Source organism: Streptococcus sp. W151 (genome assembly GCF_053010205.1).
In genome coordinates this window covers 1-115,343 of record NZ_JBRKNT010000001.1, presented here as the reverse complement: position 1 = coordinate 115,343, position 115,343 = coordinate 1, and the positions used below count along the sequence as shown (strand labels likewise).

The 115,343-nt window shown below is 41.8% G+C and carries 102 protein-coding genes, 1 tRNA gene, 5 pseudogenes and 1 riboswitch (1 of these 109 running past the window's edge); of the genes and pseudogenes, 16 read left to right on the top strand and 92 right to left on the bottom strand.

Annotated features, from left to right (window positions below; genetic code table 11):
* Positions 1 to 750: the 3' portion of a glucose-6-phosphate dehydrogenase gene (zwf, locus tag ACVC7Q_RS00540; RefSeq protein ID WP_447264416.1), read on the top strand. 717 nt of this gene lie to the left of the window's left edge; 750 of the gene's 1,467 nt are visible here — the last part of the coding sequence; the start codon falls outside the window, past its left edge; its stop codon occupies positions 748 to 750.
* Between the two features lie 89 nt (positions 751 to 839).
* On the opposite strand, the gene ftsY is transcribed toward zwf, so the two are convergent.
* From ftsY to yycF, 10 genes are all read right to left on the bottom strand, one after another.
* Positions 840 to 2,459, bottom strand: a complete 1,620-nt coding sequence (gene ftsY / locus ACVC7Q_RS00535; RefSeq protein ID WP_447264415.1) for a signal recognition particle-docking protein FtsY — start codon at positions 2,457 to 2,459, stop codon at positions 840 to 842.
* Complete coding sequence (locus tag ACVC7Q_RS00530; protein ID WP_447264414.1) at positions 2,460 to 3,281, bottom strand: Cof-type HAD-IIB family hydrolase; 822 nt, start codon at positions 3,279 to 3,281, stop codon at positions 2,460 to 2,462.
* Positions 3,278 to 4,084: a Cof-type HAD-IIB family hydrolase gene (locus ACVC7Q_RS00525; RefSeq protein ID WP_447264413.1), complete on the bottom strand. Its 807-nt coding sequence runs from the start codon at positions 4,082 to 4,084 to the stop codon at positions 3,278 to 3,280. Before ACVC7Q_RS00525 ends, ACVC7Q_RS00530 begins: the two co-directional genes overlap by 4 nt.
* The gene (gene smc / locus ACVC7Q_RS00520) at positions 4,074 to 7,610 is read right to left on the bottom strand and encodes a chromosome segregation protein SMC (RefSeq protein ID WP_447264412.1); all 3,537 of its coding nucleotides are present in this window, start codon (positions 7,608 to 7,610) and stop codon (positions 4,074 to 4,076) included. The genes ACVC7Q_RS00525 and smc overlap by 11 nt, the downstream gene beginning before the upstream one ends.
* Entirely contained in the window at positions 7,601 to 8,302 is a 702-nt protein-coding gene (gene rnc / locus ACVC7Q_RS00515) for a ribonuclease III (RefSeq protein WP_447264411.1), read from the bottom strand. Before rnc ends, smc begins: the two co-directional genes overlap by 10 nt.
* A gap of 99 nt (positions 8,303 to 8,401) precedes the next feature.
* Entirely contained in the window at positions 8,402 to 8,788 is a 387-nt protein-coding gene (locus ACVC7Q_RS00510; RefSeq protein WP_447264410.1) for a YbaN family protein, read from the bottom strand.
* Positions 8,789 to 8,821: 33 nt separating this feature from the next.
* Positions 8,822 to 9,367 (bottom strand): hypothetical protein, encoded by a 546-nt coding sequence (locus ACVC7Q_RS00505; protein WP_447264409.1) that lies wholly within the window; start codon positions 9,365 to 9,367, stop codon positions 8,822 to 8,824.
* A gap of 158 nt (positions 9,368 to 9,525) precedes the next feature.
* The gene (locus ACVC7Q_RS00500) at positions 9,526 to 10,335 is read right to left on the bottom strand and encodes an MBL fold metallo-hydrolase (protein ID WP_447264408.1); all 810 of its coding nucleotides are present in this window, start codon (positions 10,333 to 10,335) and stop codon (positions 9,526 to 9,528) included.
* 7 nt (positions 10,336 to 10,342) lie between these two features.
* Complete coding sequence (vicK, locus tag ACVC7Q_RS00495) at positions 10,343 to 11,695, bottom strand: cell wall metabolism sensor histidine kinase VicK (protein ID WP_447264407.1); 1,353 nt, start codon at positions 11,693 to 11,695, stop codon at positions 10,343 to 10,345.
* On the bottom strand, positions 11,688 to 12,389 hold the full coding sequence (yycF, locus tag ACVC7Q_RS00490; RefSeq protein ID WP_049483721.1) for a response regulator YycF: 702 nt from the start codon (positions 12,387 to 12,389) through the stop codon (positions 11,688 to 11,690). Before yycF ends, vicK begins: the two co-directional genes overlap by 8 nt.
* A gap of 883 nt (positions 12,390 to 13,272) precedes the next feature.
* Between yycF and ACVC7Q_RS00485 the strand changes: the two genes are divergently transcribed.
* The gene (locus ACVC7Q_RS00485; RefSeq protein ID WP_447264406.1) at positions 13,273 to 14,322 is read left to right on the top strand and encodes a DUF389 domain-containing protein; all 1,050 of its coding nucleotides are present in this window, start codon (positions 13,273 to 13,275) and stop codon (positions 14,320 to 14,322) included.
* Between the two features lie 211 nt (positions 14,323 to 14,533).
* Here the strand turns inward: ACVC7Q_RS00485 and thrS are convergent, their stop codons facing one another.
* The 5 genes from thrS to ccpA form a co-directional block, all read right to left on the bottom strand.
* Positions 14,534 to 16,477, bottom strand: coding sequence for a threonine--tRNA ligase (gene thrS, locus ACVC7Q_RS00480; protein ID WP_447264405.1), 1,944 nt, complete (start codon positions 16,475 to 16,477; stop codon positions 14,534 to 14,536).
* Positions 16,478 to 16,532: 55 nt separating this feature from the next.
* On the bottom strand, positions 16,533 to 16,856 hold the full coding sequence (locus ACVC7Q_RS00475) for a MazG-like protein (RefSeq protein WP_172605099.1): 324 nt from the start codon (positions 16,854 to 16,856) through the stop codon (positions 16,533 to 16,535).
* A 273-nt stretch (positions 16,857 to 17,129) separates the two neighbouring features.
* The gene (locus tag ACVC7Q_RS00470) at positions 17,130 to 18,452 is read right to left on the bottom strand and encodes a glycosyltransferase family 4 protein (RefSeq protein ID WP_447264404.1); all 1,323 of its coding nucleotides are present in this window, start codon (positions 18,450 to 18,452) and stop codon (positions 17,130 to 17,132) included.
* 1 nt (position 18,453) lies between these two features.
* Complete coding sequence (locus ACVC7Q_RS00465; RefSeq protein WP_447264403.1) at positions 18,454 to 19,452, bottom strand: glycosyltransferase family 4 protein; 999 nt, start codon at positions 19,450 to 19,452, stop codon at positions 18,454 to 18,456.
* Between the two features lie 141 nt (positions 19,453 to 19,593).
* Positions 19,594 to 20,598: a catabolite control protein A gene (gene ccpA, locus ACVC7Q_RS00460; protein ID WP_049507478.1), complete on the bottom strand. Its 1,005-nt coding sequence runs from the start codon at positions 20,596 to 20,598 to the stop codon at positions 19,594 to 19,596.
* 160 nt (positions 20,599 to 20,758) lie between these two features.
* On the opposite strand from ccpA, the gene ACVC7Q_RS00455 reads away from it, so the two are divergent.
* Positions 20,759 to 21,841 carry a M24 family metallopeptidase gene (locus ACVC7Q_RS00455; RefSeq protein ID WP_049473332.1) on the top strand — a complete coding sequence of 361 codons (1,083 nt, stop codon included), beginning with the start codon at positions 20,759 to 20,761 and terminating at the stop codon, positions 21,839 to 21,841.
* A gap of 240 nt (positions 21,842 to 22,081) precedes the next feature.
* Here ACVC7Q_RS00455 and ACVC7Q_RS00450 read toward each other — a convergent pair whose 3' ends face one another.
* The 4 genes from ACVC7Q_RS00450 to ACVC7Q_RS00435 all read right to left on the bottom strand — a co-directional run bounded on the left by ACVC7Q_RS00450 (position 22,082) and on the right by ACVC7Q_RS00435 (position 27,066).
* Complete coding sequence (locus ACVC7Q_RS00450) at positions 22,082 to 22,531, bottom strand: Rrf2 family transcriptional regulator (protein ID WP_024055257.1); 450 nt, start codon at positions 22,529 to 22,531, stop codon at positions 22,082 to 22,084.
* Between the two features lie 99 nt (positions 22,532 to 22,630).
* Entirely contained in the window at positions 22,631 to 23,485 is an 855-nt protein-coding gene (locus ACVC7Q_RS00445) for a metallophosphoesterase family protein (protein ID WP_447264402.1), read from the bottom strand.
* Positions 23,486 to 23,627: 142 nt separating this feature from the next.
* Positions 23,628 to 26,351: an FtsX-like permease family protein gene (locus ACVC7Q_RS00440; protein WP_447264401.1), complete on the bottom strand. Its 2,724-nt coding sequence runs from the start codon at positions 26,349 to 26,351 to the stop codon at positions 23,628 to 23,630.
* 13 nt (positions 26,352 to 26,364) lie between these two features.
* Entirely contained in the window at positions 26,365 to 27,066 is a 702-nt protein-coding gene (locus ACVC7Q_RS00435; RefSeq protein WP_447264400.1) for an ABC transporter ATP-binding protein, read from the bottom strand.
* 169 nt (positions 27,067 to 27,235) lie between these two features.
* Here ACVC7Q_RS00435 and ACVC7Q_RS00430 point away from each other — a divergent pair, with 169 nt between their 5' ends.
* Together ACVC7Q_RS00430 and ACVC7Q_RS00425 are read left to right on the top strand one after the other, a co-directional pair.
* Positions 27,236 to 28,582, top strand: coding sequence for an Nramp family divalent metal transporter (locus ACVC7Q_RS00430; protein ID WP_037608002.1), 1,347 nt, complete (start codon positions 27,236 to 27,238; stop codon positions 28,580 to 28,582).
* A 334-nt stretch (positions 28,583 to 28,916) separates the two neighbouring features.
* Positions 28,917 to 29,459 carry a TetR/AcrR family transcriptional regulator gene (locus ACVC7Q_RS00425; RefSeq protein WP_447264399.1) on the top strand — a complete coding sequence of 181 codons (543 nt, stop codon included), beginning with the start codon at positions 28,917 to 28,919 and terminating at the stop codon, positions 29,457 to 29,459.
* A gap of 364 nt (positions 29,460 to 29,823) precedes the next feature.
* On the opposite strand, the gene tehB is transcribed toward ACVC7Q_RS00425, so the two are convergent.
* From tehB to ACVC7Q_RS00330, 19 genes are all read right to left on the bottom strand, one after another.
* A complete protein-coding gene (gene tehB / locus ACVC7Q_RS00420) occupies positions 29,824 to 30,726 on the bottom strand; it encodes an SAM-dependent methyltransferase TehB (RefSeq protein ID WP_447264398.1) in 903 nt (300 codons plus the stop codon).
* Between the two features lie 119 nt (positions 30,727 to 30,845).
* Positions 30,846 to 32,579 carry a C69 family dipeptidase gene (locus tag ACVC7Q_RS00415; protein WP_447264397.1) on the bottom strand — a complete coding sequence of 578 codons (1,734 nt, stop codon included), beginning with the start codon at positions 32,577 to 32,579 and terminating at the stop codon, positions 30,846 to 30,848.
* A gap of 174 nt (positions 32,580 to 32,753) precedes the next feature.
* Entirely contained in the window at positions 32,754 to 33,221 is a 468-nt protein-coding gene (gene smpB, locus ACVC7Q_RS00410; protein ID WP_013903925.1) for an SsrA-binding protein SmpB, read from the bottom strand.
* Complete coding sequence (gene rnr / locus ACVC7Q_RS00405; RefSeq protein ID WP_447264396.1) at positions 33,184 to 35,544, bottom strand: ribonuclease R; 2,361 nt, start codon at positions 35,542 to 35,544, stop codon at positions 33,184 to 33,186. Before rnr ends, smpB begins: the two co-directional genes overlap by 38 nt.
* A gap of 96 nt (positions 35,545 to 35,640) precedes the next feature.
* The gene (gene secG / locus ACVC7Q_RS00400; protein WP_003008189.1) at positions 35,641 to 35,874 is read right to left on the bottom strand and encodes a preprotein translocase subunit SecG; all 234 of its coding nucleotides are present in this window, start codon (positions 35,872 to 35,874) and stop codon (positions 35,641 to 35,643) included.
* A gap of 41 nt (positions 35,875 to 35,915) precedes the next feature.
* Positions 35,916 to 36,065, bottom strand: a complete 150-nt coding sequence (gene rpmG, locus ACVC7Q_RS00395; RefSeq protein ID WP_003005699.1) for a 50S ribosomal protein L33 — start codon at positions 36,063 to 36,065, stop codon at positions 35,916 to 35,918.
* Complete coding sequence (locus ACVC7Q_RS00390) at positions 36,055 to 37,254, bottom strand: multidrug efflux MFS transporter (protein ID WP_447265025.1); 1,200 nt, start codon at positions 37,252 to 37,254, stop codon at positions 36,055 to 36,057. The genes rpmG and ACVC7Q_RS00390 overlap by 11 nt, the downstream gene beginning before the upstream one ends.
* A gap of 16 nt (positions 37,255 to 37,270) precedes the next feature.
* Positions 37,271 to 37,867, bottom strand: coding sequence for a dephospho-CoA kinase (coaE, locus tag ACVC7Q_RS00385; protein WP_447264395.1), 597 nt, complete (start codon positions 37,865 to 37,867; stop codon positions 37,271 to 37,273).
* Positions 37,868 to 38,692, bottom strand: coding sequence for a DNA-formamidopyrimidine glycosylase (gene mutM / locus ACVC7Q_RS00380; protein WP_447264394.1), 825 nt, complete (start codon positions 38,690 to 38,692; stop codon positions 37,868 to 37,870). It lies immediately after the preceding gene.
* 12 nt (positions 38,693 to 38,704) lie between these two features.
* Positions 38,705 to 39,214, bottom strand: coding sequence for a restriction endonuclease subunit S (locus ACVC7Q_RS00375; RefSeq protein WP_447265024.1), 510 nt, complete (start codon positions 39,212 to 39,214; stop codon positions 38,705 to 38,707).
* 11 nt (positions 39,215 to 39,225) lie between these two features.
* Positions 39,226 to 40,401 carry a restriction endonuclease subunit S gene (locus ACVC7Q_RS00370; protein ID WP_447264393.1) on the bottom strand — a complete coding sequence of 392 codons (1,176 nt, stop codon included), beginning with the start codon at positions 40,399 to 40,401 and terminating at the stop codon, positions 39,226 to 39,228.
* On the bottom strand, positions 40,389 to 42,470 hold the full coding sequence (locus ACVC7Q_RS00365) for an HsdM family class I SAM-dependent methyltransferase (RefSeq protein ID WP_447264392.1): 2,082 nt from the start codon (positions 42,468 to 42,470) through the stop codon (positions 40,389 to 40,391). The genes ACVC7Q_RS00370 and ACVC7Q_RS00365 overlap by 13 nt, the downstream gene beginning before the upstream one ends.
* 56 nt (positions 42,471 to 42,526) lie before the next feature.
* The gene (gene era, locus ACVC7Q_RS00360) at positions 42,527 to 43,426 is read right to left on the bottom strand and encodes a GTPase Era (RefSeq protein WP_447264391.1); all 900 of its coding nucleotides are present in this window, start codon (positions 43,424 to 43,426) and stop codon (positions 42,527 to 42,529) included.
* A gap of 29 nt (positions 43,427 to 43,455) precedes the next feature.
* On the bottom strand, positions 43,456 to 43,854 hold the full coding sequence (locus ACVC7Q_RS00355; protein ID WP_049514264.1) for a diacylglycerol kinase family protein: 399 nt from the start codon (positions 43,852 to 43,854) through the stop codon (positions 43,456 to 43,458).
* On the bottom strand, positions 43,835 to 44,332 hold the full coding sequence (gene ybeY, locus ACVC7Q_RS00350) for an rRNA maturation RNase YbeY (RefSeq protein ID WP_447264390.1): 498 nt from the start codon (positions 44,330 to 44,332) through the stop codon (positions 43,835 to 43,837). The genes ACVC7Q_RS00355 and ybeY overlap by 20 nt, the downstream gene beginning before the upstream one ends.
* Before the next feature lie 97 nt (positions 44,333 to 44,429).
* Positions 44,430 to 46,166, bottom strand: a complete 1,737-nt coding sequence (gene tetB(46), locus ACVC7Q_RS00345; protein ID WP_447264389.1) for a tetracycline efflux ABC transporter Tet(46) subunit B — start codon at positions 46,164 to 46,166, stop codon at positions 44,430 to 44,432.
* Position 46,167: 1 nt separating this feature from the next.
* The gene (tetA(46), locus tag ACVC7Q_RS00340) at positions 46,168 to 47,892 is read right to left on the bottom strand and encodes a tetracycline efflux ABC transporter Tet(46) subunit A (RefSeq protein ID WP_447264388.1); all 1,725 of its coding nucleotides are present in this window, start codon (positions 47,890 to 47,892) and stop codon (positions 46,168 to 46,170) included.
* Between the two features lie 401 nt (positions 47,893 to 48,293).
* Positions 48,294 to 48,366 (bottom strand) — tRNA-Thr (locus ACVC7Q_RS00335).
* 50 nt (positions 48,367 to 48,416) lie between these two features.
* Positions 48,417 to 48,986, bottom strand: coding sequence for a GNAT family N-acetyltransferase (locus ACVC7Q_RS00330; RefSeq protein ID WP_447264387.1), 570 nt, complete (start codon positions 48,984 to 48,986; stop codon positions 48,417 to 48,419).
* 200 nt (positions 48,987 to 49,186) lie between these two features.
* Between ACVC7Q_RS00330 and ald the strand changes: the two genes are divergently transcribed.
* On the top strand, positions 49,187 to 50,299 hold the full coding sequence (gene ald, locus ACVC7Q_RS00325; protein ID WP_447264386.1) for an alanine dehydrogenase: 1,113 nt from the start codon (positions 49,187 to 49,189) through the stop codon (positions 50,297 to 50,299).
* A gap of 190 nt (positions 50,300 to 50,489) precedes the next feature.
* Here the strand turns inward: ald and ACVC7Q_RS00320 are convergent, their stop codons facing one another.
* From ACVC7Q_RS00320 to rplK, 7 genes are all read right to left on the bottom strand, one after another.
* Positions 50,490 to 51,485, bottom strand: coding sequence for a PhoH family protein (locus ACVC7Q_RS00320; protein ID WP_447264385.1), 996 nt, complete (start codon positions 51,483 to 51,485; stop codon positions 50,490 to 50,492).
* A gap of 79 nt (positions 51,486 to 51,564) precedes the next feature.
* Entirely contained in the window at positions 51,565 to 51,780 is a 216-nt protein-coding gene (locus tag ACVC7Q_RS00315) for a YozE family protein (RefSeq protein ID WP_003005127.1), read from the bottom strand.
* Positions 51,781 to 51,790: 10 nt separating this feature from the next.
* Positions 51,791 to 52,645, bottom strand: coding sequence for an RNA-binding virulence regulatory protein CvfB (cvfB, locus tag ACVC7Q_RS00310; RefSeq protein WP_447264384.1), 855 nt, complete (start codon positions 52,643 to 52,645; stop codon positions 51,791 to 51,793).
* 99 nt (positions 52,646 to 52,744) lie between these two features.
* Positions 52,745 to 53,302: a ribosome recycling factor gene (frr, locus tag ACVC7Q_RS00305; protein WP_003005165.1), complete on the bottom strand. Its 558-nt coding sequence runs from the start codon at positions 53,300 to 53,302 to the stop codon at positions 52,745 to 52,747.
* 18 nt (positions 53,303 to 53,320) lie between these two features.
* Entirely contained in the window at positions 53,321 to 54,052 is a 732-nt protein-coding gene (pyrH, locus tag ACVC7Q_RS00300) for a UMP kinase (protein WP_003005706.1), read from the bottom strand.
* 163 nt (positions 54,053 to 54,215) lie between these two features.
* Entirely contained in the window at positions 54,216 to 54,905 is a 690-nt protein-coding gene (gene rplA / locus ACVC7Q_RS00295; protein ID WP_003005355.1) for a 50S ribosomal protein L1, read from the bottom strand.
* A gap of 97 nt (positions 54,906 to 55,002) precedes the next feature.
* On the bottom strand, positions 55,003 to 55,428 hold the full coding sequence (rplK, locus tag ACVC7Q_RS00290) for a 50S ribosomal protein L11 (protein ID WP_003005369.1): 426 nt from the start codon (positions 55,426 to 55,428) through the stop codon (positions 55,003 to 55,005).
* A 160-nt stretch (positions 55,429 to 55,588) separates the two neighbouring features.
* Between rplK and ACVC7Q_RS00285 the strand changes: the two genes are divergently transcribed.
* Positions 55,589 to 55,933: a DUF3397 family protein gene (locus ACVC7Q_RS00285; protein ID WP_049474322.1), complete on the top strand. Its 345-nt coding sequence runs from the start codon at positions 55,589 to 55,591 to the stop codon at positions 55,931 to 55,933.
* A gap of 190 nt (positions 55,934 to 56,123) precedes the next feature.
* Here ACVC7Q_RS00285 and ACVC7Q_RS00280 read toward each other — a convergent pair whose 3' ends face one another.
* From ACVC7Q_RS00280 to ACVC7Q_RS00245, 8 genes and pseudogenes are all read right to left on the bottom strand, one after another.
* Complete coding sequence (locus tag ACVC7Q_RS00280; protein WP_447264383.1) at positions 56,124 to 58,442, bottom strand: HAD-IC family P-type ATPase; 2,319 nt, start codon at positions 58,440 to 58,442, stop codon at positions 56,124 to 56,126.
* Between the two features lie 8 nt (positions 58,443 to 58,450).
* Positions 58,451 to 58,837 carry an SMU1112c/YaeR family gloxylase I-like metalloprotein gene (gene gloA2, locus ACVC7Q_RS00275; protein WP_070665448.1) on the bottom strand — a complete coding sequence of 129 codons (387 nt, stop codon included), beginning with the start codon at positions 58,835 to 58,837 and terminating at the stop codon, positions 58,451 to 58,453.
* A 66-nt stretch (positions 58,838 to 58,903) separates the two neighbouring features.
* Positions 58,904 to 60,358, bottom strand: a pseudogene (locus tag ACVC7Q_RS00270) (DNA translocase FtsK); the annotation flags it as partial.
* Between the two features lie 1,058 nt (positions 60,359 to 61,416).
* Positions 61,417 to 61,920 carry a hypothetical protein gene (locus ACVC7Q_RS00265; protein ID WP_447264382.1) on the bottom strand — a complete coding sequence of 168 codons (504 nt, stop codon included), beginning with the start codon at positions 61,918 to 61,920 and terminating at the stop codon, positions 61,417 to 61,419.
* Positions 61,913 to 62,779 carry a hypothetical protein gene (locus tag ACVC7Q_RS00260; protein ID WP_447264381.1) on the bottom strand — a complete coding sequence of 289 codons (867 nt, stop codon included), beginning with the start codon at positions 62,777 to 62,779 and terminating at the stop codon, positions 61,913 to 61,915. Before ACVC7Q_RS00260 ends, ACVC7Q_RS00265 begins: the two co-directional genes overlap by 8 nt.
* A gap of 65 nt (positions 62,780 to 62,844) precedes the next feature.
* The gene (locus ACVC7Q_RS00255) at positions 62,845 to 63,519 is read right to left on the bottom strand and encodes a hypothetical protein (RefSeq protein ID WP_447264380.1); all 675 of its coding nucleotides are present in this window, start codon (positions 63,517 to 63,519) and stop codon (positions 62,845 to 62,847) included.
* A 299-nt stretch (positions 63,520 to 63,818) separates the two neighbouring features.
* Entirely contained in the window at positions 63,819 to 64,130 is a 312-nt protein-coding gene (locus ACVC7Q_RS00250) for a multidrug resistance efflux transporter family protein (protein ID WP_447264379.1), read from the bottom strand.
* A 348-nt stretch (positions 64,131 to 64,478) separates the two neighbouring features.
* Positions 64,479 to 64,694 carry a hypothetical protein gene (locus ACVC7Q_RS00245; protein ID WP_447265023.1) on the bottom strand — a complete coding sequence of 72 codons (216 nt, stop codon included), beginning with the start codon at positions 64,692 to 64,694 and terminating at the stop codon, positions 64,479 to 64,481.
* A gap of 455 nt (positions 64,695 to 65,149) precedes the next feature.
* Between ACVC7Q_RS00245 and ACVC7Q_RS00240 the strand changes: the two genes are divergently transcribed.
* Positions 65,150 to 65,974, top strand: coding sequence for a peptidylprolyl isomerase (locus ACVC7Q_RS00240; protein WP_447264378.1), 825 nt, complete (start codon positions 65,150 to 65,152; stop codon positions 65,972 to 65,974).
* Between the two features lie 33 nt (positions 65,975 to 66,007).
* Here ACVC7Q_RS00240 and ACVC7Q_RS00235 read toward each other — a convergent pair whose 3' ends face one another.
* Positions 66,008 to 67,549 (bottom strand): ABC-F family ATP-binding cassette domain-containing protein, encoded by a 1,542-nt coding sequence (locus ACVC7Q_RS00235; RefSeq protein WP_447264377.1) that lies wholly within the window; start codon positions 67,547 to 67,549, stop codon positions 66,008 to 66,010.
* Between the two features lie 206 nt (positions 67,550 to 67,755).
* Here ACVC7Q_RS00235 and ACVC7Q_RS00230 point away from each other — a divergent pair.
* The 3 genes and pseudogenes from ACVC7Q_RS00230 to ACVC7Q_RS00220 form a co-directional block, all read left to right on the top strand.
* Positions 67,756 to 67,986 (top strand): annotated as a pseudogene (locus ACVC7Q_RS00230) (YkgJ family cysteine cluster protein); the annotation flags it as partial.
* 205 nt (positions 67,987 to 68,191) lie between these two features.
* Positions 68,192 to 70,099 carry an LPXTG cell wall anchor domain-containing protein gene (locus tag ACVC7Q_RS00225; RefSeq protein WP_447264376.1) on the top strand — a complete coding sequence of 636 codons (1,908 nt, stop codon included), beginning with the start codon at positions 68,192 to 68,194 and terminating at the stop codon, positions 70,097 to 70,099.
* Positions 70,100 to 70,282: 183 nt separating this feature from the next.
* Positions 70,283 to 71,412 (top strand): IS3 family transposase gene (locus tag ACVC7Q_RS00220; RefSeq protein ID WP_447264375.1). Its coding sequence is split into 2 segments (ribosomal slippage): positions 70,283 to 70,553 and positions 70,553 to 71,412, totalling 1,131 coding nucleotides; the frame shifts between segments, so codons are not numbered across the junction.
* Between the two features lie 56 nt (positions 71,413 to 71,468).
* Here ACVC7Q_RS00220 and ACVC7Q_RS00215 read toward each other — a convergent pair.
* The 7 genes from ACVC7Q_RS00215 to tmk are packed head-to-tail and all read right to left on the bottom strand — an operon-like array spanning position 71,469 to position 75,620.
* Positions 71,469 to 71,822 carry an arsenate reductase family protein gene (locus ACVC7Q_RS00215; RefSeq protein WP_070595289.1) on the bottom strand — a complete coding sequence of 118 codons (354 nt, stop codon included), beginning with the start codon at positions 71,820 to 71,822 and terminating at the stop codon, positions 71,469 to 71,471.
* A 5-nt stretch (positions 71,823 to 71,827) separates the two neighbouring features.
* The gene (locus tag ACVC7Q_RS00210) at positions 71,828 to 72,319 is read right to left on the bottom strand and encodes a methylated-DNA--[protein]-cysteine S-methyltransferase (RefSeq protein ID WP_447264374.1); all 492 of its coding nucleotides are present in this window, start codon (positions 72,317 to 72,319) and stop codon (positions 71,828 to 71,830) included.
* Positions 72,303 to 72,884, bottom strand: coding sequence for an N-acetyltransferase family protein (locus ACVC7Q_RS00205; protein WP_447264373.1), 582 nt, complete (start codon positions 72,882 to 72,884; stop codon positions 72,303 to 72,305). The genes ACVC7Q_RS00210 and ACVC7Q_RS00205 overlap by 17 nt, the downstream gene beginning before the upstream one ends.
* A 17-nt stretch (positions 72,885 to 72,901) precedes the next feature.
* Positions 72,902 to 73,759, bottom strand: a complete 858-nt coding sequence (rsmI, locus tag ACVC7Q_RS00200; RefSeq protein WP_447264372.1) for a 16S rRNA (cytidine(1402)-2'-O)-methyltransferase — start codon at positions 73,757 to 73,759, stop codon at positions 72,902 to 72,904.
* Positions 73,760 to 73,761: 2 nt separating this feature from the next.
* Entirely contained in the window at positions 73,762 to 74,082 is a 321-nt protein-coding gene (gene yabA / locus ACVC7Q_RS00195) for a DNA replication initiation control protein YabA (protein WP_014713697.1), read from the bottom strand.
* Positions 74,083 to 74,091: 9 nt separating this feature from the next.
* Positions 74,092 to 74,985, bottom strand: a complete 894-nt coding sequence (locus ACVC7Q_RS00190; protein WP_447264371.1) for a DNA polymerase III subunit delta' — start codon at positions 74,983 to 74,985, stop codon at positions 74,092 to 74,094.
* Complete coding sequence (gene tmk / locus ACVC7Q_RS00185; RefSeq protein ID WP_447264370.1) at positions 74,982 to 75,620, bottom strand: dTMP kinase; 639 nt, start codon at positions 75,618 to 75,620, stop codon at positions 74,982 to 74,984. The genes ACVC7Q_RS00190 and tmk overlap by 4 nt, the downstream gene beginning before the upstream one ends.
* Positions 75,621 to 75,769: 149 nt before the next feature.
* Between tmk and ACVC7Q_RS00180 the strand changes: the two genes are divergently transcribed.
* Positions 75,770 to 76,657 carry a YitT family protein gene (locus tag ACVC7Q_RS00180; RefSeq protein ID WP_447264369.1) on the top strand — a complete coding sequence of 296 codons (888 nt, stop codon included), beginning with the start codon at positions 75,770 to 75,772 and terminating at the stop codon, positions 76,655 to 76,657.
* A 40-nt stretch (positions 76,658 to 76,697) separates the two neighbouring features.
* Here the strand turns inward: ACVC7Q_RS00180 and ACVC7Q_RS00175 are convergent, their stop codons facing one another.
* The 15 genes from ACVC7Q_RS00175 to ACVC7Q_RS00105 all read right to left on the bottom strand — a co-directional run bounded on the left by ACVC7Q_RS00175 (position 76,698) and on the right by ACVC7Q_RS00105 (position 93,843).
* A complete protein-coding gene (locus ACVC7Q_RS00175; protein ID WP_447264368.1) occupies positions 76,698 to 77,354 on the bottom strand; it encodes a CBS domain-containing protein in 657 nt (218 codons plus the stop codon).
* Between the two features lie 150 nt (positions 77,355 to 77,504).
* On the bottom strand, positions 77,505 to 78,743 hold the full coding sequence (locus tag ACVC7Q_RS00170; RefSeq protein WP_447264367.1) for an MFS transporter permease: 1,239 nt from the start codon (positions 78,741 to 78,743) through the stop codon (positions 77,505 to 77,507).
* A 209-nt stretch (positions 78,744 to 78,952) separates the two neighbouring features.
* A complete protein-coding gene (locus tag ACVC7Q_RS00165; RefSeq protein WP_447264366.1) occupies positions 78,953 to 79,819 on the bottom strand; it encodes an Rgg family transcriptional regulator in 867 nt (288 codons plus the stop codon).
* 171 nt (positions 79,820 to 79,990) lie between these two features.
* Entirely contained in the window at positions 79,991 to 80,701 is a 711-nt protein-coding gene (locus tag ACVC7Q_RS00160; RefSeq protein ID WP_003008277.1) for an ABC transporter ATP-binding protein, read from the bottom strand.
* Positions 80,701 to 81,465, bottom strand: coding sequence for an ABC transporter ATP-binding protein (locus ACVC7Q_RS00155; protein ID WP_447264365.1), 765 nt, complete (start codon positions 81,463 to 81,465; stop codon positions 80,701 to 80,703). The genes ACVC7Q_RS00160 and ACVC7Q_RS00155 overlap by 1 nt, the downstream gene beginning before the upstream one ends.
* Positions 81,465 to 82,412 (bottom strand): branched-chain amino acid ABC transporter permease, encoded by a 948-nt coding sequence (locus ACVC7Q_RS00150; protein ID WP_447264364.1) that lies wholly within the window; start codon positions 82,410 to 82,412, stop codon positions 81,465 to 81,467. Before ACVC7Q_RS00150 ends, ACVC7Q_RS00155 begins: the two co-directional genes overlap by 1 nt.
* Before the next feature lie 3 nt (positions 82,413 to 82,415).
* On the bottom strand, positions 82,416 to 83,285 hold the full coding sequence (locus ACVC7Q_RS00145; protein ID WP_049515409.1) for a branched-chain amino acid ABC transporter permease: 870 nt from the start codon (positions 83,283 to 83,285) through the stop codon (positions 82,416 to 82,418).
* Positions 83,286 to 83,366: 81 nt separating this feature from the next.
* The gene (locus ACVC7Q_RS00140) at positions 83,367 to 84,524 is read right to left on the bottom strand and encodes an ABC transporter substrate-binding protein (RefSeq protein WP_447264363.1); all 1,158 of its coding nucleotides are present in this window, start codon (positions 84,522 to 84,524) and stop codon (positions 83,367 to 83,369) included.
* Between the two features lie 108 nt (positions 84,525 to 84,632).
* Positions 84,633 to 84,911 carry a DUF2129 domain-containing protein gene (locus ACVC7Q_RS00135; RefSeq protein ID WP_014713703.1) on the bottom strand — a complete coding sequence of 93 codons (279 nt, stop codon included), beginning with the start codon at positions 84,909 to 84,911 and terminating at the stop codon, positions 84,633 to 84,635.
* Positions 84,912 to 85,032: 121 nt separating this feature from the next.
* Positions 85,033 to 85,623, bottom strand: a complete 591-nt coding sequence (gene clpP / locus ACVC7Q_RS00130; protein ID WP_214254694.1) for an ATP-dependent Clp protease proteolytic subunit ClpP — start codon at positions 85,621 to 85,623, stop codon at positions 85,033 to 85,035.
* Between the two features lie 129 nt (positions 85,624 to 85,752).
* Positions 85,753 to 86,382: a uracil phosphoribosyltransferase gene (gene upp, locus ACVC7Q_RS00125; protein ID WP_447264362.1), complete on the bottom strand. Its 630-nt coding sequence runs from the start codon at positions 86,380 to 86,382 to the stop codon at positions 85,753 to 85,755.
* A gap of 222 nt (positions 86,383 to 86,604) precedes the next feature.
* Positions 86,605 to 89,265: a magnesium-translocating P-type ATPase gene (mgtA, locus tag ACVC7Q_RS00120; RefSeq protein ID WP_447264361.1), complete on the bottom strand. Its 2,661-nt coding sequence runs from the start codon at positions 89,263 to 89,265 to the stop codon at positions 86,605 to 86,607.
* A gap of 205 nt (positions 89,266 to 89,470) precedes the next feature.
* A riboswitch (M-box (ykoK) riboswitch) is annotated at positions 89,471 to 89,628 on the bottom strand.
* Between the two features lie 34 nt (positions 89,629 to 89,662).
* On the bottom strand, positions 89,663 to 90,826 hold the full coding sequence (locus tag ACVC7Q_RS00115) for a MalY/PatB family protein (RefSeq protein ID WP_447264360.1): 1,164 nt from the start codon (positions 90,824 to 90,826) through the stop codon (positions 89,663 to 89,665).
* Between the two features lies 1 nt (position 90,827).
* Entirely contained in the window at positions 90,828 to 91,925 is a 1,098-nt protein-coding gene (locus ACVC7Q_RS00110) for a cystathionine gamma-synthase (protein WP_447264359.1), read from the bottom strand.
* Positions 91,926 to 92,214: 289 nt separating this feature from the next.
* Positions 92,215 to 93,843: a putative polysaccharide biosynthesis protein gene (locus ACVC7Q_RS00105; RefSeq protein ID WP_447264358.1), complete on the bottom strand. Its 1,629-nt coding sequence runs from the start codon at positions 93,841 to 93,843 to the stop codon at positions 92,215 to 92,217.
* Positions 93,844 to 93,930: 87 nt separating this feature from the next.
* Between ACVC7Q_RS00105 and ACVC7Q_RS00100 the strand changes: the two genes are divergently transcribed.
* The gene (locus tag ACVC7Q_RS00100; RefSeq protein ID WP_447264357.1) at positions 93,931 to 95,376 is read left to right on the top strand and encodes a UDP-N-acetylmuramoyl-L-alanyl-D-glutamate--L-lysine ligase; all 1,446 of its coding nucleotides are present in this window, start codon (positions 93,931 to 93,933) and stop codon (positions 95,374 to 95,376) included.
* Positions 95,377 to 95,690: 314 nt separating this feature from the next.
* On the opposite strand, the gene ACVC7Q_RS00095 is transcribed toward ACVC7Q_RS00100, so the two are convergent.
* The 6 genes from ACVC7Q_RS00095 to ACVC7Q_RS00070 all read right to left on the bottom strand — a co-directional run bounded on the left by ACVC7Q_RS00095 (position 95,691) and on the right by ACVC7Q_RS00070 (position 101,721).
* Positions 95,691 to 96,341, bottom strand: a complete 651-nt coding sequence (locus ACVC7Q_RS00095) for a DUF1803 domain-containing protein (protein WP_447264356.1) — start codon at positions 96,339 to 96,341, stop codon at positions 95,691 to 95,693.
* Positions 96,325 to 96,837, bottom strand: coding sequence for a YiiX/YebB-like N1pC/P60 family cysteine hydrolase (locus ACVC7Q_RS00090; protein ID WP_447264355.1), 513 nt, complete (start codon positions 96,835 to 96,837; stop codon positions 96,325 to 96,327). Before ACVC7Q_RS00090 ends, ACVC7Q_RS00095 begins: the two co-directional genes overlap by 17 nt.
* 122 nt (positions 96,838 to 96,959) lie before the next feature.
* On the bottom strand, positions 96,960 to 97,286 hold the full coding sequence (locus ACVC7Q_RS00085) for a DUF2568 domain-containing protein (RefSeq protein ID WP_447264354.1): 327 nt from the start codon (positions 97,284 to 97,286) through the stop codon (positions 96,960 to 96,962).
* A gap of 53 nt (positions 97,287 to 97,339) precedes the next feature.
* Positions 97,340 to 98,275, bottom strand: coding sequence for a manganese-dependent inorganic pyrophosphatase (locus tag ACVC7Q_RS00080; RefSeq protein ID WP_447264353.1), 936 nt, complete (start codon positions 98,273 to 98,275; stop codon positions 97,340 to 97,342).
* Between the two features lie 127 nt (positions 98,276 to 98,402).
* Positions 98,403 to 99,197 (bottom strand): pyruvate formate-lyase-activating protein, encoded by a 795-nt coding sequence (pflA, locus tag ACVC7Q_RS00075; protein WP_447264352.1) that lies wholly within the window; start codon positions 99,195 to 99,197, stop codon positions 98,403 to 98,405.
* A 214-nt stretch (positions 99,198 to 99,411) separates the two neighbouring features.
* Complete coding sequence (locus tag ACVC7Q_RS00070; RefSeq protein WP_447264351.1) at positions 99,412 to 101,721, bottom strand: endonuclease/exonuclease/phosphatase family protein; 2,310 nt, start codon at positions 101,719 to 101,721, stop codon at positions 99,412 to 99,414.
* An 84-nt stretch (positions 101,722 to 101,805) separates the two neighbouring features.
* Between ACVC7Q_RS00070 and ACVC7Q_RS00065 the strand changes: the two are divergent.
* A pseudogene (locus ACVC7Q_RS00065) lies at positions 101,806 to 102,015 on the top strand (UTRA domain-containing protein); the annotation flags it as partial.
* A 187-nt stretch (positions 102,016 to 102,202) separates the two neighbouring features.
* Here the strand turns inward: ACVC7Q_RS00065 and ACVC7Q_RS00060 are convergent.
* The 6 genes from ACVC7Q_RS00060 to ACVC7Q_RS00035 form a co-directional block, all read right to left on the bottom strand.
* Positions 102,203 to 103,006, bottom strand: a complete 804-nt coding sequence (locus tag ACVC7Q_RS00060) for an ABC transporter ATP-binding protein (protein WP_447264350.1) — start codon at positions 103,004 to 103,006, stop codon at positions 102,203 to 102,205.
* A gap of 9 nt (positions 103,007 to 103,015) precedes the next feature.
* Positions 103,016 to 103,909, bottom strand: a complete 894-nt coding sequence (locus tag ACVC7Q_RS00055) for an ABC transporter permease (protein WP_447264349.1) — start codon at positions 103,907 to 103,909, stop codon at positions 103,016 to 103,018.
* Between the two features lie 10 nt (positions 103,910 to 103,919).
* Positions 103,920 to 104,897, bottom strand: coding sequence for an ABC transporter substrate-binding protein (locus tag ACVC7Q_RS00050; RefSeq protein ID WP_447264348.1), 978 nt, complete (start codon positions 104,895 to 104,897; stop codon positions 103,920 to 103,922).
* Between the two features lie 408 nt (positions 104,898 to 105,305).
* Positions 105,306 to 106,655 carry a hemolysin family protein gene (locus tag ACVC7Q_RS00045; RefSeq protein ID WP_447264347.1) on the bottom strand — a complete coding sequence of 450 codons (1,350 nt, stop codon included), beginning with the start codon at positions 106,653 to 106,655 and terminating at the stop codon, positions 105,306 to 105,308.
* 115 nt (positions 106,656 to 106,770) lie between these two features.
* On the bottom strand, positions 106,771 to 108,252 hold the full coding sequence (locus ACVC7Q_RS00040; RefSeq protein WP_447264346.1) for a M protein trans-acting positive regulator PRD domain-containing protein: 1,482 nt from the start codon (positions 108,250 to 108,252) through the stop codon (positions 106,771 to 106,773).
* A 135-nt stretch (positions 108,253 to 108,387) separates the two neighbouring features.
* Positions 108,388 to 109,515: an AI-2E family transporter gene (locus ACVC7Q_RS00035; protein ID WP_447264345.1), complete on the bottom strand. Its 1,128-nt coding sequence runs from the start codon at positions 109,513 to 109,515 to the stop codon at positions 108,388 to 108,390.
* Between the two features lie 75 nt (positions 109,516 to 109,590).
* Here ACVC7Q_RS00035 and ACVC7Q_RS00030 point away from each other — a divergent pair, with 75 nt between their 5' ends.
* Positions 109,591 to 110,403: an ABC transporter ATP-binding protein gene (locus tag ACVC7Q_RS00030; RefSeq protein ID WP_447264344.1), complete on the top strand. Its 813-nt coding sequence runs from the start codon at positions 109,591 to 109,593 to the stop codon at positions 110,401 to 110,403.
* A 48-nt stretch (positions 110,404 to 110,451) separates the two neighbouring features.
* Here ACVC7Q_RS00030 and ACVC7Q_RS00025 read toward each other — a convergent pair whose 3' ends face one another.
* From ACVC7Q_RS00025 to ACVC7Q_RS00015, 3 genes and pseudogenes are all read right to left on the bottom strand, one after another.
* Complete coding sequence (locus ACVC7Q_RS00025; RefSeq protein WP_447265022.1) at positions 110,452 to 110,526, bottom strand: hypothetical protein; 75 nt, start codon at positions 110,524 to 110,526, stop codon at positions 110,452 to 110,454.
* A 5-nt stretch (positions 110,527 to 110,531) separates the two neighbouring features.
* A complete protein-coding gene (locus ACVC7Q_RS00020; RefSeq protein ID WP_447264343.1) occupies positions 110,532 to 111,011 on the bottom strand; it encodes a Cna B-type domain-containing protein in 480 nt (159 codons plus the stop codon).
* Positions 111,012 to 111,017: 6 nt separating this feature from the next.
* Positions 111,018 to 111,104: pseudogene (locus tag ACVC7Q_RS00015) on the bottom strand (Cna B-type domain-containing protein); the annotation flags it as partial.
* A gap of 32 nt (positions 111,105 to 111,136) precedes the next feature.
* On the opposite strand from ACVC7Q_RS00015, the pseudogene ACVC7Q_RS00010 reads away from it, so the two are divergent.
* Positions 111,137 to 112,125 (top strand): annotated as a pseudogene (locus ACVC7Q_RS00010) (ISL3 family transposase); the annotation flags it as partial.
* Between the two features lie 39 nt (positions 112,126 to 112,164).
* On the opposite strand, the gene ACVC7Q_RS00005 reads toward ACVC7Q_RS00010, so the two are convergent.
* Positions 112,165 to 115,343: Spy0128 family protein (locus tag ACVC7Q_RS00005; protein ID WP_447264342.1), on the bottom strand; the 3,179-nt coding region annotated here is incomplete at its 5' end.

The window sequence follows — 115,343 nt, the reverse complement described above, 5'->3', positions numbered from 1 at the left end:
ACTCTTCAGCTTTTGTCTTTGCTTGCCATGGATAAACCAGCTACCTTTACTAAGGATGCGATTCGAGCTGAAAAAGTTAAAGTTTTTGAGCAATTGCACAATCCAACAGATGAAGAATTAAAGAAATTCTTTATCCGTGGTCAATACCATTCAGGGACCATCGAAGGAAAAAAAGATATCTCTTATCGCAGTGAGCCCAATGTCGACCCTGAATCTACTACGGAGACCTATGCTTCTGGGGCATTCTTTGTTGATAGCGATCGCTTCCGTGGAGTTCCTTTCTTCTTCCGTACCGGAAAACGCTTGACGCAAAAAGGAACCATGGTCAATGTGGTCTTCAAGCAAACCGACTCCATCTTTGGACATAGCTTGCAACCTAATGTCTTGACCATTTATATCCAACCAAATGAAGGTTTCTCATTGAGCATCAACGGAAAAGAGGTCGGAGAAAAATTCAGTATCGCACCGATTTCCTTTGATTACGAGACAGATGCGACCGCAACTGGAGCTTCCCCAGAGCCTTATGAAAAATTAATTTTCGACGTGTTGAACAATGACTCAACCAATTACAGCCACTGGCACGAAGTCCGCGCTTCATGGCAATTGATTGACCGAATCGAAAAACTATGGGCTGAAAATGGAGCACCGCTCTATGAGTACAAGTCAGGATCCATGGGACCAGCTGCATCCGATAACCTCCTTGCAGACTACGGAGCAGAGTGGATTTGGAAACCTGAACCTAAAAATTAAAGTAAGCCACCTTCGGGTGGTTTTTTGATAGCGCAAGGAAACAAAAAAGACAAATTGTCCTTCCAACAATTTGTCTTTTTTATTCGACTTTAAATCAAGCCTTCCAAGAGACCTCTCATGAAGTTTTCTGAATGGAATGGTCCGATGTCATCGATCTTTTCTCCAAATCCAATCAACTTAACCGGAATATCCAATTCTTCACGGATCGCAAGAACAACTCCACCTCGAGCCGTTCCATCGATCTTGGTCAATACAATCCCTGTCACAGGCGTAATTTTTGAAAACTCTTTGGCTTGCACCAAGGCATTTTGACCGGTTGAAGCATCAAGGGCCAGCAAGGTTTCATGCGGAGCATCAGGTACCACACGCTTGATAATCCGTCCGATTTTTTCAAGCTCCGCCATGAGGTTGTCCTTGTTTTGCAGACGACCCGCTGTATCAATCATCAGAACATCGATATTTTCAGCCATCGCGCGCTCCATTCCATCGAAGACAACACTAGCAGGATCTGATTTTTCAGGACCTGTCACAACTGGAACATCTACTCGGCGTCCCCATTCTGCCAGTTGAGCCACTGCTCCTGCACGGAAGGTATCTGCTGCAACCAACATGACTTTCTTGCCTTCTTGTTTGTATCGGTGGGCTAACTTCCCGATAGAGGTTGTTTTACCAACTCCATTGACCCCGACAAAGAGCATAACCGTGAGGCCATCTTGAAAACGAATGGCTTCATTAAATTGGCCATCCTTTTCATACAAGTCTACCAATTTTTCGATAATCACGCGCTTGAGAGCATCTGGTTTTTTGGCATTTTCCAAACGTGCTTCATAGCGCAACTCTTCGGTTAAATTAGAGGCCACTTGAACCCCAACGTCACTCATGATCAAGAGTTCTTCCAATTCTTCAAAGAATTCTTCATCGACTGAACGGAAATTCGCAAAGAAGGCATTGAGACGTGCGCCAAATCCAGTCCGTGTCTTTTTCAAGCTACGATCATATTTTTCCTGGATGGTTTCTTGCTGAAGTGCGACCTCCTCTTGAATTGGCTCCTCTGCCTCTTCAACAGTTCTTTCCTCAACAGCTGATGCAGCTTCTCCTTCAGGAAAGCTAGACTCGACTTCCGCTACTTCTGAAGTTTCCTCTACTTCAGCGATCGCTTCTGATGCTTCCGGTTCTGGAACCTTCTCTTCTGTCGTGCTCACTTCTACTGGCTCAGCGTCAGGTGATGGTGACTCTTCTTCCAGTTTTATAACATCAATCTCATCTGCTTCTTCAACATGTTCAGTTTCTTCCGCTTCAGATTTCACTTCTTCAAGAGGCTCAGTTTCCGTTTCATCAGCTACAGGTGAAGCTTCTTCAGGAGTTGTTTCTGTTTGAGCTGGTTCAAAGACAACCGGAGACTCCTCTCCCACTGCTTGGTCTTCATGAGTCTCTGAAGTCATATTTTCTTCAACAAGAGGTTCCTCTGATGACTCTTCTTGAGTGACGGTTGAAACAGGTTGATGTGTGGCTGCAATCCGCGCTTTAAGCTCTTGGTAGTATGCCTCCATATCAGCGATTTTTTGCTCTTCCTTGTCATTTGAGACAGCCGTCGTCGGCTCCTCTTTGACAACTTCTTCAATCTCATTACTTTCCGTCACTTCTTCAGTAGACGGAAGTACTTTTTCAGTTTCTTCTTTCTTTCCAAATAATCGATCAAATAATCCCATTTATTCACTCTCCTTTAGCACATAATTTTCAATTGCCCATGCGACAGCATCTTGGTCATTGGTCACGGGTGCAACAAGCGCCGCCACATCTTTCACTGCCGGGACCGCATTGCCCATAGCAACCCCTAGTCCAGCCCACTGGATCATAGACAGGTCATTAGCCTCATCTCCACAAGCCATGACTTGATCAGATGTAAGACCCAAAATAGCTGCCAATGCCTCTAAACCTGTTGCCTTGTGAACATTTTTGGGGCACCATTCCAGCAACATTTCCCGAGATTTAAAAATTTCATAGTCTTGAAATAAGTCCGGCCTGATCTGCTTGATCGCTGCATCTAAAAAGTCTTGATCAACGGCTGTCACACACTTGTTGTAGGATAACGTAGATGGCAGGTCTTTAAAATCTGTCTCAATAAAGTTCAGGTAGGGATTGTAAAGGGAATAGAGAGACTTTCGCTCTGAATGAATCTCATAAACCGTTCCCTCACTAATCGCATCCAGCGGAAGGCCGAGACAAGCTGTTTCATCATGGATGGTTACGATATCTTCTGGTGCCAAGACCACTTTTGAGAGAATCTCTCCATTATTTCGCTGCACCAAACCACCGTTGAAGGTAATCGTATACTCTTCTTTGAGGCCTGCTGTCCCCAATTCTTCCAAAAGAAAATCCATGGCTTTCAAGGGGCGACCAGTGGTTAGAACCACCTTGACCCCTTGGGCCTGTGCAGCAGCGAGAGCTGCTCTATTGCGAGGAGAGATCTTTTTTTCCGAATTGAGAAGGGTCCCATCTAAATCCAGCGCAATCAAGGAAATCTTACTCATACGATTTCCTCCATGTAGCGCAAGACAGAACCCGTCGCATGGTGGCCGATGACTGTTTCAGCAATCGCTAAGATTTCAGGACGTGCATTTTCTGGCGCTACAGGATGGCCCACGACCTGCATCATATGAAGGTCATTTAGGTTATCCCCAAAAGCCATTACCTGATCCATCGAGATCCCTAGTTTATCCGCTAAGGCAGTAATCGCCACTCCCTTATCGACATAATCGAGGACAATATCAATCGATTCAAAACCTGTCGTCATCGCTTTGACGCCTGGGATATTCTCAGTGACCCATTGCTCTCCATCAAGAACAAGAGCTGCATCGAAGTTGGTGGTCAATTTGAAGATTTCATCTTGAATATCCACTAGGCTTTTCACTTTTTGAATGTTTTCATTGTAGTGCTGACTCAAGGCCAGATAGTCGGGATCTACTGTTTCTAAGACATAGCTTCCCTTTTTCCCTGTCAAAAGCAATTTATTCGGGTCTGCATAAGGGGAGGATTTCAAGGCTTCAAAAACACCCAAATAAAAGTCTTTGGACATGGTCGCTTCGTAGAGATCGTCACCATGAAATTCAACCACGCTGCCATTTTCAGCAATGAAAATCATCTGGTCTTCAAACCCTTTAAAGAGGGATTTGAGAGAAAGAAGGGCACGGCCACTCGCAGCGGCAAAATAAATGCCTTTTTCTTTGCAGCCTGCTAACACCTTGCGTAAAAGGTCTTGATCGTACTGATGTTGGTCATTTAAAAAAGTTCCATCCATATCCGTAGCGATCAATTTAATATCATTATTCTTCATTTTCTAAGTCTTTCAATTTTACTGAGACGATTTTAGAAACCCCAGATTCCTGCATGGTCACTCCATAGATGGAATCTGCAGCTGACATGGTTCCTTTTCGGTGCGTCACGACAATAAATTGGCTTTCCTTATCAAAGCGGTTGAGATAATCACCAAAGCGTTTGACATTGGCTTCATCCAAGGCGGCCTCTACCTCATCCAGAATGACAAATGGAATGGTCTTGACACGAATAATCGAGAACAAGAGAGCCAAGGCTGACAAGGCTTTTTCTCCACCACTCATGAGGTTTAAGGATTGGATCTTTTTACCAGGTGGCTGCACAGAAATCTCAACACCAGCTGTCAGAAGGTCTGGCTCTGTCAGAATCAAATCAGCAGAACCCCCACCAAACATTTGACGGAAAGTAACTTTAAAGGATTCACGAATGGCTTCAAAGGTTGATTTAAAGCGTTCCTTGACTTCGTCATTCATGTCGTTGATGGTAGACAGAAGCATGTTTTTCGCAGCCAAGACATCCTCCCGCTGACTAGAAAGGAAATCAAAGCGTCCCTTCACTTCATCGTATTGCTCGATCGCATCCACATTGACTGGACCAAGTGCCTTAATGTCTTTTTCGATGCTCTTGAGCTGGTTTTCAGCTACCGCAAGATTTTCAACAGGTTTGGCCTGTTCTTTGGCTTGGTCAAAGCTTTGCATGAATTCATCGGTAATTTGCGTTAAGAGCTTGTTCAAGCGGTCTGCATGCTTTTCACGTGTCGCTTCAGCCTTGGCTTGTTGACGAATCCACTCTTCGTTTTTCTTGCGCGCTTGTTCCATCTGTTCTGCCACATCTTCGGCCTGGCCTTCCAAATCATCCAGCTCAAAGCGTTTTCGAATGATCCCTTGTTCCAAATCTGTCTTCTTGGCTTGAGCCTGCGTCAATTGATTGGCTAGCTGCTCTACATCGACTGTCTGAACTTGGGCCTCGCCTTGTTCAATCAGTAATTGCAACTGATGCTCTTCTACTTCCAACTGAGTGATCGTTTCTTCCAAACGACGAGCATCTGTTTCCTCGTAACTTTGTTGACTTTTATATTCCGTCTGTTGGAGTCGCAGTTCTGCCAATTGCTCTTGCAGGTTTTGCACCTTTTGTTGTAGGACATCTTTATCCGACTTCATGGTTTCAATGTCGCGATTCAAATTTTCTTTTTGAAGATCAATCGCTGCCAATTGCTCAGTAAGGGACTCCTGCTCTTCTTGTAGAGATTGGGTCGCATCTGTTGCCAATTCTGACTTCAAAGCCTCTAAGAGTTCCTGAATTTCTTTCAGTTGCTCTTGGCTTTGTTGGTAGGCCAATTGGGCCCGCTGTTGCTCCAGACGCGCTTGCTCACCCTGGCTTTGAATAGAGGCTAAGTATTCTTGCGCCTGCTTGAGAAGATTGTCCTTGGTCTCTACCTCCTGCTCTGCTTCTCTTAAACGAGCATCCAGAGCTTGCATTTCCTGTTTTAAACTATCTAATTCTGGTTTGACAAAGACCGTGTTTTGGGAACGATTGGCACCACCGGCGTAAGAACCACCCGTCCGCAATTCGGTCCCATCTAGGGTCACGATCCGAACTTGATAATTGACTTTACGAGCCGCCTCACGCGCATGCTCCGTCGTGTCAAAGATAGCCGTTACTCCAAGCAAGTTTTGGAAAATCTGTTCAAAACGATTCTCATAGTTTACCAAGTCACTCGCAATTCCTAAAAATCCTGCACTGGTTTGAATCAACTCCAGATTACGAGAAGAGAGTTGACGGGCTTTGATCGTCGTTAGCGGAAGGAAGGTTGCCCGTCCTAAGCGATTGCGTTTCAAGTAGTCAATCGCTCGCGTTGCCGCCTTTTCATCCTCGACAATGATCTGTTGGCTGCTAGCTCCCAGAGCAATTTCAAGTGCCGTCTGGTAGTCTTTTGAGAAACTCAAATTCTCACTAACAGCCCCACAGATACCTCCTAGACGGTCCGCTTCTTGTAAGACGCTCTTGACACCTGCATAGAAGTTACTATGGTTCTTCTGAATGGCTTCCAAGCTATTGATCCGCGCCCGTTTGTTTTTGCTCTCATCCATCAAGTCAAACATGGCCGATTGAGCCTCTTGGTAGGCAGCTTTGGCTTGCTCCACTTTTACCAATTGATCTTGGTATTCTGCTAATAGACCTTTGACCGTCGCTTGTGCCTGATCCAACTCTTCCAATTGTTGAACTTCTTTTTCCTTGGCAGCTTCAAAATTGGATTGCGCCTTGGTCAAGTCCTCTTGACGATGGCTAGATTCTTGTAGGAGCGCTTGAATCCGGCTCTCAATCGCTGTCCGCTCATTAGATTTTTCAGCTTCTGTCTGCAAGAGCGCGACATACTGCTCACGTAGATGCTCAATGACTTGTTCCGGATCATCTTCATAGTTGGCTAATTCTTTTTCCAACTCTTCTTGTTGCTGACGGTTCTCTGTCAGCTTTTGTTGAAGCGTTGCTAGCGTCTCTTGTTTTTGAGCCAGCTCTTTTTTCGCTTCTTCCAGACGGGCCAAAATAGCATCTAGTCGCTCTAGATTTTCCTTGCGACTATGGGCTGCCTGACTCGATTGCAGCTTAGCGACTTCGATTTGCTTTTCCAAATCACTGATCAAACGAGTAACCTCTAGCAAGCTCGCCTGGTCCTCAGCTAGACTTGCATCCAACTGATGGCGGGCTTTCTTAATGCGCAAGTTATCCTCTTCCAAGACCTGACGACGTTGGTAATAAGAGGCCAACTGTTCTTGAATGGCTTTTTCTTCTTGATCAGCCTTTTCATAAAGGTCCTTTGTCAGATCGACTTGAGCAACCAAAACGTCCAGTAAGAGAACCTGCCGTTCTTGGTCTAATTCCAAGAAACGGCGAGCGACTGTCGCTTGCTTTTCAAGAGGTTGGATTTGTCCTTCTAATTCATAGAGGATGTCCTCTAGACGGTCCAAATTCTCCTGAGTTTGGTTGAGTTTGGTCTCCGTTTCCTTACGCCGCGTCTTAAATTTCAAGACACCAGCAGCTTCTTCAAAGATAGCCCGGCGTTCTTCCGGTTTGGAGTTAAAGATTTCCTCCACACGACCTTGGGAGATAATCGAGAAAGAATCCCGTCCCAATCCCGTATCCATGAACAAATCATGCACATCTCTGAGACGTACTTTCTTACCATCGATCTTGTACTCGCTGTCTCCCGAGCGATAAATATGGCGTTCGACCCGAATTTCTTTCCCCGCTTGTTGGATAAAACCATCCTGGTTATCTAAGACAACCGTGACACAAGCATAATTCAGCGGTTTACGCGATTCTGTCCCTGCAAAGATGACATCGGGCATTTTGCCCCCACGTAGACTCTTGACACTGGATTCACCCAAGGCCCACCGTAGGCTCTCTGTGATATTTGATTTTCCAGATCCATTAGGCCCTACAACGGCAGTAACCCCTTTGTCAAACACGACTTTTGTCTTATCCGCAAAGGATTTAAAGCCTTGGATTTCAATCTCTTTTAGATACATGGGGAATCATTCCTCGTTTCAACTGCATTGCGGGCTGCTTCTTGCTCCGCTAACTTCTTGGAACGACCATGACCACGTCCCATCGTTTGACCGTTCACGAACACTTCTACTTCAAACTCTTTCGCATGAGCTGGACCGGACTCGCTAACCACTTTGTATTGGATCTCCACATCTCCGTGAACCTGTAACAGTTCTTGCAGGCGGGTCTTGTAGTCAATGACTTGAGAAAATTGACCCGTTTCAACCTTTGGAATCATGACCTGATAGATGAAGCGTTTGACTGCTTCCACTCCTTGATCCAGTAAAAGAGCACCTAAAAAGGCTTCAAATAAATCGCCAAGAATCGTATCGCGGTCTCGACCACCAGATTTTTCTTCGCCTTTGCCTAGTTTGATATAACGATCAAATTGACAATCTCGAGAAAAACCAGCCAGACTTTCTTCACGGACAATCATGGAACGGAATTTAGACAAATCTCCCTCAGGTCTGTTTGGGTGTTCCTTATACAAATATTCGGAAATAATTAATTGAAGAACAGCGTCTCCTAAAAATTCCAAACGTTCGTTATGTGAAATTTTTAAGAGGCGGTGCTCATTGGCATAAGAGGTGTGTGTAAAAGCTGTATCTAATAAACTGCTATCTGAAAAAACGATCTGAAACCGTTCCGATAACAGGGCTTGTAATTTCTCCATGGGAAGCCTTCTTTCTAATAAATTTATACTCTTAAGTATACCAAAAAAGAAGCACGAACGCACTTCTTTTCCTAGTTCTAGGGCCTGATTTCTCCAATTTTAATCAGGATTTTCTTCTGTTGGTTTTTCAGGCTTATTGGGAATCACCTTTAAGAGATAATAAGTGATAAAAATTGTCAAAGTACCTAGAGCAAGCTTCACCCAAATAATCGGGGCCAGATAGATCGAAATGCCCATCAGAATGTAGATCTGAAGAAGGATCCATTTCTTCCGTTCTTTGGCAATCGATTTGGTCTCTCGGTAATCCGCTACATAGGTTTGATAAAGCTTGGTTTGGTAAAGCCACTTTTCAAAGTGTTTGGAACTTTTAGCAAAGCAAGCCATCGACAGCAGTAAAAAGGGGGTTGTCGGTAAAATCGGCAAAGGAATTCCAATAATTCCTAATCCCAAAAACACAAAACCAACCGTAAGATAAACAAGGCGCATTTTCTTCTCCTTTGTATGTTTCTTGTTTCATAATCACTCTACAGTGTTCACATCTGACATTAGAAGCTTCATCTTAGATGGATCTGACATTCCATCCACAATACTCTGTTGTTCCTCATTTAATGGCAATAAGATTATAGTTGCTGTATGAGAAGGTAATTCCCCACTATCCTTGATAAAATAACTAACTTTTTGATTGTCAAGAATAGATTTTCCATCATAAGACCAAGAAATCAAAAAATTCAAATCTTTCTTGATATCCACATCTGTCTTATTGACCAACATGAGCACTGCTCTTCCTTCAGAAATAGCTCCCGTGAAATAGAGCGCCATATTACCTTCACTTCCGAGTTCAGGATGGTCTTTAACCAATTTCTTCCCTAACTCAATAAGATCAGACGTCTTTCCTTCATATTGAGGAGCCACCACAAATTTCAATTCTTTTTCTTTTTTAGGAGACTCTGATACTTTTGTTTCCTTCGCCGTTTGAGTGGAGGTTGACTCTTTCGTATCTTGCTTAGACTGACCACAAGCTGTTAAAGCAACTAAACTTGCCAGTAATAACATCATCTTTTTCATTTTTCATTTCTCCACTTCTTTGATTGTACAAAACGTGACTCTCATTCAGAATTCGCTATTTCTTATCATACACGAATTTAAGGTAAAGAGCAAATTCATCACTAGATGAAGGGATTTTAATCAGAAATCAAAAAACCACCCGCAGGTGGTTTTCTATCTTATATCTTCGTCAAAGGAGTCGCGGTGTCTGGTGATGTATCCAGCACCTCAAAATCATGACCGACAGCTAGATCTGCTCGAGCCAGTTGATTCTCCATGGTCATATGGGCCAATTCTTTGATATTGTTCTCTTTTGACAAATGCCCCAGATAAATCTTCTTGGTACGATTCCCCAAGGTCCGGATCATGGCATCTGCCCCATCTTCATTAGAAAGGTGGCCCAGATCAGATAAGATTCGTTGCTTCAAACGCCAAGCATACGAACCTGCTCGAAGAATCTCCACATCATGATTGGACTCAATCAGATAGCCATCTGCATCCGCGACGATTCCAGCTAGGCGATCGCTCACATAGCCTGTATCCGTCAGCAAGACAAAGCTCTTCCCATCCTTCATCAAGCGATAAAATTGAGGGGCTGCAGCATCGTGACTGACCCCAAAACTTTCGATATCGATATCGCCAAATGTTTTGGTCTTCCCCATCTCAAAGATATGCTTTTGAGCGTCATCGACCTTTCCTAGATACTTGGTACCTTCCATAGCCTTCCAAGTGGCTTCATTAGCATATAGATCCATCCCATATTTCCGCGCTAAAACACCCACACCATGGATATGGTCTGAGTGTTCGTGCGTAATCAGAATGGCATCTAAATCTTCTGGTTTGCGATCAATTTCAGCCAATAGTCCCGTAATCTTTTTCCCTGATAGACCTGCATCAATGAGCAGTTTTTTCTTTGGTGTCTCAAGGTAGAAAGAATTTCCACTAGAACCTGAAGCTAAAATACTGTACTTAAATCCCTCTTCTGTCATTGACTCCTTATTCTTCCTCTTCTGTATCCCAGTCGTCTTTAATCGCATCTTTGTCGTACGGTAAGACAATGGTAAAGGTAGATCCCTTACCATATTCACTCTTGGCCCAAATAAAGCCTTTGTGTTGCTTAATGATCTCCTTAGCAATGGCTAAGCCCAGACCAGTCCCACCTTGGGCCCGGCTACGCGCCTTATCCACTCGGTAAAAGCGATCAAAAATGCGTGGCAAGTCTTTCTTGGGAATTCCCAAGCCCTCATCTGAGATAGAGATAATCAACTGGGCATCTGTTGTTTTCATCCCTACCTTGATTTTCCCACCATCGGGTGAGTATTTGATGGCATTGTTCAAGATATTGTCGATTACCTGGGTCATTTTATCCGTATCAATTTCAACCCAAATCGGGGTGATTGGATATTCACGGATCAGTTCATACTTCTTGGTATCTTCTTGCGATTGACTCTTGATCTTATCAAACCGGTTTAAAATAAAGGTAATAAAGGCCGTAAAGTTGGTCAACTCGATATCCAACTGACTGGTTTCATTATCGATTCGTGACAAGCTCAAAAGATCTGTGACCATACGCATCATGCGGTTAGTTTCATTCAGTGAAACCTTGACAAAATCTGGTGCCACCGGCTCTGACAAAGCGCCATCATCTAGGGCTTCCAGATAGGATTTCACACTGGTCAAAGGTGTTCGCAGTTCATGACTCACATTGGAGACAAAGAGGCGACGTTCTCGTTCTTCCTTGTCCTGCTCTGTCGTATCGTGCAAGACAGCTACCAGACCGGAGATAAAACCTGACTCGCGACGAATCAAGGCAAAGCGTACACGAAGACTTAAGTATTCCCCATTTTCATCCTGTGAATCGATGGTTAACTCTGGTACTTCAGTAATCAAGCTTCGCAGATCATAGTCATCTCCAAGCGAAAGCAAATCCAAAATACTGGTATTGAGCACCTCATCTGGATTAACATTCAATTGCTTGGCTGCCATTTCATTGACCATGATGATCTGACCACGTCTGTTGGTCGCAAGCACCCCGTCCGTCATGTAAGAAAGAATACTGGTCAAACGCTTGGTTTCTTGTTCCAAGTTTTCATGCGTCAGGCGAATAACTTCAGACAGATCATTGATACTATTGGTCATATCGGTTAGTTCTGGACTTCCTTGCATGTCGACCACTTCGGAATAGTCCCCTGCAATCAAATCCTTAATTTTAGCGTTCAATTGTCTGAGCTTGATATTGTCCCGACGGTTTTCTAGGAGAAGCAAGGCAACCACAATGATAAATCCAACCGTAATCAGAACAAAGACAAAGTTCGACGACATGACAAATTGTTTTATTAGATCAATCATTGTTTCTCATATAATATCCGACACCACGGCGGGTCAAGATATATTCTGGACGTCCCGGTGTGTCCTCGATTTTTTCACGCAAACGACGAACCGTCACATCCACCGTCCGAACATCACCAAAGTAATCATAGCCCCACACCGTCTCAAGAAGGTGCTCACGGGTCATGACTTGACCGACATGGGTCGCAAGGTGATAGAGCAATTCAAACTCACGATGGGTCAAGTCCAATTCTTTGTTGGCCTTTTGAACCAAGAAAGCGTCTGGAAGGATGTGAAGATCACCAATTACAATTTCCGTATCGGCCTCATTTTCAAGCTGAGGATCCGCTGCAAACTCCGAACGACGCAACAAGGCCTTCACACGCGCTTGCAATTCTCGATTAGAGAATGGCTTAGTCACATAGTCATCCGCACCAATTTCAAGTCCGATAACCTTATCAAATTCCGTATCTTTGGCAGAAAGGACAATGATGGGCACATTGCTGGTCTTGCGAATCGTACGCGCCACTTCCAGACCATCAATCTCTGGCAACATCAAATCTAGAATAATAATATCCGGATTCTCAGCCGCAAAGACTTCCAAAGCTTCTCGGCCATCAAAGGCGGTCAAGACTTCATAGCCCTCTTTTGCCATGTTAAATTTGATAATATCTGAAATTGGTTTTTCATCATCAACTACTAATATTTTTTTCATCTTACATACCTGTTTCTAATGCTTCTTTTCCTAATCAATCTCTATCTTCTTATTATATCAAACTTATGAAGAAATGTGGAGCCTCAATTGCTGGACTTTCCAATAAGAAAGGGAAAAAAAGACCGAGATGTTAAAATCTCAGTCTCAGAAAAAACGAATGATATGTAGAAGATAAAATCACTTGAGTGATTCTAAAAAAAGTTAATTTCCTACTTGCTATAGCTAATAAATCATATTTAGAAAACTTTCCGCTGTGAGAAAAGTGAGAGTGGGACAGAAATCATAGCCACTTAATTGTTTTTGGATTGTCGAGCAAGACGCAGTGGTTGAGTGGGCTCTACTTCGCTGATTTCATCAGCTTTTACAGCCCTACTCAACTGTGCGGAGGTGGGACGACGAAATCGAATTCTAACGAATGACCGATTTCTGTCCCACTCTCACTCGGGAGTTTTGGGACTTCATAGAAGTTCGCTGACGTTCTTACTCACCTAAGGAAGGTTTTTTAGATTGTTTTATCCTCAATCTTTTTATTTTTTCATTATTTCTCAACACGTGATTTGTTGGCGATATCTGCTAGGATTGCTGCTACAAACTCATCCTGTTTAAACATTAAAATGGTATCTACTTTCAGAGGAGATATCGTTTTTCTTCTTCAGATAAGGATACAAAAATTTCTTCCTTTCTCTATCTTTTAAATTAAGTGATTTCTTCAGAGAAAGACTGTAAAATTTTTGATATAATATGCAGGATGGACTGATGGATATTTAAAAGATAATGTTCAAAAGAATTATAAGTGAGAATTAAAAACATGTCAGTTTGGACAGAAGTCTCTCTACCATCATCCATGCAGAAACAAGATTATATGAAATAAAAGGAGTAACCAATGTCCGGAAACTATTCAACACGTGAATTCCGCGAGAAACTATATGATGACCTTCATGTTCGATTAAGAGATACAGTGATTTTGATGTGTGCGATTTTTATTGCCTCTATAGGTCTAAATATGAATTCAACAGCTGTCATTATTGGAGCCATGCTGATTTCCCCTCTTATGACACCGATTATTGGACTGGGGTTTGGTTTAGCTATTTTTGATACGCGTTTAATCAAGCAATCTCTAGGGGTTTTATTTACTCAAGTATTGGTCAGTTTGCTTGTCTCAACTCTATATTTCTGGATTTCTCCCTTATCTTATGCAAGTAGCGAATTGATTGCACGAACCTCTCCAACCATTTGGGACGTTCTCATTGCTATTGCAGGTGGGATAGCAGGTGTCATTGGTTCAAGAAAAAAAGAAGCAAACAATATCGTGCCAGGAGTAGCCATTGCAACAGCTCTGATGCCACCTATCTGCACTGCAGGCTATGGTTTAGCTAATGGAAATGTACGATTTTTATTTGGGGCTCTCTATCTTTTCTTGATCAACTGTGTCTTTATCATGCTAATCAATATTGTTGGAACAAGAATTATGATGAGACAATCTCCCTTAAGTTCATTTAAAGAGCTAAACATTAAAATGAAAATTGGGTTGATCTCCTTGATTGTATTATTGGTTCTTCCAGCCAGCTATTCAGCAGTCACTCTGACGATGGATCAAGCACGAAAAGAAGGGATCAAACAGTTTGTAGGAAAAGAGTTCGCCACTCATACGATCATTAATCAAGTCTACAAGTCAAGTAGCAATGAATTGGTCTTGACAGTTGTTGGAGATCCGATTTCAGAAGAAGAATTAGAAACCATTCGCCAAAAACAAGACTCTTACGGTATTCAATCTGTTCAATTGAAAGTCAATCAAGTCCATAATTCGACAAAATTAGATAGTGAGACGACCAAGGAATTTTACGAAAACATTGACAAGTATATCGATCAAAAACTCTCTGAAAAAGATTCACAAAACGATCTCGTAAAAGAAAATGAAGCAGACAAGGATTGAGGATAGTCAACTTATCTAACTCATGGAAGCAAATCTTGGGAGGATATCCTATATCCAAAAGTTAATGGATAGAAAGGATTGTTGATGAGGATACTATTTGTGGTGGTTTGACCGATCACTACTAGCTCAGGTTAAACAAAATAGAAAAAGCAACAACTGAAATAGTTGTTGCTTTTTCTTACTAAAAAATATTTCTCAGACTGTGATCGTTTTATTTCTCAACACGAGATTTGTTGGCGATATCTGCAAGAATCAATTCTACAAATGCATCTACCGGCATGGTTTCTGTTTCTTTTTGACCATAACGGCGAACGTTTACAGCCTGCTCTTCCATTTCCTTGTCCCCAACGATTAATTGGTAAGGAATTTTTTGAGTTTGAGAAGCACGAATCTTGAACTGCATTTTTTCATTGCGTTCATCCACATCGGCACGGACACCACGGTCACGAAGTTTCTTAGCTACTTCCCAAGCGTAGTCCACGTGTTTTTCGTTAGATACTGGGATGAGAGTTACTTGGTGTGGCGCAAGCCAGGTTGGGAAAGCTCCCTTGTAGTTTTCAATCAAGATCGCAGTAAAACGTTCCATGGTTGAGATTACCCCACGGTGGATCATGACTGGACGGTGTTCTTCCCCGTCTGCTCCAATGTAATGAAGATCAAAGCGTTCTGGAAGCAAGAAGTCCAATTGGATAGTTGAAAGAGTTTCTTCTTTACCAAGAGCTGTTTTCACTTGGATATCCAATTTTGGTCCGTAGAAGGCTGCTTCCCCTTCAGCTTCATAGTACTCAACACCCATATCATCAACGGCTGCTTTCAACATGCGTTGAGCATTTTCCCACATTTCATCGTTGTCAAAGTATTTATGTTTGTCTTCAGGATCACGGTAAGACAAGCGGAAACGATAATCTGTCAAGTTAAAGTCTTCATACACATCGATGATCAATTGAAGGATCTTCTTGAATTCTTCCTCGATTTGTTCTGGAGCCACAAAGGTATGACCATCATTCAGAGACATTTCACGCACACGTTGAAGTCCTGTAAGGGCACCAGATTTTTCATAACGGTGCATCATACCGATTTCAGCGATACGGATTGGCAATTCGCGGTAAGAGTGCACATGGTGTTTGTAAACTTCGATGTGGTGAGGACAGTTCATTGGACGAAGAACAAACTCTTCTCCATCCCCCATATCCATTGGTGGGAACATGTCTTCACGGTAGTGATCCCAGTGACCTGAAGTCTTATAAAGTTCTACAGAAGCAATTGGTGGAGTGTAGACGTGTTGGTAGCCTGCTGCGACTTCTTTATCAACGATGTAGCGTTCCAACTCACGACGAATCGTCGCACCATTTGGCAACCAGAATGGAAGACCTTGACCAACTTCTTGAGAAATCATGAACAAATCAAGCTCTTTCCCAAGTTTACGGTGGTCACGCTCTTTAGCTTCTTCACGCATTTGAAGGTAATTCTTCAAGTCTTTCTTGTCAAACCAAGCAGTACCGTAAATCCGTTGCATCATAGCGTTATCGCTATTTCCACGCCAGTAAGCACCTGCCACATTCAAAAGGTGGAAGATTTGGATACGACCAGTTGATGGGACGTGTGGGCCACGGCAGAGATCCACGTATTCACCTTGACGGTAGATGGTCAAACCACCTTCGTCTTCAGAGTGTTCTTCGATCAATTCCAATTTGTATGGATCGTTTTTAAAGATTTCACGCGCTTCATCTTTAGTCACTTCTTCACGAATAGATGGGAAGTTTTCTTTCACGATTTTCTTCATTTCTTCTTCGATACGAGGAAGGTCTTCGTTAGAGATTTGACCAGCTTGGTTGTCTGTATCGTAGTAGAAACCATCTTCGATGGCTGGACCGACACCCAAGTGGATATCTGGGAAGAGGCGACGAGCTGCTTGAGCAAACAAGTGAGCCGCTGAGTGACGCAAGATTGGAAGAGCATCTTCGTGATCAGGTGTCACGATTTCAATGCTTCCGTCTTCAGTGATAGCACGAGTTGTGTCAATCAATTTGCCGTTGAATTTACCAGCAAGAGCTTTTTTAGCTAGGGAATTGCTGACGGATTGAGCAATGTCAAAAGTTGTAACGCCAGATTCGAATTCACGAACAGCGCCATCTGGGAAAGTAATTTGAATCATGATATTCTCCTTTTATTCATTCATAGTTTATAAGCATTGACTTTTTATTAGCAGACTACTTCCTAGTCTGAATGTTCAACTGCTTTTCTTTATCAGAGAGAAAGTTTTCCATTTCCGTCAGGATGTCTATATCCAAACGTTGAGAAAGTTCAACTAGCCACCAGATATTTTCTGAAAGTTTATGTTCCAGCGTGTAAGGTGTTTCATCATAGTAGCGTCCTTGCTTGGTCATCACTAATCGTTGGAAATTTCCAATATCATTCGATAAAGCCAAGAGGTCTTCTTCTACCGTCCACTTGGAATCATGGTGCTTAACTTCCAGATCGTGATAAGCTTGTCGGATTGCCCAACTGCGCTCCACTAATTCTTGCAACTCCATAGTTAGTCTCCTCATAAAAAAATTGCGACATCCAAAAAGGACGTCGCAACGTGGTTCCACCTTCATTTATGTTCCTCAAAAAGAGGGACACCTCTGATTGGCTCTAACGTAGCCACCGTTTTATGTTTGCATAAAAGTATATCGAGTAGTCCCAAATCTATCCTCTACGCGATTTCCAGCTCCACGCGCTCTCTATTAGATTTCCTAGATTTGATATGTCTCTGTCAGTTATTATAGCACGATTGAAAAATATTGCAAGAAAAAGTTTCATTTTCAATCAAAGAAATGCGTGATTTTACGGATTTTCTTCACTTGTTTGACCGAAGCCTTCATCATCTTCACAGATCCATTGACCGGAAGAGCAATGACCTTGGTCGGGATTTTCACAATGGTCTTAGACATCCGCTTGACCCGACTTTGCTCTGGGTTCAAGTCATTTGAGAAGTCTTTAGAGATGATTTTATCCAGATAAAATTCATAGACTCGACGGCCAAAGGTTGCAGCAGAAATATCATCGATCTTTTCTGCCCACTTGGTTTCATCGATTGCAGGCATCTCGTCAATCGCTTCAAGAATCGCTTGGGCCAGATCGCTCTCCTCATAAAAGAGTTTCCCAAACATAGGGTCATCAATCACATGATCGAGATAAGGATTGCCATGAGCGATGATCGGTGTACCACTCGCAATACTCTCTAAATAGGTCAGACCTTGCGTCTCACTTGTTGAAGCTGAAATAAAGAAGTCAGCCGCCTTATAGTAGAGTGCTGTCTCATTTGGCGGGATCATCCCTGTAAAGACAATAGCATCTGATACGCCAAGTTTCGCCGCTTGTTTTTTCAGATCATCCAAATAAGGTCCATCCCCAGCCACAATCAACTTAACTTTAGAATTGACCCGAAGGACATCAGGAAGGGCCGCAATGACAGCCTGAATATTTTTTTCATAAGAGACCCGCGACAGGCTCAATAAAAGCGTTTCATCTTCTGCGACTTCATATTTTTCACGAAGAGCCGCAGTCTCTGTCGGAGTGATTTCTGGCCGGTCAAACTTGACCAAATCAATCCCTGTCGGAATTATGCGTTTTTCTGCCTTGACCTTGTACTTTTGGAGCAAGTCATAGACGATCTCGCTTGGGCAGATCACGCCGTCCAGATCATTCATGTAACTTCTCACAATGTATTTGACCATACTTGGGCGAATGACCATGCCTCTCGCAATATAGCGGACATAGTCCTCATACTGGGTATGGTAGGTATGAATGACTGGAATCCGCAATTCGCGTCCAATCCATACTCCCAAAAGGCCTAGTGAAAACTCAGTCTGGGTATGAATAATATCCAACTGGTATTGCTTGGCAATGGCAAGCGCCTTTGAAAAACCACGATAAGCAACGCGACGATCCTTAAAGGCGAAGAAAGGCACACTTGGAATCCGAATAATTTGCCAATCTTCATAGCGGTTCACATCTTTATCCGTTGTCGTAAAGATAAAGACCGTGTGACCCAATTTTTCTAATTCTGTTTTGAGCGTCCGAATGCTGGTCGCCACTCCCGAAACTTGCGGGAAATAGGTATCTGTAAATAATCCTACACGCATCTTACATCTCCAAAACTGTTTGATAGGCTTCGACCAATTGATGAGCCACTCGGTCGATCGAACGACTCTCAGCGACCTTGTAGCCGGCCTCCCGCTTGTCTACTTGTCCGTTCAAGACCTTGTTCAAGGAATTCACAAATTCATCCACATTGTGGCACAATTCAGAAGACGTCTCGTCGATCCAACCATTGTATACGGGAATGTCCCGCAAGACCGTATGCTGATGACTAGCCAAGGCTTCTAAAACAACGATTCCTTCCGTTTCTTCATAAGATGGGAAGAAGAAAGCATCTGAACCCGTCATAGCCCCTTGGAAGACCGCTCCCTTAAAATAGCCAGGGAATTCCACATTACTAGGATGATCCTTTTCCACCAAGCGACGAATCTTACTCGGAATGATCCATTTGTTAATCGATCCAAGCCAAATAAAGCGCACATCCGGCATGCGACGGGCCACTTCTACGAAATCTTCAATCCCTTTGCGTTTAAAATAAAGCCCCGCACAGATAACAACCTTTTGGCCTTCTTGGATATTAAAATGCTTGCGAAAGACTTCTTCTTTTTTCGGATCCTTCTTGTATTTTTCCAAATCAATCCCATTGGAGACCGCAATAATCGGAGTTGTCACCCCATAAGACTGAATCAGGTGTTTGGAATACTCAGATGGCGTGATCACATAGTCTGCCTTTTGGTACATGTGAGCCAAATACTTCCCAAACAAGGGCGCAAAAAAGTTAGACCCGATAAAGGAATTTTCAAAATCCTCACGGGTTGAATGACCATGCATGATGACTTTCTTTCCACGACGTTTTGCTGCATGGAGCAAAAGGAAACTCCGTGGGCCATAGGTATTGATATGCACCACATCATAATCTCCTAAAATATCTGTCGTATACGGAATCCCAGCCAAATCAAGCGCATGCATTTGGTGCTGCAAGGCTCGACCAATTCCTGATTTTTGTAATACGGATTTTCCTTCTAAATACAGTAAAACTTTCATACCTTCTATTATACCGAAATAAAGAGTGCCCAGCAAGTCTCTACCTGTTTCTAGTATAAAAAAAAGGTTAGAACAGTTTTGTTCTAACCTCTCAGACTAGTAGACACGTCTTCCCATGTCGAGACTCTAGTCTACTAATCCTTATTTCTTCGTCGTTCCACGTTGGTTGATCGTATGAGACAATAACACTTCGCGTTCTTCCAACTCTTCTTTGTGCATGATCTTGGTCAACATACGCATACTAATCGCACCAAGGTCATACAAGGGTTGGCCAATCGTTGATAGATTTGGACGCGTGTAACGTGTTACTTGTGAATCATCACTAGTAATGATTTCAAAGTCTTCTGGTACTTTGATACCGTGATCAGACAAGCCGTTCAAGAGACCTGCAGCCAATTCATCACCTGTCACAAAAGCAGCTGTTGCTTTTGACGCAATAATGCGTTCTGCCAAGTTGTAACCTTCATCATAACGATACTTCGATTCAAAGACAAGTCCTTCGCTGTAGCTCAATTTTTTCGCTTTCAAAGCTTCCTTATAGCCTGACAAACGAATTTTTCCATTGATATCGTCCACCAATGGACCACTTACAAAAGCAATTTTCTTGTTGTGTTTTGCCAATTGTGCAACAGCATCAACAGTCGCTTGCTTGTAGTCGATATTGACACTTGGTAATTGGTGTTCTACATCGACTGTCCCAGCAAGGACGACTGGCGTCCGAGAGCGTGAAAACTCTGAGCGAATCTTTTCTGTCAAGTGATAGCCCATGAAAATGATTCCATCCACTTGTTTTGAAAAGAGGTTGTTTACTACTGAAACTTCTTTGTCATCGTCTTCATCGCTATTTGCAAGGACGATGTTGTACTTGTACATTTCCGCAATGTCATCAATCCCTTTAGCCAAGGTAGAGAAATAGCTGTTGGTAATGTTTGGAATCACAACACCGACTGTTGTGGTTTTCTTACTGGCAAGACCACGCGCAACAGCATTTGGACGGTAATCCAAGCGTTCGATCACTTCCAAAACTTTTTTACGTGTATTTTCTTTAACGTTCTTATTTCCATTCACTACACGACTAACGGTTGCCATTGAAACCCCTGCTTCACGGGCGACATCATAAATCGTTACTGTATCGTCTGTATTCATAAGATTTCCTTTCATTGTTGAAAATTTCGTTTTCATTCTCTAATTAATCCTATTTTATCATGTATTGTAAACACTTTCAAGCATTTTGGTAAAATTTTGTAAACTCTTGCTTTTTTGGGGAAAATTTGACAAAATAGATCCATAGAAAGAAGGTAGCATTATGTCTAAATTAGATCAAATCGTCGATTTTCTTGAAACTGAAAAAACAGACGTCGCTGTTGTATCCGATCCTGTCACGATCAATTACCTGACTGGATTTTACAGTGATCCCCACGAACGCCAACTCTTTTTGTTCGTTTACACAGACCATGAACCCCTTCTCTTCGTTCCTGCACTTGAAGTGGAACGGGCGACTGCAGTTGTCGATTTCCAAGTGGTTGGCTATGTGGATTCTGAAAACCCTTGGGAAAAGATTAAAGGGGCTATCGCTAAACCAGATGCCAAAACTGTTGCACTTGAATATGATAACTTGATTCTGACCAAGTACAATGGTTTGCGCACTGTCTTTGAAAAAGCGGAATTTACTAACTTAACACCACGGATTAACCGCATGCGCTTGATCAAATCTGCTGATGAGATCCAAAAGATGTTGGTTGCTGGTCAATACGCAGATAAGGCTGTCAATATGGGGTTTGACGCCATCTCACTGGATAAAACAGAAACTGATATCGTGGCAGAAATCGACTTTGGCATCAAACGCTTGGGCTATGAAATGAGCTTTGAAACTATGGTCTTGACGGGGAATAATGCAGCTAACCCACACGGAATTCCTGGAAGCAATAAAGTCGAAAACAATGCTCTCTTGCTCTTTGACCTTGGCTGTATGGTCAATGGTTATGCATCAGATATGACCCGTACCGTCGCGGTTGGAAAACCGGATGATTTCAAAAAAGAAATCTACCACTTGACGTTAGAAGCTCAACAAGCAGCCATCGATATGATCAAACCTGGTGTAACCGCACATGACGTTGACCGTGCTGCACGGAGCGTTATCGAAAAAGCTGGCTATGGTGAATACTTCAACCACCGCCTCGGACACGGTATCGGTATGGATGTGCATGAATTCCCTTCTATTATGGAAGGAAATGACATGGTACTTGAAGAAGGCATGTGCTTCTCAGTCGAACCAGGGATCTATATTCCAGGTAAAGTCGGAGTCCGTATCGAAGACTGCGGCTATGTCACAAAAGACGGCTTTGGACTCTTTACAGAAACCAGCAAAGACTTGCTTTACTTTGACTAAGTCTTTTGTTGGTCCAAGTCGCACCATACAGAATGTTTCGTCAATAAATATAAAAAATGAGGCTGGGACAAAAGTCCTAGCCTCTTAATTGTCTTTGGATTGTCGAGCAAGACGCAGTGGTTGAGTGGGCTCTACTGCGCTGATTTCATCAGCTTTTACAGCCCTACTCAACTATGCGGAGGTGGGACGAAGAAATCGAATTCTAACGAATGACCGATTTCTGTCCCACTCTCATTCTTCTTATGAAACCGATTCGAGGTCCATTCTTTTCTGCGCGTCTTCTACGACTTCTTTTAGGCTGGTTTGAGCCATCTCTTTTTCCATAGCAGTCTGAATGTCTTCGAGCTTCCCATCTAAGACATGGTGGATATTGTGACCTATTGGGCAATTTGGATTGGGTTTTTCATGGAAACCAAATAATTGGCCTGTCGAACCTAAGCATTCGACCGCTTGATAGATATCCAGCAGACTGATCTCATCGGCTGCTTTAGCGAGTTCAGCTCCTCCTGTCCCACGCGCTACATGGATCAATCCCGCTTTCTTTAACTGAGACAAGGTCTTTCGAATAATAACAGGATTCACACCGACACTTCCTGCCAAAAAATCACTGGTTACTTTGGTTTTTTCCCCTTGTAGAGCGATCATGATCAAGACATGAGTCCCGATTGTAAACCGACTCGAAATTTGCATGTCTTTACTCCTTTCTGCCTGTTCTGAAAGTGGCATCTATTGGACGATTGTCAACAGATGACTCTTACTACCCTTATTATACTAGTTTTTGTTGTAATGTCAACAGTTACACTGTTGGAAAAAGTCCTCTAACCAAGCATCGATTTCTCGATCATGACCTTCTCTCTGCTCAATCTCATGAAGTAGCTCATGATTGTGGGTATGATGAATGCCATTGACTAAACTTTCATAATACACTTGATAATAAGGAAGATGGAGGTTTTTAGCAAGTTGGAGTTCTTTTTGTACATCATAATCCACCCGTCTAAAATCGACATCTTTTAGCCCCATTTGATCAAATTCAAGAATGGCATACATGGCCCGAAGATCCTTGCGAAGATTCTTTTCCAAAAAGAAGGGTTGACCGATCGACCCAGGATTGATGATCAGTTCTCCTCCTGTCCCGTAGCGAAAAAACTGCTGATGAATGTGTCCGTAGACTGCAATATCACAAGATGGGTTTGTCACCAAGCGATCAAAATCCTTCTGCTCACCAATGTGGATCAATTCCCGACCCCAATTCTTATCGGGTAAGTGGTGGGTAATGCCGATCTTTAAACCGGCGATTTCTCTATGGACCTGCATGGGCATTTCCTGCATGGCTTCAATTTCCTGAGGCGTGATTTCTTCAAGAATATATTGACACTGGCGCATAAGGTAGCGATGACTTGGTCTAGTCTCATCCAACATCCCCCTCATGGCGCGCCAAAGACTATCTTCCCAGTTTCCAAGGACTTTCACCGTAATAGGAAGCTCCTCTAACAGCTCCAAAAGAGCGCGTCTACCTGTTCCAGGCATCAAACTATCTCCCAAGAGCCAATATTCATCCACCTTGGCTTTTCGACTATCCTCTAGGACAGCTTCCAAGGCTGTCGTATTTCCATGAATATCTGAAAGTAAAGCAATTTTAGTCATGATCTTCTCCTACTATCCATTATAACAAAGAGAAGAAAAACTTCCACCCTGAGGTGAAAGTTTTATAAACATTCGTTGCTGGTGAAATGAAAAATAAGACTAGAGGACTCATTTTGTCGCTATCAGCTACGTGCTTTGTATCTTAGTCTACTGATTTGAGGGCTTCGAGCATATCTACTTTTCGGAGATAATGGTCAACATAAATTCCTAACAGGACCAAAAGAAGGATCAGTCCTCCTACAGGGAAGAGGAAAACACCAAGTCCTACTTTGGGGTAAAAGAGAATGGCATCTGGTGCAATCATGGCAATAAGAAATTGATGAAGATAATAGCCACCCACTAACCCCATGAGGATCCCTATAATAGACAATAAGATGGTTTCGCGGTAAATATAGAGTGTCACTTCCTTATTATGGAATCCCAAGACCTTGATGGTCGATAATTCACGGATCCGTTCTGCCACATTGATATTGGTTAAATTATACAAGATCACGATAGCTAACAAAACCGATACGACTACTAGAATCATCATGGTGGTGTCCAACGATTTGGCAACTGAGTTAAAGAGGGAAATCATCGAAGCATTTTGACTGACTGCTTTCACAGCTGCAAGAGCCATCATGTCCCGACTAACTGCTTGCACTTGTTGTGTGGATGAATTTCGCAGCTGTACCAAATAGCTATTTTCTGAAGTCCGCTCTCCGTAGATTTTTTGGTAACTTGCCTGATCCATATAGATAAAATGGCCGACATAATTTTCAGTGATTCCTGCCACCTTAAAAGAGTGACCATCTAGGGTCAGTCGATCCCCAACTGTAACCTGGGCTAGTTGTGCCAGTTTGCTACTGATGATAACCCCTTGCTTTAGAGACAAGGACTCCCCTTGCTTGAAAGAACGCAGGCTGACAAAGGGAGAAAAATCTGCACGATCCGTAACCAACATCGTAATGGTCTGCTTGTCGTGTCCATTTTTTAAAGAAGCTTCAATGACCTTACTATAGATGGCTCGATAATCCTTGATATCTGATTTTGCCAGACGATTGGTTAGTTCTTTGCTTTCTTGGTAGGAGGCATACGTTTTTTTGGCTACAATCAACTCATAAGATAGGATCTCTTGAAATTGGCGTTTGGAAACACTTCCTACAGAAGATTGAATCCCTAGCCCTGCAAAGAGAAGAGCAACAGAACCCGCCACTCCAAAAATGGTCATCAGCATCCGTAGTTTGTAACGAAAGAGATTGCGAGCAGTAACCTTGTGCGTGAAATTCAGACGTTTCCAAATAAAATGGATACGCTCCAGAAAAATTTTCGAACCGGATACCGGTGGCTTGGGCATTAATAAAAGATTGGCTTCTTCTTTTAATTCCTTACGAGCAACCCAGTAAGCTGGAAGCACACTCGCGACGAAAGACAGTCCAAGAGCAATCAGAGTTATATCCCTATAAAAATACTCTCTGCTCTCTCCTATAACCATCCCTTGCGTAATAATGTTGGAGATGATCCCCGATAGGAAATAATGCCCCAACAAGCTTCCTAGAAGGGTTCCAATCGTACCAGCAAAAGATCCATAGAGGACAAATTTGAGAATGATGTCCTTGGTTCGATAGCCCAACGCCTTAAAAACGCCTGCATTGGTCCGCTCTTCATCGACAAAGCGCGTCATCGTGGTGAAGGTCACCATGGCTGCTACCAGATAAAGAACGACCGGAAAAATATTTCCGATAGCAGAGATACTGCTACTAGCATTGCTATACATCAGGTAACCTTGTCCGCCTGGCATGGTCTTGCGATCATAAACATGATAAGTTGGAATTTCCAGCTGATCTCGCTCGCTTTGGGCTTTTTTCAGCTCCTCCTCTTTTTTTGCAAGCTCCTTTTCACCTTCGGTCCAGTCCTTCTTTTTCAGATCCATTTGTTCTTTGGCTTGATGGATTTTTTCTTGACTGGCTACTCGCTCTTTAGCTGGCAGAAATGGAGCTAGTTTACTGAGTTGCGTCTCCTGCAAGTCTAATTGCTTTTGAGCCTGATCGATCTGATTCTTGGCTGACTGTAGTGTTTCCATGGCACGACTGAGTTCTTTCTGGCCTTTTCGGATCTGCCCATCCGCCTCCTTCTTGAGTCTTTGATAGCGAGCCTTTCCATTGTCTTTCAGAAGTTTTTCTAACTCTTCTTGGTGATCCTCTAGCCGTTTTTGGTAGACTTGCGAAAAAGAATCCAAAGATCGCAGATCATCAAACTGGATCCGCGCTATCACAGGAAGTTTAGTCGTAAAGACCTCTTTTGAAACCAGAGCATAGGCATCCAGATTCCCACTGCCACTCATGGCAGTGCCTAAATTCTTTTGAGACCACAGCTCAGAAGATTGAACAAAACCAACAATGGTGAATTGCTTTTGCTTTAAACTAGAGCGAGTTCCCGCCTTTTCTTCAAGTGTGAGGGTATCCCCTAATCGATAACGATCCTCCCAAAAACTCGCTAGGGCCAGTTCCCCTTCTTTTTGGGGCAGACGCCCCTTGGTCACACGAAAAGAAGAAAGGCTCTTTGGGGCAGAAAAAAGTCGAATTGCCTCTCCTGTTCCTTTCACCGTCAGATCCAGCAGTGAACCAAATTCGACACGCGTCCCTTTGAGTCCTAAAAGCTCTTCTTGATCTGCCTGGTCTAATCCCAAGTCCCCCATGACAGCAAGATCTAGCATCTTTTGTTGCTGAATAAACTGGTTAGCCGTTCGGTGCATATTTGGGGTGGTCACCTTTAAGCCAACCAAGGCCAAGCTTCCCAACAACATCAAGGTTAAGATGGAGAGAAAACGTCCTTTTGAATGTGTAAAAGAACCAAATAGGTCCTTCCAATAGACTTTTCGTTTCATGCTAGCACCTCTTCTAATACTCTAGTGTAGCAATATCTTGAGGAAGCTCATTGATTTCTACCGACTTGACCTTGGCATCATGCATGCGAATCACACGGTCTGCAATCGGAGCTAAAGCAGCATTATGGGTTACGATGATGACCGTTGCTCCCTTTTTACGAGACATGGCCTGTAAAATCTCCAATACTTGCTTACCTGTCTGGTAGTCTAAGGCTCCTGTAGGCTCATCGCAAAGGAGAATTTTAGGATTTTTCGCCACTGCCCGAGCAATCGCCACCCGTTGTTGCTCTCCACCTGACAATTGGGCAGGAAAATTATCAAGACGATTGCCAAGTCCGACTTCTCTTAAAACGTCTTCCGGATCCAAGGCATCAGAGACGATTTCTGAAGCCAATTCGACATTTTCCTTGGCTGTCAGATTGGCTACTAAATTATAAAATTGAAAGACAAAGCCAACGTCATCTCGTCGATAATCCGTTCGTTGATGGGAATTGAGCTTAGAAATATCCACCCCATCAATCAGGACCTGCCCTTCGTCATTGGTGTCCATCCCTCCTAAGATATTGAGAACCGTTGATTTTCCAGCTCCTGACGCCCCTAAAATAATGACCAATTCGCCTTTTTCAATCTCAAAAGAAACATCCTGATTAGCGAGAATCTCCGTTTCTCCACTAGTGTATCGCTTGTAACAGTGCTGCATTTCGATGTAGGCCATTTTCTCTCTCCTCCCTCCTATTTCCTATCTATATTATAGTCCTTTTCGAATAGATTACAAAGAAATCGAGGCATCAATAATAGTAATTCTTCCTCATTATCATGAACTATTATAAATTTTATGCTATAATTGGAGACAAATTGATTTATTCTTAGAAAGAAGGCTCATCGTGAGTTTACAACAGTTTGAAAGGAAATCACTTCAAGAAATCAACCAGTCTATTGACGTGCCAAAAGGCATCCCCTTTTGGAAGACCCTTCTACTCTTTTCAGGACCAGGAAGTCTAGTAGCTGTCGGCTATATGGACCCGGGAAACTGGATTACCAGTGTGGTCGGAGGGGCCCAATACCGCTACCTCCTCTTATCAGTGGTTCTTCTCTCGTCTTTGATCGCCATGCAGTTGCAACAAATGGCTGGGAAATTAGGGATTGTCCATCGTAAGGACCTGGCCCAAACAACCGCCCATCATTTGCCAAAATGGCTTCGCTATACCCTTTGGATTGTGATCGAGCTTGCCTTGATGGCGACAGATTTAGCGGAAGTCATCGGCTCAGGGATTGCCCTTCACCTCCTCTTTGGTTGGCCTTTGCTCTTTTCCATTCTGATCACCATCTTTGATGTCTTCCTCTTATTGGGCCTCATGCATCTAGGATTTCGAAAGATCGAGGCCATCGTATCAACCTTGATCCTCACAATCCTTGCGATTTTTGGTTATCTCGTCTTTCTTTCGAAGCCAGATATCGGGGGAATCTTCGCTGGCTTCCTCCCTCAAAAAGAGGTGCTAGGAATTGGGCTTCCAAAAGGAAATGAAGCCTTAACCCTGGCGCTTGGAATCATTGGAGCAACGGTGATGCCCCACAACCTCTATCTCCACTCTTCTATTTCGCAAACGCGAAAAGTTGATTACAAGGATCCAGCAGATATCAAACGGGCAGTGCGCTTTATGACCTGGGATTCAAATATTGAATTGAGTTTGGCTTTTGTCGTCAACTCCCTCCTCTTGATTCTTGGAGCGGCCCTCTTCTTCGGACACGGAGATAAGATTGGTGCTTTCTCTAGCATGTACAATGCCCTCAAGGATAACCATATTGCTGGTGCCATCGCTAGTCCTTTCTTGTCCACCCTCTTTGCCATCGCTTTGTTAGCTAGTGGTCAAAATTCAACCATTACTGGGACCCTAACCGGTCAAATCGTTATGGAAGGTTTCTTGCGATTTAGACTACCGCAATGGGTGGTGCGTCTCATGACTCGGATCATTGCCCTTCTTCCCGTTATCATTGTCGCAATTTTATTCGGTGACCAAGAACATGTCCTCGATGACCTTCTGGTATATTCTCAAGTCTTCCTATCAGTGGCCCTTCCTTTCTCCATCTTCCCTCTGGTTTATTTCACCTCCAACAAGGAAATCATGGGAGAGCATGTCAATGCGAAATGGAATACCTTCTTAGGCTATCTCGTAGCGATTGTCTTAACCATCTTAAATTTCAATTTGATTGTGACGACTTTTATCAAATAAAGAAACCAGCACTTTAAATCGTGCTGGTTTTTTGTTCATCCCTTCATCTTGTTCCTCCTTTTCCTAAAAATTTCCTGACCATTTTTTTAGGAGGGAATTAATTTAAATCACTAATTATTGTGAGATTTTCACAAAATCTTGTCAATGCCCGTCATACATAAATTTGTAAAATTTTTGTACACTTTTCGTTATATGTACAAAAATTAGAATTATTGTTTAATTTATATTTTTGGAGTATAATGCTATTTGTTAGTGTCGTGAAATTATTTAACCTATAAATTATTTCAACTTCAAACAAATAGAAACCGATTTATACAACTATAGAAAGGAACATATGGTACGCCAAAGACAAACAACAACCAAGTCAGACTTACGGAATGCACTCTCGAAACTGCTCTTACAACAACCTTTTGACAGCATCACTATTCGACAATTAACCGAAACTGCTGGAATTAACCGCGGGACCTTCTATCTGCATTATGTCGATAAATACGACATGTTTGAGCAAATGAAAATGGACATGATGCAAGAATTGGATAGTCTCTTCGTTGAAGGAAGTCCTGTCAAGGTAAACTTTCTCAATGTGTTGACCGCTATTAAAGAGAATTATGATTTTATATATGCATTGTCACAATCCTGTTGCTCGGACTTTAGTAAATTGGTAAGAAGTTTTACCCTTCATGCACTGGACGATACTCCCCAAGCTAAAGAACACATCATTTCAGACTTTCAAGTTCCATACAAGTATGGTCTAGAAATTTTCATCGCTACGATCGAATCTGTAATTGTTACCTGGTTAGAATCGGGTGCGAAAGAGGACCCCATTGAAATTGGAACGATCATTCTCAGTGTCTGCGACTTTGCTAGCTGGAACTAAATCCCCCAACCTTTTCCTACCCTTCTGGAGAAGGTTTTTCTTTTGGCAAATGAAAAAAGATCTGATCACCTTGTTCAACTTGTTTGTAAGAAAGCAAAAAGGCAGGATTCTAACATCCTGTTTTTAGAATGTAGACAAACTACTTTAAAGTAAAATAAGTTAAGCGATTTTGCAAAAAAAAAAATAAAAATGAGTTCCAATTTTTAAATCGATTCAAGAAAATACCGAAACTTTCCACTGTGAGAAAAGTGCCTGAAACAATAACGTTTCAGGCACTCGGGAGTTTTGAGACCCTAGGCTCAAAACTAAGTCTTGGAACTTCGAAGAAGTTCGCTGACGTCCGTACTCACCTAAGGAAAGTTTTTTATATGACTTTGTCTTCAATCTGAAGGCAGGATCTTAACATCCTGCTTTTCTTTGCCAACATGGTTGCAAATCGAAGTTGAATTCGATTTCCATTCTCATCTCGACGATGGAGGTGGCCAGGATTTTCATTGTATTTGACCAATTCCCAATCCTTGTAATACTCCGCCAATTCTCCTTCTTTAAAGGTAAACGAGAAGGGCATCTGACAAGGATAATCTTCTGTATCCATGGCACAGACAATGAGATTGTAGCCACCTGGGTTGGTATGCTCTTGCATATTGCGAATGATCGCTGGGATCCGCTCTGCCTCTAAAAACATAAGTACCACAGTTGACACGATGAAATCATAGTTTTGGGTGAGTGCAGCAGCATTGATATCATAAAGTCCTACTGGCATGTCCATATCTTCCTCAGCGACAATACTTTGTAAGATCTCAAGAGCCAATTCATTTTGATCTACTGCTGTCACATCAAAGCCATGTTGGGCCAAAAAGAGAGCATTGCGTCCTTGCCCACATCCTAGATCCAGCGCCTTTCCAGCTGGGACAATTCCCACTGCTTCTAGCACCTCTGAATGGACAGGGTTGGTATTGTACTTTTTAGGAAAATAGTCTTTTGGCTCACAGTAAAATTCCAAGTACCACTCCACATCGTCAGTCGCCGCTTCGACACGGTGCCAGGCCTGGGGCTCGGCCATGGGGTTCTCTGCTCCTGCTTCAAAAAGGTGGCTCGCGATTTCTTCTCCCTCTGCTGTCAATTCAATAAATCTTAACTGACCTTTTAGAACCGTAATCTTCCCCCAGGTTCCTACCTTGGTATTGTGCTTTCCTTGAAGAGCTTCTGGCATGGTATCCTTGGTCCAGATAGGCATGCGTTTGTAAGCGATCAATTTTTGTGTCATGTGGCTTCTCCTTTTTCTTTCAGTACCCTTATCATACAGAAAAAAGACCTTTTTTACAAGTTGGAAAAAGAGGCCTCGCTTTCTAGCGGAACCTCCTTGTTAGGATCTATTCATCCTCTTTATTTTTTTGATTTCTTATAAAAGAATCCAGCTAAACTAAATCCACAAACGGCCAATATTCCAAGAAGTACTGAGAAGACTACACTTGAATCTTGGAGCTGGCTAGCCTTTTTAGGAGTATCTCCTAGAGCTTCCTGACAAGTTTCTGGCTTCTTGTCTGAACTACCTTTTTCAGCAGCAGCCATTAAGTTCGCTTTATTATAGCCATCATAGACAAAGTCAGCTTCCAAGCCCTTTTCTTCACGGATCTTATCTTCCATTTCCTTTTCAGTGGCCTTGATTTGTTTGAAGATTATATCCGCACGGTCCATGGATTCCTTGGTGACTTCACCTTGAAGGGCTTTGGCTTGCTCATCTGTAAGACCACTGTATTTTTGATCCAAAGCAGCTTGTTCCTTGATCCAGCCGGCTTCCATTTCTTTCCATTTATCTTGGATACTGGTACCAAAGAGGTCTGGATATTTCATGACCATTTGGTCGATATGCCAAACAGCCCAATACCATGAAGTTGGATCATACTTAGCAGAGCGGACTTTAAAGGCACCATAGGTGTCATTGACCAAGCCATAGAATGGAACATACGGAGTATTGCGGCTTTGGGCGAGCCCCAACCAAACGATTCCACCAAATGGACTTGGCAAGTCTTTCTTGATTTGATAGACATGGGCATCAATAACATTTTCATTTCCCAAAGCATACTTGTATTTCTTGGTATCGACTTTTTTACCTGGTTCGGCCAAATCATCTGCTGTAAATTGTTTGAGGTGTTCAAAACGGTTCCGTTGTTCTGCGAAAACATCTTCTAGACTATACTTTTTAGAAGGATCTGTTGGTTTACGAAGGAGATCAAAGTGTTGATCATCATATTTGATATCCGCTTTTGGATCCATCAGGGTAATCCCTGCATAGGTCCGTGAGCGGTTGCGTTCCGTGTATTCATCAGGACCATAAGAATCTGCAATATGGAACTTGCCATCCTTATCCGTCTTGTAGTGATCTGCCTTTTTAGCTACTGCTTCTACATCTTTTGAAGCAATGACATTGTCCTTGTCATTGAGATCCACATGTCCTAGATAGTAGGTATTGGCAAAAATAGCATAGCGGTCTTGTGGGAATTTAATGGCTACATATTGGTGACCTGAGAGGATTTCCATGTACCATAATTCATTTTTATCTGCTACGACGATAATATTCCCTTCGGCAGAACCTTTTTCATCCAAAGTCTTGGCAACAATTTCAATTCCTTCTCGAGCAGTTTTTGCACGAGGCAAGACCAAGTCGATCATGGAAGCTTCTGGTAGGCCATCTTTGACCAAAGGGTCGGCTTTCAATATCTTGTCATGAGGAGTCGCTGATACTGTCGCTGTCATCGACACGCCCACTTCATTAAAACCGTGAGCTCCGAAGTTTCCGTTGCTACCATCACCACGCGCTGCATCATAAGTCGCTGTATACTTCATTTCATGACTCAAATGTGGATAGGTAAAGCCATTGGATTCATCTTCGATCTTATCCCCTTCCTTATAGTCCTTAGCTGGAACTACAACAAAGTTTTGATTGTGGCGCCCGCCATCTGGTGCATAGGGATAATCCTCTGTACGACCATAAAGCATGGAGCCATCCGTGGTTAAGTCCTTTCCCACAATGAAGGCAGAACAGGCTTGTGCGACCTGCACTGGCAATAGGGCGATCACCATCAGCCCAAACAGTAGTTTGAATAGGATTTTCTTCATAGTCTTTCTCCTTATTGACTACAAAAGAGGCTTAAAAAACTTCTAAGCCAGTGAAAAACAACTATACCAACACCTTGATTTTAGTATATAATACAAGCATTCTTTTTGCAAGCGATTACAATTGAAAACTATAAAAAAACAGTTCTGAAACAAGGTTCAAAACTGTTTTTTTATTTAACGTGTATTGTATTGTTTCATAACCCGTGCGATATCCCGGTTTTGTTCCCGACGTTTGATGGATTCACGCTTGTCATAATCATGTTTCCCTTTAGCAAGTCCCAAAAGCAATTTGGCATAGCCATCCTTGAGATAGACCTTTAAAGGCACCAGGGTCATTCCTGTTCCTTTGGTTTCTTGGTCCAGCTTTTGGATTTGCTTTTTATGAAGAAGAAGCTTGCGACGACGGTCTGGATCTTGGTTCCAGATATTGCCTTCCTCATAAGGGGCAATATGGACGTTGCTGAGCCAAACTTCTCCATTTTTAACTTGTGCAAAACCATCTTTCAAGTTAATGCGTGCTGCACGGACACTTTTGATCTCTGTACCCGTCAGCACCATCCCTGCTTCCATTGTATCCACGATGGTGTAGTCATGTCTCGCCTTTTTATTTTGCGCGACTACCTTTCCTTCGCCCTTTGCCATGTTTGGCTCCTTTCTTTGCTACTTCCTTGTAAAATGGTTTCTTCCCTTTTTTCTTTTTGGATTTAGATGAAGAATCTTTCCGTTTGTCATCTCTTCTAACGGTTGAACCCTTAGAAACTTTTTTGTCTTTGCGTCTGCGATCCCTGCGATTGCCATCTCGGTCACGTCCTTTGGCCTTGAGGCCTTTTTCGACGATATCCCATTCACTTGGAATATAAGAGAAATCAATCTCTCCGGTCATCTTGTCAGCTCTTTCGACCTTGATCCGGATTTGCTGACCAACACGGAAAGTCACTCCTGATTTCTCCCCGCGAAGTGTTAGATCCCGTTCGTTAAAATGGTAGTATTCAGGAAGATTGGTAATATGGATCAAACCTTCGACCGTATTTGGCAACTCCACAAAGAGGCCAAATTTCACTACACTGGAAACCACGGCATCGTACTCTTCCCCAACATAGTCTTCCATGTATTCAGCCTTCTTCATAGCTTCTACTTCACGCTCGGCATCAATAGCCCGGCGCTCCCGACTAGAGGATTGGCTGGCAATGTCTGGAAGAACTTGTTCAAAGTGTTCTGCCACTTCTTGGGATTTACCGTATTCGCGCACCATTCGATGAACCATCAGGTCCGGATACCGGCGAATGGGACTGGTAAAGTGAGTATAATACTCCGCAGCAAGCCCATAGTGGCCATGGTTGTGCTCTGAATAACGAGCCTGTTGCATCGAGCGCAACAACATCATCGAGAGGACATCCGCATAAGGTTCTCCTTCAACCTTGCGCATAATTTCTTGCAGGGCTTCTTGGCTCATGTCACTAGCCGTTCCGTAGATTTGGATCCCAAAGCTAGAAGCATAATCGATAAACTTCTGTACTTTTTCTGCCTTTGGATCTTCGTGGATCCGGTAGATGAACGGCAGTTTCATTCGTGTAAAGTGCTCCGCCACTGTCTCATTGGCAATCAGCATAAAGGATTCAATCATCCGCTCCGCAACTCCTCTTTGACGGAGGACAATGTCGACCGGTTTTCCTTCTTTATTGACTAGGATTTTAGCCTCATTGGTATCAAAATTGAGGGCTCCTCGGCGAATCCGCATGCTTTCTAGAATACCATGCAGGGTGGCCATTTGATGAATACTTGGGACAATTTTCTTAAACTCTTGAGCCTTTTCTTCGTCGCCTGCTAAGATATCATTGACGTCACTATAGGTCATTCGGAAGGTCGTATTGATCACCGTTTGGGTAATGGTGTGCTTGACGACCTTCCCATGGGGATCAATCTCCATGATGGCAGACTGGGTCAGGCGGTCCACATTCGGATTTAAAGAACAGATCCCATTTGACAAACGTTCTGGAAGCATGGGTACTACTCGGTCGGTCACATAGACAGAGGTTGCACGATTTAGAGCTTCCTTATCAAGAGCTGAGCCTTCTGTAACGTAATAAGAGACATCTGCGATGTGAACCCCCAGCTCAAAATTGCCATTCTTGAGTGGCTTGATATGGACCGCATCGTCCAAGTCTTTGGCATCCGCTCCGTCGATCGTAAAGGTAATCTCCTCTCGCAGATCCAACCGCCCCACTAAATCCTTTGCAGACGGTGCATCTGGAACCTGCTCAGCCTCTTTCAGCACTTCTTCTGGAAATTCTGAGACGATATCCATAGATTCTAGCACTTCCAAGACATCAATTCCAGGATCTGTCACATGACCGACCACATCCCGCACAGTTGCCACAAAATAATTGTGCTTGCGGCTCGGGTATTGATCAATTTCGACCTTGAGGATTTCGGTACCTTCCAATTGGATGGCTGGCTTCTTCACATAGATCAGCTGGCTGATTTTTTGATTTTTCGAATGAATGTAGCCGGCATATTTGGGCTTTTCCTCATCCAAAACAATTTGTCCAACAACCGTTTTGACGCTATGATCCAAGACATCAATAATCTTAGCTTCTGCTGCCGTTCCTTTGTTTCGGTCTGCTACCTTGGTGATGACGATCTCAACAGTATCCCCATCGATGGCGTGGTTGACATCATTTCGACCAACAAAGAGGTCCTCTTCTTCGCCTTCTAAACTGACAAAGCCAAAGCCATTTTTATGGGCATGAAAGATCCCCTTGAGGGTAATGGCTGGGGCCTTCTTTTGAGCCAACTGAAGAGAGCCGTCATCCTCGAATTTCAACTCGTGACGGCGTTCCATCAGAGAGATGGTTTTGACCAAGTCACGAAAATCCTTAGATCCTTCTTTTCCTAGAGCTGCTGCCAAATCATTGATCTGGGCTTTGTCATGCTCTTGTAAATATTCTTTAATACTTGTTTTCATGAATGTATTTGCTGGTTATCCAGCCTCCTTTTTTCTATCTAAATGTGTCTTTGTTTTGCAAAATAAAAATAGGCAAAGACATTGTCTGAGCCTATCTTATCTACTAGAAAGTACCATTAAGATCATCGCGATCAATAACCAAAAGAAGATCATAATAGCTGTTAAACGCTGCATCACGGCTTCAAACCCACGCGCTTTTGAACGTTCAAACAAGTCATTTGAGCTTGCGTCAAAGACGTTGCTCGATTGGTTTTTTGTTGGTTGCATAAAAATTGCGATAATAATCAATACTGATAATACTAGTAAAATAGTTGTTAATGCTCCGCTCATATTCAAAACTCCTTAAAATCTTCACTATTATACCATGAAAATCATTTTGATTCAATATGTAAGGTTACTTTTCTTTCCTTGGGACAATACTTCAAGACCTCGATCTTTTCGGGATGGGTTTTGGTATTTTTACTGGTCAAATAATTCTGACTCCCACAGCTTGTGCAGGTCAATTGAACTTTAATTCGCACGTACGTCTCTCACTTTCAAATACTTTCTAAATAAGAATAAGAGGAAAATCAAATCGGTAAAGGCTAAGAGGGCTGTGCCGTAAAAAACCCAATGATAGCCAAAATGCATGAAAATACTCGATCCCATCATTGGCCCTAACACGCCACCTAAGTAGTAAAAGAGCTGGTTGTAGCTAAAGATCCGAGAGATCCCTTCAGGAGGGGTTAAGCGATTTAACAAAGCAGAAACTCCTGGTAAAAGGGCACCAGTCCCAATCCCAAAAAGGAAGCGTAAGATTCCTAATTGCAGAGGCGTTTGCGCTTGGGCACAGAGAATATAGAGACAGCCACTATAGAGAAGGGCGATTAATAAAAGCCGGTGATTCCCGATTCGGTCTCCGAGTTTTCCCATCCAACCTGAAAAGAGCATACTAGAGACTCCCATAGCCGAAACAATCATCCCCGATACAAAAATCAAGTTTTCTCTTTGCCCTAAAGCTCGCACATAAAGAGGCAGGATTGGAGAAATAGATTGGGCGATCATTTGAATGGTCATACTGGTCAAAAAGAGGCCCAAAAGGATATCTTTTTGCTGAATGGACATGAGCAACTGCCAACTGGATTTTTGTTCTTCTTTTGGAATGGGCTCATAGTCTTCCTCGATGCCCCAAAAGGTTAAAAGGGAGACTAGAAATAAGAAAAAGCCAACCAAAAGAAAGACATTGCGCATTCCCAGATTTTCAGCAATGAGTCCCCCAATCAAAGGCCCCATCAAGGTTCCAGCTACGACACCGGTCGACAAAGTCCCCAGGGCATAACCTGATTGGTCCTTTGATACTTGACTGGCAATCAAGGCTGTACTATTAGGGACAAAGCCTGAAAAGACACCGTTGAGAAAGCGCAAAACTAGGAGCCAAAAGACGGATGGCACAAAGGCGATCCCTCCCATGGTCAGGGTCATAGCAATAGAAGCCCTGAGCATCATGGGTTTTCGACCATAGCGGTCGGCCAGACTCCCCCAGATAGGAGACATGATCGCAGAGGTTACAGATGAACTCGCGACGGCAATCCCAGCATAAAAAGGAACAGCCTTGCCCGTAACGCCCAACTCTTCTACAAATAGGGCCATAAAAGGCACAACTAACGAAAGGCTAGCTCCGATGAAAAAGCACCCGATCCAGGCAATATATAGATTTTTACGCCAATTGATTTCTCTTGTGATAAAATCATCTTCTTTCTAATTGTTTTAGGGCTGCATCTAATTGGGCATAGAGGGCAGTTAGATCGCCATTATTGTCTAAGACCAGATCCGCATGGGCTCTTTTTTCATCTAGCGGCATTTGAGCAGCGATGCGTTCTTTAGCCTGCAGTTCTGATAAGTGGTTGCGTTCCATCAGGCGCTTGAGCTGGGTTTCTTTTGAGACAGCTACCAACCATACAGCCTCAAACCACCCTTCATAGTGCTGCTCGATTAAGAGGGGAATATCCATAAAAAAGAGACCGGATTGAGCAGCTTGCCTGTCTCTTGCTTTCGCTAGAGCCTCTCGAATGAGTCGGCCTTGGACGCGATTGGACCAGTCTCGTTCACTAGGATTTGAAAAAATCCGTTGACCTAGAGCGACGCGATCCAGTTCTCCATTTTCTGTGAGTATCCCTTTCCCAAAATGGTCTACTAGGACACGGTAAAGGGCCCCTCCTGGAACTTGCAAGTCATGGACCACTCGATCAGCATCAATGACAGGATAACCTTTTTCTTTCAAATAGGAGGTGACAGTGGACTTTCCTGAAGCAATCCCTCCTGTTAATCCAATGATTCTTGCCATCTAGTTCTCCTTTTGACAGTGGGGGCAAAAATGAGTTCCGCGTCCCCCCAGCTGGATTTTCTCAATCGGTGTTCCACAGCGAAGACAAGGCTGACCCGTTTTCCCATAAACTTGGTGTTCTTCTTGCATGGTGCCATTCTCACCGAAAGCATTGCTGTAGGAGCGAATGGTGGAACCACCCTTTTCGACAGCCTGAGCTAATACGGCGATTGTTTCCTTTCGGATAGCTTTGACTTCTCTAGCAGTTAAGCTTTGACCCAAACGAGCTGGGTGAACCTTGGCTCGATAAAGGACCTCATCTACATAGATATTGCCCAGACCAGCCACTAATTTTTGGTCTAAAAGAGCTGATTTAATGGGTTTCTTTGATTTTTTAAGAGCTGCTTGGAAGGCTGGTTCTTTAAAATCCGCTTCTGTTGGCTCTGGACCAATCTTTTTCGCCAAAAAGTAGCTGTCTACAAGCTCAGGTACTAAGACTTCCATGGTCCCAAACTTGCGGACATCTTCATAGACCAGGGTGCTACCATCTGTAAAATGAAAGAAGACATGGGCGTGCTTGCGAAAAGGGACTTCGTCTGGATAAAAGAAATACTTGCCTTCCATCCGCAAATGCGAGATCAAAACCAAATCCGTCAGATGAAACAAGAGGTATTTCCCACGACGCCCCATGGATCGAATCTCTTGACCCGGAAGATCTTGACGAAAAGCATCCAGATCTGTCTGAATCATCTTAGAATACTTTACTTCCACGGATTGGATGGTTTTCCCAAGAATTAATTTCTCAAGACCACGTCGGACAGTCTCAACTTCTGGTAACTCGGGCATAGTTCCTCCTTCTTAAAATTTCAATTCAAATTGCAATAAATTTTTTACTTCTTCTCCTAAGATGGTTTTTATATTTTTTAATTTATAAATTTTTTCTACTATGTCCTTTTGTATCTCTAAATCTATTTCACCAAAGCGATTAAAAGGAACAGGAATTTTAGTATCCAAAATTACTTTTCTTTCTATTTTTGTATACTCATTTCTGCCATTCTCTCCACGTCTTCCTTTAACCTGCTGTCTTAAAAGTGGTTCTAAAATATAAGCAATATAATCAATGTTTATTTTTTCCTGTTTAGGAATTAAAATCATTCTATCCGCATTCAAAGAAAACTTATTATCTATTAAAGTTATCTTTCCTGCTATACCATTGACAGAGATTGTAGCAAAACAACCATCAAAATCAAAATCGTTTCGATAACCAAGAGGAACTGAATTATTGGCTGAGTAAACAGGATACTTCCCCTTGTTATCCAAGCAATATTTTTTCGTATACTTACTAGAACCACGTTTCAAATCAAACAAATTAGCCAAGGTTATATATATATATATGGAACATTGTTCGAATTAAAATCTAGATTCGATTGAATAAACTCGTATCCTTGCCTCTCAATATTATTTTTCATTTCAAGGATTATTTGAGAATTCTTTACAATCTGATTTTGCTTTTCAAGGTCAATTTCTCCCGAAGAGGTAAGAGGAAGCACGACCTCTAAATCTTTTATCATGGAAGTATTTAGCTTTGTATACTCATTTTTACCATTTTCCCCTTTCCTACCTTTAACATGAGAGCGAAAAATTGGCTCTAAAACTTGTTTTAGGTATAAAGGGTTGACCTTGTCTGCGTATTCTTCTTTTATAACTAACGGGCGTACTTTTTCACTTAAACTAAAGCGACCGTCATGATAAAAAACATAGCCTGCAAGACCATCTATATTGTAAGTCAAGCAATTTTCAAAATAGCGAACAGGAAACTCACGTTTACCATCTTTGTCTATAATTACAGCATTGTCTTTTAAATAACCATAACTTGGTAAGTCATCACTACTCGCTCCATAAACAGGTATATCACCCGCATTTTCTTTTACAAATGTCTTCGTAAATTTTGAAGAATTTGTTGATACAGTCAAGTCAAACAAATCTGCAACTTTAATTGAGGTATTCTTAGGAGTCTCTCCTGACATAATATCCACATCTACTGACTTGATCGCCTCAATCTTTTCAGCCAATTCTTCTTTGCGTGCTTCAATTAATTCAAACTTACGAACAATTTCTTCTTGTTTTTTAAGGTCGAATTCTCCATCTTCAGTAACTGGAATGCTAACTCTTATATCTTTGATTTGAGACCAAGCTAATGATGGAACATCACCACGTTTTACAGAATTATAGAATATACTTTGAAAAACATATTTACAATAAGATAAGGATAAATTATCCACTTTACTTATTAAAATAGCTCTGTGTCCCCCAACATTGTATTTACCTTGTAAAATTTCCAGAGTTCCTGCATACTCTCCATCTGTTGTATAGGTTAAATGAGGAGATTCATATTCATATGTATCTATAAAACCGAAGGAAGTTTTAGTTGAACCAGTGTAAACTTCAAACTCACCAGTATTTTTATTAACGTAAGCTTTCGTATACTTACTATTTCCTCTTTTATTGGTAAATAGTTCTGAAAGTGTTACAAGTTTGCTTCTTACTTCAACCATTCTAACTCCTCCTTGAAATCTTGCATAAGAGAAATCATATCATCAATCATTGCTTGGAATTCATCAATCGAAACGACTTGTCTTTCTTTTTTTAGACCAATAGCAATCTTTTCTTCTTCAGACCACCAATTTTCAATAATCCAACTCTTCTTACTTTCTAATTCCTCAATCGGAAGTAATTTTAGTCTAGAATCACCTAAAAGGTGGGATTTGATTGGTTCTTGTAAATCATTTCTATCTTGAGATTGGCGATAAAAATTATATTTGACTACAGCTTGTTTTAAGTCATTTTCTTCAGAATCAAATCGATAAACATCTAAGGTTTCACCAATACTACCTGCAATGTAGGTGAAAACAGGATAATCTTGTACGATATTATTTTCAATCTCATTCTCTGTTTTCTTACGAATGGTTAAAATGTAAGTTTTTTTAGGTGTGTTAAAGAAAGCATTGACTGGTAAAGAAATCAAAGCGTCGATAAAAAAGAGTTCTTTTAACTTTTCTTTTAATTTTTTATTTGCATGATTAGAAAAAATACCATCCGGTAAAACAATATTGGCAACACCACCATGTTTTACGGAACGCATAATCCACTCTAAAAAGAGAGCTTCAACACCACTACCACCATACTTATAAATATCCGTAGCTTTGGCCAGTTCTGACATTTCCTTACTTTGATAATAAGGAGGGTTTGCTAAAATTAGGTCGTATCTATTTTCTTCAAGATTTTCCAGAGTACCTAACATACTCTTATATAAGTAAAATGAATCATTTAATAGTGTTTTCGCAATTGTTTGTACATCTTTAAAACTATTATTTTGCTGGAATAATTCAGAAAAATAAATTAACGTATTAGCTTTAGCAAGAATAATTGTGATATCGTCTTTTTCAGACATCATCTTGTCATAGCCAAAAAATCGAATTTTAGAGTCTAACTTTCCTTTAGAATAGCTATAACTGTCTTCTATACGTTTTTCAACTGCTTCAAGCAAAAACTTACCAACACCACAAGCAGGATCGCAAATAGTCATTCCCTCAGAAATATCTACCATCGAAACCATTTCGTCTACTATTTTTAATGGTGTAAAAAACTGCCCCATATCACTCTTGTCATCACTATTTTTCATAAAGGTTTCAAACAGTTTTGACTTGAAGTCTTTACTTATATTTAAGAATTTCCCATATTTTTTATCGTATTTTTCAAATTCCAAAATAACAGATTTAAATACTGTATCCGTATTATCTACGCTGATAAATTCGTTTTGCTCATCTCTTTCAATATGAAAAACTTTACCATTGATAATGCTTGTCCCATCTATACCTTTTGGAAACAATTTAACCATCGTCTCTCTAGCACCTTCTAGGTATTTTCCTAAAACATAGGCGGTAGAATATCCTTCCTTTTCATATAAAGAAACAATGTATTCAAAACTATTTTCGCCATTTAAAACACCAATATCTGATAAATATTTAAAGAGAAACAACTCAACAAAAGTATATAAAGACATCTTTGCTGAAGCAAAAGTTAAATTTTTTAAAATTCTATTAATCTTTTGAGCTAAATCAGTAGGATCCAAAAATTCCTTTTTCAATATCTGATTATTTGTTTCAGAAATAGATAATGAAATATCATTAATGAACTTGACAATTTGTTTGCCATTTTCTTTTGGCTTTATCGCTAAATTAATTTCATTTCCATTCTCATCTAAAATCTTTTCCCCGGTTTTAGGATTAATCCAGATAAAAGAATCACCGTCGCTTACAATAAAAATAAGTGAACCCAAAGCTTTAGCGACATCTATCTCTTGTTTAATCGCTTCTTCAATATCCTTATCACTCTTAAATTTACTTGGTATCTTTTGCTCAACATAGATAATTACGTTCTTATTATCATCTAGAATTAAAACATCTGGTTTTTTATTCCCAAGACTTCTCTTTAGAATTACATTTTTGATAATATTTGATTTTATCAAATTATTAACGGTTGTTGCACCAATACTATAACATTCATATTTATCAAATATTACTGGTGTGGAAAAAATACTATTTTGAATTAACTGCTCTGACATTTATTATTCTCCATTATTATTCAGTTATACTAAAAAACTCTCTTAAAGAGTTTTTTTTAATATTCTTTTTCGTTATAGCCAAAGTCAGCCAAATCCAGCTTTTTATCCCGCCAATTTTTCTTAACCTTGACCCAGGTTTCTAGGAAGACCTTGTCCCCTAGCATGAGTTCGATATCCTTACGCGCAAGGGTTCCGATCTTCTTGAGCATGGCGCCACCTTTTCCGATGACAATCCCTTTTTGGCTATCACGTTCCACCATGATGGTCGCACGGATATGAACCTTATCTGTTTCTTCATCCCGCTTCATAGAATCCACCACTACGGCAACAGAGTGGGGAATTTCTTCTCGTGTCAAGTGCAAGACCTTTTCACGGATCATTTCAGAGACCAAGAAACGCTCTGGATGGTCCGTAATCTGATCAGCAGGGAAATATTGGAAACCTTCTTCTAAGTTTTCGCTCAAAATATCAATCAAACGCGAAACATTGTTTCCTTGAAGGGCTGAAATCGGCACAATTTCCTTGAAGTCCATCTGACTACGGAAATCATCGATTTGCGCCAAAAGTTGGTCAGGATGGACCTTGTCGATCTTGTTGACCACGAGGATGACGGGCACTTTAGCTGCCTTGAGGCGTTCGATAATCATATCGTCACCCTTGCCACGCTCTTCATCTGCTGGCACCATGAAGAGTACGGTATCGACTTCCCGAAGGGTACTATAGGCCGACTCTACCATGAAGTCACCAAGAGCTGTCTTAGGTTTATGAATCCCTGGGGTATCGATAAAGACAATCTGTTCCTTATCGGTCGTGTAGATTCCCATAATCTTATTGCGCGTTGTTTGCGCCTTGTCACTCATGATGGCAATCTTTTGACCCATGACGTGGTTCAAAAATGTTGACTTCCCGACATTGGGACGTCCTAAAATGGCTACAAAGCCTGATTTAAATGTCATAGTTTCCTTTCACGAGGGCATGCTCCCTCTTATCCAAATACCAAGGCCCAGAATTTGGGCACAAAAATGATCAATCCTGTCACCAAGGCAAAACCTGATACAACGAGGACCGCTCCAGCCGCCATGTCTTTTGCATTCTTTGCCAACATGGAGAAATGGTAGTTACTGGCTAGATCCACCACATTTTCAATGGCTGAATTCATAATTTCAAAAGCAATCACCAAAGTGATGCTGAGCAATAAAAAGAGCCATTCTGTCGCAGAAATCCTAAATACCAAACCAGCAAGCATTGCTACAAGGGCCGATAAGGCGTGCTTGCGCATATTGCGCTCTTCTTTGATCGATGTGAAAATTCCTGTTATCGCAAACTCCAGGCTTGAAGTGAAGTCCCGATTTTTCCATTTTCGCTTATTGTCTTGTGAGTCCATAGGCTGTCAAAATCTCTTCCTGTAAGCCAAACATTTCCTTTTCTTCTTCTGGCGTATAGTGATCATAGCCATTGATGTGAAGAAAACCATGTACTGCCAAAAATCCCATTTCGCGCTCAAAGCTATGTCCATATTCTTCCGCTTGCTCCCGCGCCTTGTCAATTGAAATAAAGAGCTCACCAATATAGGTATCGAATTCCGCCATCATCTCTGCCAATTCTGGATTTTCTGCAAGTTCTTCCTCGTCAAAAGAAATCTCCATCTCTGGCTTGTATTCTAAACTGATGACATCTGTCGGACGATCCGTATCACGGTATTCAAGATTTAGTTCATGACTGCGTTCATTGGTCACAAAAGTCACAGCCATTTCCTTGTCTTCTTTCCCAATTTTTTGAGCAGCAAATTCTAAAATTTCTTGCGTTTGTTTTAAGATTTCGTCAGAGACTTGGCCCGTCTCATCTACCATTTCAATATACATCTGGATCACCTCACTATTATCACTTTATTATATCACAAAAACCAGCCTATATACTAGATACAGGCTGGTTTTAAAACTTTTTCTTTGCAGGATAATCTTACACCACTGTTTGCTGGATGGCATTCATCTGGGCATAGATCCCGCCTTGTGCAACCAGTTCCTCGTGTCTACCCCGCTCTACAATGCGTCCTTCAGATAAGACTAAGATCTGATCCGCATCTTGGATAGTGGACAAGCGATGGGCAATGATAAAGGTGGTCCGGCCCTTTTGCAGGACCGCCATAGCTTGTTGGATGACTTCTTCTGTTTCCGTATCGATATGAGAGGTTGCCTCATCCAAAATCAGTATTTGCGGATTCATATAGAGCGTCCGCGCAAAGGAAATCAACTGGCGCTCGCCACTTGAAAAGGCAGATCCTTTTTCTACGACTGGATGGTCGATTCCCTTTTCAAGGCGCTCTACAAAGGGCCAAGCCCCGACTTTTTTCAGCGCATCTTTGACCGCATCACGGTCAATATGATCCTGACTCATGGCCACATTACTGGCAATGGTTCCTGTAAATAGATAAGGATCTTGCAGAACAATGCCCATGTGGCTTCGCAGGCTCTCACGAGAGACTTGGCGAATATCTTGCCCATCGATCAAAATCGCTCCTTCTTGAGGATCATAGAAACGATAGAGCAGATTCATAATAGAAGACTTACCCGATCCAGTGTGGCCCACAAGAGCGATGGTTTCCCCGGGACTCGCCTGAAAGGCAATATCCTGTAAAACTGGCTTGCCTTCTTCATAAGCAAATTGAACATCATCAAACACGACTTGAGCCTTTTCTATCTTCAGTTCCGATACACCATCGGGCTCTAAGGGGTGATCCAAGAAGGCAAGGACGCGACTCCCCGTCTCTAATGATCGCCGAATATTCGGAAATTGACGACTGAGATTAGCCATGAGATCAAACAGATTGATGACATAGTTAATATTGATAAATAAGAAACCAGCTGTCACACCGATATTGCCCTGTAGGAAAGAAATCCCAGCGATGGTCAATATACCTGCAATCACTAAAAACTTGAGCAATTCTGTCAAGGTCCAAGAAGCGATGGAATCAGCTAAGAGGATCCGATCATTGGCCCCTAGCATCTTCTGGGTAGTGGCTTCAAACTCCTCTACCACACCAGGCTCTTGATGATAGAGCTGAATCATACTGGCACCATGCAAGAGTTCATTGACTTGGGTATTGACCTCGCTTCTCGCATCAAAGAAATCCTTCATAGGCTGATCCGTCATGACCTTGTAGAGATACTGGATTCCATAGAAAATTGGAAAAACCAGACACAAGAGTAACCCCATCATAGGACTCAGGTAAAAGAGAATCCCTAGGATAAAGAGAAATCGCACCAAATAGATGACTAGTATCATACAAGAATTATAAAACTGGGTCCGCAAGGTCTCCGTATCATTGACAATTCTTGTTGCGATCTTTCCAGCCGGCTTGTCATCAAAATAAGAAATAGGCAGACCTTGCATGACTTGAAAGGCTTGGTCTCTCAGACTAGCGGTTACTTGATTACTTCCATGCAATAAGATCCGATTTCCTAGGTAGCTAATCAGCTGTCCCAGACTCAAGACCAAGAGATAAAATGCCCCCATCTGAAACAAGTCCCCTTGTCCTCCACCGTGGGTCAGTACAGTCAAAGGCCCATCGATCATCTTTTGGAGAAGAAAAGGAGACAATTCAGAAAAAATGGTGGCTAGTAAGAGACAAATAAAGCCGGAAAGAAAAACCATCGTATAAAGAGTGATCCGAGATAATAATCGTTTCAATACTTTCATCTTATTCTCCTTCCTGTTTTTGTTGCCGTTGGTATTGTTCATAATACCAGCCCTCTTGAGCCAGTAAATCACTAGCTCTACCTTCTTCTACAATCTGTCCTTGATCCAAGACAATGATCCAATCCGCCTGATGAACCGCAGACAAGCGATGGGAAACAATGAGGGTCGTCTTGTTTTTACGCTCTGTTTGAATGGTGTCAATAATGGCCTGTTCGGTCTTCGCATCTACTGCAGAAAGGGAATCATCTAACAGCAAGAGATCCGCATCTCTTAAAAAAGCACGTGCCAACGAGATCCGCTGTTTTTGACCACCTGATACAGAGACCCCTTTCTCACCAATCATGGTGTCCATTCCCTGAGACATCCGCTCAAGATCATCCGCAAAAGCAGCTTGGGCTACAGCTTCCACCAAATCCTCTTCACTAGCACCATTTTTACCCAGAGCAATATTGTCACGAATGGATTTTGAGAATAAAATATGTTCTTGGGAAACATAGCCGATTTTAGCTTCAATGGAGTGTCGGTTGTAGTCCACGATCGGTTGCTGGTTGACCAAGAATTCTCCCTCACCAACTGGGTACTGCCGCAAGAATTGTCGAACCAGACTAGTCTTTCCTGCTCCGGTACGACCAACAATTCCAACTGTCTGTCCTTTCTGAATGGTCCAATCAATGCCTGATAAACTCTTTCGCTCAGCACCAGGGTAGCTGAAAGAATAATCCTTAAACTGCACCGAATCAATCTGCTCTAAATAGTTAGGACCATCTGGTTCGAGATCATCCGTTTCATCAATCACTTCTTTTAATTTTTTATAGGACATTTGCCCTGTCTGATAAACCAAGATCAGGTCCGCCATCATCCACATAGGTTCAATTAAAAAGACCAAATACAGCTGCAAAGCCAATAACTTGCCAAGGCTCAATTGCCCGCTTGCTAATGACTGACCTTCAAATACCAAGAGTAGGACCGTCGAAAAACCAATAAACATCAGGGCTAAGGGGCCAAAAGAATATTGGATAGAAGCAATTTTGTCCCCTGTTTTGGATAGACTGGCTGTTTTCTTCTGAAACTGTTTGACCTGCTGATCCCGTTTACTATAGGCCCTCATGACCCGAATCCCTTCGATGGACTCCAAGACTTCATCATTCAACTGAGCGACTGCTTCCCGGTTTTGCTCAACATAATCCTCCTGCTTTCTACTCAAAAAATAGGTCGAGACGATGAGGAAGATCATGGGAATAAAGGAAATCAAGGTTAATTGCCAAGAAATAAAAAACATGGTCGGAATAATAAAGGCAAACAAGCCACCGCCAAATAGGAGCACCATCATCCCGTAACCAGCCATGTCGGCCATGCCATCGACATCTGTCGTGAACCGCGTCAAGAGATCTCCTGAACGGAATTTCTCAAAAAAGGGACGCCGCATAGCTACTAGTTTACGAAAAGCTTGTCCCTGAAGGGTCGCCTTGAAATGAACTGACGACTGAAAGAGGCGCAACTGCCAATAAAAAGCCGTCAGGTAATTGAGGATAGCTGATCCTACCAAGAGGACCATATCCCATACAAAGTTGGATTGTGTCAGCGTCTGCTGACTCAGATGATCCACTAGACGCTGGATAACTTGCGTCGGGATCAATAAGGTGTAATCATAAAGAATCAGGACAACAGCAATACTGATATATCGCCACTTGCGCTCCCTGATATACTCCCAAATAGCTCTGATCATATATTCTCCTTTTCAAAATGGCACAGAAAAAACCCAAGTAAGGAGCTGAGTAGGTGCTCAGTCCACACTTGGGCCTTCTGATGCCTATCACCAATTCAGTTAAGGCAGGCAAAAATGCATACAAAAAACCCAAGACAGACTCCTCCATCTTGGGTTTCATTCAATTTTTACATAGAACTCAACTGAGATTGGAGAAGTGGTGTATTCAATTGTGTCATCAAAACATCTACTTTGTTCATGATGGTTTTCTCCTTTCTCTTTGTTGTTCTAACTCTACCACTTATTTCCGTGCTTGTCAACGTTTTTTTGAAAATTGTTGAAAATAGCATTCTATGAGATGACTTCTACACGTAAAAAGAGAAGCCTAAACATCTAGAAGCTTCTCTTTCATACTATGACTATGCTAGTTGCCGGGATTGAACCGGCGACCTCATCCTTACCATGGATGCGCTCTACCGACTGAGCTAAACCAGCAGTACCTATCTACTATATCATGGAGATAGGCCTTTTGTCAATATCCTGACTCATTTTTCTGTCAAATATTCTTCCTTTGTGAGGACATAATGAACTCTCGTCACCATTCGCCCTTCTTCATGCGGATCTAGCATCGCATAAGCTTCCTCGTGGGAAAATTGCATCCCTGATTTGGCCATCACCCGGCCAGAAGCTGGGTTGACCTTGTCATGAACGGCAATGAGTTTGTTCATCCCTAACTGTTCAAAAGCCAGGGCAATGACTGCCTTGGTAGCCTCTGTCGCAAGACCTTGGTTCCAATAGTCTTTATTCAGAACATAGCCGATACTCCCCTTTTTCAGACAAAGATCCAAATCCAGTAAATCAATCGTCCCAATAAATTTTCCATTTTCTTTGAGCTCGATCCCCCATCTTCCAAGTGGGCTCGCTAGGTAAAAGAGGGCAATATTATTACGCGTCTCTTCTAGACTTTGATTGGTTGGAAAAGTGTAGCGCGTAACAGTTTCATCAGAAGCGTACTCAAACATAGCAGGTGCATCCTCAAGAGTGACCGGACGCAAGTGCAAACGCTCTGTCTCCACTTCACGATAAGCCGCTAACTTCACATATAAATTTTCCATTTGACACTCCTTTCTTAGGGATTAGTTTAGCAAATAACCTAAAGGAAGGCAAGCTCAAATTTTTCTTGCTTTTTAACCAACTTTTCTATACAATAAAATCAATTAAAACAATCAGATAAGGAGTGAAAAGGTCATTGAGTCAAGAGAGAAATCTCACACCAATGGCCTTTTTACACCTAAATCTGAGCAAGGAGGCAAGAATGCTCATTGGAATTCCAAAAGAAATTAAAAACAACGAAAATCGGGTCGGTTTGACACCTGCAGGTGTACAAAGCTTGGTGAAGAAAGGGCATCAAGTTTTGGTGGAAACAAATGCTGGACTCGGTTCTGGCTTTGCGGATGAAGATTATACTAAGCAAGGGGCAACCATCGTTGCGACTGCTGCAGAAGCTTGGAATGCTGAGATGGTGGTGAAAGTCAAGGAACCTCTCGCTGAAGAATACGGTTTCCTTCGCGAAGACCTCTTACTCTTCACTTACTTGCACATGGCTGCCGCACCTGAATTAGCGGACGCTATGGTTGCAGCGAAAACGACAGGAGTAGCCTACGAAACTGTACGTGACCTTGATGGCCAATTGCCTCTCTTGGTGCCAATGAGTGAGGTTGCTGGACGCATGGCGGTGCAAATCGGTGCTCACTTCTTAACCAAACAAGAAGGTGGATCTGGTGTCCTCCTAGGTGGGGTGCCAGGTGTTCCCAAAGGAAAAGTCACTATCATCGGAGGTGGGGTTGTTGGAACCCACGCAGCTCGGATTGCCCTTGGACTCGGTGCCCAAGTTACCATCTTAGATATCAGCGCCAAACGTTTAGCCGTTCTGGAGGATGTCTTTGGTCACCAAATCCAAACCCTCATGTCCAACCCCTTTAATATTGAAGCCAGCGTCCGTGATGCCGATGTTGTCATCGGTGCTGTCTTGATTCCTGGTGCGAAAGCTCCTAAATTAGTGACAGATGATATGGTTAAACAAATGCGTCCCGGTTCTGTCATCGTCGATGTGGCCGTTGACCAAGGTGGGGTTATTGAAACAGCAGATCGTGTGACAACACATACGGAGCCAGTTTACGAAAAACATGGCGTGCTCCACTATGCCGTTGCCAATATTCCAGGGGCTGTCGCTCGCACTTCTACCATCGCCCTTACCAATGTGACCCTTCCTTATGTCGAATCCCTAGCTGACAATGGCTTCCACAAGGCAATTGCCCTCGACGAAGGCCTGCGCCAAGGTGTCACTACTTACCAAGGTCACATCACCAGCCAACCCGTTGCTACTGGTTTAGAGCGCGACTTCACTTCAATTGATGAATTAGTATAATTACTGATATTTAAAGGCTGGGCACAAAGTGTCCAGCCTTCGTTGTATGATAGAAATAACTACATGACGCAGTGGTTGAGTGGGCTCTACTACGCTGATTTCATCAGCTTTTACAGCCCTACTCAACTGTGCGGAGGTGGGACGACGAAATCGAATTCTAACGAATGACCGATTTCTGTCCCCCTCTCTTTTATTCTGCTTCTTCTACATCCAGTTTTTCTTTGAGCACTGGATTTGGGATGGGCTCGTAGGCCCGGATAATCTCTGCTACTACTGGATGTCGAACGACATCCTTGGCAGAGAAATGCACAAAGTCAATTTGAGAAATGTTCTTCAATTTCTCCTGAGCATCAATCAATCCAGATTTCACATTTCGCGGAAGGTCGATCTGGCTGGTATCCCCATTGACAATCATCTTGGAATTAAAACCAAGACGGGTCAAAAACATCTTCATCTGCATGATGGTGGTATTTTGCGCTTCATCGAGAATGACAAAGGCATCGTCCAAGGTCCGCCCCCGCATATAGGCCAAAGGCGCAATCTCGATAATCTCGCGCTCCATCATCCGAGTTGTTTGGTCTTTCCCTAAAATCTGGTAAAGAGCATCATAGACCGGACGGAGATAAGGGTCTACTTTTTCTTTGAGATCTCCTGGAAGGAAACCAAGGCTTTCTCCGGCTTCAACGGCTGGACGCGTCAAAATAATGCGCTTGACCTGACCACGCTTGAGGGCGGTCACGGCCAAGGTCACAGCTAGGAAGGTTTTCCCAGTCCCCGCTGGTCCGATTCCAAAAGTGACATCATGGTTTTTGACACTATCGACATAGATCTTTTGACCAAGTGTTTTAACCCGAATGGGCTTGCCGTAACTATCCTTGATAATCTCTTCTTCATAGAGAGCGATGAACTTATCCAATTCCCGATTTCTCACCATGGTAATGGCGGTCACCACATCCGGCGTTCCGATGGTCATACCACGGTTGACGAGGACCAAGAGAGCCTGGATGACCTGACGAACCTGTTCGCAGGTTTCTTCTTCCCCAATGATTTGGACGATTTCTGTCCGGGCGTGAATAGTTACCCCAAATTCTTGCTCCATCAAACGGAGATGGCGTTCGTTGGATCCAAACAAATGAAAGAGATCGTCTGGATGCGTTAATGTAATTTCAACTGAATGTTCTTGCAAATAAAGAACCTCTCTACCTGTGTTTTTCTATTATTATAACAAAGAGGCCGAGAAAAAACCATCCTCGACCTGTCCTTTTCTAGTGGGCTTGGTATTCTTCCCAAATCGCATCAAAATCGCCAAGATTAAAGGAAAAGCTGGCATGCTCTTCTAGATAGCGACTGACTTCGTCGAAGTCATCTGTATGCTTGGGAAAAGCGGACTCATGAAATGCAAGATCCGCTAGAATGGCCTTAGGAGCATTGCTTTTAGGATTGCGCTCCGTCATCAGCCAAGTATAAAACGATTTACGCATACGTCTCCTCTTAGATCAACTCTGTTCCAAACTGGTCTTGCTTGATTTTTTTGGCCTTCATCAGCCCACCCAAAGCCTTTTTGAACTGCCCTTTTGAAATCCCAAAAGTTGCCTTGATCTCTTCTGGAGATGACTTATCATTCAAGGTCATAAAGCCTCCATTGGCTTCCAAATAGGTCAAAATCATTTGGGCATCGTTTTCCAACATTTCAAAGGAGCGTGGCTTCAGCGACAAGTTCAAGGTCCGATCCACCTCACGAAATCCAATGACCCGGGCATCTAGGACTTGTCCCAAGCGGGGTTCTGCATACCGCTCACTCGGATGAATAAAGCCCAGCATATTGTTCTCTGGAAGGTAAACAAAAGTCCCAGACAATTTCAAGCGGTAGACAATGGCTGGCCAGTTTTGGTTTTGCATATTGTTGTAGGCTGGACGAGCCAAACGCTGGAAATCTTCCTGATAGGCTAAGATCCCCCAAATACGATCTTTTTTATCGACTTCCAAGCGGACAAAGAGTTTATCGCCTTTCTTCGGCCATAGGTCTTTGATCTCCGGTAGGATATCTAGTGAGACAACAATCTGCTTATCTGGAAGCCCTGTATCCACAAAGACTCCCAGGTCCTTGCGCACTTCTGTGACCGTCCCCCAGCCAAAGCTATCTTGAGTTGCAGTGACTTCAAGTGTCGTGAGTCGGAGCTTTTGCTTCATATCCGCATAGGCAAAGCCCTTAACACTTTCTCCGACTTGATGCGGGCCTTCTGCTTTATCAAGTGCGTAGGTTTGGCCATCTTTTTGAACAAAATAGAAGTGATCATTTTCATCAATGACCATTCCCATGATATAGCTTGCTAGATTCGTATTCATGTTTCCTTCTTTCCTCTTGCCTCTTCACAAGAATAATGGAAATAAAACCCAGTCAGCAGTGCCAACTGAGTCTTTCTTTCCTGTAGTGGTTGAGATGGATTAAACTTCCATCAATTCTTTTTCTTTGTGAGCTGTCATTTCATCTACATGTTTGACTGCATCATCCGTTACTTTTTGGATCTCTTTTTCAAGACCTTTCAATTCATCTTCCGTGATTTCTTTTGCTTTTTCTTGTTTCTTGGCTTCGTCCATAGCATCACGGCGAATGTTACGGATCGCTACCTTAGCATTTTCACCTACTTTTTTCACTTCTTTTGCCAAGTCACGACGAGTTTCTTCTGTCAAAGCTGGGATGACCAAACGGATAACAGATCCATCGTTAGCTGGAGTGATACCAAGGTCAGATGCATTAATACTGTGCTCGATGTCTTTCAAAGATGATTTATCAAATGGTGTGATCAGCAAGACGCGTGCTTCTGGAATGGTGATAGATGCCAATTGGTTCAAAGGAGTCTCTACTCCATAGTATTCTACGAAAATACGATCCAAAAGACTTGCGTTTGCACGTCCAGCACGGATGCTACCAAATTCACGTCCCAAACTTTGGTGAGACTGGGTCATTCTTTCTTTTGCTTTTTCTACAATTGGGTTTGCCATAATCTTCCTCTATTTCTATTATTTTTCTACGTTATTCGATACGGTTGTACCGATATTTTCACCAAAGACAACTCGTTTGATATTGCCTGGTTCATTCATATTGAAGACAACCAAGTCAATGTCGTTGTCCATGGAGAGAGTAGAGGCTGTTGAGTCCATGATGCGAAGACCTTTGTTGATCACATCACGGTGGGTCAATTCCTCAAATTTGACAGCTGAAGCATCTTTTTTCGGATCAGCATTGTAAACACCATCCACCCCATTTTTGGCCATGAGGATGGCATCTGCTTCAATCTCAGCTGCACGAAGGGCTGCAGTCGTATCTGTTGAGAAGTATGGAGAACCGATCCCTGCACCAAAGATCACGATTCGATCTTTTTCAAGGTGACGAAGGGCACGACCACGGATATAAGGTTCTGCGACTTGTTGCATGGCAATCGCTGTTTGAACACGGGTATCCACGCCAACTTGTTGAAGCGAATCAGCCATCACAAGAGCGTTCATGACTGTACCGAGCATGCCTGTGTAGTCTGCTTGGACACGATCCATCCCTGCTTCAGCAGCAGGTTCTCCACGCCAAAGGTTTCCACCACCGATAACCAAGGCAATTTCAATTCCAAGTTCGTGAACTTCCTTGATTTCTTGAGCCATGTTTTGGACAGTTTTGATATCGATTCCGACGCCACGTTCGCCAGCAAGGGCTTCACCAGATAGCTTGATTAAGATACGTTTATACTTAGGTTCTACCATTTTCTCTCTCCTTTTTTGATCTGTATTATTTTACCATAAATTACGTTTTTTATATAGTCATATCCATCAAAATTTTCTTTTTTCCATCCGATTAGTTTTACCAACTGTAGCAAATAAAAATGGCGTACAAAAAAAGCTACCCGAAGGCAGCTTTTCATTTTTATTAAAGTGAGTTAACATCCACTTTGATACCAGGACCTTGAGTTGTAGTCAAAGTCAAGCTAGTTACGTAAGTACCTTTAGCTGTAGCTGGTTTTGCTTTTTGGATTGTGTCGTTGAAAGCTTTAAAGTTTTCAACCAATTTAGTATCATCGAATGAAACTTTACCGATGATCGCTTGAACGATACCTGCTTTATCAGCACGGTAAGTAATTTTACCACCTTTAGACTCTTCAACTGCTTTCGCAACATCCATTGTTACTGTACCAGTTTTAGGGTTTGGCATCAAGTTACGAGGTCCAAGGACACGTCCAAGACGTCCAACAAGAGCCATCATATCAGGTGTAGCGATAACAACGTCGAAGTCCAACCAACCATCGTTGATTTTCGCAACAAGGTCATCTTCACCTACGAAGTCTGCACCAGCAGCTTTTGCTTCTTCAGCTTTTGCACCACGTGCAAATACAAGTACGCGAGCTGTTTTACCAGTTCCGTTTGGCAATACCATTGCACCACGGATTTGTTGGTCAGCTTTTTTCACGTCGATGTTCAAGTTGTAAGCAACTTCTACAGTTGCGTCAAATTTTGCAAAGTTAGTTTCTTTTGCAAGAGCTACAGCTTCTTCTACGCTGTAGACTTTTGTGCTGTCGATTTTTTCAAGAGCAGCACGAAGTTGTTTGCTTTTTTTAGCCATTTTATCTTTCTCCTTGTAATGTGGTCATATCGATTTTCATCTCCCACGTCACTCGTCATTTGATCAAGTGTATTGCGGGCAAATAGGATTGTTACAATTAGTCAGTAACAGTGAATCCCATAGAACGAGCAGTACCTTCGATCATACGCATTGCAGACTCAATGTTTGCAGCGTTCAAATCTGGCATCTTAGTTTCAGCGATTTGTTGTACTTGTGCACGAGTTACAGTTGCAACTTTCGTTTTGTTCGGTGTACCTGAACCTTTTTCAACACCTGCAGCTTTTTTCAAAAGAACAGCAGCTGGTGGTGTTTTTGTAACGAAATCGAATGATTTGTCTTCATAAACAGTGATCACAACTGGGATGATCATACCAGCTTGATCAGCTGTACGAGCGTTAAACTCTTTAGTGAATCCCATGATGTTGATACCTGCTTGACCAAGCGCTGGACCAACCGGTGGAGCTGGAGTAGCTTTACCAGCAGGGATTTGCAATTTTACAAGTTTTTCGACTTTTTTAGCCATTTCTTAAATCCTCCTTTGTGGTTTTGGCGGTAATTACAGATTTTTACCTCCCACAAGTATGCTTTGTGCATACCTTTCTATTATACACGATTTCTCTTTTTTTGCAAGAAAAAATTAAAATATAGTAAACTTTTTTTTCGTTTTATGATAGAATGAAGCTATGTTAATCAAAGTTGCTTCTGTATTATTTATTTTTTTAACGCTGATTCTGAGTGGTATCATTGTTCACCTCTTTAAGCTTCAAAAAAGAGGATGGCGATCCACCGATATTGCCTTTCCTTTATTTGCCCTAGAGTACTACCTGATCTCAGACAGCGCCTTTTATCACAGCCTCTTACCACTGCTAGCTTTAAGCCTTTCGCTTTTAGCCTTGGGGCTAACGATTTATTTCTTAAAAAAGAAAAAGTGTTTTTATTACCCTAGATTTATCAAATACTTCTGGCGTGCTGGATTTCTAGTCACCTTCTTACTCTATCTGATCTTAACAGCTAGTTTGTTTATTTAATACCAAAAGGAGGCTGGGACAAAAGTCCTGGCCTCTCAATTGTCTTTGGATTGTCAAGTAAGACGCAGTGATTGAGTGGGCTCTACTACGCTGATTTCATCAGCTTTTACAGCCCTACTCAACTGTGCGGAGGTGGGACGACGAAATCGAATTCTAACGAATTTCCGATTTCTGTCCCACTCTCTTTCTTTTATTTCTTCCGATGAAAGAACCAGCCCACTACCTTCTTGAATAGTTGAATCAGGACGAGAGCGAGAACTGCCATGATGGCGCAGATAAGCAGCGTTTGAAGCCTCAAGGGGCTCATGTTAAAGAATTTCCCTAGGATACTACTTGAAACCAAGAAGGCTAGGATATTTCCTAGGAGAACCAGTCTCTTGTAGTGATTGAGAGGCTGGGATTCTTGATAGATGATGGTAAAGCCGACGAAGGCCATCAAGCAGATAGCTGCACTCGAGAGCTCTTCCGATTTCATACCAAATGCTGAAGAGAGCAAAACCAGACTAAAGATCAGTATAAAATCCGTCAAGGCTGCAGGCAGTGCATTTTTAAAGACCGTTTCGATAAAGCGTCCTTTGATGCGCTCGCTATTGGGCTCAAGCGCTAGGAAGAATCCTGGAATCCCAATTGTAAAACCACTGATCAAAGACATCTGCGACGGCATGATTGGATAGGTAAAGGCTAAGAGCGTCACTGAGATAGCCAACAAAATGGAGAAGATATTCTTGATCAAAAAGAGACTAGCTGATCGTTGAATGTTATTGACCACCCGACGACCTTCTGCCACGATAGACGGCATCTTCCCAAAGTCAGAATCCAGTAAGACCACTTGCGCCATCTTTTTGGTCGCATCATTTCCAGATTCCATCGCTATACTACAATCCGCTGTTTTGAGGGCCAGAATATCATTGACCCCATCTCCAGTCATAGCGACCTTGTGTCCTTTTGCCTGCAAGCCTTCTACAAGGCTTTTCTTTTGCTCTGGGGTCACCCGACCAAAGACTGTATACTGGCTCGCCGCTTGGTGCAAGTCTTCTTCCGTCTGCAAGGTTCTGGCATCGATCAGATCTTCTGCTCCTTCAATGCCTGCTTTTTGTGCAATAGCTGAGACGGTAGCAGGGTTGTCCCCTGAAATGACCTTAATGGTTACACCTTGTTCTTTAAAGTAGGCAAATGTTTCTTTGGCATTTTTTCTTAAAGGATTGGAGAGAATAATCCAGGCTACCAAATCTACAGGAGCCTCTAACGTCTCTCTAAGGTCTTCTCCCCTATATTTTCCAAAGGCCAAGACCCGATTACCTGCCTGCGTAGCAGGGGCGATCTCTTTTTCAAGCTCAGAGAAGCTCTCTCGTAAAACAAATTCTGGAGCGCCTAATACATAGATCCCCGATTCAAAGGCAATGGCCCCATACTTTTTCTTGGACGTAAAGGGCAGTATTTCAAGAGGCTTCCAAGGACGGCTGACTAGCCTCTTGTGGAATTTTCGGATCGCATCCATGGTATCGTTTTGATCCATACTAGCTTCTACATACTGAGCTAGAGCTTCCAAGTCTTGAGCGTCTTTTGCCGGACGAATCTCTGTCACTTCCATACCAGGCTCTGTAATAGTCCCTGTCTTATCGACACAAAGGACATCCACGCGCGATAAGGTCTCAATCCCCTTCATGCTATTGAGCAGAACCTTTTCCTTGGCCAATCTGACAGCTCCCAGAGCCAGCGCCAAGGTCATCAAGAGGTACAAACCTTCTGGAATCATCCCGATCAAGGCTCCGACTGTTGAAGTCACACTGAGCTTGAGGCTATCGCCTAGGCTGATATAGCTACGAAGAAAAAGGAGGGAACCTAGCGGAATGATAAGGAGACCAATGATCCCTACGATGCGGTTAACCGCATGAACCATATCAGATTCCTCATGGGACTTGACCTGCTTGGCTTCCAAGCTCAATTGGTTGATGTAGGAGTCATTCCCCACTTTTTTCAATCGCGCCAGTCCTTGACCAGCGATCACAAAACTACCTGACATGAGTGCGTCTTGCGCTCCTTTTTTGACCTCATCAGCTTCACCTGTCAATTGCGATTCATCGACTTTTAGCTCGCCCTCCAGCAAAATCCCATCCGCATAGATCTGGTCTCCAGCTTGAAAGCGAACGAGATCGCCCTCCACCAGCTGGTCGATAGGTAGAGCGACTTCTTTTCCTTCACGAAGAACGATCGCCTCACTTATGTGTAGAAATTGCATCTGACGCAAGATCCGTCTAGAGCGGACTTCCTGCACAATTCCAACTAAGGAGTTGACCACGACAATCGGGACAAACAAGAGATTGTTCCAAGACTTCACTGCTACCAGCAAAATAGCCAAAATCAAAAATATCAGATTAAAGTAGGTAAAGACATTGTCTCGAATGATCTGTCCTAGGCTTTTTTCTGTCTTGATTGTGACCTTATTTTGCTTGCCCTCTTGGATTTTTTTCGCTACTTCTTCCTGACTGAGTCCTTCTAATCTAACCATTGCTTTCCTCACTCATGTATTTCCAAGGGCAATCCTTCTGGATCGAAGAAAAATGCCATTTTCTTACCATCAAAGTCATCATAGCGAAGGCCTGTATTTTCAATACCTAGCTGATCCAATCTAGCTAGATACGCCTCGACATCTTCCACTTTAAAGGCTAGATGACGCAGTCCCGCATGCTCGGGCAAGGGAAGCTTAGGCCGTTCTGGGGCCGTCGGTTTGATAAAGAGTTCTAAAGTCAGCTGGCCCTGACGGAGATTGATCAAGATATCTCCGCGTTCAGGACGGTCATATTCACTGACAATCGCAAAGCCCAACTGGTCCACATAGAAATGCAACATGGCATCGCGATCCCGTCCAATGATGGCAATATGATGAATCATGTCTAACTTCATCTGGTCCTACTTTCTATTTTCTATAAAAAGAAAAGGGAGTGGGACAAGCCCCCTTTTTCCCTATCCTTATGATTGTTGCAATACTTTCCGAGGCTTGGTTCCTTCAGCAGGTCCAATCACACCGGCTGCTTCCAACTCTTCCATGAGGCGAGTCGCTCGGTTAAAGCCAACGGATAAGCGGCGCTGAATCATCGAAGCACTGGCTTTTTGAGTTTCAACCACGAGCGCCTTGGCCTCTTCAAAGAGAGGATCGCCTTCATCAGAGCCACCCATGCCTCCGTCAAAGTCCGATTCGGATACTTCGCCTGGATCAAAGGCATCATCATAATCGGCTTCTGCCTGCTCCTTAACAAAGTTGACAATCCGCTCCACATCGTCATCTGAGATAAAGGATCCTTGCAGACGAATCGGGTGGTTTTCATCGATCGGTTTAAAGAGCATGTCCCCACGACCGAGCAATTTCTCCGCCCCATTTTCATCCAAGATGGTCCGTGAGTCGGTCCCAGATGATACCGCAAAAGCGACACGGGAAGGTACATTGGCCTTGATCAAACCTGAAATAACATCAACTGATGGCCGTTGGGTCGCAAGGATCATGTGGATCCCTGCCGCTCGCGCCTTCTGTCCAAGACGAATAATAGCATCTTCCACTTCTTTACTTGCCACCATCATCAAGTCTGCCAACTCATCGACAATGACCACAATCAATGGAAGTGGTACTTGCTTCATCTCAGACTGGGTATTGTACTCCGCAACCTTGGCATTAAAGCCAGCAATATTGCGAGCGCCTACTTTCGAGAAGAGTTCGTAGCGATTTTCCATCTCATCGACAACCTTTTGTAGGGCCCGACTGGCCTTGCGTGGGTTGGTCACAACTGGAATCAAGAGGTGAGGAATATCATTATAGACAGAAAGCTCCACCATCTTTGGATCGACCATCATAAATTTGACTTCATCTGGACGGGCCTTCATCAAGATACTCGAAATGATCCCATTAACCGCTACTGACTTACCAGATCCGGTAGACCCTGCTACCAAGAGGTGGGGCATCCGAGCCAAATCAAAGGTCCGCGCTGAACCATCTACGGCCTTCCCAAGAGGAATCTCAAGGAGTTTGGCTGGGTCTATTTTGGACTGCTCCCACAATTCACGGAAGGAGACCGTCGCAATTTCTGAGTTGGGCACTTCAATTCCGACCAGAGACTTCCCTGGAATCGGTGCTTCAATCCGCACATCCTTGGCTGCTAGGGCCAAGGCTAAATCATCTGCTAGGTTGGAGATGCGGTTGACCCGCACACCGACAGCCGGCTTGACTTCATACTTGGTGACAGAAGGACCGATTTCCGCCCGCTCCACTGTCGCCTTGATGTTAAAGCTTGCAAAGGTTTCTTCCAGAATGCGGATATTCTGGCGAACGATATTTCTCTCTTTGGATTGATTTTTGGGCTTATCAGGCGCAAAGAGATCAATCGTTGGGAGTTTGTACTGAAGGAGTTCCTTAGGCGTGAAGTCCACCTGAACTTCCTCCCCATCGTCTTCGAATTCTTCGGCTACCGGAAGCTCTTCATATTCTTCAGGCTCTTCCGGCCACTCTTCATCTGGCAGGTAGATTTCTGGTGTTGCTGGTGCAACAATCTCAGCTTCTGGGAAGGACTCTGTAAACGGCTCTTCCGCCAACACTTCTCCTGTTTCAGGATCTACAGGGTGCCCTTCCATAGAAAGGGGAGTTGGAAGAACAGCTCTTGCTTCTTCTTGCTCTCTTTCAGCTGCAGCAGCCTCCTCGGCAACTCTTGCTTCTTTTTCAAGGAATTTCTGCTCGCGACGCTCTTTGCGTTTTTCCATAGAAGCATGGAAGGCTTCGGACCCCTTTTCAAACAAATCATAGATGGAGTAAGGGCTCATCAAGAGGATCCCTAATCCGATAAAGAGAAGACCGATAAAATAAGAACCAATATTTGAAAACAGGAAGGAAATCGGAGCATAAAGAAGGGCACCGATCATACCACCACCGGCAAAACTCTCCACCCGCAGATGAATCAAGTCTGCCATGATTCTTGAAAAAGTGACCTTGATTCCATTATTGTCTAAATGAAGGGAGGATACAAAGAAAGCCTGAAACATCAGGAGAACCCCTGCAAAGAAGCTTAGGAATCCTGAAATCACCCCTTCGTGTTTGTCCAGCCATTTAAAGGCATAAAGGTAGAAAAAGGTCGCTAAAATAGCCAAGTAAGCCAAACTCCCAACAAAGAGTCGGATCAAATTGTAGGCCAAGACCCCTACTGCTCCCAATTTCAAGGCCGCAAAAATTAAGACCAGACTAATCAGAATGGTCGCAATCATACGATGAATTGCTTTTTTTCTTTCTAATTCTGCTTTGGACAGTCGTCTTGTCGACCGTGTTTTTTTTGATTGATTATTGTTTGCCATAACCTTTATTATATCACATTTCCAAGCTAGTTCTCTAGTAAAATCACTTACACAAATTTGTAGCAGAAAGCAGAAAAACAGCACCGAGTGGGCACTGTTCTTTAGAGCTGTTTAGAACGATATTCAATGATGTTCAAATTCCAAAATGGATCTTACTCAGATTTTTTATCCTCCGGTGTTATGGTATCTAGAACTTGATCGACTTTTTGCTCTCTTTCCAATTCGTTATCCATTTGAATGATATCGATTTGATCTTGTACATTTGTGTTCTGGACTTGTGGTTTGAATGACGAAGCAAATCCTCCTCCAATCACCAGAAGACTTGCTCCAAGGACACACAGTCTTTTGACATGCCAGGCCATTGGCAAAGGAATTTTCGCTCCAATACCTGATTTCTTGACCCAATCCGGATGGTCTCGCATCACACGATTTGCTGCCATCAGAGGCATCAGGTAGGCAAAGAGCGCAATGACCGTGGTCAAACCAATAACTCGAAAACGATTCTGATTCGATGGAGAAACATGGTTCACTTCCATCAGGACCATACCCGTAATCACTAAAATAATGACCAGTAATAAGCCCAAAGATCTCCATAGACCTTCTCTACGGTAACATTTCAATTCATCAAACGACATCTCGTTAAAATTCTTATTCATTATTTAATAACTCCTTGTGTTTTTTCAGGTATTTAATTCCATACCATTCTTCCAGCGATTTTCCTTCGAACTCTCGATACTCTTCTGAATACTTGTTTCGGTAGTATCCGTACAGTGAATATGGTAACAGCATCACTACTAACATACCTAAAGTGATAATATTTCCAAAAAATACCATTCCTATAAATGATATGGTTCCTAAAAAATCAGCTTTCACTTCCCCAACTTGGGGGAAAAGAAATTTCAGAGCTAACCAACCTACTATAATTATCCCACCTAGTCCAGTAATGACTTCTATAAACTTTTTCTGTCTAGCAGTTACACTACTATCCTGCACTCCATAAAGACGAGTTTTTAGCGATTTCATTCTAGATTGAATAATCATAAACAATATGATTCCGGTAAGAACATAGAATAGTAACAATCCCAAAATCGTAAGGTATCTACCTATAACTGTGATAAAAAACAGATTTAAGACAAGTACCAACCAAATCAGATACAGATTCGAATTCAAGATACTAGCATAAGGAATCTTTGCATCATATTTTCTACGCAGATTTTTTCTGCAAGCAAGAAACCACAAAAAACAGCACAAGAAAAACAGCCAAAGTGGATAGAAATTGATTCCCCAGGTTTCAAATGGTGTATCAGGATCAAGATGATGAATTTGCGACTCCATTAATGCAGAAAATCCAAACATGAATAATATCCCCAAAAATGAAAATAGTTTCCTAGCAATACTAAATGGCTTTGTGTAGATTTTGCGACTATTGGTGTCCTTGACCATATAATCGATAAAGCCATCGTGACGCAAACGACGGCTCTCATAAAAATTTGCTTCAAAGATCGATTTCTTCATTTTTACCTTCCATTAACTCCTTTGGTCTCAGGTACTTCCGATTAATCTCTATTTCGATTATCGATTTACAGATGATTTTCTTCATCTTCCAGGTATTGTTTAGCCTTCCGAACGATATAGAGCGATTCATCTTCTGAGACTAACTTGCGAAAGAGCTCACTTGCTCTATCTGTATCTCCTTTAAGACTAGCATTCAAGGCTTGGTAGTAGATAATTTCCAACTGTTGGTACTTGAAGTCATTGCTTAAGCCTTCGAAATAATCATTGCTTTGGTGCTCAATGGTTAAATCATAAAGAGCGAGACAGACCTTCTTCGTTTTCTCAGCTAGTGTAGGGTCTGTGATAGTCAATCCATTTAACTGAGCCTCTAGCTCTTCTTTGGATAAAGCAGGATCTGTCAGGACGATTGAACGAAGCAGATAACTCTCAAAAAAATTCTTATATTTCTGTGGTAGTTCCGTTTGACTGAGTGCTTCTCTAGATTCTTTGATGACAGTATCAAAATCTCCTATCATAAAAGAATAGGCGACCGATGTTAGCTTCATATCTATCTGTAAAATGGGCTTTTTCACATTCTTGTTCAACTGAAGGTATTGCCGCCAAAAAGCTAAATCTAAGTCTACATGCAGCAAGGTGTTGCACTTGTTAGTGTAGCTCTTCTTGATCCATTGGATGAATAAAAACAAGCCTGCAAGGACCAATAAGAGACCAGCAGTCTGAAGAAGAGTATCTCTGACCACGAACCTAATACAAATAATCAGAAGCATTGCCAACAAGCCAGCAGATCTAATATAGAGTCTATAGTTTTTGCGTAGTGCTTTATAATCCAATTCGTAACCTCCCATTCATGATACGATTTTTGAGGTAATTCGTTCATTTTCCAACAAAACAACTTATCTCCCATCATACCGGATTTTCTATCTCTACGCAACTTCCTTCTTAATTAGTGATTTAGTCCAAAAAGAAAACACCATGTGGTGTTAGCATTGATATGCTGAACCGCAATATTATCTTTTAAGTTCAACTTTTTTACCACTGTCTATTCTAAAGAAGTCAGCAGACTATTTCCCATTATACCGACGATCACAATGAAGACACCTAAAAATCCTTGTGAGGTTGGGATCTGATCTCCTAGAAAAAGACAGCCTCCAGATAGTGTGAAGAGGACCTCGCCGGCCTGGGTAGCTTCAACAACAGCTAACTGCTGATGGTTGTGTTTCACCAAGTTGGTTGCTTCGAAAAAGAGCATGGTTGCGATGACTCCTGAAAATACAGCTACGATCAAGGATTGGAGCATTTGCCCACCAGATGGCAAGTCTGTATCAAGTCCTGCAAGGACGGATAAGAGCAACCAAGTCCACGGGGCTCGTGCAATCTATGATAAAACTCCTTTCGACTCGCCTTTCTGCCAGACTAAAACAGCCATCATGGGCAAACTAAAAAGGTAGCACAAACTAGCACTCCACATCCAAGAACCACCTGCCAGGTTCATGCTTCGATTAAAAATAAAGGTAAATGCAAAAAAGAGAGCACCTAGGATACCATACCAAAGGGCTCTCGCAAAATGTGATGATTTCATTTTTTGATGATCAATCTCCTGTCGTTATCCTATTATACAGGAATTTGGAAATGTGCGTATCTGTTTTCTGGAAATTTCAAAAATCTACCTGTCATTCAGAAAGCTACTTACTGTCATCTTTTAAATGATGGTTGGAATCTCTTCATCGTCCTCAAAATCTTCCACCTTCTCTTCTCTTGGAAATGGTTTTTGCAAACGTCCAAGAATAAAGCGTGCAATCGGTCCAACAATGAGGAAATTCAAGGGTAGCGCCATGATAAAGTTGCTTCCCCATGCCCCAAGATAGGTCGTAAGCGAAATGGGAACGTGGTTATAGAGTAACCCGTACAATGACATAAAGGTCACCATGAGCAGAGCCATTCCCCCTGAAATAGTAACAATCTTTTGCCAGCGCTTATGATGATCTTTCAAAAATTTGAATGCTACCACTTTGACAAGTGGTCCCACAATCAAAACATCCAATAAAAAAGCGGTCACAAAACCAGGCAGGTAGCCCATTGCCAAATGGCTCCAACTAAATTGGTCAACCAAAACAAGGTTCCAAATGGACATCCCGAGGACCATCATTCCACACATCATAGTTGTAAAAATTAATGCTTCTTTAAAATTTCTAGGCATTTTCTTCTCTTTTTTTCAAACTTGGATTAGTCTATCATAAAAAAATTTTTTTCGTAAGCGAATTTGTTGAAAATTTTTAAGAAAGTGTTTTTACTTAAAACTTTATCCAGATTTGAAAGTATCGTAAAATTAAGGTACAATAGAAAAAGACAACTATGTTGGAAAGGAAGATTATGAAAAAATTAATTGCACTACTATTAGTTTCCGGTTTGGCTTTGACAGCTTGTACAACAAATAAGAAAGATTCTAGCTCTTCAAGCTCAAGCAAAGAAAAGACCGAACAGACATCAACTTCTAGCTCTAATGAAGAAGAACAAAAGAAATTAGAACAACTGCGCAAAGATTTTAACGATGCTATGACCAATGACAATGCTGTCTTCCCACAACTCTCAAATGAAGTGGCTGAAGACGAAGCGGAGGTTAAAATCACAACGACTGAAGGCGACATCACTGTGAAGCTCTTCCCTAAATATGCCCCACTTGCAGTTGAAAACTTCTTGACCCACGCAAAAGAAGGCTACTACAATGGCTTACTTTTCCATCGTGTCATTAACAACTTTATGATCCAAACTGGGGACCCTAAAGGAGATGGTACTGGTGGCGAATCTATCTGGAAGGGCAAAGACAAATCCAAAGATTCAGGTACTGGTTTTGAGAATGAGTATTCTCCATACCTTTACAACCTTCGTGGAGCCCTAGCCATGGCCAATTCTGGTCCAAATACCAATGGTAGTCAATTCTATATCAACCAAAATAAGGAAGATATTTCTAGCAAGCTCCCGACTGACCGCTTCCCAGCTAAGATCATCGATGCTTATAAAAATGGTGGAAATCCAACCCTTGATGGTGGCAACTACACTGTCTTTGGACAAGTCATCGATGGCATGGATGTCGTCGATAAAATTGCATCTGCCGAAACCGATGATAAGGACAAACCAAAAACAGACATCAAGATCGAGAAAATCGAGATCTTAAAAGACTATAATTTCAAGAAGTAATGAAAAGAGAACCGCGCGGTTCTCTTTTTGTGTTTAGGTTAATTCATTAAAGTCCCAGATTTGATCCATCCAGCCTTCATAGAAATCTGGCTCGTGGCAAACCATGAGAATAGATCCCTTGTACTCTTTCAGAGCTCGCTTCAACTCTTCTTTGGCATCCACATCCAAGTGGTTGGTTGGTTCGTCCAAGACCAAGACATTGTTTTCACGGTTCATCAAGAGACAGAAACGTACTTTGGCTTGCTCTCCACCGGATAAGACCTGGATTTGGCTCTCGATATGCTTGGTGGTCAACCCACAGCGGGCAAGGGCAGCACGGACTTCTGCTTGGTTGAGAGCTGGAAAGGCATTCCAGACTGCTTCAAGCGGTGTCTGACGATTGCCTCCTTCGACCTCTTGCTCGAAATAGCCAAGTTCAAGGTAATCTCCACGTTCTACTTCGCCAGCGATCGGTGGAATGATTCCTAGCAAGCTCTTCAAGAGAGTGGTTTTCCCGATCCCGTTGGCACCGATGATGGCTACCTTTTGATTGCGCTCAAACGTTAGGTTCAAAGGCTTGGTCAAAGGACGGTCATACCCAATCTGGAGATCCTTGGCCTGGAAGATAAAGCGTCCTGGAGTACGGGCATTTTTAAAGTTAAAGGATGGCTTTGGTTTCTCACTTTGCAACTCAATGAGCTCCATCTTGTCCAGCTTTTTCTGACGAGACATGGCCATATTCCGTGTAGCCACACGCGCCTTATTGCGGGCGACGAAATCTTTCAAATCAGCAATCTCTTTTTGTTGGCGCTCATAAGCAGCCTCTAATTGCGATTTCTTCATTTCATAGACTTCAAGGAATTGGTAGTAGTCTCCTGAATAGCGAGTCAACTGCTGATTTTCCACATGGTAGACGATATTGATCACATCGTTCAAGAAGGGAATATCGTGGGAAATGAGGACAAAGGCATTTTCATAATTTTGTAAATAGCGCTTGAGCCAATCGATGTGCTCTGCATCCAAGTAGTTGGTTGGCTCGTCTAGCAGCAAGATATCTGGTTTTTCTAGCAAGAGTTTGGCCAAGAGAACCTTGGTCCGTTGGCCACCTGAAAGGGCTGTGACATCCGTATCCATGCCAAAGTCCATAACGCCAAGAGCACGCGCCACCTCATCAATCTTAGCATCCAAGGTATAAAAATCACGACTTTCTAAACGTTCCTGGAGTTCTCCAACCTCTTCCATCAGAGCATCGACATCAGCTCCCTCTTCTGCCATGGCCATATAGAGGTCATTGATCCGAGCTTCCGCTGTGAATAAGTCATCAAAAGCTGTCCGCAAGACATCACGCACTGTTTGCCCTTCTTTTAGGACAGCATGCTGGTCCAGGTAGCCGGCTGTTACATACTTAGACCACTCCACCTTTCCTTCATCAGGTAACATCTTCCCTGTCACGATACTCATGAAGGTCGATTTCCCCTCACCATTAGCTCCGACAAGACCGATATGCTCTCCCTTTAACAAACGGAAGGACACATCCTCAAAAATAGCCCGGTCTCCAAAGCCGTGGCTTAAATTTTTCACCTCTAAAATACTCATGATACACTCTCTTTCATTGATTTCACTCGTATGATTATATCATCTTCAAGGCAAAAATTAAAGGGACTTCAACTCCTTTAGAGCTTAGACAAATTAATTTTTAAGTAAAATATGTTAAGCAATTTGTAAACAAATCAAAATAAGATCTAACTTTTAAATGTCATTAAGAATATACCGAAACTTTCCACCGTGACAAAGAAGCAGAGTTTTTGCAGGTAGACGAGGATGGGAATAAGATCTTCAAATCTATGCCCTGTCCATTTTTAGGAGGTGACAATCTCAGATCTATCTATGATATCCGTTCCAAATCCTGTCATGAGTTCTCACATACAGATCGTTAAAAAATCTATCAAATTAATAATCTGATGATCAAAAACACTTTAACCTGTCCAGTAGCCTATCTCTTTGTTGAGAAATTAAAAGAAAATATTGAATAAAAGAGTCTTAATTCGCTTTTTTCTATATTTTATGATAGATTATTGGTGAATTTTACGTTTTTTCAATTAAATATGAAAAATTTCTTAATTTATTAGGTAATTGTTTGCAAACTAAGCGTTTACATAGTACAATGTATGTGAAAATAATATCAATGAATAGGATTTTGCTTATACATGATCCCTTTCATATAAGGAGAAAAAGTGTATGAAAAAACTCACTAAATTTGGCATCATTACAATGTCTGTATTTGTTCTAACTTTGGTTTCACAGTCAGTAGTTCAAGCTGATGAAACTAATAGCGAACCAGAAAATGTTTCAGTGTCACTAGGTATTACTAATTCAACTGATGCTGAGAACACTTCTTCAGCAGATAATAGGGTTGAATCGGACACTACTAGTGACACTTCACTAAAATCAGACGAAGAGGATGCCAATGCTTCCTCACCTAAAGCTGAAGAGATTACAACTAATAGCGAAGCTACATCTGGCGGAAAAGAAGATTCAACCATTCCTCCTGGTACTTCAACAGGCTCTGCCCCAGGCGTTAGTTACGAACGAGATGGTAGCAATATCATTGATGAAGGTGGTTACGTCAATGTTGAAGGACTTCCAGCACATTTTAGTGAAGATGGTAAAAGTGTAATCTACAATTACACTGTAGTATATAAAGCCATGAGTTCAAGTGATCATGGACAGTCAGTAAGTGACCTTCAAATTCGCTTTCCAAATATACCAAATGCTAAAGTTGATTTCACCTTAGTAGGAACTCGAGATAAAAAAGAAAATCCCGTCTCTGTAAATGCTCCAATGAAAAAAATCAATTATGATGATGAGAATAGACCATATCCTACTGTTATACCTAGAGCAGAAGAATTGGCAGCAGGAAGAACACCTTTCGTAGTAGGATATGAGGGGAGCCCTGGACTCGTTGGAATCGAGTTTGATAAAGTTACAACATACACTATTTATACTTTGTTTACTAAAAGTCAGGCAGTTAGGGTAAGTATCACGATTCCTCTAGAAGAAGCAAAGAAAATAAAATATCTCCCTCTCGATGCCCGTATGGATTGGAAATCTAGTCAAGAAGGTGGTGGTTCCTACGAAGAAGGCTCTCAAAGTCTTCAGGAATATCATAATCATACAGTTGGATTTTTAGGTAGTGATGGTAATCAAAGTTTTGGTGGCTTAGAAAATCCAGCTTTAATCGATGATAGTTATGTGAAAAACGATCATCTGATTAAGTCTGTTGCAAACCCAAGTACTTATATCACACCTAACAATGGCGACTGGACTACCATTCCGCATGATACCAATATTAATCCTGAGACCTTCTTTAATTATGTTAAAATTTTTACTTTGAAATACAATCCTGCTGTTAAATACTATGCTTCAGAATTTGAAGATATGGCTGACCAGGATGTTTCTACGCTTCACTATGGAGATGTAGTGGTGGATTATGTGATCAAGGGAACAAATGAGTCTATCAAGGAAACATATAAAGACACACCATTAACTTCTATTTATGGATCTGATGGAAATCTTGTAACCTATAATGCTGCTGAAAACGCAGATGAGCGTCCGTCTTCTATCACTGTAAATGGTCAAAAATATAATCTAGTTGGTATTTCTTCAACTTCTGCACCAGAAACAGGTCAATTAAAAGAAGGAACAACTCATGTTATCTATGAGTATGAGAAAGAACCAGATCCAAAACCAACTCCGGATCCAAAACCAACTCCGGATCCAAAACCAACTCCAAATCCAGAGCCAACTCCGGATCCAAAACCAACACCAGATCCAAAACCAACTCCAAATCCAGAGCCAACTCCGGATCCAAAACCAACACCAGATCCAAAACCAACTCCAAATCCAGAGCCAACTCCGGATCCAAAACCAACACCAGATCCAAAACCAACCCCGGATCCAGAGCCAGCTCCAAAACCTGTTCAACCAGAAAACGTTCAATCTACTGAGCAAAAATCAGCTCCAAAAAAAGCTCAGTTGCCAAATACAGGAGCTTCTGATTCGCCATTAGCTATGAATCTTCTTGCTATTTTAGCTGGAATCTTTGGTATTTCACTTTTCAAAAAAAGTAAAAAATCAGAGAACTAAGCAAATAGTTTTATAAAAGAGTCTGGGACAATAATCTCTTGGCCCCCCAAAAAAGCAACTGATTGTACTGCACCCCAAAAGTTAGACAGAAAAAATCAAACTTTGGCACTGCACCCATAAAACGAGACACAAGAAAACACTCCTGTTGAAATCTGGAAAAACTAGAAACAGGAGTGTTTTGTTATGGTCAAAAAAGCATATTCGGTAGAAACTAAGCTAGCCTGTATCGAAATGAAGAAGGAAGGTAAATCAAATAAGGTTATCATGGATACCCTCGGTATCAAAAATGCTACTCAGTTGAAAACCTGGTGGCAATGGTATCAGAATGATGAATTGTACCGTTTCCACCAACCTGTGGGGAAACAATATACTTATAGTAAAGGAATGAAACAATTATCTGAAGTGGAACAGTTACATTTGCAGGTGGAATTACTAAAAAAGTATCAGAGCTTGATAAGAGAATCGACAAAGTAAGTCTTATCAAGCTAGTGGAAGAGTATAAGAAAACATGTCCTGTATCTATTGTTTTAGAGTGTTTCGGCGTCAAACGCTCCACCTTTTATCGCTGGAAACAGGAGTGTAAGAATTCTCAGAAAAGAGACGAAATAGCAGATAAAATCGAACAACTCTGTATGGCAAATCGCTTTATTTACGGCTATCGAACCATCACTCGCTTACTAAAGAAAGTGTATAACCTCGTCGTTAATCGCAAGAAGGTCTATCGTATCATGAAGGAAAAGGGCTGCCTTTGCCGTGTCCGTCCCAAGAAGGGACCTAAATTAGGGAAGCCTTACCATGTAACAGACAATAAGCTGAATCGTGATTTTCAGGCAGACAAGCCTATGGAGAAGCTTGTCACAGACATCACCTACCTCAACTTTGGAAACTGTAGACTTTATCTATCTTCGATCATGGATCTCTATAATTGTAAAATAGTAGCTTATACCATCTCCGAGTGCCAAGATACGGACTTTGTGCTCGACACACTTCATCAACTTGAGCTACCTCAAGGAGCACTTTTACACAGCGACCAAGGATCTGTCTACACCTCAAAAGCCTACTATCAGCCTTGTATAGAAAAAGGCATCATCCGCCCTATGTCCCGAAAAGGAACGCCAGCAGATAATGCCCGTATCGAATGGTTCCATTCTGTTCTCAAGTATGAAACTTTCTATCTCCATAAATGGAGAAACTTAACTAAAGATAGTATAACAGAAATTGTCAAAAATTATATCATATTTTATAATGAAACTAGAATTCAACAGAAATTAAATGACCAGTCTCCTGTAGAATACAGAAAACTGGTCGCATAAGAGGTTTTTTCTCTTGTCACATTATTGGGGTGCAGTGCCTCCAACTCCCTTTTCATTTACAAATCTAAATCTGCGTATGGTTTCCGGTAGCCCACTTGAACCACTTTTCCGTCTTTGACAAGTAGGGGGCGCTTGATCAGCATACCGTCGCTAGCCAAAAGATCCGCTGCTTCTTCTATTGTCAGTTGATCCACCTTATCTTTCAAGCCAAGTTCCCGGTATTTCATCCCGCTGGTATTAAAGAAAGATTTGATCGGTAGGCCAGACGCTGCCATCCAGTCTTGCAATTCTTGACTAGTCGGTGTTTCGGTTACAATATTTTGGCTCTGAAACTCACATTGGAGACCGTCCAATTCTGATTTAGCCTTTCGACAAGTCGAACATTTTGGATATTCAATAAAGGTATACATCGATTTCATTTCTCCTTCCAGGTAATTCCTTCGTGTTGTAAGAGCCAGCGTTTACGATCGAGTCCAGACGCATAGCCTGTCAATTCTCCATTTTTTCCCATCACGCGGTGACAAGGGACTAAGATCGTCAAGGGATTGCGTCCAACAGCCTGTCCTACGGCCTGGGCTGAACCACAAGAAAGATCCTGGGCAAGCTGGCCATAGGTCTTGGTCTCACCATATGGGATCTCTCGCAATAACTGCCATACCCGCTCTTGAAAGGCTGTTCCTTTTAGCGCTAATGGAAAGCTGATGGCAATGGGATCCCCCGCAAAATAGTGGTCCAACCACTCTTTCACCTGTTCATGGTAGGGATGAACTTGCTCTAGTGTCCCTTCAGGATCTAGTACAGACTCTTTTGGATCATAAAAATCAAGTTCTACAAGACCTTCCTCGCTGACAATGATCGAAAGAAGCCCCATAGGGCTTTCATACAATTGTTTAAGATAGAGAGTCATTGTAGGCAGCCTCTGCTCTATGGTCCCATCGATCCTCTTCTGAAACAACTTGAAATAAACTGGTTTCTGCTTTTCGCTTGATCTTTTGATAAGCCAGACGGACACCATCAATCGGGACCTTTCCACAATAATGATAGCCTAATTTTTCAAGCAAATGTTGCATGACCAGATTATCTGGGTGGGTATCGCAACGGAAATCCGGACCTTTTTCTCCTTCAATCAAGCCTTGAAGGAAGGTCTGAGCCACCCCTTTGCCAGCAGCCTCTTTGGCTACAGCGACACGGTGAAAAGTGATATACATATAGTTATCATGTTCCCACTTGCCATCGTAAATCTCATTATAGGCCGCTTCATTTCCCTTGTGGACGGCAGCATAGGCGACGACTTCCTGATCTTCAACGGCCACATAGCCACGACTTTCTAGAATATCCTCAAAAATGATCTCTTCATCTGGATAACCATCCTGCCACTGGTCGACCTGTCTTTGAGCCAGGCTTTCCTTGGCATCTTGGATGATTTCCATAATTCGCTTGATTTCGTTGGGATAAGCCATTCTAATTTCCATCCTGCTTCCAACCTTTCCTACTCTTGATGGTAACGAGCATAGAGCTCACTCTTTTGCAGGCCGTATTGTTTGGCGATCTGTTTAATTGCTTGATTTTTCTTCATCCCCTCTTGGACCAAGGTATCGATCTCTTGGATCAAGTCGACCTCTTCTAGGTCTAGCTCTTCTTCCTTGGCTCCTTCGACGATCAAGAGGCATTCCCCTTTGAGGGGATTTTCTTCAAGAAATGCGACTAACTCAGAAATACTGCCACGAGTATATTCTTCGTAGATCTTGGTCAATTCACGAACCAAGACAACCGGACGATCCCCATAGACAGCCAACATATTCTCTAAGGTCGCCTTCACCCGATGGGGAGACTCATAAAAGATCTGTGTCTCCGGATAGGCCACTTTTTCTTGGAAAAAGGCCTTTTGTTGCCCCTCTTTGCGAGGCAGAAATCCGTAAAAAATATGGGGTTGAGGTGCTAGGCCACTGGCAATCAAGCCAGTAATCCCTGCACTTGGACCAGGAACAGCTACGACAGGAATCTCGCGTTCAATCGCTGCCTTGACCAAATCATGACCAGGGTCAGAGATACTTGGGAGTCCTGCATCTGAGACCTGCGCCAAATCTTTTCCAGATTCTAAATGGGCGATCAGATCTGGAATTTTCTCCTGGGCATTGTGCTCATGAAAGCTAGTCTGGGGAGTCCTAATCTCAAAATGCTTGAGCAAGAGACCTGTATTTCTGGTATCCTCAGCTGCGATCAAGTCCACATCCTTTAAGGTCTGGACCATGCGGTAACTCATATCTTCACGATTGCCGATCGGTGTTGGGACTAGGTAAAGGACCCCTGTTTTCTTTTCCCCTTTAAAACTTCGTTGGATCTGCATGCTTACTCCCTAAATAACAACTCGTCACAAAACATACACTCTTCATCGTTCTCACGGCGTTGACCATAGGAATAGGTGCAAATATGAAAGCCGTCGTTGTAAATTCGTTGCAAATTTTCACGACCATGGTGTTGTGACTTTGCGGATGCGGTCTTCTCAACTTCCCCCAAACGCTCTCTCAATTTATCATTTTCTAAGCGAAGAGCTGTATTTTCTTCAATGACTTGTTTCAAATTTTTCTTGATGGCTTCAACTTCAGCCAAGGTGACCAACAAATTCTGAGAAAAGCCGTCTAAAGCATCAAATAATTCTTTTTTATTCATTCTGACTCCTTAACTTTCTAAGCTCAAAACCATATATTCTAGAGCATTTTGAAAAGAAACATTGGCCTTCCACATAGTGCGAGCAAGACTCAATTTTTCCAGCAACTGCTGGGATCTGCTCAAGCGCAACTGCTCTTCTAAAGACAACTCCATCAATCGAAAGGCTTGGCTTTGTTTTTCCTTATCATCTGCTAAGCTCACCAATCGAGTCACTTCCAAATAGGCGCCATTCAAATTGGAGTGACAACGTTCGATGAACTGATTACAAACTTTAGCCAACTCAAAAAAAGTAGCATTCTTTTTTTGCTGCTCTGCCTCTTCAAGACTAAAACTAAATCGAGCTACTAGACTTGCCTGCGATTTAATCAAACCTTCTTTTTCTAGACGTTCGGTAAGGTAGGCTTGCTTTTTGGGAAAATGGACCTGCTGGGCCCGACTCTTGATGGTCGGTAAAATCAAGTTTTCATCGGATGTCAACAAGAAGAGATAGATCTCACTCTGGGGCTCTTCCATAACCTTTAAGAGAGAATTCGCTGCATTGGTGTGCATCTTGTCCGCATCTTGGACGATAAAGACCTGCCGGCTTCCTTCAAATCCGGATTGAGAAAAGTCTTGAACCAGCGAGCGAATACGATCAGTCTTTATGATCTGGTTGACTGGACGCACGATCTTCACGTCTGAGAATTCTTCTTCAGCAATCAAGCGACAGGACCTGCATTTGCCACAAGGCCAGACTCCTTGCAAATCTTCACAAAACTGACTTTGAGCTAGCAAGAGGGCCATCTCAAAACTGGCAAAAGAACCTGTAAAAAGATAAGCATGACTGAGCTGTTTGTATTCTAGGATCTGGGTGAAGCGCTCCACCAATTCTGGCTGGAGCTGTTGGATCTCTTCTAGATTCATTTCAATGTCCCCAAGTGATTTTCTAAAACAGCCAAGACATCCGTAAAGACTGCTTCAAAAGATTGACTGGCATCGATTTTCACGATGCGCTCTGGTTCCTTTTCATACAAGGCCAAATAACCTTGTCTGACTTTTTGGTGAAGCTCCAATCCTTCCAAATCCAAACGATTGACTTCCCGCTCTTGGTTTTTCGCAATTCGTGCGAGCCCTTCTTCGACATCCAGATCAAAGTAAAGGGTTAGGTCTGGCTTAAGACCATCTGTCGCGAATTGATTGAGCCACTCGATATCTTCCACACTCAGACCGCGACCATACCCTTGATAAGCCACCGAGCTGTCAATAAAGCGGTCCATCAAGACAACCTTCCCAGCTGCAAGGGCTGGCAAGACACGTTCCACCAAATGCTGCCGGCGACTAGCAATATAGAGCAACAACTCGGTCTTGGCATCCATACTAGTATGGTCTGGATCCAAAATGACTTGGCGGATCTTTTCAGCAATGTCGACACCACCTGGTTCACGGGTTGTAATAAAAGGAATTTCTTTTTCTTCAAGTAGAGGCAAAATGGCTTCTAGGACCGATGATTTTCCCGCTCCTTCTGGACCTTCAAATGAAATTAATGTACCGTTTACCATAGTATCCTCTTTCTGTTTTTCTTCTTTTTATTTTACCAAAAATAAGGGTAAAAATCTTGTATTTTAGGAGAGAAAATTTTTCAAAGTCATTTTCATTTTTTCACTTTTTTGTTACAATATTCTTATAAAGTTTTAGGAGACAACCTATCATGTTTAAATTTAAAGATATTCTGGCTATCATTTTTGGGGCCGGCATTTTTTCATTTGGGATCTATTTTTTGGTCATTCCCTTTCACTTTTATGAAGGAGGAGCAACAGGGATTACCTTGATTACCTATTACCTTTTCAAAATTCCTGTATCCATCATGAACTTACTGATCAATATTCCCCTCTTTGTTCTCGCATGGAAACTTCTGGGGAAGAAATCTCTTTATCTCAGCTTACTGGGGACCTTCTCGGTTTCAGCTTGGATGGCGCTCTTTGAAGCCATGCCTCTCAGCCACCGCCACCACCACTTTATTTTTGAGGCCTTTAAAGGAGATATCCTTCTTGCCTGTATTGCCTCAGGGGTCGTGCTTGGTTTAGGACTAGGGATCATCTTCAATGCTGGTGGAACTACCGGAGGAACAGATATCCTCGCTCGCATCTTTAATAAATACACTTCCCTCAGTATGGGAAAACTCATGTTGATTGTAGATGCCATTGTTCTGACAACTGTTGTCGTAGTCTTCCAAGATGTCCGTACCGCCATGTATACTCTCTTCTTCATCCTGATTGACACCCTTGTGATCGACTTAATTGGAGAAGGTGGTTTTGCTGGGAAAGGCTTCCTCATCGTTACATCCAAACCAGAAGAAATTGCCCAAAAGGTATCTGACGATTTGGGTCGCGGGATTACCTTTATCCGTGGGATGGGCTATTACAGCCGTAAGGACCTGGATATCGTCTACTGTGTCGTTTCGCGGAATGAGATGAAACAAATGAAAGACATCATCAATCGTATTGATCCATTCGCCTTTATTACGATTTCCGAAGCCCATGAAATCCTAGGCGAAGGCTTCACGTTAGATAAAGAAAAACAACCCATTACTCGTTAATAAAAAATCAGACTGGATGATCATCCAGTCTGATTTTTTATTAGATAACTTTTGCGGTTGTTCGAGTAATTTCATCTACTTTCAAACCGTTGGCTTCAAATTTAGTACGGATAACTTCTAGATCTGTCACCCCATCAATTTGAACTTCGATGACGACACGATCGTCTTTGGTTGGGATATTGACTGTATTTGCGATGTTATACCCTTCTTCTACAATCAAGTGAATGATTTGTTCTAGAACGCCAACCTTATCTTCCGTCACAAAGCGTACACGGACTCCTTCTTCTCCATAACCGGACACTTCAAGGAAGGCACGGAAAATATCACGGTCAGTGATGACACCGGATACTTGGTCATTGTCCACGACTGGAAGAATTCCCACCTTGTTCTTATACATGAGGTAGGTCGCATCTTCTAAGCTTGCAAATTTTGAGACGGTAATGACATCGCGAAGCATCACATCTTTGACCTTGGTTTTGTTCAAGAGATAGTTCATTTCATAAATCGACAAGCTGGTTGCTTTAGATGGACTTGCTTCTGCAATCGTTCCTTCTGTCACCAAGCCAACTAATTGATCATTTTCAATGACCGGCAAACGGTGCAAACCTTGTTCGCGCATCAAATCTGCCGCGTGGGCAATTGTAGTATCTGGACTAATGTAAACCACTTTACGTGTCATAAAATCTTTAACAGCCATAACAAGTTCTCCTATGCTTTTATTAGTTTTATTATACTTGATTTTAAGAATGATTTCAAACGCTTTCAGCAGTTTTCTCTTGTTTTCAAAATTTAGAAAAATCAAACACACGTACCTTTTTATTCAACATTTAAATCTTGCAAACTAATCTTAGTCACTAGTAACCGATTTATTAGAAAATAAGGAAAGTACAAATACCACAATAGATAATAATAAGAATGCACCCCAAGCAAACTGAAAGTTCCAAATGGATAAACTTGTAAACAAAATAGTTGCTAATGGCATTGATAATACTGATATAACCTTAAAAAAACTACTAGTTTGTGCAAGAATTTCCGGTGGAAGTTTTGCCATTAATAGACTATTTAATTTGGGATTTACCTTACTACTAAGATACATCATGAATGCCAACACACTAAAGGAAATAATTTCCAAACCATTTATCCAACCACATATTCCTATTAAAATTAATAATCCACTATCTATTTGAAGTATTTTAATAAGTGAAAGCTTAGAAAAATAATCATTAGGGGTCATTCCACCAATTAGGGCTGAAACAAATAATATTGTTTGAAGTAAAAACACCGACTGAGCAAAAGATAAACCAAAGGGAGTTATTTCTGTAAATTTCAAATTGTACATTATTAAAATAGCACCGCCTAGCGAATTTAATCCTAAAATTGAAAAAATCATTAGACCAAAACGTACTTTCTCTTGATATTTAAATATACTTTTACTATTTTTGTAAAGGTTCTTAATTTGTGAGATAAACCCATTTTCTGGTGAATAATTAACTTCTGGATGTGTCAATTGTCTTTGAATTTTAAGCAACACCATCGATGATAATAAGAAACTTATAGCATTTATTGTAGCTAAAAAGAAGAAATTATTATGAGAAATCGTTAGTAACCAAACTCCCAAAGTTTGACCAGAAATCAAAGTTATTTGACTAATTACTTGATCAAAAGAGTACGCTTCCATCAGCTCTTCTTCGGGAATGTGAGACTGAAACATAGGTAATACTAGTCCTCTTCTGTACTCTGCAATACAATCTGATAGGATATTAATGAAACATACAATTGAGAAAACTAGCCATGAATTTTCTTTCGATAAGAACGCAACCATAATAAATAATACTGCTTGTATATATCCTAATAATAGCAACCACAATTTCTTATTCTTTGTTTTGTCAGCCTGCATTGCAATAAGAAGAGCAAAAATCGTTGGAATATATTGTATAAAACTCGCTACACCAACTGCCAATTTACTATTCGCCATACTTGCTGCAAAAACTACAAAAACAAGATTATAAATAGTTGATCCTAAATCATCAAAGAAACTAGACAACACCAGATTCCTAAAAAAAATATTTCTAAAAAAAACTTTCATCTGCAATACCTTCCTAGTAGATACTTAATAGACATGACTTAAATTCTAATCTAAATATTTATTATTAGAATTATTTTATTCTTCTATATGAATTAACAAAATATCGAAGAATTTAATTGTTATATCTAAATATAGTTTACTACTAAATTTTAAATATTTAACAGAGTTTCAAATATGAAATATCCTATCTCATACATCTAATCTTTTGACTAATTTATATGTATCCCAAACTGGTCTAATTTTACCTCTAAAATATTAATCAGTTGACTATCACCAACAACTCGAAGAGACTCTATAAATTGTTTAATTTCCTTTTTAGAATTTTTTGACTTTAAATAACCATTTACTAATTTTAAAAATTTTAACAACATGATTTCTAGCATATCATATGGGAAAAGAAGCTTTTCTAGCTCGAGTATAAACAATGGAACTTGAGTATCAATTTTTCTTAAAATTAATTCGCCAATTAAATTTATGTACGTTAACTTTAAAGAACTTAAATTGTGTTTAAGAAAATTATAATCTTTAGTCCTTTCCGCAAGCTGATCTCCAAAAAATAATAGATCTTCATCTGAAATTAAAGTCATTGTATTTCCAAATACATATAATTCAAACCATGTCCAAGATTCAATTGAAAATAGATAATCTACCAATACTTTTCTATCTTCTATATTTATTTCATAGTTTTGATCTAATGAATGTATCGCATTTTCAATAATGAATGACTGAATTCTTTGATATCGATCCGTCTCTTCACTCTGTAATACTTCGGTTAATAGATACTCTAATCCTTTAATATCCTGTTTCAAAAATAAACTGGATATCTTCTTACCTAAAATAATATCTTTAGGTAATTCATAATTATTTAATTTATGGCCAAACTCTTCAAAAGTCATGTGGATTGATTCTATCGCTATTAATAATTTATCAGCACTTAACATCGTTTGCCCATTTTCAAATTTAGACAATTGTGCTATGCTTAATCCTTTTCTAGCAACATCCTTTTGTTTTAAGCCTCTGGCAATTCTTAGTTCCTTATATAATTCACCCAATTGAATTTTTCGATCTATATGCATAACTTATAATCCATTTCAGTCATTAGTAATTACGTTTATTTTACCAAATTAATAAAGGAAATTATATATTTTAAACTATTTTACTAAGAAAAAATCTCAGCCAGTAAAAATGAAAAAAGAAAGGTCTTCAGGACCTTTCTTTTGAACTTATTCAAACAAACTTTAGAAATCTTATCCACCAAGGTAAGCCTTGCGGACTTCTTCTGAGGCTAAGAGTTCTTTTCCTGTTCCGGAAAGAACGACTTTCCCTGTTTCCAAAACATAACCGCGGTCTGCGATGGCGAGGGCCTTGTTGGCATTTTGCTCAATCAAGAGAACGGTTGTTCCTTGTTTTTGGATATCTTGGATGATATCAAAGATTTCTTGGATAAAGATTGGAGCCAATCCCATAGAAGGTTCATCCAAAAGCAAGAGTTTTGGCGTCGACATGAGGGCACGACCCATTGCGAGCATTTGTTGTTCCCCACCTGATAGGGTCGCTGCATCTTGGTTCTTCCGTTCTTCCAAACGTGGGAAACGAGAGAAGACTTTCTTCAAGTTGGCTTGATTTTCTTCTCGATCTTTCTTCAAGAAAGCTCCCATTTCCAAGTTTTCCATAACGGTTAAGCCTGGAAAGACGTGGCGGCCTTCTGGAACCTGAGAGAGTCCTGCTGCTACAATCTTTTGAGCCGGAACCTTTTGAATCTCCTGACCCAAGAACTCAATTTTCCCAGCACTTGGACGCACCAAACCTGAAATGGTACGAAGAATAGAGGTTTTCCCAGCACCGTTAGCACCGATAAGAGAAACAACTTCCCCTTCATTTACCTCGAAACTGACATCACGGACAGCCTGGATCATGCCATAGTGTACAGAAAGGTTTTCAACTTTTAACATAGACATTAGGCTTCACCTCCTAGATATGCTTCGATTACGCGTTTGTTGGTCTTGATTTCATCTGGCGTACCATGGGCAATCAAGCGACCATATTCCAATACATAAATCCGTTCGGTTACTTTCATGACCAAGCTCATATCGTGTTCGATCAGCATGATCGTAATATTGAATTCTTTTTGAATGCGACGGATCAGTTGGGTTAATTCTGCGGTTTCTTGAGGGTTCATCCCTGCAGCAGGCTCATCCAAGAAGAGAATCTTTGGCTCTGTAGCAAGGGCACGAACGATCTCTAAGTGACGTTGTTGTCCATAAGCTAAGTTCTTAGCCAAGGTATCTGTTTCTTTTTCTAAACCAAATATCGCTAACAATTCAAGGGCCTTTGCTTTTAAGGCTTCTTCATTTTTGTAATATCTTGGCAAACGGAAAAGACTAGCAAAGACATGTGGTTTGTGGTGATTGGCAAAGGCAATCAAGACATTGTCCAAAACGCTTAAATCTTTAAAGAGACGGATATTTTGGAAGGTCCGTCCTAGACCACCTGCAGCGATTTTATAAGGTGCTTTACCATTTAGTAGCTGGCCATCTAAGGTAATAGTCCCTTCACTTGGTTCATATACCCCTGTTAGGAGGTTGAAGAGGGTTGTTTTACCGGCACCGTTGGGTCCTATCAAACCAACCAATTCCCCTTCATTGAGTTCCATGGTCACATCCCCAACGGCTGTCAAACCACCAAAGTTTTTTGTTAAATTTTTTACTTCAAGAAGTGCCATTAGTTAGCCTCCTTTTTTGAGAGTAGTTTTTTCAAGCTGAATTCCCATGTTCCAAGAAGACCACCTGGACGGAAGATCATTACGAGAATCAAAGCCAATGAGTAAATGATCATACGGATGCTTGAGAAGTCTTGAAGCACCATGTTCAAGATCCCCAAGACGATAGCTGCTACAACTGTTCCTGACATTGATCCCAAACCACCGAAAACGACAATGATCAAGACATTAATGGTATTGGTGAAAGAGTAATCTTTAGGAACAACAGAACCGATAAAGCCGGCTTGAAGAGATCCAGCAATCGCCGCTGTGATCGCACCAAATACAAAAGCAATGACTTTAACTTTGGTCGTATTGATCCCAACAGATTCTGCTGCGATTTCATCTTCCCGAACAGAAAGGGTAGAACGCCCAATTGGACTGCGTAAGAAGTTAATCGTAAAGATCGTTGTGATCACGACAATGAGGTAAACCAATTGCCAGGTTGTAAAGGCTGGCAAACCAAGGATCCCAGCGGCACCATTTGTTAGGGTACCACCATTGACGATCAAGATCCGGATAATTTCAGAAACCCCAAGTGTTGCAATTGCGAGGTAGTCCCCTTTCAAACGAAGGGTTGGAACCCCAACGATCAAGGCAACGAGACCTGCAATCAAAGCCCCTAAAACCATCGCACCAAAGAAGGCACCGTAGGTTGGTGATTTGGAACCGAGAATGGCTGCAGAGTAGGCACCAATGGCCATAAATCCGGCATGTCCGAGTGAGAATTGACCTGAGAAACCAACAATGAGGTTCAAGCCAACTGCAAGGATAATGTTAATCCCGATTTGTTCCAAAATTTGGATATAGAAGAGGTTGAGCACGCCCGCTGCAACCAAGACTTGGATCAAGGCAAAACCTGCGACCAAAAGACCAAGCCAGACTAAATTCACTTTTAAATTTTGTTTCATGGCTTACACCTTCTCTTTCACATTTTTACCGAGGATACCTGCTGGACGGATGAGCAAGATCACAATCAAGATGGCATACACAATGGCATCACGGAAGTCTGAAAGACCAATCGCTGTAGCGAAGGTTTCCAACAAACCGATAACAAATCCACCTAAGGCCGCACCTGGAATGATTCCGATTCCTCCAAGGACGGCTGCGACAAAGGCTTTGATCCCTGGTGTCATCCCCATCAAAGGTTCAATCGAGTTGTAGTACAAACCGATCAATACCCCACCAGCACCTGCCAAGGCTGATCCCAAAGCAAAGGTAAAGCTGATGGTCCGATTTACGTTAATCCCCATCAATTGAGCCGCATCACTATCGACAGATACAGCCCGCATGGCTTTCCCCATCTTTGTCTTTTGGATAATAAATTGAAGAGCGACCATCAAGAAAACAGACACTCCCAAGATCATCAACTGAATGTTGGAGATGGAAATCGGACCGAAGTTGTAACGAACCGTGTGAATAACTTGAGGGAAGGAACGGGTATTGGCACCTACAAAGAAGACCATCCCATATTCGAGCAAGAAGGAGACACCGATGGCTGTGATCAAGGCAGCAATCCGAGTCGAATGACGAAGCGGACGATAAGCCAGGTATTCAATCACAACCCCTAAAATAGCTGTCCCAACCATGGCTAGAAGCAAGGCTACAAAGAAGTTTACTTTCCATGAGTTCAATAAGAAATACCCCATAAAGGCACCTACCATGTAGATATCCCCATGGGCAAAGTTGATCAATTTGATAATTCCATACACCATGGTATAACCAAGGGCCAAGAGTGCGTAGACACTTCCCAAGATTAGACCGTTCACTAATTGCTGGAGCATTTGAACCATCCTTTCTAACAATAAAGAGCGAGGCCAGGAATTTTTATTCTCCCAGCCTCTTGTACAAACAACAAATGATAATTATGGTTTAACAGACTCAACAGATTTGACTTTACCATCTTTCAAGCCAATCATAAGAGCTGATTTAACCGGGTTGTGGTTCTTGTCGATGGACATTGTACCAGTCACACCTTCCAAGTCTTTCAACTTCGCAAGGTTGTCTTTCAATTCGACAGAGTCCTTAGCACCTTTAGATGCTTCTGCAACCATGTAAACTGAGTCATAAGCCAAAGCTGCGAACATTGAAGGTTCTTCATTGTATTTCGCTTTGTATGCTTCTACGAATTTCTTAGCTTTATCAGTCATTTCACCTTCAGTAGAGAATCCAGCTACGTAGTAGATATCTGTAGCTGCAGCAGGTGTTGCTTGTTCAACGAACTTCGCATCGCTAAATCCATCACCACCAATGATTGGTTGTTTGATTCCCATACCACGCGCTTGGTTTACGATCTTACCAGTTTCAGTGTAGTAACCTGGAAGAACAATCGCATCGAAGTCTTTATCTTTGATTTTTGTAAGAGCAGCTTGGAAGTCTGTATCCTTAGATTGGAACGTTTCTGTCGCTACGATTTCACCTTTATAAGATTTCTTGAAGGCTTCAGCAATCCCTTTAGCATAGTCAGATGAGTTATCGTAGTAAAGAACGACTTTCTTCGCTTTCAAGTTATCAGTTGTATATTTTGAAATGATTTTTCCTTGGAAGCTATCGATGAAGGTTGCACGGAAAAGGTAATCTTGACCTTTTGTCAAATCATCTTGAGTTGCAGATGGTGTTACCAATGGAACACCTGCTTTACCAGCATTGGCAACGGCTGCTGCAGTAGCACCAGAAGTTGCAGGTCCTACAAGAGCGTTCACTTTTGATTGAGTGACAAGGTTTGTAGTGACTGTAGCTGCTTCAGCTGTTTCAGATTTGTTATCTTTGTCTGTGACAACGATCTTCTTACCGTCGGCTCCACCCTTAGCGTTGATTTCATCAACAGCCAATTGAGCACCTTTTTGTTCAGCACTACCGTAGGCTGCTACTTCACCAGTTTTTTCAAAGTTAAAACCGACTTTTAGTTCTTTACCGATTTCGTTACCAGTGGTGTTTGAACCTGAAGTAGAAACTTCACCACAAGCCGCAAGAAGAGCGACACTTGCAATGGTTAAAAATGAAAGAGCAAATTTTTTCTTCATTTGTAATGATCTCCTTAAATGAATCTTAAAATAAATACATTAAGAATATACCGAATTATCTGACAATTGTCAATAAAAAAAACGCAATCCATCAAATGATTGCGTTTTCTATCCTTCTGTGACCACGGATGGGGCCTCCAATCGCTGCAAACTCCCCACAAAATCCGTATCTAAATCTTTGAGATGGCAAGGCAAGACCTTTTTGACATAACGTTCTTTCTTTAAGTCTTCCATGACTTGATCGGCCTTGTCACTGTCCACATACAATTGGACATAGCGGCATTTCTTAGAATGGTACAAGACATCTCCGACAGATTGTAATTTTTTCCCATCTCGATTGTAATACAACTTGACAATCAAGCCTGTTCTTTCTTGTTTCTCAAACATGGTCAATCCCTTTCTAGTTCTGTTACTAGTATATCAAATTTCAAGAAAAAGAACTACTATTTTATGAGAGCAAAAAAGACTAGACAGTGCCTAGCCTCGTTGGACCATTCCAGAGGATGGTTTAGCCCAAATTATTGTTGGCCATGATTTCATCAATAAAGCCATATTCAAGAGTTTCTTGCGCGCTCATCCAATTGTCACGTTCAGCATCTGCATGCACTTTTTCAATGGATTGACCTGAATTTTCCGCAAGGATTTTTTCCAAGTTATTCCGTGTTTTGAGCAAGTGTTCTGCTGCAATTGCCATATCCGTTTGTTGGGTACCGCCACCAGTACCACCCATTGGTTGGTGAATCATGTACTCTGCATTTGGCAACATGAAGCGTTTGCCCTTCGCACCGCTTGAAGCAATGACAGTCCCCATAGAAGCTGCCATCCCCATGACAATGGTTTGGACATCTGACTTGATAAAGTTCATGGTATCTACGATGGCGAGACCTGCAGAGACAGAACCCCCTGGTGTATTGATATACATATAGATATCTTTTGTATTATCTTGGGCATCCAAGAAGAGCAATTGAGCGATAATGGAGTTAGCCATTTGGTCCTCAACTGGTCCTGTTACCATGATAATTCGATCTTTCAACAGACGGGAATAAATATCGTAAGAACGCTCTCCGCGACTGGTTTGTTCAATAACTACTGGAATCATCTATTCTTCTCCTTTAGTATCCATTCATTCTCACGATTCGTGAGGTTCAAAGTATATGTGCTATTATAAACCAATGGTCAAAAAAGGTCAAATTTAAAGCACCTTTTGGACGAATCCTGAATGGTTTCTTTATTTGGTACCGAATAAACGGTCACCCGCATCCCCAAGACCAGGAACGATGTAACCATGTTCATTCAAATGATCATCGAGGGCTGCAGAAAAGATGTCGACATCCGGATGCGCTTCTTGAAGAGCTTTTACCCCTTCTGGTGCTGCTACTAAGCAGACAAACTTGATATGGCTAGCACCACGTTTTTTCAAAGAATCAATGGCTAGAATAGCAGATCCACCCGTTGCAAGCATCGGGTCTACTAAAAAGATGCGACGTTGATCAATATCTTCTGGTAATTTCACCAAGTATTCAACGGGTTTCAGGGTTTCTTCATCACGATACATCCCGATATGGCCAACCTTGGCTGCTGGCACCAAACTCAAGAGACCATCAACCATCCCAATCCCTGCACGAAGAATGGGAACAATGGCCAATTTTTTCCCTGCGATTTGCTTTTGAACGGTTTTGGTAATAGGAGTTTCAATTTCAACGTCCTCAAGAGGCAATTCACGCAAAACTTCATAGCCCATCAACATAGCAATCTCATCTACCAATTCACGAAAGGCCTTTGTAGAGGTATCTGTACGACGGAGAATAGACAATTTGTGTTGAATGAGTGGATGTGTAATAACTTCTAATTTTCCCATTTTTGAGATCCTTCTTTCTAAGCTGCTATCTTTTAAAAAGGAGCTTGGATTGAGGAAGAGTCAAACTTTCCCTCTTTCTGTTACTCCTTTTTTGATACGCGCAACACGTGGAAATCTTCATTTCCAACTTTATATTCGTCTTATTATACCAAATTTCACCAAAAAAAGAGAGCCCTTACACTTAATTTTTTAAAGTTCGGACTCACTCTTTCTATGGAAAAATCACAACCATTCCTTGTATTTCTTAATATAGATACGTTTGACAACCGTCACACTCAGCATATAGAGGACGATAATAGCAAACAATAGAACAAAGTACAATCCATTTAGTTGGCTCAACTTCAAGATAGGGGCCAAAGGACTATATGGAAGGGAGGTCACAAAGATGGCTGCTGCTAGGGTCGTCACCACAACTGAGAAGGCTGGACGACTTTGGATAAATGGCAATTTTGGTGAGCGCAACATATGAATAACCATAGTTTGCGACCACATGGATTCGATAAACCATCCGGTTTGGAAAACCATGATAAAGGCTGCTGCATCTGCTACTCCATGGTTGTAGCCATGACCTAAAATCATTGGGACAACAAGGAAGTAAAGAAGCATGTAGGTAATAATATCAAATACGGATGAAATTGGACCGATCCAGGCCATGAAGCGCATAATAGAATTGGCTTCCCAGATACGAGGTTTCTTGAGGAAATCCTTGTCGACATTGTCAAAAGGAAGGGCGATACAAGAAAGATCATAGATGAGATTGAGCACAATCAAATGAACGGGAGCCATTGGAAGGAAAGGCAAAAAGATGCTGGCAAAGAGAAGAGAAAAGATATTCCCGAAGTTAGAAGAGACCGTCATCTTGATGTACTTAGTCATATTGGCATAGACCTTGCGGCCTTCGACCAAACCTTTTTCAAGGACCATCAAGTCTTTATCCAGCAGGATGACATCTGCCGTTTCTTTTGCAATATCAACAGCAGTATCCACAGAGATCCCAACGTCTGAGACCTTCATAGATGGAGCATCGTTAATCCCATCTCCCATGTACCCCACCTTGTGGCCATTGTTCTTGAGGCAGAGGATGATACGCGCTTTTTGATCGGGCGATAATTTGGCAAAGACTGTTGTTGTTTCCACAACTTGCGCTAACTCTTGGTCTGTCATCGTATCGATTTCGCTTCCCAAAAGAATCCGCTCGACATCTAGTCCTACTTTTTCACAGACAGCTTGGGTGACCTTTTCATTGTCGCCAGTTAAGATCTTAGTGGTGACCCCATATTCTGCAAGAGCTTTGATCGCTGGAGCTGCAGAAGGTTTTGGTGGATCAAGAAAGGCCAGGTAACCGGTTAGGATCATGTCTCCTTCATCTTCAACACTAAAGATTTCATTTTCGTCCAAGTCGGTTTTGTAGCTGACGCCCAAAACACGAAGACCTTGTTCATTTAATTGAGCAACTTCAGCGAGAACCTCTTGACGCACTTCATCTGTCAGGCGTTTAATCTCCCCCTTGTATTCAACATAAGTCGATACAGAAAGCATTTCTTCCAAGGCACCCTTGGTCACCATGCTGACCACACCGTCTTCGTCTTTGACAATGACACTCATGCGACGGCGTTCAAAATCAAAGGGCAATTCATCTATTTTATGGAAGGTTTGATCTAGATCGCGGACGATTTCATGTTTTTTGGCTTCTTTATGGGTTCGATTGATAATCGCCCGGTCCATCAAATTTTTTAGCCCAGTTTGGAAATAGGAATTCAAGTAAGCCCGGCGAAGGACTGATAGATCCAAATCGCCATGGATATCAAGCGGATACTCCAAAACGATTTCATCTTGGGTCAAGGTTCCTGTCTTATCTGTACACAAAATATCGATAGCCCCAAGGTCTTGGATCGCATTGAGTTTTTTGATGACAACTTTTTCCTTGGCCATGATGATGGAGCCTTTGGCAAGACTCGCTGTAATAATCATCGGCAACATTTCAGGAGTCAAACCAACCCCAACGCTGAGGGCAAAGACACCTGCTTCTAACCAGTCACCATCTGTGAGGCCATTGATCACAAAGACAACGGGCACCATGACTAACATGAGCCGAATCAAGAGCCAAGAAATGGTGTTCATTTCTCTCTCAAATGAGGTTGGTTCGTCATAGGTGTTGATGGTTTGCTCAATGGCGCCCATCATGGTTTCATCCCCCACGACCAAGACTAAGGCGGTCGCCCGTCCGGAGATGACATTGGTTCCCATGAAGGCCAAACTTTCACTCTCCAAGAGACTATCTAGATTTTGACTGTCGGCTTTTCTGAGACAAACCTTTTCAACAGCATCACTTTCCCCTGTGAGGCCAGATTGTTGGACAAAAAAGTCACGGGAATCAATCAAGACCACATCTGCTGGGATCATATCGCCGGCACTCAGTTTGATCACATCTCCGACAACGATTTCATCGATCGGAATTTCTTGTTCGGATCCATCACGCAGAACGGTCGCTGTATTGACAATCATACGTGATAAGTTGCTGGCAGCTTTGTCGCTCCGCAATTCTTGAATGAAGCGAATTCCACCAGAAATCAAGACCAAGGTCACAATGATAATTGAAGTCGTTGGGTCTTGCTCACCTGGTTTTGCTAGCCAGACATTGGTGATGAAAGAAACCAGAGCGATGACCAACAAAATCACTGTAAAGGGGTTGATAATTGATTCGTAGATCTTTTTGAGGATGGATTCTTCTTGGCCCTTGGTGATGATATTATCACCATAGGTATCACGGTTTTCTTCTACTTGCTCGTCAACTAAACCACGAGCACTGGTTTTGTAATAAGCAAGCGTCTTTTCAAGTGGTTCTTGAAGAGCCGCAATGAGTCTTTCTTTATTTGTTTGCATTGGTATCTCCTTTTTCAATCAGGAGCCAATCACTTTTGGAGTCCCTACGACACAAATCAGCGATTGGCTGGCTCGGTACGGTTCGGGATGATCGTCGATTTGTATCATAGCTCTCTCCTTTCACTTTTTTGGAGTAGGCATAAAAAGAGTCCTACCCTGATCGGTAGGACTCATGAGACTCGTCATTTATTTTTCAAACAAAACTCTCAAAAAACAGACCGTCCAAGCTTTAGCTCCACAAGGCGATGAAATGAACTTAGTCTTGACCTTTGCGATCAGGACTGTTGACCAACGAGTAGTGTCTCCACTGCTTTGCGGTAGTCATCCGTATCCTTGTGGTAGCCTCACCTACCGTTTTCGAGTTCATTCTACTCCTTCATGAGCAGAAAGTCAACACCTATTTGTGAAAAGTTTCCACCAATCGTTTGGTGATCTCTTCAATCAGAGTGAATGGTGCTGCAACATTGAGACGGGCATGCAAGTTTCCTTCTTTACCAAAATCGCTACCGCGATTTAAAATCACCTTAGCTTGGTCATGGATTTTAGCATGCAGCTCATCATCCGTATATGGATAGGCTGAAAAGTCCAACCAAAGAAGATAGGTTCCTTGGGGCTTCATGACTCGGATATGGGTCTTTTCCTGCAATTCATCTACAACATAGTCAATGTGTTTTTCAAAGACTTGCTTGAGCTCTGTCAACCAAGGCTTGCCATGGCGATAAGCTGCTTCTGTAGCAATATAGCCCAAGCCTGAAATTTCATGTTGGTTATTGGCCAATTGCCGTTGTTTAAAGGCTGTCCGAAGCTTTAGATTTTCAATAACTACATAAGAATTTTTTGTTCCTGCAATATTGAAGGTCTTGGTCGCACTGGTTAAGATCAAGCTAAAGTCTTTAAAGCTTGGGTCAACTGTGTTAAAGCTGGTATGACGGTGGCCAAACAAGGCCAAGTCTTGGTGAATTTCATCTGAAACGAGAAGGACTCCATATTGTTGACAAAGGCGACCAATTTTTTCCAAGACCTCCCGATCCCATACACGACCACCAGGATTGTGCGGATTACACAAAACATAGAGTTTGACATCCTGCTCCACAATATCTTTTTCCAACTGATCAAAATCAATCTGAAAAAGTCCGTCTTTTTCGATCAGCGAGTTTTCGATCAATTTTCGACGATTGAATTTGACACTTCGTGCGAAAGGAGGGTAGACCGGTGTATTGATCAAGACGGCATCCCCTTCTTTGGTGAAGGCTTGAATGGCTGTTGAAATAGCTGGCACAACACCTTCGATAAAGACAATCGCTTCCTTGTCAAAGGAATAGCCGTGCTCATTTTTTTCCCAATCAAGGATAGACTGGTAGAGGCTGTCTGCTGCATAGGTGTAACCGTAGACCATTTGATCAGCATAGCCAATTACCGCTTCTCGCACTTCTGGAATGACGTTAAAATCCATGTCTGCGATCCAAGCCGGAATGATCTCTGGATCCGTCTCTGTCTCTTTCCACTTATAGGTATGGTGGGTTAAGCGATTGGGTAAAGTCGTAAAATCATATTTGGTCATCTTAAGCCTCCAATGCTTGTTTCAAATCGTCAATCAAATCATCCGCATCTTCGATTCCGATAGACAAACGAAGCAGGTCATCTGTCAAGCCGTATGAATGACGAACCTCTGCAGGGATATCAGCGTGGGTCTGAGTAGTCGGATAAGTGATCAAGCTCTCCACTCCGCCCAGACTTTCTGCAAAGGTAAAGACTTGAAGAGAATTTAAAAAGTTAGGAATTTTTTTCTCATCTTGAATTTTAAAGGAGACCATTCCCCCTTTTCCAGTGTAGAGAACTTCTTTAACCTGAGGGGATGTTTTCAAAAACTCTACCACCTTGCGTGCATTCTCTGTCGAGCGTTCCATCCGAATCGAAAGTGTCTTGATCCCACGGATCAACAGATAGCTGTCAAATGGGGAAAGAACAGCACCGGTCGTGTTCAAATTGTAAAAGAGTTTGTCATACAGGTCTGGATCATTTGTCACGACAACACCAGCCAAGACATCGTTGTGACCAGCTAGGTACTTGGTTGCTGAATGAAGAACAATATCAGCACCCTCTTCAATTGGGCGTTGGTAAATAGGGCTATAGAAGGTATTATCCACCATGACTTTGGCACCTTTTGCATGGGCCAATTTCGCTAAATGATCAATATCAAATTCCAACATCAATGGATTAGTTGGTGTTTCAATATAGAGGACATCTACTTGATCCTTTTCTAGGTATTGGAGCAGTTCTTCTTCTGTATTGGCATAGGTGAAAGAGAAGCGGCCTTCTTGCTCTTGTTGGTTAAACCAGCGGAAAGAGCCTCCATAAAGGTCACGAACGGCTAAGACTTTTGTACCAACGGGGAAAATGCTAAAAGCAAGCACAATCGCTGACATTCCAGAACTTGTCGCCAAAGCATAGTCTGCACTTTCGATAGCTGCCAAAGTCTTCTCAGCTGTTGCGCGTGTTGGATTTTTTGTACGGGTATAGTCAAAACCTGTAGACTGACCAAATTCTGGGTGTTGGTAAGTTGTTGAAAAATGCAACGGAGTCGTCAAAGCTCCCGTCGCTTGATCTGACTTGATTCCTGCCTGTGCCAAAATCGTATTGATATTGCGTTTTTTACTCATATTGCCCTCCGATAATCAATTAATCTAACTGCTTACTATTTTATCACTATTATGAGGAAAGCGGTTTTCCCATTTTCAAGACCCAGCTATAGTTTCAAACTATAAGAAAAGAGAGTGGGACAGAAATCGGTAATTCGTTAGAATTCGATTTCGTCGTCCCACCTCCGCACAGTTGAGTAGGGCTGTAAAAGCTGATGAAATCAGCGTAGTAGAGCCCACTCAACCACTGCGTCTTGCTCGACAATCCAAAAACAATTAAGAGGCTAGGACTTTTGTCCCAACCTCTAATTTATTTAATCCGGAATTTTTGTCTGAGACGTGCTGCTTGCCCTCCGATAAAACGGTCAAAATACCGTAGCCATAATCCTAAAGCTCCATAAATAGCAACACCTAAGCCACCAATGACGATGATATAAATCATGCTCGATACACGGCCATTTGGTGAGAAAATCCAGCCCAAAATCAAGCCTGCGATCAAGACTCCAAGTAGCATCACCACCGTTAGAATTGAGCCAAGTAATGTGCGCTTGAAGACGATGGTCCGATTAAACTGAGTAATGCTTTGGATCTCCCGATACATGAGGACGATTGGTACCAGTAAGGCGATAGTTGTTGACAAAAGCGGCCCATAAGAACGAAAGACCAGAATAAATGGAATTTGGAGGACCAATTTCATCACTACTCCATAGAGGAAGTAGCGAATAGCTTTGCGGTTTTGGAAGAGAGCTTGAATCATTGGGGACAAGACTGTGTAAAGACCCAAAATCACCGTCTGCAACATCGCTACGATAAAGAGTCCCAAAGCCAAGTCATCTGGTTGCCCATAAAATACTGTATAAAGTGGTTTTGCGACTGCTACTGCACCAAAGGTAGCTGGAAGCAAGAATGCTAGCAACATGGTCAAGTTATCCTGCACGAGCTTGCCTGCAGCTTTTAAGTCGCCCTTGACATAATTCTCAGTCAACAGAGGGATCCCTACTCCCCCAATCGAAGTCGCTACTGCGATCAAGATCATGGTGATTTTGTTTGGATTAGCAGAGAAATAACTAAACATGACCAACAGCTGTTTCTGACTATAATCTGTAAACCAAGACATGACATTGATAAAGGTCATCTGGTCGACAATTTGAAAGAGCTGAATGGCAGAACCAGTGATGATGAAAGGAATGGCCTCACGGATAGTATCCATGAGAAGCGCACGAGTATCGATTCCTTCACTTCCCTCTTGCTTTCTCAAAATAGATGAGAGCAAGCCTGTTTTTGCAAGGTAATAAAAGAGAACGAGAAGGCTCGCTAGCATACCGATAAAGGCAGCAAAGGTCGACTGCGTAACAGCCTGCACATAATCTCCTGAGCCAATCTTCATAATGAAGAAGGTCGTAAGCAACATCCAGATGACCCGGATGACTTGCTCTGCGATCTGGCTAATGGCGTAAGGTTTCATGTTGTTAAAACCTTGGAAAAAACCACGAATAACGCTCATCGAAGGAAAGATCAAGACAGCCCAAGAAAGGCTCTGCATGATCGGAACGAGCTCTTTCCCACCACCTGAAAGGCTAGCAAAGACAGGAGATAAAAGATACATGAGAATGGCAAATCCAAGGCCTAGAATTCCCATGAATTTCAAGAATCCTCGAATCAAAGCAAAGCTATGATCGGCTTGGTCCCGAGTATTGTACTTGGCTACTTGCTTGGCAACAGCTACAGGTACCCCAGCTGTCGAAATCAAGAGAAACCAAGCGTAGATATTGTATCCCATTGTAAAAAGACCATTGGCTTGTGGCCCATATTTTCCCATCCAAATATACCAAGGAATAATATAAGCGGCTCCTAGCAAACGGCTGATAAAATTGCTGGCTGTCATCCAGGCAGTCCCGCGTAGCATCTGGGCTTGCTGGTCATTTTGTTCGTGACTCATAAACGTCCTCTTTCGTTTCTTCTTCTCTTCATTATAAACTTTTCCATGTTACTTGTAAAATTCAGACTTTCGGTTTACAATAGTTTTATGATTACAATTGAACAAACCCTCAACATTTTAAAACATGACCAAAATTTCCGAGAAGTTCTAATGAATGGTGAATATCATTACCATCTAGAAGGAACAAGTTTTGATGCCATTAGCTATGATAGCCGTAAGGTGTCTGCTAGCACCCTCTTTTTTGTCAAAGGGGCGAACTTCAAAAAAGAATACCTGGAACAGGCTATTTCTAATGGGCTCGGCTTTTATGTCTCTGAAAAAGATTATGAAGTTGGTATCCCTGCCATTCTTGTCAATGATATCAAGCAAGCCATGAGCTTAATTGCCATGGAGTTTTATGGGCACCCTGAGAAACAATTAAAATTATTAGCTTTCACAGGGACCAAGGGAAAGACAACAGCGGCCTACTTTGCTTACCATATTTTGGAACAAAGCCACCGACCAGCTATGCTGTCTACCATGAATACGACACTGGATGGTAAAAACTTCTTTAAATCAGCCCTGACAACACCAGAGAGTTTGGATCTTTTTGCTATGATGGCTCAAGCAGTAGCGAATGATCGGACCCACCTCATTATGGAAGTTTCCAGTCAAGCTTATCTGGTGAAACGCGTTTACGGTCTGACCTTTGACGTCGGCGTTTTTCTAAATATTAGTCCTGACCATATTGGACCGATTGAACATCCAACTTTTGAGGATTATTTCTACCACAAACGTCTCCTCATGAAGAATAGCCAAGCTGTTGTCATCAATAGCGATATGGATCATTTCTCTGTTTTAAAAGAACAAGTTGAGAACCAAGAGCATGATTTCTACGGTAGCCAGTCAAGTAACCAAATCGAGAAATCCAAAGCCTTTAGCTTCTCAACTACTGGTAAATTAGCTGGAGACTATGACATCCAACTCATTGGTCGCTTCAACCAAGAAAATGCTGTGGCTGCAGGTCTCGCCTGCCTTCGCCTAGGAGCGAGTCTCGAAGACATCCAAAAAGGAATTGCCAAGACGCGCGTTCCTGGCCGAATGGAAGTCTTGACTCAGAATAATGGAGCCAAGGTCTTCATCGACTATGCCCATAATGGTGATAGCTTGAAAAAACTGCTCTCTGTTGTTGAAACCCATCAAACGGGGACCATTTCACTGGTCCTTGGATCAACTGGGAATAAAGGAGAGAGCCGCCGCAAGGATTTTGGCATGCTCTTAGAAGACCATCCTGAAATTCAAGTCTTCCTCACAGCGGATGATCCTAACTATGAAGATCCTTTGGCCATCGCTGAAGAGATTAGCAGTTTCATCACGCGCCCTGTAGAGAAAATTGCAGATCGCGAAGAAGCCATTCAACTGGCTATGGCAACTACCAGCAAGCCTGAAGATGCTGTTATTATCGCTGGAAAAGGAGCTGACTGCTACCAAATCGTCAATGGGGTAAAAGAAGAATATCCAGGGGATGCCGCCATCGCTGAACGTTATCTTTAATCAAACGAAACAAGGCTAGGAAATTTTCCTAGCCTTGTAATGTAAACAAACTAGTTAAAAATAAAAAAAGCGAAGCGATTCTAGAAAAAAATCAGTTCAAATTTTTAAAATGAATCAAGAAAACACCAAAACTTTCCGTTGTGAGAAAAGTGCTTGAAACGTTACGTTTCAAGCACTCGGGAGTTTTGAAACTTTAGGTTCAAAACTAAGTCATGGAACTTCTTAGAAGTTCGCTGACGTCCGCACTCACCTAAGGAAAGTTTTTAAGATGACTTTGTCTTCAATCAGAGGCTAGGAAAATTTCCTAGCCTTTTCTATTGTTTACTAAACATCAGTCTTTCCTTGTCCAAATCCACTGCTAATTCATATTTGCCTTCATCATTTTTGCGGATATAGCCTAAGACTTCTAAACTATCAACAAAGATGTCTCTGCGCTTTTGCTGGACTTCTTCTTTTTTGAGGAACTTGAGCAAAAAGCTAGTCATATACTTGAGAGCATATTCGGGATTGACATCTCCCAAGATGGCATAGAGTTTCTCTTGCCCCTCCGTCAAAGGGTATTGGTGTTTCACCTTGTAAAAGTAATTGGACAGGGTCTGTGCCTTTCGCTCGAAGTCCGTCTCCTCTATGAGAATCGCAGCATTGGTCGTGTTGCGGAGTTCCGTTTGGAAGACCTTGGCTTTCAGTTCCTGATAAAGTTCACTATCCTCTCGGACAAAGACCTCTTGATCCAGTTCAACCCGATCAGCTGACTCCAAGAAAGGCAGGTTGAGGGTATAGCGCTTATTTTCTCGAAGGATCAAGCCCGCTTTGATATACTCCTCCATCAGCTTATCCACTGGCTGAGCTGGAAATTGGGCCTTAATTTGCCGCAGGATCACATCGTCATGCTGATCCAAATAGTTGATCAAGTCCTTGAAAAATGGCTGACGTGTCAAACGTGTGGGGTTAATGATGGTAATCATCCATATACCTTTCTTTAAACTGTAGATGGGGTGACTGGGCTAACTGACTCGGATTGGTTCCTGGCTGATTCAGAGGTACAGCTAGTCCTAGTTCTCTGTAGTAGGCTTTCCAAAAGGAACTAATCTCTTCTTCTCCCTCTCCAAACTTCATGGGAATGGTCTCAAAAATAGGAAGAATTTCTGCTATAAACTGGGAACAATAGAAACCATCTCCATCTGGATAAAAGGAAGCATTGTAGGGAGAACCTAAAAGGTTTTCCGACAACTTTTTGACCTCTTTGAGATCGATTTTCGGATAGCGATAAAGGTCATAGACTTTTCCAGCTTCGAAGAATTCCTCAGGGGCCTGGACCAGGACGCCACCTTCCACCGTAGCATGATAAATGGAACCGTCCAAAAAGATGGCTACGTGGCTGTAATTACCTGTAGAAGCCTGGATAGCCTGCCCCATTTCTGTATCTTCTCTCACAAAAATCAAATCGCCATTTTCTAACATCTTTCTCTCCTAGAAAAAAAGGAGCCGAAACTCCTTTAGCTATATGGAAAACATCGTTTTCTCGTGTCAATCTCTAGTTAAAAAATTACCATTTAAATAATTCAATAACTATATTCTAAGAATCACTCTAGCCGAAAATAATAAAGTAGCACTAAACTTCCAAAAGACAGAGCTAAGTAGAGGATTCCTATTTGCAATCCATACAAATACCAAAAACTACCACTAACTAAAATAAAAATAGATGTCTCAGCAACGAGGCGTTGCCATTTTTTAAAAGCATGTGGAGATTTTGGTGCCATATATCGCACCCAAAATAGGATTAATAGAACTGCTAGAAGAAAAAATAGGAATTTTTCTAGCCAAGAAAGTTGTATCACAGACACGGAGAAAAGACCAAGGATTGCTACAACCTCAACCAAAAAGCGTAGTCCCTCAATAAATCGAATCATGCTATCATCTTCTAAGAATAGTCAAATTAACAGTTCCAAATATTCCTTAAGAATTACCCATTAAAGCTTTCAGTCAATTGTGGTACCACTTGTTTCTTACGTGAAACAGCACCTGGAAGGAAAGCGTGGTTGTTTTCAAGTTTGAAGTTGAAAGCTGCTTCTACCTTGTCCATATTAGCACCGAGAGCCAAAATCTCTGAGTTTGAGTTAACGATGTCTGTAATCATCAAAACAAAGTCAGAGTAGCCGTTAGCTGCATTTGCGGCTTGGATAGCTGCTTCAATTTCAGATTGGCGTTCCAAGACTTCAGCAATATCAACTGTGTTTACTTGAGCCACACGGACATTGTTTCCGTTGAGTTCAAATGTCTTGGCATCGATATCAATCAATTCTTCAGCAGATTTGCTTGCCAAGTTGGTACCAGCCTTGAGCATAGCAAGACCGTATTCTTCCAAATTCACGCCAGCCAATTCAGCCAATTCAGGCGCAATCACCTTATCTGATGGATGGGTTGTTGGTGATTTCAAAAGAAGGGTATCTGAAATCAAACCTGATAGCATCAAACCTGCGATTTCTTTTGGAACAGCTACACCATGTTCTTTGAACATGCGGTATACGATAGATGATGCGGATCCAACTGGTTCCAAACGCATGTAAAGTGGGCTGGCAGTTTCAAAGTTAGCCACACGGTGGTGGTCCACCACACCGTAAACTTCTACTTCAGCGATATCTGAAACAGATTGTTGGAATTCATTGTGGTCTGTTAAGATGACTTGCTCTGCACCTTCTGCTTTAGCAGATGTGATCACGCGCGGTGCTTCCACACCAAAATAGTTCAAGACGAAAGCTGTTTCTTCATTTGGAGTTCCAAGAGCAACCGCTTCTGTATCCAAACCGTAAGCTTCTTTTGCAAGATAAGCAAAGGCTACAGATGAACCAATGGCATCTGAGTCAGGGTTTTGGTGACCAAAAACAAGAATTTTTGACATGTTTCTACCTCTTCATTTTCATTTCTATAGTCACTCTATTTTAGCACGTTTTTCCGTTTAAAGAAAGGGAATAGTTGTGCATTTCGTTAGAAAAAGACAGCTGGAAGCACCAACTGTCTTAACTTCATTATCCTTTAACTCGTTTCAGGTAATCTTGATAACTTTCAGTTTCCATCAAATCCTTCGCATTTTGGACCCGTTCTTTTGTCGGTGGTTTCACACCCTCCAATTTGTAGGGAATTCCCAATTCACGCCATTTGAATTCCCCCATAGTATGATAAGGGAGAATTTCAAATTTATCAACATTTTTAAGGGTTTTAACGAATTTCCCAAGTTCGATCAAGTCGTCGTCTCGGTCTGTAAGACCAGGCACCAAGACATGGCGAATCCAAACGGGCTTGCCAATATCAGACAAATACTTGGCACAAGCCAAAATATTCTTATTCGTTTGACTAGTTACAAATCTGTGCCGTTCATCGTTAATTTCCTTGATATCAAGAAGCACCAAATCGGTCACTGCCATTAGTTTGTCAAATTTTTCCAGGTAACGAGGGGTATTACGGAAAGGCAGAGCACAAGTATCCAGCGTACAGTGAATGCCCAACTCTTGAGCCTTGGTGAAAAGTGCAATCAAGAAGTCAATCTGCAAGAGGGCTTCTCCACCACTGACAGTGATTCCCCCTTTTTGGCCCCAAAATCCACGATAGCGGAGGGCTTCTTCTAGAACATCATCTACTGTCCGTTCACGGGACTTGTTGGTTTCCATTGCCCAAGTATCTGGATTGTGGCAGTATTGACACCGCATTTGACAGCCTTGAAGGAAGACAATAAAGCGGATCCCAGGCCCATCTACTGCTCCAAAACTTTCTGTTGAGTGTACCATTCCTGTTACTTTTCCATAGTCAACTGTTTCATTTTCCATTGAGGAACCTCTTCTCTTGAAAACGTTTTATGATTTTATTATAACACGATTCCATCTATTTTAAAGAGTTTAAGCCTCTTTTTGAAAAGAAACTGTTCTTTTCAGTATTTTTCATTGTCCTAGTACAGTTTCCAATATGGAACTATCTGTCCTGTATTTTAGGAGAAAAAAAGGAGCCGGCGACTCCTTGTTCAGATTTTTCTTATAAAACACGTTAGTAAGTAGTCCTTTTTTTCTTATACAAGACAAGACTCATCGTAGCTACTGCCACTCCAAAAAGAGCTAGATAGCTTGTTTCTTGACCAGTAGATGGAAGGATTTTCCGTTTGCCTGGTGTCTTAGTTTCTGTTGTTGCCTCTTCCTTGTCTTCTTGCTTCTCATCTTCGTTCTTGCCCTTCTCTTTGCTTTCAGATGTTGAACTCTTTTGTTCATTAGCTTGAGCTTGATGAGGGACCAGTTGAGATCCTGTATTCGATGAAGAAGGGCTAGTTTGATCCGTTGGTTGTCCTGAATTCCCTTTTTGATCATCCGTCGGCGTTCCTGGAGTTTGTGCTTCACTAAAGTCGATTTGGACCAAGACAGGATCATGGTCTGATGCACGACCGTGTTCCTTCATAAAGGAAGCATTGATATGGACTGGTTCAAACGTTGCTTTGGCTGCCATGTTGTTTGAGATAAAAATGTTATCCAATACTTGATTGCTACCACGGTAAAAATAAGAATAGCGATCGCCTGCATCATGTTGGGACATTAAGTTGGTTAGTTCATTGCCCGCAAGGATCTGTGCTGTGGTTGAGAAATCGTAATCATTAAAATCACCCGTCAAAACGAAGGTAGTCTTCGGATTTTGCTTCAATCCTTCTTGGACGAATTGATGGATGACACTAGCTTGTGCTTCACGAGTTGGCAAGGTATGTTCCACTGCTGGTTGGCTTGCCCCATAAATAGCATCATCTCCGATTTTTGATTTCAAGTGATTGGCAATCACCACAACTGGTTGGCCTTTGAATTCAAACTCAACGGCTAAAGACTTGCGAGTATGATCAAACGATGGATCGTTAGGGGCAATCCGAGCTGGATTTTTAACCAGGTGTCCCTTGTCAAATTGTGCTGCTTCGTTGCTAGTTGCTGCCTCTTTTTTGGCTAAGCTCACGCGTTCTGGATTGTAGAGGATTCCCAAGCGAATATTGGAACCTGGCTTTCCACCGTCAGCGCCATCTAGTGGAGCAACCTCCGTATACTCATAGCTCTTGCCACCCAATTCCTTGATCCGACTAGCTAGTTTGCGTCCACTTTCAAGACCACTGGTCGTCCCGTCATCCACACTACCATTATTGTCCTGTACTTCGATCAAAGTAATAATATCCGGATTGTGAATTTCATGGATAAAGGAATTGGCAATCAGCGTCACCTTATCCTCTGGCGTTTCATTTTTGGCATTGTTGGCCGAGAAATTTTCAATATTATAGGAAGCGATAGTCAGCTTGTCCTCACTTGGTTGGGTTTGAGCTGCTTGACGCTGCAAGTCACCATCTTGGACTGTCAACTGTTGAGTGGGCTCTATCTTATAAAAGCTATTCCGATAAGTCACCACTCCTGTCACATCTTCTTCAAAGTAATCTTTGGCTTTTGCGACAAACTGATTACCAACATAAATCGGGATCGTCGCTGTATTTTGCGCATGCGGCCGTAGATTCAGACCTCCAATATTGTTTAAAGGAAGGCCTGTAAAATCTTCTCCCAATACATAGATATCTCCTTTATACTGGGGACCTAGAACATGCGGTTTCTTTACCACAGTGAGCATGCCTTCCAGACTTTCCCAATAATCGAGGGCATCGGTTTCTGGAGCATAAGCAGTTGGATTAGTCTTCACCTCTGCCGGCATCCCCGCAGTGATATTCACAGCTTCTGGAAGAGGGGCTGTCCCGTCTTTTGTGATCCAAGCATCAACCAACATGGTCACCGTTAAACTATTCGTCGGTTCCTTAAAGGTCTTCCCAGCTCCCAAGGTGACTTCTTCCATATAACCTTCCTTGACAGTACCGGTGATTTTTACCTTGTCACCGACCTTGACCTTGTATTTAGAAACTACATAAATCCCATCTGAAGTCCGACTATTACCATCCGATTCAATATCTTGAGCATAAAAACCATAGCGGTCTGTTTTGGTCACCACCGCATTTTTGATGGCTACCTTTTGGCCTTCAAGTGGAGAGCGTTGCGCTTCCCCTTGAATCTCCCCAATCTTAACCGTTTTCTCTTCGGTATCCTCCGAGGAACTGCTAGATATCTCTCCTCTATCACTCGAAGCTCTCGTCGTAGCTTCTGTAGTTGTTGTAGCGGAAGTCGAATGATTTGTCGAGCCTTCCTCGCTACTAGTGTTCGTCACAAGTGCTGGCTCTGAAGTCGAGGCTGTGGTCTCGTCAGCAACTACCGTGAGGGCATTGTTAAAGACCCCCAACTGACTAGCCAATAAAGTAGCTACTGCTAATAATCGAATCTTTTTTCCGTTATTTCTCATGCTTATCTCCATCCCTAAAAAGTTTTCCTCTTTTATTATAAGGGAATGATTTTGCGTTTTCAAGCGCTTTCAAAAATATTTTTCAAAAAAATACTTCGACCCAAAAAGAAAGAAATTTTGATTTCACCAATCGATAATCGCGATAAGATCTTACTGGATCTTGGAAAAGACCAACACGTGGTGACGGTCCATTCCCAAGTTTACTTAGCAGACGGACGACAATTCCAATTCACCGAAAGCCGTCACAAATTAGACAAGTTTCATTTTGTCGACTATGCAGAGAGGAGGAAATAAAAAAGGAGGCTGGGACAAAAGTCCTAGCCTCTCAGTTATCTTTGGATTGTCGAGCAAGACGCAGTGGTTGAGTGGGCTCTACTACGCTGATTTCATCAGCTTTTACAGCCCTACTCAACTGTGAGGAGGTGGGACGACGAAATCGAATTCTAACGAATGACCGTTTTCTGTCCCACTCTCTTTTATTTTATCCTAATACCAATTCATCACTCACCAGGGTTTCACCACTGTTTTGTTGGAAGAGGCGCATCAAATCTTCAACCGTTAGGTTTTTCTTTTCTTCTCCTTTGACATCGACAACGATCTTGCCTTGGTAGAGCATGATCAAGCGGTTGCCGTATTCGATAGCATGGTTCATATCATGCGTAATCATCAAGGTTGTCAAATCATGGCTTTCCACGATCTTTTGGGTCAATTCCATGACCATTTCACTGGTCTTGGGATCAAGCGCTGCGGTATGTTCATCCAGAAGCAAGAGTTTGGGTCTAACCAAGGCTGCCATGACCAAAGTCAAAGCTTGACGTTGCCCACCAGATAGATATTGAGTATCGACTTTGAGACGGTTCTCTAAACCAATGTTCAATTCCTTCAAAGCTTCACGGAATAATTCACGATCCTTCTCCCGAACGCCCCAGCCCAAACCACGAGATTTTCCACGACGTTGGGCAATGGCCATATTTTCTTCAATGGTCAAACGAGAAGCCGTCCCCATCTTAGGATCTTGGAAGACACGCGCAATATCTTTCGCACGCTTACGAACACTCGTATTTTTGATAGAGTTACCCTCTAGCAAGATATCCCCTTCATCCACGACTAGATTTCCTGCCAAGATGTTCATCAAAGTTGATTTCCCAGCTCCATTTCCACCGATAACCGAAATGAAATCTCCTTCTTCCACTTGGAGATCCAAGTCTTTTAAGACGTGGTTTTCATTAACCGTTCCTGCTTCAAATGTCTTATGAATACCTTCAATTGATAATAATGTTGCCATACTTTTCTCCTACTTATTTCCTAACTTCAATCCGCGAACACGAAGACGTTTTTGCGCCTCAGGAGCGAACAAGACAATTGCGAGCAAGATCGCATTGAAGAGACGAACCATATTTTGATCGAGATTTGGGATCTCGTAAATATTTAAGATAATCAAACGGTAAACAATAGCGCCGACCCCGATTGAAAGCAAGCGCCAACCAATGGTTAATTCATGAATCAGGACTTCTGCGATAATGACAGCACTCAGACCGACTACGATCGTCCCTGTCCCAGAAGTGACATCTGAGAAACCATCATTTTGAGCAAACATAGCCCCACAAAGCGCGATCAAACCATTCGAAATCATGTAGCCCAACATCTTCATGTTATCTACATTGACCCCATTAGCCTCACTCATCGGAATGTTATCACCAGTTGAACGCAAGACCAAGCCAAGTTGCGTCTTCATCAAGAGGGTTAACAAGATACAAACGATGATCAAACAGGAAATACTAATCAAGAAAACAGCTTCTTCATTTGAAAGACCTACCTTCATGACGCTCTTAAAAATCGTGCTCGCTTCGCCAATAGAGAGGTTGGGAACCCCTCCCATGATTTTAATATTGATAGAGTAAAGACCGGTCAAAGTGACAATCCCTGTCAAGAGGGCTGGAATTTTCATTTTTGTATGGAGAATCCCAGAGACCAAGCCTGCAATCATCCCTGCTAAAAAGCCCAACAAGGTTGCAATCCAAGGGTTTCTTCCCGCTTGAATTTGTGAGGCTACAACTGCCGCCCCAAGTGGAAAGGCTCCTTCTGCCGTCATATCGGCAATATCTAAAATTCGAAATGTTAAGTAAACACCGATCGCCATGATCGACCACAATAAACCTTCTGATAAACTTGATAAAACGAAATTCATCTCAAACCTCCTATTTTTCTACCTTCAACGAGCTAATATCAATTCCAAGCTCTTTGGCCATCTCTTTATTGGTATGCAATTCTAATTTTTCAGGTGTTTCAACTGCAATTTTTCCAGGTTTCTCACCCTTCATGATGCGAATGACCATCCGAGCAGCTTGTCTTCCCAATTCCTCATAATCGGTACCAAAGTTGTACAAGCCACCAGTAGCCACCATCTCTGCAGACCCACCAAAAACTGGCACCTTATGGCTGATAGAGACCTGTTTGACAGTGTCTATTGTAGAAGAGATAATATTGTCCGTCGGAACAAAGACGATATCTGCCTCTGACATGATACTGTCTGCTGCAGCTTTCACATTGTTACTATCGAGAATTGTTTTTTCAACCACTTGATAGCCTTTGGCTTCTAAGATCTTCTTCGCATTGTCTTTTTGGACGACGGAGTTAGGCTCACTTTGCGTATAGAGAATCCCAACTGTTTTCGCCGTTGGAAGCACTTGCTTAATCATGTCTACCTGTGTAGCGATCGCATCTTCTGACTGGTCACTTGTCCCTGTGATATTGCCACCTGGTTCTTTCAAGTTGTTCACCAATTTCGCTGCCAATGGGTCGGTCACAGCTGAGAAGACAATAGGTGTTGATTTAGTGGTATTAGCCAAACTTTGTGCAGAAGGGGTTGCAATCGCAAAGACTAGATCACTTTCTTCTGCCAATTGTTTAGAAATATTTTTCAGATTTCGTTGCTCGCCTTGAGCATTTTGGAAATCGATCTGAATATTTTTCCCATCTACATAACCCTCTTTCTTCAACTCCTCGATAAAGCCTTTTCGTGTCGCATCGAGTGACTTATGGGTGATGTACTGGGAAATCCCAATTCGAAAGACATTGTCTTTTTTAGCATCCTTTAGGTGGTGTAAGGTCACCAATGATGTTAACAGAAGTCCTACAACCAGGACAGGTGCTAGCAATTTTTTCACTACTTTCATTTTTTGACTCCTTTTCTGCAAAATAAACAAAAAATCCGCTTAGATGATTCTCTAAACGGATGCTTGAAATTCTCCAACAAGTTACAAAACCTCGGTCCATTTAGATACTAGCTCTATGGACCATCATCAAAAATCTTAGCCACATAGATACAAACAAATTGCTTGGGTTGTTTGCATCCATGAGAACATGTCTACAAACACTATCTAAAGTAGCTAAAGTAAAATTTTTGAATGGAAATGGCTTGTTGCTTCATGTTTATTTTCTGCTTTCTTTATTTATGGGTATTATCTTACCGTAATTTTTTTTTGATGTCAAGACTATTTCAGAAATTTTTGAAATTTTTTGAAAATTCAACTGGTCCTGACAAGAAAAAAACAGAGGCTAGAACACGTCCAGGCCTCTATTTTCTAATCTTCTTTTGATTTTGTTTCCTCGTCTTCATCGACAAGGTCACTGACTTCGACTTTTACCTTAGTCACTCGACCATTCTTAACCTTATCATTGGTTAAAATCAAATGTTTCTTTTGACTATCGACTTCACAGCTGAGTCGCTCTTTCAAGGTTGGAATTCGCCCAACTTCTGTCAGATAATACCCTGCAATGGTATCCACATCATCACTTTGCAACTCAACATCAAAATATTCGTTAAAGTCATTTAGTGACATGGCTCCTTGTACGACATAGGTATTGTCCGCAATTTCAAAGACATCAATTTCTGCTTTGTCCGTCTCATCGTCAATTTCACCGACAATTTCTTCCAAGAGGTCTTCTAGCGTCACCAAACCAGACATCCCACCATATTCATCAAGCAGAATGGCCATTTGATTTTGGGTATTGCGCAATTCCTTCAAAAGATCATCCACAAAAATGGTCTCTGGAACAAACAAAGGTTCTTGTAAAATCTTTCTTAAGACAATATTATCAAAGCCATTGATAAATCCTTCGTTCAAGAGACGTTTGGTATGGATGAGACCGATGACATTGTCCTTGTCATCATCATAGACAGGAATCCGTGAAAAGTTTTGCTTGAGGATACTTTCAATGATTTCTTTAGTATCATCATTGATATCAACCATGAAGGCATCTGTCCGTGGAACCATGACTTCACGCGCTACCATTTCATCTAATGAAAAGATTCCTTGGAGCATCTCAATCTCGTCCGCATCTAGTGTTGCTTCACTATTAGTTAGCATATACTCGATTTCATCCCGCGTCATCTTTTCATCCGCATCATCAAACTTCATCGGTGTCAAGCGACTCACGAGGTTGGTCGATGCTGAAAGCAACCAAACAAAGGGGCTGACAATTTTTCCTAATAAAATGACAATCGGAGCTGTTCGAACTGCCAACTCATCTTTCAAGTTCATGGCGATTCGTTTCGGGTATAATTCCCCAAAGACGATCGAAATATAGGTCAGAAATGCGAGCGATAAAAAGCTTCCAGCTGCTTGTGCTGTTTTGGTATTGCCCATCCAACCTGCAATCACACGACCAAGACTATCTGCCAGGCTAGCCCCAGATAAGATGGTAATCAAGGTGATTCCTACCTGAATGGTGGACAAGAAATGGTTAGGCTGTTCCAATACGCTGAGCAGACGAATGTATCTCTTATCCCCTTCTTCAGCCTTTTGCTCTACACGCGCACGATTCAGCGATACCATTGACATCTCAGTCGCCGAGAAAAAGGCGTTCAATAATGTCAAAACAATCAATAAGATAAATTCCAGTAAAATTTCCTGACTGCCAGGGTCTTCCATGGATAATTTCCTCCAGTATATAATATTGTTTATTATACCACAAAATATGATAGCCTGCATTCTTCTATTTGATTTTCTTTTTTTCCCATCAAAAAATCAGGACCGAGTCCTGATTTTAGTGCTCTGCACTGGTAAAATCATAAAAGAAGGCATTGAGTTTTTCAACCAGCTCTAGCGATGAGAGACTACTTGTACAGATAAAAGTTTTTTTCTTTAATTCCGGCATCATAAAGTTGGCCACCACGACATCTGCGTCTGAAGCTTCGATATCCTCTACTGTTAGATTATACTTGATCATCTGAGTAAATTCAAAGTTATCCGTACAGTAGAAATCTAGAAAATCGATCATGGATTTAGCATGGTGGTCATCAAAACGACTGATAATCAAGACCTTAATGGACTTCCGGCGGCGCAATAATTGTGGTAAGAGACGTTCCCAGTGAGTGTAGACCGTGTAGATCATGTGCTTGATAATTTCTTCATTCAGATTATGCTTCATGGTCTTCATATAAGTGATGATATGGTCTCTCAAATCATCATAGAAGGCTGGGAAGATGCTCATAAAATCTTCGTTAGTATTGGTCTTGGTATCAAATAAGAGGAACTCCGAGAACAATTCCTTCCGACCTAAGTGAGCTGTATTGTGAACGTGCATCAACATCTCATCAAGATTTTCAATATCTAAATCATAGGTATAGCATAGATCCTTGAACATATCTTTAATGAGTCTAGTGGATTCTTTTGCATAAGGATCTGTTTCTGCGGCTTCAATCAAGCTTTCTGGGCTGAAATAGAAATTTTCTTGAATAAAAATGATGAAGAACTGCTCCAGCACTTTTTCATTTAACTCGACACCCAACTGCAAGCTAAAGTAGCGCAACATCTCCTCGACATTGGTCACCCCTTGATATTGATCTTTATAGGCTTCAAAGTTCGTTGGAATGTCGATGAAATAGCCTTGCTTAATACGTGATAAGTACACTGTCAAGAGAACTTTGTAAGACTTAATGACAGAGAAGGTCAATGGATAGCCATAGAGCTTGAAGAAGAAGGTGATCAAATCGGTCACGGCCTCTTCCTTAAATTCTGGGAAAGGCCACTCCATATAGTAATAACGTTCCGCAAAATACTGGGCATAGAAGAAACGAACATCCACTTCATCCCCGACAAGATTCAAGGGTTTCAAATCAATCTTTACATTGTATTTGGTTTGAAGCTTCTGATTAATCGTCCGAATCAAGCGGTAGAAAGACTGGTAACTCAGATCAAACTTTCTGCAAATATATTCATTGGAAACATCCTTGTGGAAGAAGAGGTATTCAATCAAGGCGAAGGCTTGTGATTCTTTAAAAAAGTGATGGTAAATCACCTCAAGACCAACCGAATCCTCATAACTGATCTTGATCCCATTGGTAGAGGATTCAATTAAAAAGTCATCGAATGTACTACGAAGATTAGACAAATCTTCTTTTAACGAACGTTCTGTACAATCTAAACGCTTGGCCAACTCTTTCAAGTGGAACCATCTTTTTTCCTTAATCAAGATTTCCAACAATTGCAATTGGCGTCTCTGTTTTTTGGATAAGAGGAGTCTCATCTTTCCCTACCTTTTCATATTTTCTTTCAAAATCACTTATATTTTAACACATTTCATAGCACTTGTTGACTTTTTATAGTGTTTTTTCAAAAAAATGTACAAAAAAGACTCCAAGGCCCATATAGGCGCTAGAGTCTAAGATTTATTAATGATTCCAAATTCTTCTTTTTTCTTCTGCTCCTTCGCAGCACGGTGGTTATCATAAAGATTTACCAAGAATTTTACAATTTCTTTCCCAATCGAATAGACTGGAATCGCGACGACCATTCCGATAATTCCGTAGATATTACTTGAGAGCAATAAGAGAACCATAATGGTAATCGGATGAACCTTCATCACGCCTCCAACGATACGCGGATAAAGAATATTGCCATCGATCTGCTGGATAATCAACATGTAAATGACTGCTTTGATCATCATATCCATATCGGTAAAAGCATAAGTGATGATCATCGGAATCAAACCGATGGTTGGTCCTACATAGGGAATCAAGTTGGCCAGCCCAGAAAAGATGGCAAAGACCAAAGCGTACTTCAATCCAATAAAACTATAGCCAATGTAGGCTAATGTACCAATGATCAAGGCATCGATCGAAATACCACTAATATAGCGAGAGACCGTGTTGTTTAAACTAACCAAGAGAGTTGAAATGTTGAGTTTATCATTTCGTAAAATGGTCCGCTCCAACATGGGTAATAACTTCTTCCCATCGATCAAGAAATAAACTAGGAAGATCGGTGTCATGATCAAAATAAAGACCGTATTGACAATGGTATTGACCACACTTCCTAAACTGTTGGTCACGCTATTCAAGAGATTTTGAAGGATATCCATATAAGAGAGATTCAACTGCTGAATCGTCGATTGGATATTGATGTTTTGGAACAAAGGATTCGTCGATAGTTTTCGAACTAAACTTTGGACTTCCCAATACAGTCCTTGGGTCGAATTGATCAAGCTGCTTAACTGATTGATTAAGATGGGAAGGAGATAAACAATCCCCAAGCCCACGATGCCAAATAAGAGCAACAAGGTAATCAAAATCCCAAATACCCGCTTGATTTTAAGGTGTTTCTCCAACAATTCCACAACTGGATTGGTAATGTAGTATAAAAAACCTGCAATTAAAAATGGTAAGAGGATGGTATTTACAACGGATACAAATGGAGAAATTAAGGTCCCCATTGATTTCCAAATATAGAAAATCACCGTCAATAATAGAATCTCACATGTCCAGAAAAACAATTTACTATTTCGAAACATTCCTTACCTCCTGCTATCTATTCTACCATAATTTATGATAGAATAGAGGGGATTTTTAATCAAAAGGATGAAGTTATGAATAATTTGATTGAACTACAAGACGTCAATTTGATCCGAAATGGTAAAACTCTTTTAAAAAATCTTAACTGGCAAGTAAAAGAGACTGAATGCTGGGCCATTTTAGGCTTAAATGGGGCAGGAAAATCAACCCTCCTTAAACTCTTAATGTCAGAATACTGGGCTAGTTCTGGTCAGATAACCGTCCTTGGGACTCGTTTTGGAGAAGGGGGAATTCCTGAATTACGTAAGCGTATTGGAATCGTTAGCTCCTTTATTTCAGAAAGATTGCCAGAACATCTCCTGACGGAGCAAATTGTCCTCACTGGCCAATACAAGAGTAGTATTTTATATGCTGCATATGGGGAGGTGGAACTGAACTGGGCACGAGATATGTTGACCTCGATTGGGGCTAGCTCTTTGATCGGTCGCAAATACCGTGAACTTTCCCAGGGAGAAAAACAAACGGTCCTCATTGCACGAAGCCTCATGGATCAGCCAGATCTGATCATTTTTGACGAGGCCTCTAGTGGATTGGATCTCTTTGCCAGAGAAAAACTCCTCCGTCAGATCCATCATATCAAACAACTGGATCACGCGCCAACCATGATCTACGTCACCCACCATGCAGAGGAAATTACCAAAGACATGACCCATGTTCTCCTGCTCAAACATGGCCAAGTTGTCGAACAAGGGCCAAAGGAAAACATCCTAACCCCTCATGTCCTTAGCCAGTTTTACCAAGCACCAGTATCCCTTATCGATCTTGGAGATGAGCGACTTTTTGTTAAACCAGATATCAAGAATGACAAAGACAATAAATTAAAATAATCCTTACAAAAAGTGCTAAGACAAATGAGCTTAGCACTTTTTAAATCTTTAAATATCTTTTCTAGATGACCTCACTATCAGTATGAACGCTACACCGAGCAATAGTAACCCTATAATTTCCAAAGCTATTATGATCTTTGTACCAGTTTCTGGAAGTAATTTCTTAGAGGCAGACTTCTAGTTTTCTCTGGTTTCCCTGTTTTTTTGGGACTCTCTTGTTTTTTAGGTATATTCGGTGTTGTAGGTGGGGTAGTTGACTTATGACTATTAGTTAGAATGATATTATTTCCATCTTGTACCGTTTCTGTTACCACATAACCTTGAGGTACTTCCACTTCACGAACCGTATAGGAAATCGCTTTTCCTTTAGAATTCTCAGGAAGATTCGAAAAAGTATAGGTCAATTTATTGGCTTCACTTAACTCAACTACATCTCCACTCTTTTGACCATTTGCATACAGTTGAACCTTAATCGTCTTAGGCAGAATTCTATCCTTGTTATTTTCATCATCCCAATATTTAGTTACAGTGAGATGCGTCTGATCAGGTACATAAGTATTGGTCAAGATATAGTTAACTTGGTCAATACTTGCAGAATAATCTGACACCTTTTCTTCCTCAAGGGTGTAGACAATTTCTCGACCATTTTCAAATTTTGGAAGATGATCAAAGTTACCTGTCCAAGCTGTGGTAGCTGTTATAGTTCTGCTCTCAACCTTCTTTCAATTCGACGGTAGCTGAGACATCAATCGTTGAGAAAAATCACCAAATCTCTAACCTTGTCCGATAAAAGGTTTCACAACTCCTAACTGAGAAGGTATCACTAACGGATATTGCCAGAAGACTTCGTGTATCGACGTCCACTGTCTATCGTAAGCTTGATCAGTTTACCATCAAGGAGCATTATGACAAACTCCCAGCTGTTATGTCCTGGGATAAGTTTGGGTTCAAGAAAGGTGAACTCGCTTTTGTGGCTCAAAACTATGAGAACAACAAACTCATAACCATCCTTGATAATCGCCGTCAAACCACTATTCGAAACTACTTTTTGAAGTATCCATTGAAAGTACGACAAAAGGTACGGTTTATCACGATGGACATTTCAGGAGCCTATATGCCACTAGCTCGAAGACTTTTTCCAAATGCCGAAATCATTATTGATCGTTTCCACATCATCCAGCACCTTGGTCGAGCTTTTTTAAAGACAAGAATTGCTATTATGAACCAGTTTGATAAGAAGTCACTACCTTATCGAGCTTTAAAAAATCACTGGAGACTCTTCCAAAAGGACAGCCGTAAGTTATCTCTCAACCCTTTTTACTCAAAGACCTTCCATCAAACATTATGCCCACATGAAGTCGTTGAGAAGACACTGAAGTTCTCAGAAGAACTCGCCAATTATTATAACCTCTATCAGCTCTTGCTTTTTCACTTTCAGAACAAGAAGCCTGACAATTTTATTGGACTAATTGAGAACAGTATAAAGCAGGTTCATACTCTTTTTCAGACTGTCTTTAAAACCTTTCTAAAGGACAAAGAGAAAATCGTCAACGCCCTTCAACTACCCTATTTCAATACAAAATTGGAAGCCACTAATAATCTCATCAAACTTATCAAACGAAATGTCTTTGGTTTTCAAATTTTGAAAACTTCAAAAAACGGATTTTTATCGCTCTGAATATCAAAAAAGAAAGGACAAATTTCGTCCTTTCTCGATCTTAGCCTTTCTTCAACCCACTACAGTTGACAAAGAGCTAGATATTAAGCTTCATCTTCTTTTTTGCGTTTCGCAACCAAACCTAGACCTACAAGACCAAGTGCAGCACCAAGTGCTACAACTCCAGATTTAGATTGTTCACCAGTGTTTGGCAACTCACGACCCTTAGGTTTTTCTGGTGTTGGTGGTGTTGGCGGTGTTGGCGGTGTTGACGGTGTTGGCGGTGTTGGCGGTGTTGACGGTGTTGGCGGTGTTGACGGTGTTGGCGGTGTTGGCGGTGTTGACGGTGTTGGCGGTGTTGGCGGTGTTGACGGTGTTACCTTGTTGTTAAACTCAGTATCTTCAGGCATTTGTGAAGTAAGAGTCAACACTTTACCATCTTTAGTTACAGTAACTCCAACAGTCGCTACCATCTTATCGTACTCAACTCCAGCCTCTGTACCTTTCACTTCTTCTACATGATAGATATAAGTACCTTCTTGACCAAGTTTGAACTCAAGAGCTGAAAACTTGATCTTACCTTCAGCATCATTGCTTACAGTTTCAATCACGTTTCCTTTTTCGTCCTTCAGAACAAAACTAAACTCACCAGCCTTCAAGGCACGACCATCAAGTTTCTTAGTGAAATTAAACTGTGTTTTAACTGGAGCTATAACATAATTATTAAAAGTTGTATCATCAGTACCAGTTGCTTCTCCACCTGTTGAAGTCATTTCAGTATTAGCTACCAAGAGACCTGTAGTCTCATCCTTTGTAACTGTTACTTTAACTACAACAGTCATTTCGTCGTAGTCTACATCAGGTTTGCTACCCTTCACTTCTTTAACTGTGTAGTTGTATACGCCAACTTTATCGAATGACAATTCACTGAAGTTAACTTTCCCATCAGCCTTGTTAGTAACAGTTTCATTTACATTATTATCACCGGTCAATATGAAGCTAAAGTCACCAGCATTCAATGTTCCATTTGAGAGAGACTTATTGAACTCAAGATTTACCTTAACTGGAGATGATTTGAAAGTGTTGTTGAACTCTGTATCTGCTGGAAGTGTTGCTACAGCAGTAAGTGCATGACCATCTTTAGTGACAGTAACTGTAACCTCTGCCTTCATTGGGTCATAACTCATTCCTGCTTCTGAACCTGCTACTTCTTCTACAGTGTACTTATGCACGCCAACTTGTGTATTGTCAAAAGTCAAATCATCAAAGGCAATAACACCATTCGCTTTGTTCTTCTTCGTTTGAAGAACCGTACCATTCTCATCTTTCAAGACGAAGCTGAACTCACCATCTTTAAGGGTACGTCCTGCAAGAGCCTTAGTAAAGTCAAACTTAGTCTTAACTGGTGCTACTGCAAAGTTGTTGAATTCTGTATCTTCTGGCATTGTAACAGCTGCGCTCAAGACACCAGATGCAGCATTTTTCGTTACATTAACAGTCACAACTGCATTCATTGAATCGTAGTCGATGTTTGTATCTGTTCCAGCTACTTCACGTACAGTATATGTATGAGTGCCTTCTTTATCGTAAGAAATCGCGTCGAATTGGATCGTTCCGTCAGCCGCATTCTTCTTCGTTTGGATCACATTGCCGTTTTCAAGCAATTCAAATGTGAAGGCATCCTTTGTAAGCTCTTTACCTTCAAGACGTTTAGTGAACTTGAATTGTGCTTGTGTTGCAGCAGGTGTGAAGGTATTGTTGAACTCTGTATCTGCAGGAAGGGTGTTTGTTGCTTTAAGTACGTGACCTTCTTTCGTAACAGTGATTGTTACTTCAGCTTTCATTGGGTCATAAGTCATTCCTGCTTCAGAACCTTGAACTTCTTCTACAGTATACTTGTGAGTACCAACTTGTGTATTGTCAAAGGTCAAATCATCAAAGGCTACAACACCTGCCTTAGTATTGGTCTTAGTTTGAAGGGTCTTACCATCTGCATCTTTCAATACAAATGTAAATTCGCCTTCTTTCAACTCACGGCCTGCAAGGGCTTTGCTGAAGTCGAAACGAGTCTTAACTGGAGCTACTGCAAAGTTGTTAAACTCTGTATCTTCAGGCATTGTCACCTTAGCAGTCAAGACACCAGATGCAGCATCTTTCGTAACGTTAACTGTTACAACTGCATTCATATTATCGTAGTCGATGTTTGTATCTGTTCCAGCTACTTCACGTACAGTATAAGTGTGAGAACCTTCTTTATCGTAAGAAATCGCGTCGAATTGGATGGTTCCATCAGCCGCATTTTTCTTCGTTTGGATGACGTTACCATTTTCAACCAATTCAAATGTGAAGGCATCCTTCGTGAGCTCTTTCCCTTCCAATTTCTTAGTGAACTTGAATTGAGCTTGTGTAGCAACAGGTGTGAAGGTATTGTTGAACTCTGTATCTGCAGGAAGTGTGTTTGTTGCTTTAAGAACATGACCTTCTTTCGTAACAGTGATTGTTACTTCAGCTTTCATTGGGTCGTAAGTCATTCCTGCTTCAGAACCTCGGACTTCTTCTACAGTGTATTTGTGAGTACCAACTTGTGTGTTGTCAAAGGTCAAATCATCAAAGGCTACAACACCTGCCTTAGTATTGGTCTTAGTTTGAAGGATCTTACCATCTGCATCTTTCAATACAAATGTAAATTCGCCTTCTTTCAACTCACGGCCTGCAAGGGCTTTGCTGAAGTCGAAACGAGTCTTAACTGGTGCTACAACGTGGTTATTAAAAGTTGTATCATCAGTACCAGTTGCTTCTCCACCTGTTGAAGTCATTTCAGTATTAGCTACCAAGAGACCTGTAGTCTCATCCTTTGTAACTATTACTTTAACTACAACAGTCATTCCGTCGTAGTCTACATCAGGTTTGCTACCCTTCACTTCTTTAACTGTGTAGTTGTATACGCCAACTTTATCGAATGACAATTCACTGAAGTTAACTTTTCCATCAGCCTTGTTAGTAACAGTTTCATTTACATTATTATCACCGGTCAATATGAAGCTAAAGTCACCAGCATTCAATGTTCCATTTGAGAGAGACTTATTGAACTCAAGATTTACCTTAACTGGAGATGATTTGAAAGTGTTGTTGAACTCTGTATCTGCTGGAAGTGTTGCTACAGCAGTAAGTGCATGACCATCTTTAGTGACAGTAACTGTAACCTCTGCCTTCATTGGGTCATAACTCATTCCTGCTTCTGAACCTGCTACTTCTTCTACAGTGTACTTATGCACGCCAACTT

Excerpts from the sequence above, each read along its gene's own strand:
- ftsY (WP_447264415.1), bottom strand. The coding sequence starts at position 2,459 with ATGGGATTATTTGATCGATTATTTGGAAAGAAAGAAGAAACTGAAAAA.
- ACVC7Q_RS00530 (WP_447264414.1), bottom strand. The coding sequence starts at position 3,281 with ATGAGTAAGATTTCCTTGATTGCGCTGGATTTAGATGGGACCCTTCTC.
- ACVC7Q_RS00525 (WP_447264413.1), bottom strand. The coding sequence starts at position 4,084 with ATGAAGAATAATGATATTAAATTGATCGCTACGGATATGGATGGAACT.
- smc (WP_447264412.1), bottom strand. The coding sequence starts at position 7,610 with ATGTATCTAAAAGAGATTGAAATCCAAGGCTTTAAATCCTTTGCGGAT.
- rnc (WP_447264411.1), bottom strand. The coding sequence starts at position 8,302 with ATGGAGAAATTACAAGCCCTGTTATCGGAACGGTTTCAGATCGTTTTT.
- ACVC7Q_RS00510 (WP_447264410.1), bottom strand. The coding sequence starts at position 8,788 with ATGCGCCTTGTTTATCTTACGGTTGGTTTTGTGTTTTTGGGATTAGGA.
- ACVC7Q_RS00505 (WP_447264409.1), bottom strand. The coding sequence starts at position 9,367 with ATGAAAAAGATGATGTTATTACTGGCAAGTTTAGTTGCTTTAACAGCT.
- ACVC7Q_RS00500 (WP_447264408.1), bottom strand. The coding sequence starts at position 10,335 with ATGACAGAAGAGGGATTTAAGTACAGTATTTTAGCTTCAGGTTCTAGT.
- vicK (WP_447264407.1), bottom strand. The coding sequence starts at position 11,695 with ATGATTGATCTAATAAAACAATTTGTCATGTCGTCGAACTTTGTCTTT.
- yycF (WP_049483721.1), bottom strand. The coding sequence starts at position 12,389 with ATGAAAAAAATATTAGTAGTTGATGATGAAAAACCAATTTCAGATATT.
- ACVC7Q_RS00485 (WP_447264406.1), top strand. The coding sequence starts at position 13,273 with ATGTCCGGAAACTATTCAACACGTGAATTCCGCGAGAAACTATATGAT.
- thrS (WP_447264405.1), bottom strand. The coding sequence starts at position 16,477 with ATGATTCAAATTACTTTCCCAGATGGCGCTGTTCGTGAATTCGAATCT.
- ACVC7Q_RS00475 (WP_172605099.1), bottom strand. The coding sequence starts at position 16,856 with ATGGAGTTGCAAGAATTAGTGGAGCGCAGTTGGGCAATCCGACAAGCT.
- ACVC7Q_RS00470 (WP_447264404.1), bottom strand. The coding sequence starts at position 18,452 with ATGCGTGTAGGATTATTTACAGATACCTATTTCCCGCAAGTTTCGGGA.
- ACVC7Q_RS00465 (WP_447264403.1), bottom strand. The coding sequence starts at position 19,452 with ATGAAAGTTTTACTGTATTTAGAAGGAAAATCCGTATTACAAAAATCA.
- ccpA (WP_049507478.1), bottom strand. The coding sequence starts at position 20,598 with ATGAATACAGACGATACAGTAACGATTTATGATGTCGCCCGTGAAGCA.
- ACVC7Q_RS00455 (WP_049473332.1), top strand. The coding sequence starts at position 20,759 with ATGTCTAAATTAGATCAAATCGTCGATTTTCTTGAAACTGAAAAAACA.
- ACVC7Q_RS00450 (WP_024055257.1), bottom strand. The coding sequence starts at position 22,531 with ATGCAAATTTCGAGTCGGTTTACAATCGGGACTCATGTCTTGATCATG.
- ACVC7Q_RS00445 (WP_447264402.1), bottom strand. The coding sequence starts at position 23,485 with ATGACTAAAATTGCTTTACTTTCAGATATTCATGGAAATACGACAGCC.
- ACVC7Q_RS00440 (WP_447264401.1), bottom strand. The coding sequence starts at position 26,351 with ATGAAACGAAAAGTCTATTGGAAGGACCTATTTGGTTCTTTTACACAT.
- ACVC7Q_RS00435 (WP_447264400.1), bottom strand. The coding sequence starts at position 27,066 with ATGGCCTACATCGAAATGCAGCACTGTTACAAGCGATACACTAGTGGA.
- ACVC7Q_RS00425 (WP_447264399.1), top strand. The coding sequence starts at position 28,917 with ATGGTACGCCAAAGACAAACAACAACCAAGTCAGACTTACGGAATGCA.
- tehB (WP_447264398.1), bottom strand. The coding sequence starts at position 30,726 with ATGACACAAAAATTGATCGCTTACAAACGCATGCCTATCTGGACCAAG.
- ACVC7Q_RS00415 (WP_447264397.1), bottom strand. The coding sequence starts at position 32,579 with ATGAAGAAAATCCTATTCAAACTACTGTTTGGGCTGATGGTGATCGCC.
- smpB (WP_013903925.1), bottom strand. The coding sequence starts at position 33,221 with ATGGCAAAGGGCGAAGGAAAGGTAGTCGCGCAAAATAAAAAGGCGAGA.
- rnr (WP_447264396.1), bottom strand. The coding sequence starts at position 35,544 with ATGAAAACAAGTATTAAAGAATATTTACAAGAGCATGACAAAGCCCAG.
- secG (WP_003008189.1), bottom strand. The coding sequence starts at position 35,874 with ATGAGCGGAGCATTAACAACTATTTTACTAGTATTATCAGTATTGATT.
- coaE (WP_447264395.1), bottom strand. The coding sequence starts at position 37,867 with ATGGCAAGAATCATTGGATTAACAGGAGGGATTGCTTCAGGAAAGTCC.
- mutM (WP_447264394.1), bottom strand. The coding sequence starts at position 38,692 with ATGCCCGAGTTACCAGAAGTTGAGACTGTCCGACGTGGTCTTGAGAAA.
- ACVC7Q_RS00370 (WP_447264393.1), bottom strand. The coding sequence starts at position 40,401 with ATGGTTGAAGTAAGAAGCAAACTTGTAACACTTTCAGAACTATTTACC.
- ACVC7Q_RS00365 (WP_447264392.1), bottom strand. The coding sequence starts at position 42,470 with ATGTCAGAGCAGTTAATTCAAAATAGTATTTTTTCCACACCAGTAATA.
- era (WP_447264391.1), bottom strand. The coding sequence starts at position 43,426 with ATGACATTTAAATCAGGCTTTGTAGCCATTTTAGGACGTCCCAATGTC.
- ACVC7Q_RS00355 (WP_049514264.1), bottom strand. The coding sequence starts at position 43,854 with ATGGACTCACAAGACAATAAGCGAAAATGGAAAAATCGGGACTTCACT.
- ybeY (WP_447264390.1), bottom strand. The coding sequence starts at position 44,332 with ATGTATATTGAAATGGTAGATGAGACGGGCCAAGTCTCTGACGAAATC.
- ACVC7Q_RS00330 (WP_447264387.1), bottom strand. The coding sequence starts at position 48,986 with ATGGAAAATTTATATGTGAAGTTAGCGGCTTATCGTGAAGTGGAGACA.
- ald (WP_447264386.1), top strand. The coding sequence starts at position 49,187 with ATGCTCATTGGAATTCCAAAAGAAATTAAAAACAACGAAAATCGGGTC.
- ACVC7Q_RS00315 (WP_003005127.1), bottom strand. The coding sequence starts at position 51,780 with ATGCGTAAATCGTTTTATACTTGGCTGATGACGGAGCGCAATCCTAAA.
- cvfB (WP_447264384.1), bottom strand. The coding sequence starts at position 52,645 with ATGAATACGAATCTAGCAAGCTATATCATGGGAATGGTCATTGATGAA.
- frr (WP_003005165.1), bottom strand. The coding sequence starts at position 53,302 with ATGGCAAACCCAATTGTAGAAAAAGCAAAAGAAAGAATGACCCAGTCT.
- pyrH (WP_003005706.1), bottom strand. The coding sequence starts at position 54,052 with ATGGTAGAACCTAAGTATAAACGTATCTTAATCAAGCTATCTGGTGAA.
- rplA (WP_003005355.1), bottom strand. The coding sequence starts at position 54,905 with ATGGCTAAAAAAAGCAAACAACTTCGTGCTGCTCTTGAAAAAATCGAC.
- rplK (WP_003005369.1), bottom strand. The coding sequence starts at position 55,428 with ATGGCTAAAAAAGTCGAAAAACTTGTAAAATTGCAAATCCCTGCTGGT.
- ACVC7Q_RS00285 (WP_049474322.1), top strand. The coding sequence starts at position 55,589 with ATGTTAATCAAAGTTGCTTCTGTATTATTTATTTTTTTAACGCTGATT.
- ACVC7Q_RS00280 (WP_447264383.1), bottom strand. The coding sequence starts at position 58,442 with ATGGTTAGATTAGAAGGACTCAGTCAGGAAGAAGTAGCGAAAAAAATC.
- gloA2 (WP_070665448.1), bottom strand. The coding sequence starts at position 58,837 with ATGAAGTTAGACATGATTCATCATATTGCCATCATTGGACGGGATCGC.
- ACVC7Q_RS00265 (WP_447264382.1), bottom strand. The coding sequence starts at position 61,920 with ATGAATAAGAATTTTAACGAGATGTCGTTTGATGAATTGAAATGTTAC.
- ACVC7Q_RS00260 (WP_447264381.1), bottom strand. The coding sequence starts at position 62,779 with ATGAAGAAATCGATCTTTGAAGCAAATTTTTATGAGAGCCGTCGTTTG.
- ACVC7Q_RS00245 (WP_447265023.1), bottom strand. The coding sequence starts at position 64,694 with ATGTCATTGTACGGGTTACTCTATAACCACGTTCCCATTTCGCTTACG.
- ACVC7Q_RS00240 (WP_447264378.1), top strand. The coding sequence starts at position 65,150 with ATGAAAAAATTAATTGCACTACTATTAGTTTCCGGTTTGGCTTTGACA.
- ACVC7Q_RS00235 (WP_447264377.1), bottom strand. The coding sequence starts at position 67,549 with ATGAGTATTTTAGAGGTGAAAAATTTAAGCCACGGCTTTGGAGACCGG.
- ACVC7Q_RS00225 (WP_447264376.1), top strand. The coding sequence starts at position 68,192 with ATGAAAAAACTCACTAAATTTGGCATCATTACAATGTCTGTATTTGTT.
- ACVC7Q_RS00215 (WP_070595289.1), bottom strand. The coding sequence starts at position 71,822 with ATGTATACCTTTATTGAATATCCAAAATGTTCGACTTGTCGAAAGGCT.
- ACVC7Q_RS00210 (WP_447264374.1), bottom strand. The coding sequence starts at position 72,319 with ATGACTCTCTATCTTAAACAATTGTATGAAAGCCCTATGGGGCTTCTT.
- ACVC7Q_RS00205 (WP_447264373.1), bottom strand. The coding sequence starts at position 72,884 with ATGGAAATTAGAATGGCTTATCCCAACGAAATCAAGCGAATTATGGAA.
- rsmI (WP_447264372.1), bottom strand. The coding sequence starts at position 73,759 with ATGCAGATCCAACGAAGTTTTAAAGGGGAAAAGAAAACAGGGGTCCTT.
- yabA (WP_014713697.1), bottom strand. The coding sequence starts at position 74,082 with ATGAATAAAAAAGAATTATTTGATGCTTTAGACGGCTTTTCTCAGAAT.
- ACVC7Q_RS00190 (WP_447264371.1), bottom strand. The coding sequence starts at position 74,985 with ATGAATCTAGAAGAGATCCAACAGCTCCAGCCAGAATTGGTGGAGCGC.
- tmk (WP_447264370.1), bottom strand. The coding sequence starts at position 75,620 with ATGGTAAACGGTACATTAATTTCATTTGAAGGTCCAGAAGGAGCGGGA.
- ACVC7Q_RS00180 (WP_447264369.1), top strand. The coding sequence starts at position 75,770 with ATGTTTAAATTTAAAGATATTCTGGCTATCATTTTTGGGGCCGGCATT.
- ACVC7Q_RS00175 (WP_447264368.1), bottom strand. The coding sequence starts at position 77,354 with ATGGCTGTTAAAGATTTTATGACACGTAAAGTGGTTTACATTAGTCCA.
- ACVC7Q_RS00170 (WP_447264367.1), bottom strand. The coding sequence starts at position 78,743 with ATGAAAGTTTTTTTTAGAAATATTTTTTTTAGGAATCTGGTGTTGTCT.
- ACVC7Q_RS00165 (WP_447264366.1), bottom strand. The coding sequence starts at position 79,819 with ATGCATATAGATCGAAAAATTCAATTGGGTGAATTATATAAGGAACTA.
- ACVC7Q_RS00160 (WP_003008277.1), bottom strand. The coding sequence starts at position 80,701 with ATGTCTATGTTAAAAGTTGAAAACCTTTCTGTACACTATGGCATGATC.
- ACVC7Q_RS00155 (WP_447264365.1), bottom strand. The coding sequence starts at position 81,465 with ATGGCACTTCTTGAAGTAAAAAATTTAACAAAAAACTTTGGTGGTTTG.
- ACVC7Q_RS00150 (WP_447264364.1), bottom strand. The coding sequence starts at position 82,412 with ATGAAACAAAATTTAAAAGTGAATTTAGTCTGGCTTGGTCTTTTGGTC.
- ACVC7Q_RS00145 (WP_049515409.1), bottom strand. The coding sequence starts at position 83,285 with ATGCTCCAGCAATTAGTGAACGGTCTAATCTTGGGAAGTGTCTACGCA.
- ACVC7Q_RS00140 (WP_447264363.1), bottom strand. The coding sequence starts at position 84,524 with ATGAAGAAAAAATTTGCTCTTTCATTTTTAACCATTGCAAGTGTCGCT.
- ACVC7Q_RS00135 (WP_014713703.1), bottom strand. The coding sequence starts at position 84,911 with ATGTTTGAGAAACAAGAAAGAACAGGCTTGATTGTCAAGTTGTATTAC.
- clpP (WP_214254694.1), bottom strand. The coding sequence starts at position 85,623 with ATGATTCCAGTAGTTATTGAACAAACCAGTCGCGGAGAGCGTTCTTAC.
- upp (WP_447264362.1), bottom strand. The coding sequence starts at position 86,382 with ATGGGAAAATTAGAAGTTATTACACATCCACTCATTCAACACAAATTG.
- mgtA (WP_447264361.1), bottom strand. The coding sequence starts at position 89,265 with ATGCAAACAAATAAAGAAAGACTCATTGCGGCTCTTCAAGAACCACTT.
- ACVC7Q_RS00115 (WP_447264360.1), bottom strand. The coding sequence starts at position 90,826 with ATGACCAAATATGATTTTACGACTTTACCCAATCGCTTAACCCACCAT.
- ACVC7Q_RS00110 (WP_447264359.1), bottom strand. The coding sequence starts at position 91,925 with ATGAGTAAAAAACGCAATATCAATACGATTTTGGCACAGGCAGGAATC.
- ACVC7Q_RS00105 (WP_447264358.1), bottom strand. The coding sequence starts at position 93,843 with ATGAGTCACGAACAAAATGACCAGCAAGCCCAGATGCTACGCGGGACT.
- ACVC7Q_RS00100 (WP_447264357.1), top strand. The coding sequence starts at position 93,931 with ATGATTACAATTGAACAAACCCTCAACATTTTAAAACATGACCAAAAT.
- ACVC7Q_RS00095 (WP_447264356.1), bottom strand. The coding sequence starts at position 96,341 with ATGATTACCATCATTAACCCCACACGTTTGACACGTCAGCCATTTTTC.
- ACVC7Q_RS00090 (WP_447264355.1), bottom strand. The coding sequence starts at position 96,837 with ATGTTAGAAAATGGCGATTTGATTTTTGTGAGAGAAGATACAGAAATG.
- ACVC7Q_RS00085 (WP_447264354.1), bottom strand. The coding sequence starts at position 97,286 with ATGATTCGATTTATTGAGGGACTACGCTTTTTGGTTGAGGTTGTAGCA.
- ACVC7Q_RS00080 (WP_447264353.1), bottom strand. The coding sequence starts at position 98,275 with ATGTCAAAAATTCTTGTTTTTGGTCACCAAAACCCTGACTCAGATGCC.
- pflA (WP_447264352.1), bottom strand. The coding sequence starts at position 99,197 with ATGGAAAATGAAACAGTTGACTATGGAAAAGTAACAGGAATGGTACAC.
- ACVC7Q_RS00070 (WP_447264351.1), bottom strand. The coding sequence starts at position 101,721 with ATGAGAAATAACGGAAAAAAGATTCGATTATTAGCAGTAGCTACTTTA.
- ACVC7Q_RS00060 (WP_447264350.1), bottom strand. The coding sequence starts at position 103,006 with ATGGCAACATTATTATCAATTGAAGGTATTCATAAGACATTTGAAGCA.
- ACVC7Q_RS00055 (WP_447264349.1), bottom strand. The coding sequence starts at position 103,909 with ATGAATTTCGTTTTATCAAGTTTATCAGAAGGTTTATTGTGGTCGATC.
- ACVC7Q_RS00050 (WP_447264348.1), bottom strand. The coding sequence starts at position 104,897 with ATGAAAGTAGTGAAAAAATTGCTAGCACCTGTCCTGGTTGTAGGACTT.
- ACVC7Q_RS00045 (WP_447264347.1), bottom strand. The coding sequence starts at position 106,655 with ATGGAAGACCCTGGCAGTCAGGAAATTTTACTGGAATTTATCTTATTG.
- ACVC7Q_RS00040 (WP_447264346.1), bottom strand. The coding sequence starts at position 108,252 with ATGAGACTCCTCTTATCCAAAAAACAGAGACGCCAATTGCAATTGTTG.
- ACVC7Q_RS00035 (WP_447264345.1), bottom strand. The coding sequence starts at position 109,515 with ATGTTTCGAAATAGTAAATTGTTTTTCTGGACATGTGAGATTCTATTA.
- ACVC7Q_RS00030 (WP_447264344.1), top strand. The coding sequence starts at position 109,591 with ATGAATAATTTGATTGAACTACAAGACGTCAATTTGATCCGAAATGGT.